Source organism: Ramlibacter sp. G4-7 (genome assembly GCF_057784995.1).
Window position 1 is genome coordinate 54,063 of sequence record NZ_JBYNTT010000010.1, and the last position, 107,619, is coordinate 161,681.

General features: G+C 69.3%; 117 protein-coding genes, 1 tRNA gene and 1 pseudogene (2 of these 119 running past the window's edge). 51 read left to right on the forward strand and 68 right to left on the reverse strand.

Annotation, left to right across the window (positions count from 1 at the left end):
• Window positions 1-648, reverse strand: the 5' portion of a protein-coding gene (locus tag AC3EGR_RS15045; RefSeq protein ID WP_488547307.1) for a c-type cytochrome. It extends 135 nt beyond the left edge of the window; the window shows 648 of its 783 coding nt (coding positions 1-648); its start codon is at window positions 646-648; its stop codon lies off the left edge, out of view.
• A gap of 116 nt (window positions 649-764) precedes the next feature.
• On the opposite strand from AC3EGR_RS15045, the gene AC3EGR_RS15050 reads away from it, so the two are divergent.
• Window positions 765-950, forward strand: a complete 186-nt coding sequence (locus tag AC3EGR_RS15050; protein ID WP_488547308.1) for a hypothetical protein — start codon at window positions 765-767, stop codon at window positions 948-950.
• Between the two features lie 5 nt (window positions 951-955).
• On the opposite strand, the gene AC3EGR_RS15055 is transcribed toward AC3EGR_RS15050, so the two are convergent.
• Window positions 956-1,246 carry a 2Fe-2S iron-sulfur cluster-binding protein gene (locus tag AC3EGR_RS15055; protein WP_488547309.1) on the reverse strand — a complete coding sequence of 97 codons (291 nt, stop codon included), beginning with the start codon at window positions 1,244-1,246 and terminating at the stop codon, window positions 956-958.
• A 41-nt stretch (window positions 1,247-1,287) separates the two neighbouring features.
• Between AC3EGR_RS15055 and AC3EGR_RS15060 the strand changes: the two genes are divergently transcribed.
• The 5 genes from AC3EGR_RS15060 to AC3EGR_RS15080 all read left to right on the forward strand — a co-directional run bounded on the left by AC3EGR_RS15060 (window position 1,288) and on the right by AC3EGR_RS15080 (window position 4,724).
• The gene (locus AC3EGR_RS15060) at window positions 1,288-2,205 is read left to right on the forward strand and encodes a DUF808 domain-containing protein (protein WP_488547310.1); all 918 of its coding nucleotides are present in this window, start codon (window positions 1,288-1,290) and stop codon (window positions 2,203-2,205) included.
• A gap of 121 nt (window positions 2,206-2,326) precedes the next feature.
• A complete protein-coding gene (locus AC3EGR_RS15065) occupies window positions 2,327-2,497 on the forward strand; it encodes a hypothetical protein (protein ID WP_488547311.1) in 171 nt (56 codons plus the stop codon).
• 100 nt (window positions 2,498-2,597) lie between these two features.
• On the forward strand, window positions 2,598-3,503 hold the full coding sequence (locus tag AC3EGR_RS15070) for a hypothetical protein (protein ID WP_488547312.1): 906 nt from the start codon (window positions 2,598-2,600) through the stop codon (window positions 3,501-3,503).
• A gap of 194 nt (window positions 3,504-3,697) precedes the next feature.
• Entirely contained in the window at window positions 3,698-4,240 is a 543-nt protein-coding gene (locus tag AC3EGR_RS15075) for a L,D-transpeptidase family protein (RefSeq protein WP_488547313.1), read from the forward strand.
• A gap of 118 nt (window positions 4,241-4,358) precedes the next feature.
• A complete protein-coding gene (locus tag AC3EGR_RS15080; protein ID WP_488547314.1) occupies window positions 4,359-4,724 on the forward strand; it encodes a hypothetical protein in 366 nt (121 codons plus the stop codon).
• A 67-nt stretch (window positions 4,725-4,791) separates the two neighbouring features.
• Here the strand turns inward: AC3EGR_RS15080 and AC3EGR_RS15085 are convergent, their stop codons facing one another.
• The 3 genes from AC3EGR_RS15085 to AC3EGR_RS15095 form a co-directional block, all read right to left on the reverse strand.
• Window positions 4,792-5,298, reverse strand: coding sequence for a DUF4864 domain-containing protein (locus tag AC3EGR_RS15085; protein ID WP_488547315.1), 507 nt, complete (start codon window positions 5,296-5,298; stop codon window positions 4,792-4,794).
• A 15-nt stretch (window positions 5,299-5,313) separates the two neighbouring features.
• A complete protein-coding gene (locus AC3EGR_RS15090) occupies window positions 5,314-5,460 on the reverse strand; it encodes a hypothetical protein (RefSeq protein WP_488547316.1) in 147 nt (48 codons plus the stop codon).
• 355 nt (window positions 5,461-5,815) lie between these two features.
• Window positions 5,816-6,685 (reverse strand): NUDIX hydrolase, encoded by an 870-nt coding sequence (locus tag AC3EGR_RS15095; protein ID WP_488547317.1) that lies wholly within the window; start codon window positions 6,683-6,685, stop codon window positions 5,816-5,818.
• Between the two features lie 70 nt (window positions 6,686-6,755).
• Between AC3EGR_RS15095 and AC3EGR_RS15100 the strand changes: the two genes are divergently transcribed.
• On the forward strand, window positions 6,756-7,808 hold the full coding sequence (locus AC3EGR_RS15100; RefSeq protein WP_488547318.1) for a serine hydrolase domain-containing protein: 1,053 nt from the start codon (window positions 6,756-6,758) through the stop codon (window positions 7,806-7,808).
• On the opposite strand, the gene AC3EGR_RS15105 is transcribed toward AC3EGR_RS15100, so the two are convergent.
• Entirely contained in the window at window positions 7,805-8,773 is a 969-nt protein-coding gene (locus AC3EGR_RS15105; protein WP_488547319.1) for a PA2778 family cysteine peptidase, read from the reverse strand. The two genes, AC3EGR_RS15100 and AC3EGR_RS15105, sit on opposite strands and share 4 nt — an antisense overlap.
• A 15-nt stretch (window positions 8,774-8,788) precedes the next feature.
• On the reverse strand, window positions 8,789-9,142 hold the full coding sequence (locus AC3EGR_RS15110) for a PA2779 family protein (RefSeq protein ID WP_488547320.1): 354 nt from the start codon (window positions 9,140-9,142) through the stop codon (window positions 8,789-8,791).
• 143 nt (window positions 9,143-9,285) lie between these two features.
• On the opposite strand from AC3EGR_RS15110, the gene AC3EGR_RS15115 reads away from it, so the two are divergent.
• The gene (locus AC3EGR_RS15115) at window positions 9,286-10,185 is read left to right on the forward strand and encodes an aminotransferase class IV (protein WP_488547321.1); all 900 of its coding nucleotides are present in this window, start codon (window positions 9,286-9,288) and stop codon (window positions 10,183-10,185) included.
• 6 nt (window positions 10,186-10,191) lie between these two features.
• Here AC3EGR_RS15115 and AC3EGR_RS15120 read toward each other — a convergent pair whose 3' ends face one another.
• Window positions 10,192-10,578 (reverse strand): HPF/RaiA family ribosome-associated protein, encoded by a 387-nt coding sequence (locus AC3EGR_RS15120; RefSeq protein ID WP_488547322.1) that lies wholly within the window; start codon window positions 10,576-10,578, stop codon window positions 10,192-10,194.
• A 130-nt stretch (window positions 10,579-10,708) separates the two neighbouring features.
• Between AC3EGR_RS15120 and AC3EGR_RS15125 the strand changes: the two genes are divergently transcribed.
• The 5 genes from AC3EGR_RS15125 (at window position 10,709) to AC3EGR_RS15145 (ending at window position 15,608) form a co-directional block, all read left to right on the forward strand.
• Window positions 10,709-11,377 (forward strand): alpha/beta hydrolase, encoded by a 669-nt coding sequence (locus AC3EGR_RS15125; RefSeq protein ID WP_488547323.1) that lies wholly within the window; start codon window positions 10,709-10,711, stop codon window positions 11,375-11,377.
• Between the two features lie 72 nt (window positions 11,378-11,449).
• Window positions 11,450-12,088, forward strand: coding sequence for a YidB family protein (locus AC3EGR_RS15130; protein WP_488547324.1), 639 nt, complete (start codon window positions 11,450-11,452; stop codon window positions 12,086-12,088).
• Between the two features lie 210 nt (window positions 12,089-12,298).
• Window positions 12,299-13,852, forward strand: a complete 1,554-nt coding sequence (gshA, locus tag AC3EGR_RS15135) for a glutamate--cysteine ligase (RefSeq protein ID WP_488547325.1) — start codon at window positions 12,299-12,301, stop codon at window positions 13,850-13,852.
• A gap of 345 nt (window positions 13,853-14,197) precedes the next feature.
• A complete protein-coding gene (locus AC3EGR_RS15140) occupies window positions 14,198-14,962 on the forward strand; it encodes a hypothetical protein (RefSeq protein ID WP_488547326.1) in 765 nt (254 codons plus the stop codon).
• Window positions 14,963-15,104: 142 nt separating this feature from the next.
• Window positions 15,105-15,608: a hypothetical protein gene (locus AC3EGR_RS15145; RefSeq protein ID WP_488547327.1), complete on the forward strand. Its 504-nt coding sequence runs from the start codon at window positions 15,105-15,107 to the stop codon at window positions 15,606-15,608.
• A gap of 73 nt (window positions 15,609-15,681) precedes the next feature.
• Here the strand turns inward: AC3EGR_RS15145 and AC3EGR_RS15150 are convergent, their stop codons facing one another.
• Window positions 15,682-17,184, reverse strand: coding sequence for a tripartite tricarboxylate transporter permease (locus AC3EGR_RS15150; RefSeq protein WP_488547328.1), 1,503 nt, complete (start codon window positions 17,182-17,184; stop codon window positions 15,682-15,684).
• Window positions 17,185-17,196: 12 nt separating this feature from the next.
• On the reverse strand, window positions 17,197-17,661 hold the full coding sequence (locus tag AC3EGR_RS15155) for a tripartite tricarboxylate transporter TctB family protein (RefSeq protein ID WP_488547329.1): 465 nt from the start codon (window positions 17,659-17,661) through the stop codon (window positions 17,197-17,199).
• Between the two features lie 121 nt (window positions 17,662-17,782).
• Between AC3EGR_RS15155 and AC3EGR_RS15160 the strand changes: the two genes are divergently transcribed.
• Both AC3EGR_RS15160 and infA read left to right on the forward strand, forming a co-directional pair.
• Window positions 17,783-18,220: a MarR family winged helix-turn-helix transcriptional regulator gene (locus AC3EGR_RS15160; RefSeq protein ID WP_488547330.1), complete on the forward strand. Its 438-nt coding sequence runs from the start codon at window positions 17,783-17,785 to the stop codon at window positions 18,218-18,220.
• A gap of 306 nt (window positions 18,221-18,526) precedes the next feature.
• Window positions 18,527-18,790, forward strand: coding sequence for a translation initiation factor IF-1 (gene infA / locus AC3EGR_RS15165; RefSeq protein WP_488547331.1), 264 nt, complete (start codon window positions 18,527-18,529; stop codon window positions 18,788-18,790).
• 53 nt (window positions 18,791-18,843) lie between these two features.
• Here the strand turns inward: infA and AC3EGR_RS15170 are convergent, their stop codons facing one another.
• Window positions 18,844-21,975 (reverse strand): response regulator, encoded by a 3,132-nt coding sequence (locus AC3EGR_RS15170; RefSeq protein WP_488547332.1) that lies wholly within the window; start codon window positions 21,973-21,975, stop codon window positions 18,844-18,846.
• A 27-nt stretch (window positions 21,976-22,002) separates the two neighbouring features.
• Window positions 22,003-22,653 (reverse strand): hypothetical protein, encoded by a 651-nt coding sequence (locus AC3EGR_RS15175; protein WP_488547333.1) that lies wholly within the window; start codon window positions 22,651-22,653, stop codon window positions 22,003-22,005.
• 205 nt (window positions 22,654-22,858) lie between these two features.
• Here AC3EGR_RS15175 and AC3EGR_RS15180 point away from each other — a divergent pair, with 205 nt between their 5' ends.
• The gene (locus AC3EGR_RS15180; RefSeq protein WP_488547334.1) at window positions 22,859-23,764 is read left to right on the forward strand and encodes an SDR family NAD(P)-dependent oxidoreductase; all 906 of its coding nucleotides are present in this window, start codon (window positions 22,859-22,861) and stop codon (window positions 23,762-23,764) included.
• A gap of 73 nt (window positions 23,765-23,837) precedes the next feature.
• Here the strand turns inward: AC3EGR_RS15180 and AC3EGR_RS15185 are convergent, their stop codons facing one another.
• Window positions 23,838-24,389, reverse strand: a complete 552-nt coding sequence (locus tag AC3EGR_RS15185; RefSeq protein ID WP_488547335.1) for an RcnB family protein — start codon at window positions 24,387-24,389, stop codon at window positions 23,838-23,840.
• A gap of 174 nt (window positions 24,390-24,563) precedes the next feature.
• Here AC3EGR_RS15185 and AC3EGR_RS15190 point away from each other — a divergent pair, with 174 nt between their 5' ends.
• The 3 genes from AC3EGR_RS15190 (at window position 24,564) to AC3EGR_RS15200 (ending at window position 27,484) form a co-directional block, all read left to right on the forward strand.
• Window positions 24,564-25,244, forward strand: coding sequence for a response regulator (locus tag AC3EGR_RS15190; RefSeq protein WP_488547336.1), 681 nt, complete (start codon window positions 24,564-24,566; stop codon window positions 25,242-25,244).
• Complete coding sequence (locus AC3EGR_RS15195) at window positions 25,241-27,109, forward strand: sensor histidine kinase (RefSeq protein ID WP_488547337.1); 1,869 nt, start codon at window positions 25,241-25,243, stop codon at window positions 27,107-27,109. The genes AC3EGR_RS15190 and AC3EGR_RS15195 overlap by 4 nt, the downstream gene beginning before the upstream one ends.
• A 117-nt stretch (window positions 27,110-27,226) precedes the next feature.
• Complete coding sequence (locus AC3EGR_RS15200; protein ID WP_488547338.1) at window positions 27,227-27,484, forward strand: hypothetical protein; 258 nt, start codon at window positions 27,227-27,229, stop codon at window positions 27,482-27,484.
• Window positions 27,485-27,526: 42 nt separating this feature from the next.
• On the opposite strand, the gene AC3EGR_RS15205 is transcribed toward AC3EGR_RS15200, so the two are convergent.
• From AC3EGR_RS15205 to AC3EGR_RS15215, 3 genes are all read right to left on the reverse strand, one after another.
• Window positions 27,527-28,948, reverse strand: coding sequence for a UdgX family uracil-DNA binding protein (locus AC3EGR_RS15205; RefSeq protein ID WP_488547339.1), 1,422 nt, complete (start codon window positions 28,946-28,948; stop codon window positions 27,527-27,529).
• Window positions 28,948-30,228: a putative DNA modification/repair radical SAM protein gene (locus tag AC3EGR_RS15210; protein WP_488547340.1), complete on the reverse strand. Its 1,281-nt coding sequence runs from the start codon at window positions 30,226-30,228 to the stop codon at window positions 28,948-28,950. The genes AC3EGR_RS15205 and AC3EGR_RS15210 overlap by 1 nt, the downstream gene beginning before the upstream one ends.
• A 76-nt stretch (window positions 30,229-30,304) precedes the next feature.
• Window positions 30,305-30,673, reverse strand: a complete 369-nt coding sequence (locus AC3EGR_RS15215) for a hypothetical protein (RefSeq protein WP_488547341.1) — start codon at window positions 30,671-30,673, stop codon at window positions 30,305-30,307.
• A gap of 111 nt (window positions 30,674-30,784) precedes the next feature.
• On the opposite strand from AC3EGR_RS15215, the gene AC3EGR_RS15220 reads away from it, so the two are divergent.
• Window positions 30,785-31,708: a LysR family transcriptional regulator gene (locus tag AC3EGR_RS15220; RefSeq protein ID WP_488547342.1), complete on the forward strand. Its 924-nt coding sequence runs from the start codon at window positions 30,785-30,787 to the stop codon at window positions 31,706-31,708.
• 10 nt (window positions 31,709-31,718) lie between these two features.
• Here the strand turns inward: AC3EGR_RS15220 and AC3EGR_RS15225 are convergent, their stop codons facing one another.
• Window positions 31,719-32,033 carry a hypothetical protein gene (locus tag AC3EGR_RS15225; RefSeq protein WP_488547343.1) on the reverse strand — a complete coding sequence of 105 codons (315 nt, stop codon included), beginning with the start codon at window positions 32,031-32,033 and terminating at the stop codon, window positions 31,719-31,721.
• Between the two features lie 215 nt (window positions 32,034-32,248).
• On the opposite strand from AC3EGR_RS15225, the gene AC3EGR_RS15230 reads away from it, so the two are divergent.
• Both AC3EGR_RS15230 and ligD read left to right on the forward strand, forming a co-directional pair.
• Window positions 32,249-32,482, forward strand: coding sequence for a hypothetical protein (locus tag AC3EGR_RS15230; RefSeq protein WP_488547344.1), 234 nt, complete (start codon window positions 32,249-32,251; stop codon window positions 32,480-32,482).
• 83 nt (window positions 32,483-32,565) lie between these two features.
• Window positions 32,566-34,473 carry a DNA ligase D gene (gene ligD, locus AC3EGR_RS15235; protein WP_488547345.1) on the forward strand — a complete coding sequence of 636 codons (1,908 nt, stop codon included), beginning with the start codon at window positions 32,566-32,568 and terminating at the stop codon, window positions 34,471-34,473.
• A 23-nt stretch (window positions 34,474-34,496) separates the two neighbouring features.
• On the opposite strand, the gene AC3EGR_RS15240 is transcribed toward ligD, so the two are convergent.
• The 5 genes from AC3EGR_RS15240 to AC3EGR_RS15260 are packed head-to-tail and all read right to left on the reverse strand — an operon-like array spanning window position 34,497 to window position 37,208.
• A complete protein-coding gene (locus AC3EGR_RS15240; protein WP_488547346.1) occupies window positions 34,497-34,868 on the reverse strand; it encodes a hypothetical protein in 372 nt (123 codons plus the stop codon).
• A gap of 52 nt (window positions 34,869-34,920) precedes the next feature.
• Window positions 34,921-35,838: an EamA/RhaT family transporter gene (locus tag AC3EGR_RS15245; protein WP_488547347.1), complete on the reverse strand. Its 918-nt coding sequence runs from the start codon at window positions 35,836-35,838 to the stop codon at window positions 34,921-34,923.
• A complete protein-coding gene (locus AC3EGR_RS15250; RefSeq protein WP_488547348.1) occupies window positions 35,835-36,242 on the reverse strand; it encodes a hypothetical protein in 408 nt (135 codons plus the stop codon). The genes AC3EGR_RS15245 and AC3EGR_RS15250 overlap by 4 nt, the downstream gene beginning before the upstream one ends.
• Window positions 36,243-36,300: 58 nt before the next feature.
• The gene (locus tag AC3EGR_RS15255) at window positions 36,301-36,984 is read right to left on the reverse strand and encodes a hypothetical protein (RefSeq protein ID WP_488547349.1); all 684 of its coding nucleotides are present in this window, start codon (window positions 36,982-36,984) and stop codon (window positions 36,301-36,303) included.
• A 5-nt stretch (window positions 36,985-36,989) separates the two neighbouring features.
• Window positions 36,990-37,208 carry a hypothetical protein gene (locus tag AC3EGR_RS15260; RefSeq protein ID WP_488547350.1) on the reverse strand — a complete coding sequence of 73 codons (219 nt, stop codon included), beginning with the start codon at window positions 37,206-37,208 and terminating at the stop codon, window positions 36,990-36,992.
• Window positions 37,209-37,341: 133 nt separating this feature from the next.
• Between AC3EGR_RS15260 and AC3EGR_RS15265 the strand changes: the two genes are divergently transcribed.
• The gene (locus AC3EGR_RS15265; protein WP_488547351.1) at window positions 37,342-40,140 is read left to right on the forward strand and encodes a PAS domain-containing protein; all 2,799 of its coding nucleotides are present in this window, start codon (window positions 37,342-37,344) and stop codon (window positions 40,138-40,140) included.
• On the opposite strand, the gene AC3EGR_RS15270 is transcribed toward AC3EGR_RS15265, so the two are convergent.
• Window positions 40,137-40,991 carry a hypothetical protein gene (locus AC3EGR_RS15270; protein WP_488547352.1) on the reverse strand — a complete coding sequence of 285 codons (855 nt, stop codon included), beginning with the start codon at window positions 40,989-40,991 and terminating at the stop codon, window positions 40,137-40,139. The genes AC3EGR_RS15265 and AC3EGR_RS15270 overlap by 4 nt on opposite strands.
• 387 nt (window positions 40,992-41,378) lie before the next feature.
• Here AC3EGR_RS15270 and AC3EGR_RS15275 point away from each other — a divergent pair, with 387 nt between their 5' ends.
• Window positions 41,379-41,756, forward strand: coding sequence for a hypothetical protein (locus AC3EGR_RS15275; protein ID WP_488547353.1), 378 nt, complete (start codon window positions 41,379-41,381; stop codon window positions 41,754-41,756).
• A gap of 96 nt (window positions 41,757-41,852) precedes the next feature.
• Window positions 41,853-43,004, forward strand: coding sequence for an aminotransferase class V-fold PLP-dependent enzyme (locus AC3EGR_RS15280; RefSeq protein ID WP_488547354.1), 1,152 nt, complete (start codon window positions 41,853-41,855; stop codon window positions 43,002-43,004).
• A 7-nt stretch (window positions 43,005-43,011) separates the two neighbouring features.
• On the opposite strand, the gene AC3EGR_RS15285 is transcribed toward AC3EGR_RS15280, so the two are convergent.
• Together AC3EGR_RS15285 and AC3EGR_RS15290 are read right to left on the reverse strand one after the other, a co-directional pair.
• Window positions 43,012-43,233, reverse strand: a complete 222-nt coding sequence (locus AC3EGR_RS15285) for a hypothetical protein (protein WP_488547355.1) — start codon at window positions 43,231-43,233, stop codon at window positions 43,012-43,014.
• A 120-nt stretch (window positions 43,234-43,353) separates the two neighbouring features.
• Window positions 43,354-43,662: an MTH1187 family thiamine-binding protein gene (locus AC3EGR_RS15290; RefSeq protein ID WP_488547356.1), complete on the reverse strand. Its 309-nt coding sequence runs from the start codon at window positions 43,660-43,662 to the stop codon at window positions 43,354-43,356.
• A gap of 183 nt (window positions 43,663-43,845) precedes the next feature.
• Between AC3EGR_RS15290 and AC3EGR_RS15295 the strand changes: the two genes are divergently transcribed.
• Both AC3EGR_RS15295 and AC3EGR_RS15300 read left to right on the forward strand, forming a co-directional pair.
• Complete coding sequence (locus tag AC3EGR_RS15295) at window positions 43,846-44,697, forward strand: restriction endonuclease (RefSeq protein WP_488547357.1); 852 nt, start codon at window positions 43,846-43,848, stop codon at window positions 44,695-44,697.
• 152 nt (window positions 44,698-44,849) lie between these two features.
• The gene (locus AC3EGR_RS15300) at window positions 44,850-46,673 is read left to right on the forward strand and encodes an AMP-dependent synthetase/ligase (protein WP_488547358.1); all 1,824 of its coding nucleotides are present in this window, start codon (window positions 44,850-44,852) and stop codon (window positions 46,671-46,673) included.
• 71 nt (window positions 46,674-46,744) lie between these two features.
• Here the strand turns inward: AC3EGR_RS15300 and AC3EGR_RS15305 are convergent, their stop codons facing one another.
• The 3 genes from AC3EGR_RS15305 to AC3EGR_RS15315 form a co-directional block, all read right to left on the reverse strand.
• Window positions 46,745-46,888: a hypothetical protein gene (locus AC3EGR_RS15305; RefSeq protein ID WP_488547359.1), complete on the reverse strand. Its 144-nt coding sequence runs from the start codon at window positions 46,886-46,888 to the stop codon at window positions 46,745-46,747.
• Between the two features lie 128 nt (window positions 46,889-47,016).
• Window positions 47,017-47,535: a hypothetical protein gene (locus tag AC3EGR_RS15310; RefSeq protein WP_488547360.1), complete on the reverse strand. Its 519-nt coding sequence runs from the start codon at window positions 47,533-47,535 to the stop codon at window positions 47,017-47,019.
• 62 nt (window positions 47,536-47,597) lie between these two features.
• A complete protein-coding gene (locus AC3EGR_RS15315; protein WP_488547361.1) occupies window positions 47,598-49,388 on the reverse strand; it encodes a glutamine--tRNA ligase/YqeY domain fusion protein in 1,791 nt (596 codons plus the stop codon).
• Window positions 49,389-49,592: 204 nt separating this feature from the next.
• Here AC3EGR_RS15315 and AC3EGR_RS15320 point away from each other — a divergent pair, with 204 nt between their 5' ends.
• Complete coding sequence (locus AC3EGR_RS15320; protein WP_488547362.1) at window positions 49,593-49,937, forward strand: hypothetical protein; 345 nt, start codon at window positions 49,593-49,595, stop codon at window positions 49,935-49,937.
• A gap of 138 nt (window positions 49,938-50,075) precedes the next feature.
• Here AC3EGR_RS15320 and AC3EGR_RS15325 read toward each other — a convergent pair whose 3' ends face one another.
• The 9 genes and pseudogenes from AC3EGR_RS15325 to AC3EGR_RS15365 all read right to left on the reverse strand — a co-directional run bounded on the left by AC3EGR_RS15325 (window position 50,076) and on the right by AC3EGR_RS15365 (window position 55,503).
• Window positions 50,076-50,330 carry a hypothetical protein gene (locus tag AC3EGR_RS15325; RefSeq protein WP_488547363.1) on the reverse strand — a complete coding sequence of 85 codons (255 nt, stop codon included), beginning with the start codon at window positions 50,328-50,330 and terminating at the stop codon, window positions 50,076-50,078.
• Between the two features lie 467 nt (window positions 50,331-50,797).
• A complete protein-coding gene (locus AC3EGR_RS15330) occupies window positions 50,798-51,589 on the reverse strand; it encodes a LytR/AlgR family response regulator transcription factor (RefSeq protein ID WP_488547364.1) in 792 nt (263 codons plus the stop codon).
• A complete protein-coding gene (locus tag AC3EGR_RS15335; RefSeq protein WP_488547487.1) occupies window positions 51,586-52,623 on the reverse strand; it encodes a sensor histidine kinase in 1,038 nt (345 codons plus the stop codon). Before AC3EGR_RS15335 ends, AC3EGR_RS15330 begins: the two co-directional genes overlap by 4 nt.
• On the reverse strand, window positions 52,623-52,919 hold the full coding sequence (locus AC3EGR_RS15340; RefSeq protein WP_488547365.1) for a 2TM domain-containing protein: 297 nt from the start codon (window positions 52,917-52,919) through the stop codon (window positions 52,623-52,625). Before AC3EGR_RS15340 ends, AC3EGR_RS15335 begins: the two co-directional genes overlap by 1 nt.
• A gap of 10 nt (window positions 52,920-52,929) precedes the next feature.
• Complete coding sequence (locus AC3EGR_RS15345) at window positions 52,930-53,958, reverse strand: alpha/beta hydrolase family protein (RefSeq protein WP_488547366.1); 1,029 nt, start codon at window positions 53,956-53,958, stop codon at window positions 52,930-52,932.
• Window positions 53,958-54,239, reverse strand: coding sequence for a 2TM domain-containing protein (locus AC3EGR_RS15350; RefSeq protein ID WP_488547367.1), 282 nt, complete (start codon window positions 54,237-54,239; stop codon window positions 53,958-53,960). Before AC3EGR_RS15350 ends, AC3EGR_RS15345 begins: the two co-directional genes overlap by 1 nt.
• 31 nt (window positions 54,240-54,270) lie before the next feature.
• Window positions 54,271-54,807, reverse strand: coding sequence for a DUF6622 family protein (locus AC3EGR_RS15355; protein WP_488547488.1), 537 nt, complete (start codon window positions 54,805-54,807; stop codon window positions 54,271-54,273).
• Window positions 54,787-55,188: pseudogene (locus AC3EGR_RS15360) on the reverse strand (DUF2306 domain-containing protein); the annotation flags it as partial. The gene AC3EGR_RS15355 and the pseudogene AC3EGR_RS15360, both read right to left, overlap by 21 nt.
• A 165-nt stretch (window positions 55,189-55,353) precedes the next feature.
• The gene (locus tag AC3EGR_RS15365; protein WP_488547368.1) at window positions 55,354-55,503 is read right to left on the reverse strand and encodes a hypothetical protein; all 150 of its coding nucleotides are present in this window, start codon (window positions 55,501-55,503) and stop codon (window positions 55,354-55,356) included.
• A 167-nt stretch (window positions 55,504-55,670) separates the two neighbouring features.
• Between AC3EGR_RS15365 and AC3EGR_RS15370 the strand changes: the two genes are divergently transcribed.
• A complete protein-coding gene (locus tag AC3EGR_RS15370) occupies window positions 55,671-56,495 on the forward strand; it encodes an undecaprenyl-diphosphate phosphatase (RefSeq protein WP_488547369.1) in 825 nt (274 codons plus the stop codon).
• On the opposite strand, the gene AC3EGR_RS15375 is transcribed toward AC3EGR_RS15370, so the two are convergent.
• The 10 genes from AC3EGR_RS15375 to sdhC all read right to left on the reverse strand — a co-directional run bounded on the left by AC3EGR_RS15375 (window position 56,458) and on the right by sdhC (window position 65,795).
• Complete coding sequence (locus AC3EGR_RS15375) at window positions 56,458-57,240, reverse strand: esterase/lipase family protein (protein WP_488547370.1); 783 nt, start codon at window positions 57,238-57,240, stop codon at window positions 56,458-56,460. The two genes, AC3EGR_RS15370 and AC3EGR_RS15375, sit on opposite strands and share 38 nt — an antisense overlap.
• Window positions 57,241-57,310: 70 nt before the next feature.
• Window positions 57,311-58,108: an alpha/beta hydrolase gene (locus AC3EGR_RS15380; protein WP_488547371.1), complete on the reverse strand. Its 798-nt coding sequence runs from the start codon at window positions 58,106-58,108 to the stop codon at window positions 57,311-57,313.
• A 105-nt stretch (window positions 58,109-58,213) separates the two neighbouring features.
• Window positions 58,214-59,044, reverse strand: coding sequence for a proteasome-type protease (locus AC3EGR_RS15385; protein ID WP_488547372.1), 831 nt, complete (start codon window positions 59,042-59,044; stop codon window positions 58,214-58,216).
• Window positions 59,041-61,653, reverse strand: a complete 2,613-nt coding sequence (gene mutS / locus AC3EGR_RS15390; protein WP_488547373.1) for a DNA mismatch repair protein MutS — start codon at window positions 61,651-61,653, stop codon at window positions 59,041-59,043. Before mutS ends, AC3EGR_RS15385 begins: the two co-directional genes overlap by 4 nt.
• Before the next feature lie 201 nt (window positions 61,654-61,854).
• The gene (locus AC3EGR_RS15395; protein WP_488547374.1) at window positions 61,855-62,067 is read right to left on the reverse strand and encodes a hypervirulence associated TUDOR domain-containing protein; all 213 of its coding nucleotides are present in this window, start codon (window positions 62,065-62,067) and stop codon (window positions 61,855-61,857) included.
• A 44-nt stretch (window positions 62,068-62,111) separates the two neighbouring features.
• Complete coding sequence (locus AC3EGR_RS15400; protein WP_488547489.1) at window positions 62,112-63,878, reverse strand: molybdopterin-dependent oxidoreductase; 1,767 nt, start codon at window positions 63,876-63,878, stop codon at window positions 62,112-62,114.
• A complete protein-coding gene (locus tag AC3EGR_RS15405) occupies window positions 63,871-64,278 on the reverse strand; it encodes a hypothetical protein (RefSeq protein ID WP_488547375.1) in 408 nt (135 codons plus the stop codon). Before AC3EGR_RS15405 ends, AC3EGR_RS15400 begins: the two co-directional genes overlap by 8 nt.
• A 46-nt stretch (window positions 64,279-64,324) precedes the next feature.
• Window positions 64,325-65,062: a succinate dehydrogenase iron-sulfur subunit gene (locus AC3EGR_RS15410; RefSeq protein ID WP_488547376.1), complete on the reverse strand. Its 738-nt coding sequence runs from the start codon at window positions 65,060-65,062 to the stop codon at window positions 64,325-64,327.
• A gap of 20 nt (window positions 65,063-65,082) precedes the next feature.
• Window positions 65,083-65,421 (reverse strand): succinate dehydrogenase, hydrophobic membrane anchor protein, encoded by a 339-nt coding sequence (gene sdhD / locus AC3EGR_RS15415; RefSeq protein ID WP_488547377.1) that lies wholly within the window; start codon window positions 65,419-65,421, stop codon window positions 65,083-65,085.
• Entirely contained in the window at window positions 65,418-65,795 is a 378-nt protein-coding gene (sdhC, locus tag AC3EGR_RS15420) for a succinate dehydrogenase, cytochrome b556 subunit (RefSeq protein ID WP_488547378.1), read from the reverse strand. The genes sdhD and sdhC overlap by 4 nt, the downstream gene beginning before the upstream one ends.
• A 139-nt stretch (window positions 65,796-65,934) precedes the next feature.
• Between sdhC and AC3EGR_RS15425 the strand changes: the two genes are divergently transcribed.
• Complete coding sequence (locus tag AC3EGR_RS15425) at window positions 65,935-66,066, forward strand: hypothetical protein (protein WP_488547379.1); 132 nt, start codon at window positions 65,935-65,937, stop codon at window positions 66,064-66,066.
• A gap of 582 nt (window positions 66,067-66,648) precedes the next feature.
• Here the strand turns inward: AC3EGR_RS15425 and AC3EGR_RS15430 are convergent.
• Window positions 66,649-67,713 (reverse strand): mechanosensitive ion channel family protein, encoded by a 1,065-nt coding sequence (locus AC3EGR_RS15430; RefSeq protein WP_488547380.1) that lies wholly within the window; start codon window positions 67,711-67,713, stop codon window positions 66,649-66,651.
• Between the two features lie 7 nt (window positions 67,714-67,720).
• Window positions 67,721-68,632, reverse strand: coding sequence for an inositol monophosphatase family protein (locus tag AC3EGR_RS15435; protein ID WP_488547381.1), 912 nt, complete (start codon window positions 68,630-68,632; stop codon window positions 67,721-67,723).
• Window positions 68,633-68,788: 156 nt separating this feature from the next.
• Between AC3EGR_RS15435 and AC3EGR_RS15440 the strand changes: the two genes are divergently transcribed.
• Window positions 68,789-69,511, forward strand: a complete 723-nt coding sequence (locus tag AC3EGR_RS15440) for an RNA methyltransferase (RefSeq protein WP_488547382.1) — start codon at window positions 68,789-68,791, stop codon at window positions 69,509-69,511.
• Window positions 69,512-69,538: 27 nt separating this feature from the next.
• Window positions 69,539-70,312 carry a serine O-acetyltransferase gene (gene cysE, locus AC3EGR_RS15445; RefSeq protein WP_488547383.1) on the forward strand — a complete coding sequence of 258 codons (774 nt, stop codon included), beginning with the start codon at window positions 69,539-69,541 and terminating at the stop codon, window positions 70,310-70,312.
• Window positions 70,313-70,348: 36 nt separating this feature from the next.
• On the opposite strand, the gene mog is transcribed toward cysE, so the two are convergent.
• Together mog and yjgA are read right to left on the reverse strand one after the other, a co-directional pair.
• Complete coding sequence (mog, locus tag AC3EGR_RS15450; RefSeq protein WP_488547384.1) at window positions 70,349-70,936, reverse strand: molybdopterin adenylyltransferase; 588 nt, start codon at window positions 70,934-70,936, stop codon at window positions 70,349-70,351.
• Complete coding sequence (gene yjgA, locus AC3EGR_RS15455) at window positions 70,929-71,567, reverse strand: ribosome biogenesis factor YjgA (RefSeq protein ID WP_488547385.1); 639 nt, start codon at window positions 71,565-71,567, stop codon at window positions 70,929-70,931. The genes mog and yjgA overlap by 8 nt, the downstream gene beginning before the upstream one ends.
• Before the next feature lie 68 nt (window positions 71,568-71,635).
• Here yjgA and pmbA point away from each other — a divergent pair, with 68 nt between their 5' ends.
• Window positions 71,636-73,012, forward strand: coding sequence for a metalloprotease PmbA (gene pmbA, locus AC3EGR_RS15460; RefSeq protein ID WP_488547386.1), 1,377 nt, complete (start codon window positions 71,636-71,638; stop codon window positions 73,010-73,012).
• Here the strand turns inward: pmbA and AC3EGR_RS15465 are convergent.
• Together AC3EGR_RS15465 and AC3EGR_RS15470 are read right to left on the reverse strand one after the other, a co-directional pair.
• The gene (locus AC3EGR_RS15465) at window positions 73,009-74,196 is read right to left on the reverse strand and encodes a M20 aminoacylase family protein (protein WP_488547387.1); all 1,188 of its coding nucleotides are present in this window, start codon (window positions 74,194-74,196) and stop codon (window positions 73,009-73,011) included. The two genes, pmbA and AC3EGR_RS15465, sit on opposite strands and share 4 nt — an antisense overlap.
• Before the next feature lie 7 nt (window positions 74,197-74,203).
• On the reverse strand, window positions 74,204-75,181 hold the full coding sequence (locus tag AC3EGR_RS15470; protein WP_488547388.1) for a tripartite tricarboxylate transporter substrate binding protein: 978 nt from the start codon (window positions 75,179-75,181) through the stop codon (window positions 74,204-74,206).
• Window positions 75,182-75,332: 151 nt separating this feature from the next.
• Here AC3EGR_RS15470 and AC3EGR_RS15475 point away from each other — a divergent pair, with 151 nt between their 5' ends.
• Window positions 75,333-76,214 carry a LysR family transcriptional regulator gene (locus AC3EGR_RS15475; RefSeq protein ID WP_488547389.1) on the forward strand — a complete coding sequence of 294 codons (882 nt, stop codon included), beginning with the start codon at window positions 75,333-75,335 and terminating at the stop codon, window positions 76,212-76,214.
• Window positions 76,215-76,220: 6 nt separating this feature from the next.
• On the opposite strand, the gene AC3EGR_RS15480 is transcribed toward AC3EGR_RS15475, so the two are convergent.
• From AC3EGR_RS15480 to AC3EGR_RS15520, 9 genes are all read right to left on the reverse strand, one after another.
• A complete protein-coding gene (locus AC3EGR_RS15480; protein ID WP_488547390.1) occupies window positions 76,221-76,670 on the reverse strand; it encodes a GatB/YqeY domain-containing protein in 450 nt (149 codons plus the stop codon).
• 80 nt (window positions 76,671-76,750) lie between these two features.
• Entirely contained in the window at window positions 76,751-76,963 is a 213-nt protein-coding gene (rpsU, locus tag AC3EGR_RS15485) for a 30S ribosomal protein S21 (RefSeq protein ID WP_104301834.1), read from the reverse strand.
• Between the two features lie 138 nt (window positions 76,964-77,101).
• The gene (locus AC3EGR_RS15490) at window positions 77,102-78,346 is read right to left on the reverse strand and encodes a BaiN/RdsA family NAD(P)/FAD-dependent oxidoreductase (protein ID WP_488547391.1); all 1,245 of its coding nucleotides are present in this window, start codon (window positions 78,344-78,346) and stop codon (window positions 77,102-77,104) included.
• A gap of 54 nt (window positions 78,347-78,400) precedes the next feature.
• Window positions 78,401-79,168, reverse strand: a complete 768-nt coding sequence (gene cobA / locus AC3EGR_RS15495) for a uroporphyrinogen-III C-methyltransferase (protein WP_488547392.1) — start codon at window positions 79,166-79,168, stop codon at window positions 78,401-78,403.
• Complete coding sequence (gene ybiB, locus AC3EGR_RS15500) at window positions 79,165-80,070, reverse strand: DNA-binding protein YbiB (protein ID WP_488547393.1); 906 nt, start codon at window positions 80,068-80,070, stop codon at window positions 79,165-79,167. Before ybiB ends, cobA begins: the two co-directional genes overlap by 4 nt.
• Window positions 80,071-80,145: 75 nt before the next feature.
• Window positions 80,146-82,992: a nitrate reductase gene (locus tag AC3EGR_RS15505; protein ID WP_488547394.1), complete on the reverse strand. Its 2,847-nt coding sequence runs from the start codon at window positions 82,990-82,992 to the stop codon at window positions 80,146-80,148.
• A complete protein-coding gene (gene nirD, locus AC3EGR_RS15510; protein WP_488547395.1) occupies window positions 82,989-83,363 on the reverse strand; it encodes a nitrite reductase small subunit NirD in 375 nt (124 codons plus the stop codon). The genes AC3EGR_RS15505 and nirD overlap by 4 nt, the downstream gene beginning before the upstream one ends.
• On the reverse strand, window positions 83,360-85,807 hold the full coding sequence (gene nirB / locus AC3EGR_RS15515) for a nitrite reductase large subunit NirB (protein WP_488547396.1): 2,448 nt from the start codon (window positions 85,805-85,807) through the stop codon (window positions 83,360-83,362). The genes nirD and nirB overlap by 4 nt, the downstream gene beginning before the upstream one ends.
• Window positions 85,808-85,810: 3 nt before the next feature.
• A complete protein-coding gene (locus AC3EGR_RS15520) occupies window positions 85,811-87,097 on the reverse strand; it encodes an MFS transporter (RefSeq protein ID WP_488547397.1) in 1,287 nt (428 codons plus the stop codon).
• 177 nt (window positions 87,098-87,274) lie between these two features.
• Between AC3EGR_RS15520 and AC3EGR_RS15525 the strand changes: the two genes are divergently transcribed.
• The gene (locus AC3EGR_RS15525; protein WP_488547398.1) at window positions 87,275-88,522 is read left to right on the forward strand and encodes an ANTAR domain-containing protein; all 1,248 of its coding nucleotides are present in this window, start codon (window positions 87,275-87,277) and stop codon (window positions 88,520-88,522) included.
• A gap of 37 nt (window positions 88,523-88,559) precedes the next feature.
• On the opposite strand, the gene AC3EGR_RS15530 is transcribed toward AC3EGR_RS15525, so the two are convergent.
• The 4 genes from AC3EGR_RS15530 to AC3EGR_RS15545 all read right to left on the reverse strand — a co-directional run bounded on the left by AC3EGR_RS15530 (window position 88,560) and on the right by AC3EGR_RS15545 (window position 92,985).
• Window positions 88,560-89,405: an ABC transporter ATP-binding protein gene (locus AC3EGR_RS15530; protein ID WP_488547399.1), complete on the reverse strand. Its 846-nt coding sequence runs from the start codon at window positions 89,403-89,405 to the stop codon at window positions 88,560-88,562.
• A 9-nt stretch (window positions 89,406-89,414) separates the two neighbouring features.
• Window positions 89,415-90,272, reverse strand: a complete 858-nt coding sequence (gene ntrB / locus AC3EGR_RS15535) for a nitrate ABC transporter permease (protein ID WP_488547400.1) — start codon at window positions 90,270-90,272, stop codon at window positions 89,415-89,417.
• Between the two features lie 8 nt (window positions 90,273-90,280).
• On the reverse strand, window positions 90,281-91,582 hold the full coding sequence (locus tag AC3EGR_RS15540; RefSeq protein ID WP_488547401.1) for a CmpA/NrtA family ABC transporter substrate-binding protein: 1,302 nt from the start codon (window positions 91,580-91,582) through the stop codon (window positions 90,281-90,283).
• 179 nt (window positions 91,583-91,761) lie between these two features.
• Window positions 91,762-92,985, reverse strand: a complete 1,224-nt coding sequence (locus tag AC3EGR_RS15545; RefSeq protein WP_488547402.1) for a nitrate- and nitrite sensing domain-containing protein — start codon at window positions 92,983-92,985, stop codon at window positions 91,762-91,764.
• Window positions 92,986-93,047: 62 nt separating this feature from the next.
• Here AC3EGR_RS15545 and tsaD point away from each other — a divergent pair, with 62 nt between their 5' ends.
• A complete protein-coding gene (tsaD, locus tag AC3EGR_RS15550; RefSeq protein ID WP_488547403.1) occupies window positions 93,048-94,085 on the forward strand; it encodes a tRNA (adenosine(37)-N6)-threonylcarbamoyltransferase complex transferase subunit TsaD in 1,038 nt (345 codons plus the stop codon).
• A 55-nt stretch (window positions 94,086-94,140) separates the two neighbouring features.
• Entirely contained in the window at window positions 94,141-94,785 is a 645-nt protein-coding gene (locus tag AC3EGR_RS15555; protein WP_488547404.1) for a class I SAM-dependent methyltransferase, read from the forward strand.
• 14 nt (window positions 94,786-94,799) lie between these two features.
• Here the strand turns inward: AC3EGR_RS15555 and AC3EGR_RS15560 are convergent, their stop codons facing one another.
• On the reverse strand, window positions 94,800-95,696 hold the full coding sequence (locus AC3EGR_RS15560) for a LysR family transcriptional regulator (RefSeq protein ID WP_488547405.1): 897 nt from the start codon (window positions 95,694-95,696) through the stop codon (window positions 94,800-94,802).
• 121 nt (window positions 95,697-95,817) lie between these two features.
• Between AC3EGR_RS15560 and AC3EGR_RS15565 the strand changes: the two genes are divergently transcribed.
• Window positions 95,818-95,991, forward strand: coding sequence for a hypothetical protein (locus tag AC3EGR_RS15565; protein WP_488547406.1), 174 nt, complete (start codon window positions 95,818-95,820; stop codon window positions 95,989-95,991).
• A 3-nt stretch (window positions 95,992-95,994) separates the two neighbouring features.
• Window positions 95,995-96,387 (forward strand): tautomerase family protein, encoded by a 393-nt coding sequence (locus AC3EGR_RS15570; RefSeq protein ID WP_488547407.1) that lies wholly within the window; start codon window positions 95,995-95,997, stop codon window positions 96,385-96,387.
• A 115-nt stretch (window positions 96,388-96,502) separates the two neighbouring features.
• Here AC3EGR_RS15570 and AC3EGR_RS15575 read toward each other — a convergent pair whose 3' ends face one another.
• Window positions 96,503-96,877 carry an Hsp20/alpha crystallin family protein gene (locus tag AC3EGR_RS15575; RefSeq protein WP_488547408.1) on the reverse strand — a complete coding sequence of 125 codons (375 nt, stop codon included), beginning with the start codon at window positions 96,875-96,877 and terminating at the stop codon, window positions 96,503-96,505.
• A 134-nt stretch (window positions 96,878-97,011) separates the two neighbouring features.
• Here AC3EGR_RS15575 and AC3EGR_RS15580 point away from each other — a divergent pair, with 134 nt between their 5' ends.
• The 12 genes from AC3EGR_RS15580 to AC3EGR_RS15635 form a co-directional block, all read left to right on the forward strand.
• Window positions 97,012-98,286 carry a branched-chain amino acid ABC transporter substrate-binding protein gene (locus AC3EGR_RS15580; RefSeq protein WP_488547409.1) on the forward strand — a complete coding sequence of 425 codons (1,275 nt, stop codon included), beginning with the start codon at window positions 97,012-97,014 and terminating at the stop codon, window positions 98,284-98,286.
• Between the two features lie 81 nt (window positions 98,287-98,367).
• Window positions 98,368-99,522 carry a pyridoxal phosphate-dependent aminotransferase gene (locus tag AC3EGR_RS15585; protein ID WP_488547410.1) on the forward strand — a complete coding sequence of 385 codons (1,155 nt, stop codon included), beginning with the start codon at window positions 98,368-98,370 and terminating at the stop codon, window positions 99,520-99,522.
• Between the two features lie 120 nt (window positions 99,523-99,642).
• Window positions 99,643-99,906, forward strand: a complete 264-nt coding sequence (gene rpsO, locus AC3EGR_RS15590; RefSeq protein WP_488547411.1) for a 30S ribosomal protein S15 — start codon at window positions 99,643-99,645, stop codon at window positions 99,904-99,906.
• Window positions 99,907-100,091: 185 nt separating this feature from the next.
• Window positions 100,092-102,395, forward strand: a complete 2,304-nt coding sequence (gene pnp / locus AC3EGR_RS15595) for a polyribonucleotide nucleotidyltransferase (protein WP_488547412.1) — start codon at window positions 100,092-100,094, stop codon at window positions 102,393-102,395.
• 104 nt (window positions 102,396-102,499) lie between these two features.
• On the forward strand, window positions 102,500-103,489 hold the full coding sequence (locus AC3EGR_RS15600; RefSeq protein ID WP_488547413.1) for an NAD(P)H-quinone oxidoreductase: 990 nt from the start codon (window positions 102,500-102,502) through the stop codon (window positions 103,487-103,489).
• Between the two features lie 7 nt (window positions 103,490-103,496).
• Entirely contained in the window at window positions 103,497-104,246 is a 750-nt protein-coding gene (tpiA, locus tag AC3EGR_RS15605) for a triose-phosphate isomerase (protein ID WP_488547414.1), read from the forward strand.
• 37 nt (window positions 104,247-104,283) lie between these two features.
• A complete protein-coding gene (secG, locus tag AC3EGR_RS15610; protein ID WP_488547415.1) occupies window positions 104,284-104,733 on the forward strand; it encodes a preprotein translocase subunit SecG in 450 nt (149 codons plus the stop codon).
• Between the two features lie 127 nt (window positions 104,734-104,860).
• Window positions 104,861-104,945: transfer RNA gene (locus tag AC3EGR_RS15615), tRNA-Leu, on the forward strand.
• Window positions 104,946-105,001: 56 nt separating this feature from the next.
• Window positions 105,002-105,373, forward strand: a complete 372-nt coding sequence (locus tag AC3EGR_RS15620; protein WP_488547416.1) for an NADH-quinone oxidoreductase subunit A — start codon at window positions 105,002-105,004, stop codon at window positions 105,371-105,373.
• Between the two features lie 39 nt (window positions 105,374-105,412).
• Complete coding sequence (locus tag AC3EGR_RS15625) at window positions 105,413-105,892, forward strand: NuoB/complex I 20 kDa subunit family protein (RefSeq protein WP_488547417.1); 480 nt, start codon at window positions 105,413-105,415, stop codon at window positions 105,890-105,892.
• Between the two features lie 2 nt (window positions 105,893-105,894).
• Window positions 105,895-106,518 carry an NADH-quinone oxidoreductase subunit C gene (locus AC3EGR_RS15630; RefSeq protein ID WP_488547418.1) on the forward strand — a complete coding sequence of 208 codons (624 nt, stop codon included), beginning with the start codon at window positions 105,895-105,897 and terminating at the stop codon, window positions 106,516-106,518.
• Between the two features lie 96 nt (window positions 106,519-106,614).
• On the forward strand, window positions 106,615-107,619 hold the 5' portion of the coding sequence (locus AC3EGR_RS15635) for an NADH-quinone oxidoreductase subunit D (protein WP_488547419.1). 249 nt of this gene lie beyond the right edge of the window; only the first 1,005 of its 1,254 coding nucleotides appear in the window; its start codon is at window positions 106,615-106,617; its stop codon lies off the right edge, out of view.

Sequence of the window (107,619 nt, forward strand, 5' to 3'; positions counted from 1 at the left end):
CACCGGATGGGCGTTGGCGGGCACGACCTCGGAGGACAGCCACGCCGTGACCGCGGACAGGTCGTCGGGCGACAGGCGCCGTGCGATCTCCGCCATGCAGTCCGGCGCCAGCGCTCGTCGCTGTCCGGTGCGCCAGGCGCCCAGTTGCGCATTGAGGTAGTCGCGCGGCAGGCCCAGCAGCCCGGGAACGTTGGGCGCCACACCGGTGAGCGCCTTGCCGTGGCAGCTCGCGCAGGCCGGCAGGCGCCGCTCGGGATCGCCCTGCAGGGCGATCTTCTCGCCGCGCGCGGACACCTCCGGCGGAACGTTGGCGCGCTGCGGCGGCGGGTAGGGCACGTTCAGGCCGGAGAAATGCTGCGCGATCTCGTACAGGTACTCGTCGGACAGGGTTTCCAGGAGACCGGCCATCAACCCGTAATGCCGCCGGCCCTCGCGAAAGTGCAGCAGCTGGTTGTAGAGATAGCCCGCCGGCTTGCCCGCCAGCCGGGGGTAGTACCCGTCGGGACCCGCGCGGCCCTCGCGGCCGTGGCAGCTCGTGCAGGCGAGCGTCCGCTGCGCCAGCGTGTCCTGGAAGGTGGATGGGGCTGCGGGGGCTGCCGTGGCAGAGCACAGCAGCGCCAGGGAAACAATGTGAAGCTTGCCGCGCATGGCAGGGGACTATGCCACTCCTTGCCCCGCGCGCATCCGCGATGTCGGCACGGCTCGCTTATGGGCAGGGTTCGCGTCCTACAAATCCGGGGGACGGCGAAACCTAACGTGCCCCCATGAACCTCTACCGACGTTCGAGCAGGACCAAGGCCCAGGCCGAGGTGCCGCGCAGCCGCCGGCGCGAGCCCGCCGGGGACGGCAGCAATGCGGTCCAGCACCGGCCGGATCCCAGGGCGGAACCGATTCCCGACGGCGAGCACAAGTACGTGCCGCGCAGCCCGTACCGCACGGGCAATTACTAGAGGAGCTAGTCTCCCAACACCACGTCCGACGTCGGGTACGCCACGCACGGCAGCACCCAGCGTCCATCCTTTTCCTCGGGCAGCAGGCCCGGCCAGGGGATGCGGTACTCGACACTGCCGGCATGAAGCGGACGCAGGCAGGCGCGGCAGGTGCCGTTGCGGCAGGAGCTCGCCAGCGCGATGCCCGCGTCCTGCGCGGACAGCAGCAGGGGGCGCCCGGCACTGGCCGCGAAGCGGCGCCCCGACGGCCGCAGCGTCGCCTCGAATTGCGCCGGCGGCGCCCCCGTGGATGTCATGCCTTCATGATAATGAGGCGAGAACAACGAGCCCCACACGCATGTCCTCCAGCCTCCTCGCGCTTCTCGACGACATCACCTCGATCCTCGACGACGTTTCGGCACTGACCAAGGTGGCGGCCCGCAAGACGGCCGGCGTGCTGGGCGACGACCTCGCCCTGAACGCGCAGCAGGTCAGCGGCGTGCGCGCCGAGCGCGAGCTGCCGGTGGTGTGGTCCGTGGCCAAGGGTTCGCTCCTCAACAAGGCCATCCTGGTGCCCGCCGCCCTGGCGATCAGCGCCATCGCACCCTGGGCCGTCACGCCGCTGCTGATGCTGGGCGGCGCCTTCCTCTGTTTCGAGGGGGCGGAGAAGGTGCTGCACCGGCTGCTGCACAGCCGCGGCGAGGACGAAGCGCACGAGCGCCGCCTGCTGGAGGCGCTCACCAACGAGCAGGTCGACCTGCGCACGATCGAGAAGGACAAGATCCGCGGCGCCATCCGCACCGACTTCATCCTCTCGGCGGAAATCATCGTCATCGCCCTCGGCACGGTCTCGGGCGAGGACTTCACGACGCGCTTGACGGTGCTCGTCGCGATCGCGATTGCGATGACGGTGGGCGTGTACGGGCTGGTGGCGGGGATCGTGAAGCTGGACGACTTCGGCCTCTACCTCCTCAAGCGCGCCTCGCACTCGGCCCAGGCGATCGGCCGCGGCATCCTGCGCGCCGCGCCGTGGTTCATGAAGGGGCTCTCGGTCGCCGGCACCTTCGCCATGTTCCTCGTGGGCGGCAGCATCATCGAACACGGCCTGCCGGCGCTGCACCACGCCTACGAGGACGCCACCAGCGACGCCGGCTCGTGGACGGTGCCGCTCGGGCTGTCGATCCACCTGGCCATCGGTGCGGCCGTCGGCGGCGTCCTGGTGGGAATGTATGCCCTGGTGCGCCGGGCCCGGGGGAAACCCGCGCTTCCGGCGTGAGGCCAAGGCCGCACTGAAGCTCATGCGTAGGCGCCCTCCTACGCCGCCTTGGGCTCGCGACGGATAGGTCGACAGCGCGGCCAACGGAACAATGGCTCATCCAACCGAGAGGGAGTCCGCCATGCCCGAGATGCAGCCGTCCATGCCCCCCGCCGCGCCCCTGTCCCTGTCGGTCGATGCGGCCATGCCGGCCGACGACGACTTCGGCTACGCGCTCGGCTGCGAATGCGCCGACCCCTCGCTGCAGATCGAACGCTGGCAGGAGTTGCGCGCCGGCGCCGAACCGAACTGAGGCTCGCGCCCGTCGCGCACCTACAAGCGCAACGGCAGTCGCCCCACGCCAGCTCGAAGTTCCACTGCCTAAGCTGCGGGTTCCTTTGCGAGACGAGTCCATGCAAGAACCCGGCAAGAAAGAAGCAGCGAAGCCCGCACCGCCCGTTCCGGCGCGCTCGGAATTCGTCCAGTCCATGCGCCTGGGCGCCATGATCGCCGCCGGCGCCATGGTGCTGATGGTGCCGCCGCTGATGATGATGAAGTCGCGCGACGGCCAGCAGCCGCCCGCGGTCGCCACGGCGCCCTACGCGGGCAGCACCGCCCCCGTGCCGCAGGAGCGGAAGCCGCAGCCGATTCCCGGCACCGGCGCCAGCCCGACCCTGCGCCTGGCCGACTTCCGCGGCGAGCAGCCGACCGAGGACGCCCGCCTCGTCGCCAACTGGGTCACCGCCACCGGCGACGCGAAGAAGCATGCGTTCGTCGTCGTCGACAAGCAGGACGCCCGCGTCTACGTGTTCGGGCCGGACGGCCGGCTGAAGGACAGCGCGCCGGCCCTGCTGGGCGCGGCGCGTGGCGACGATTCCTTCCCCGGCATCGGCGACAAGCCGCTCGAGGCCGTGCGTCCCGAGGAGAAGACCACCCCCGCCGGCCGTTTCATCGCGGAGCCCGGACGCAACGCCAGCAACGAGGACATCGTGTGGGTCGACTACGACGCGGCGGTCTCGATGCACCGCGTGCGGCCGCTCGTTGCGCAGGAACGGCGGCTGGAGCGCCTGGCCTCGCTCACCACGGACGACAACCGCATCTCCTTCGGCTGCATCAACCTGCCCGTCTCCTTCTACGAGAACGTGCTGAACCCCACCGTGCGCCAGTACGGCGCGGTCATCTACGTTTTGCCGGAGGTGAAGTCGGTGCAGCAGGTGTTCGGTGCCTACGACGTGACGGACCCGATCCAGGTCGCCGCCTTCGGCCCCCGCCAGCCGAAGGGCTCGGTGCAGAAGGTGGCGCTGACGCCCGGCACCTGAGCACACCCTCCTTTACAGATCGGCCGTTGCGCTGCCACGGTAGAGCTTGCTAGCATTCGTCCCGGCTGAGCCATCCTGGCCCGGCAGGAGGGGACGGACGGATGTCGCGACCATGGTTGCGCAAGGCAGTTGGCTGCTCGGCCTGGATGTTGTGGGCGTGCACGCAAGCCGCGCAGGCCGCTGGCGCGGATTTCATGGCCACCCGGCCCACGGCCGAGGCCGTTCGCCTCGTGGACTGGGTGCTCGCCAGCCGTGATGCGCACGGCAAGCCCTTCGCGCTCGTGGACAAGCGGGCCGCCCGCCTCTATGTGTTCCAGGCCGACGGCCGCCTGGCCGGGCAGACCCCGGCACTCCTCGGGAGCGCGATCGGCGACCACACGGTGCCGGGCACCGGCCAGCGCAGCCGGGACGGCACGCTGCGGCCCGAGGACCACACCACGCCCGCGGGCCGCTTCGAATCCGAGCCCGGCGTGAACGACAAGGGCGAGCACGTCGTGTGGGTCGACTACGCGAACGCCTTCGCCATCCACCGGCTGCGCCCGGGGTTCGCGTACCAGGCGCGCGCCTCGCGCCTGGCCAGCACCCAGGCCGCCGGCAAGCGCGTGTCCTGGGGCTGCGTCGTGGTGCCCGTGTCGTTCTACACGCAGGTGGTCGAACGGGTCCTGGGCCGGGTCGCTGGCGTGGTGTACGTGATGCCCGAGAGCATGCCGACACAGCAGGTCTTCGACGCACTCTAGGAACTTCTCCGACAGCCGGCCGCGCGCGGGACTGACGTTGCCTCGACGGCGTCTCCTTATCTTGGACAAGCCGGCGTCCGCCGGACGCAAAGCAAATCCAACCAAGGAGATTCCCCAAATGTCCACGCTCAAGTTCCTCGCCACCGCGGTCGCCGCGGCCACCGTCAGCCTTGCCATGGCGCAGGGCACGCCGCCCAAGCCGGCGACCGATCCCGCCGTGGGCGCAGGCCAGCGCAGCACGCAGAACACCCCCATGGGCACCACCGGCACGCCGGGTGGCCCGGGCGCCGGCGCCGCCGCGCAGGGCTCGACGGCAGGCAGCACCGCCGCCACCACGGCCGGCAGCGCCGGCACCTCCGGTTCCGCCAGCTCCGGCACGTCCATGAGCAACTCCTCCAGCGGCGGCAGCACGATGGCGGCCGACACGGACACCACCAAGAAGGCGAAGAAGTCCAAGAAGGTCGCCAAGGCCGACCGCAACTGACGACAGGGACACCTCGCAACGAAAAGGCCGCCTCCGGGCGGCCTTTTTTTTCATGGCGGCGCGAGGCTCAGGTGAGGATCTGCCGGCCTTCGGCGGTCACGACGCAGCCGCTGATGCGCCACTGCTTGCCGCCCTCGCGATTGAGCAGGTAGGTCAGCGTCCAGGAGGCGCCGCCCTCGTCGGCGACGCGCACGCGCTGCATCGCGATGGTGCCGTCGGTCTCGGGCTTGAGGAACAGCAGGCTCGTGGGATGCATCAGCATCGGGTACTGCTCGCGCACCGTCGCGAGGAAGGCGTCGGCCGTGCCGAACTGGGTGCGCAGGTCCTGGTCGGCGAGCGCGAAGGCCTGCAGCGCGTCCTCGTTGGCCAGCGCGTTCAGCTGCTGCTCCACCACGGCGCGCACGACCTGGGTGTTCTCGGCCTGGCCGCCCAGGCGCAGGTGCGCCGGATCGGAGGCGAACACCGCACCGCCGAGGATCGCGGAGAAGACCAGGGACCAGGCCAGCGCGACACCGGTGCGCGGGCGGCGGTGGCGCGGCCGCAGGGCGTCATCGGAAGGAAAGGGGGTGTGCAAAGGAACCTCGCGGGGTCAGGCGTCGGGGACCACGACGAAGGCGCAAGCGTGGACGGAGGGCGTGGCATGCGGCTGGGTGTCCGCGCGCGCCTTGAGCTGCATGCTCGCCATGGCCAGCGCGATACCCACCAGGGTGAAGATGCGCATCATGGTCGGGGTCATCGTGGGGTCTCCCGGTACAACGTGTTGTGCTGGCCCAGAGGTTAGGGCGGCCGGGCGCCGCGGTTCTGTAGGTGGAGGGCGCTGCCCCCCGTGGGAGCCGCAATCGTCCCCTTGCCGGTGGCCGCGTCCGCCGCCCCAAAAGGAAACGGCGCCGGGGCGCCGTTTCATCCGCGGGGGAAGCCGCCGGTCCACTGGACAATGGTCTCGCTCATCGCCTGCGGCGGCGGAAGAGTCCGATCCCTGTCGTTGTAGCGCGGAATCCGGCGGGCTTTGATGGATTGGAGCCCCCCGGCCGTGGAAAGATCGCAGGCGCTGTCCGCTTGCGGCTGTAGTCCGGCCGCTGCGCACCCCGTGGTCAATCGCCGAGGAGGACGTCCAGCCCCGCGTCCGGCTCGAAGCGCCCGTTGCGCCAGGACAGCCGGGTCGGGCCGGGCAGCTGCCGCTCGCTCTCGCTGTGCCCGGGATCGCCCGGGTAGCACAGCACGCGCACGCCGTCGACGTCGCGCGGCTCGGGCCGGATGCAGGGCGGCCGGCGCGCCGCCGCCGCGGCCATGACGCTGGCCACGCTCCGGTGCCGCGCCAGGTGCGTCAGGCTCATGATCTGCGGCGGCGCCAGCTCGATCTGCCCGTCCCAGTACTGGCGCAGCGCGGCGCGCGGCGTGAGCCACAGGCTCTCGGTCGCTTCGTGCGTGTCGTGCCTCGGCTCCTGGCCCGGCGGCACGGTGGCCACGAAGAAGCGCGTGTCGAAGCGCTTGCGTCCCACGCTGCTGAGGGTCGGCGTGATCCAGCGCGACCAGGGCTGCAGCGCGCCCGCATGCAGCAGCAGGTCCGCGCCCTGGAACAGTTCGTCGAAGCGCGGCCCTGCGCGCAGCGCCGCCCAGGCCTGGCTCGCCTGCGCCGGCGTGAGGCCGGCGAACAGCAGGCCCGTCTCCTCGAACACTTCCCGGATCGCGGTCACGAACAGGGCCGCCGCCTCTTCGGGGGCGAGCTCGGGTTCGCCCAGCGCGGCATGCAGCGCGCGCGCCTCGCGGTCCAGCCGCTGCGCCCATAGCAGGTCTTCCGGGTCGGCTTTGCCGCCGGGAAAGACATAGGCGCCGCCCAGCACGTCGGACTGGCTGTGCCGCCGCAGCAGGAAGACTTCGAGATCGCCGCCCGCATCGCGCAGCAGCACCACCGTGGCCGACGGGGCGGCGGGGCCCTCGATGCGCGTCGTGTTCAACTCCATGGCACGAGGCTAGCAGACGCGCGGGCGCCTCGGGCAGCAAGGCATCGGGCCGGCGCCTTATGCTCGCGGGATGCCCGATTTCAGCGAAGCCATTGCCTTTGCCCAGGCGCACGAAGTGCCCTGGCCGCGCGATCCTGCGGCCGACCCCGCGCACTGGGGCGTGCACCACGCGGACCCGCCGCCGTTCAACCGCCTGCGCGGCCCCGTGCACGCCCGGGGGCCGGTGTCGGGCGTGATCCGCATCGCCGGGCGCGAGGTCGCCGCCTGGGGCGAGCCGGATCGCGCCGACCTGACCTTCAGCGTCGCCAAGACCTACCTGGCCTTGCTCGCCGGCCTGGCGCATGCGCGCGGCTTGCTGCCGGACCCGCAGCAGCCCATCGCCGCTGCCTTGCCCGGCATCGGTTTCGACGACGCGCACAACCGCGCCGTGACCTGGGCGCACATGCTGGAGCAGACCAGCGAATGGCAAGGCAGCTGCCTGGGCATGCCGGACACGGTGGAACACAACCGCCGCGTGTCGCACGACCCCAAGCCGCCGCAGGGCGCCAAGGGCGAGGCGCGGCGCCTGCAGGCCCCGGGCAGCTACTGGGAATACAACGACGTGCGGATCAACCAGCTCTCGCTGGCGCTGCTGCACCTGTTCCGCCGGCCGCTGCCGGAGGTGTTCGAAGAGGCGGTGCTGCGGCCCCTGGGCGGCGGCGACGGCTTCCGCTGGGAAGGCTACGACGACGCCTGGGTGGACATCGGCGGGCTGCGGGTGCAGTCGGTGCCGGGTGGCTCGCACTGGGGCGGCGGCGTCTCCATCGGCGCGCGCGACCAGGCGCGCATCGCGCAACTGCTGCTGGACGGGGGCATGCACGCCGGGCAGCGGCTGCTGCCGGCGGAGTGGATCGCGCGCATGCAGCAGCCCTGCGCCATCGCGCCCTTCTACGGCTGGCTCACCTGGCTCAACCGCAATGGCGCGATGTTCGCGGACGCCTCGCGCGGGAGCTGGTTCATGGTGGGGGCGGGCGGCCACTACACCTGGATCGATCCCGCGCACCAGGCGGTCATCGTGGTGCGCTGGATGGATCCCGCACACAGCCCCGGTTTCGTGAGCCGCGTCGCGCGCGTCCTGCGCTAGGAGCCGCCGGCGCGCAGGCGTTCCTCGATCAGCTGCCGCGTCGCGCGGATTTCGCTGGCGAAGGGGCTGCGCGCCGCGTCCGCGCGGAGGATGAGGGCCAGCGCCTCGCTGTTGCGGCCCTGGTCGGACAGGGTCTGTGCGAGGTTGTTCAGCAGGATCACGGAATCCGGGTGCCGCTGCATGGACGAGCGCAGGACGCTTGCCGCTTCGTCCAGGGAGCCGGCTTCGTGCAGGTGGTTGGCCAGCCCGACGGCCGCGGGCAGGCTGTCCGGCCAGCGCGCGAGCGCCGCGCGGTAGGCCCGCACGCTGGCGTTGGCGGCGCCCCCCCGCGCCAGGCCAAGCAGCGTCTTGAGCCAGGCTTCTTCGCTGGCGGTGGCCGCGATGTGGTCCGCATCCAGCACCACCATCGCCCAGTACTTGCCCGCCAGCCAGGTGCGCTCGAAGTAGGAGAAGGGCATGGCCTGCCGCATCTGCAGACCGGAGCGCAGGTAGACGGTGCCGGTGCCGTAGTCGTAGCCGTTGACGACCGCGTAGTGCCACTGCGGGAACAGCAGCCCGACGTCCTGCAGCACGATGACGGGGTGTCCCGCCGCCACCTCGCGCAGCAGGTCGGCGTAGCGCGGTTCGAGCTTGTAGCCCACGAGCCCGTGCCGGCGCGGGGCCGCGAGCATTTCCAGCTGCAGGCTGCCGTGCCGCGCGGGCAGCCAGACCTCCTCGACCAGCGCCTCCGGCCGCACCGCAGCGCCGGCGTAGTCCATGGCCATCGCCAGGGCGGCCGGGCCGCATTGGTACGCGTCCTGGGGGAAGAAGGGCACGCGCGCGAGTTCCGCCTGCAGCGGCACGCCTTCGGGCCAGGCCGTGCGCAGGTCCACGGTCTGCGGGATCAGGTGGGCGCAGCCCGCCAGCAGGACCGCGGCGGTCCACGCGGTGAGCCATCGCGCGGGGCGCGCCAGCCTGCGAAGCATCGCCTGCGTCGTCCCTTACTTGCGGATGGCGTAGTACCAGACCAGGGCGCCGATCAGGATCACGGCGAGCCAGGCCCAGTCACTCGCGGCGCCGGCGGGCGCGGCCTGGATGTCCTGCGCCATCGCCTGCACTTCCTGCTCGCTCAGGGCCTGCAGGCGTTCACGCGCGGCGCGCGGGTCGACGCCGGCGGAGCGCAACTGCGCGGCGACTTCGGCGCGCTCCAGCATGTCCAGCAGCAGGGTGCGCTCGGCCGAGGGCGTGGCGGCCTGCTCGGCGCCGATCAGGCCCGCGCGCGCGGTCTGGAAGGACAGTGCCAGCACGGACACCACCAGGACGCGGCAGCACGTTTTGCGGAATGCGGGGTTCATCGATTCGCTCCTTGTGGCGAGCGGCCGGCGCGGCGCGGCGCAGAGCGGGATTTACGCATGGGCGCCGGTGGCGGGGGCACGCCGCGCCGCAGTCGGAACATCTTGCTACAGGTGTTGCGGAGCGCGCTCGCAGAATGCGGCGGATGACCATGCCCGACTATTCGCAGGGTGCCGCCTGGCAGCGGGGCGGCTACGTACCGATCGCGCAGGCGAGCGTGCCGCTGACGGACTGGGGCTTCCTGCGCTCGGACGCCGCTTACGACGTGGTGACGGTCTGGGACGGGGCTTTCTTCCGGCTGGATGCGCACCTGGAGCGCTTCGCGCGGAGCTGCCGCCGCTTCCGGCTGGACCCGGGGCGCGACGCGGCAGAAGTTGCGGCGATCCTGACGCAATGCGTGCGGCTCGCCGGGCTGCGCAGCGCGTACGTCGAAATGCTCTGCACGCGCGGGCAGCCGCCCTGGGGCTCGCGCGACCCGAGGCAGGCGGTGAACCAGTTCCATGCCTTCGCCGTGCCCTATGTGTGGATCGCCAACGAGGAGCAGCGCCGGCGCGGCCTGGACGTGCACATCAGCGCCGTGGAGCGCATCCCGGCCACGAGCGTGGATCCCACCGCCAAGAACTACCACTGGAACGACATGACCATGGGCCTGCTGGAAGCGCTCGATGCGGGCGCCGACACGGTGCTGCTGACGGACGGCCAGGGCCACGTGGTCGAAGGGCCGGGCTTCAACGTGTTCGCCGTGCGCGCAGGACGGCTGGTCACGCCCAGGGACGGCGTGCTCGAAGGGATCACGCGGCGCACGGTGATCGAGATCGCGCAATCGCAAGGCATCCCGGTGGAAACACGCGCCCTGGCCGCCGCCGAACTGCGCACGGCGGACGAAGCTTTCCTGAGCAGCTCGGGCGGGGGCGTGCTGCCGGTCACGCGCATCGACGGCCGCCCCGTGGGCAGCGGCCGCGCCGGCGCGCTTACGCACCGGCTGGCCGAAACCTACTGGGCGTGGCACCGCGATCCGCGGTACAGCACGCCCATCGTCTATTGACTGGGTTCAGGACTGGGGCGGGACCAGCTGCTCCAGCACTTCCGGGTCGCGCCGGATGGTCTCGCGCTCGCGGTGCTCCCGGCGGTCGAGCTTGCCGAAGGTGTGGTCCAGCGCGTGCGCCAGCTTGTCGGCGGCGCCGCGGAAGGCGAGGTCCTGGTTGGCGGCGTAGTTGGTGACGGCCACCGGCGAGCGGCCGGTGATGCGGGCTTCCATGGTGCAGCGCTTGTCATCGCCCCCGCCCTTGGCCCCATGGTTCTCGTCGCTCATCTGCACTTCGATGCTGGTGAGGTCCTGGTCGAAGCGGGCGAGCTGTTCGTTGAGGTATTCGTTGGCCCAGCGCTCGAGGGCGTCCTTGTTGTCGATGTCGTTGGAGGTGTTGACTTGCACTTTCATGCGGTTTCCTTTCGGGTCTGACACCATGCTGCGCGACGGCCGGGCTGCAAGGCAAGTCGGATGCCTTGCATCCCCGTGTCGGACGATGCCTGCCGGCAGCAGCTATGCTCGCGGGCCAAAGGAGCAACGCATGCTGGACGTCATCGAAGCCGAAACGGGCGACAAGCCCACCGCCGCCATCCTGATCCTCCACGGACTCGGCGCAGATGGCAACGACTTCGTTCCCATCGCCGAGGAGCTCCAGCTGGACAGCGTCGGGCCCGTGCGATTCCTGTTCCCGCATGCGCCCGTGATGCCGGTGACCATCAACAACGGCTACCGCATGCGCGCCTGGTACGACATCCTGGGTTTCGAGGAAGGGGCGCCGCAGGACGAGGCAGGGCTGCGCCGCTCGCAGCAGCTGGTGGAGGCGCTGATCGCGCGCGAGAAGCAGCGCGGCATCCCCGCCGAGCGCATCGTGCTGGCCGGCTTCTCCCAAGGCTGCGCCATGGCGCTGCTCACCGGCCTGCGCCACCCGCAGCGGCTCGCCGGCATCGTGGGTCTGTCGGGCTACCTGCCGCTGGCCGACAAGACCGCGGCCGAACGGCACCCCGCCAACCAGGAAACACCCATCTTCCTGGCGCACGGCACCCACGACGAGGTGGTGCACCTCGAACGCGCGGAGGCATCGCGCGACGCGCTGCTGGCGCTGGGCTATCCCGTGGAATGGCACGAGTACGTCATGGCCCACTCCGTGCACCCGCAGGAGGTCGAGGAACTGAACGCGTTCATCGTGCGGGTCCTGTCCGCGAACGGCTAGCGCCCCGGGCCTACACCGCGGCCGCGCAGCTTCCGTAGGCTCGAAGGCATCCATGAAACGAAGGAGCTTTCGATGAACTACAACAATCCCTTGCTGGGCCAGGTGCTCGGCGGACTCTTCGGCCAGGCGCTGGGCCGGCGCCGCATGGGCGGCGGCATCGGCGGCAGCATGGGCGGCCTGGGTGGGCTCGGCGGCGGCCGCATGGGCGGCGGCCTTGGCGGTGCGCTGGGCGGCGTCGCCCTGGGCAGCGTGCTTGCCGGCGCGATGCGCAACCGCGGCACGCCCATGGGCGTGCCCGGAGGCACGCGGCCTTACGCGAACCCCACCGCGCTGCTGGTGATGCTGTTGCCCCTGGCCATGCGCTGGGTGCAGAAGAACGGCGGCATGGGCGCGGTGCTGGATCGCTTCAAGCAGCAGGGTTTCGGCCGGCAGGCGCAGTCCTGGGTGGACACCGGCGACAACGACAACCTGGACGAGCGCGCCGTGGAACAGGTGGTGGGGCAGAACGAACTGCAGCAGATGGCGCAGCGCCTGGGCGTGCCGCAGGAAGAGGTTGCCAGGGCCTTCGCGGCCATCATGCCGCAGATGGTCGACAAGCTGACGCCCGACGGCCAGGTCCCGCAGGAAGCCGACGAGGTCCTCAACGAGAGCCGCGAGACCCTGGAAAAGGAGATCCAGGACGTGGAGTACCGCGAGAAGACGACGTCCTGAGCCTTGCATCCCTGGGGCGCCGACCCCGGCGCCCCATGGACCCCGCCACCAGGCCGGTGGCATCGGTGTCGCATGGGCGCCCGCGGCGCCCGGGACACCCCTCCTAGCACAGGAGGGACGCCCGTGCATGCTCCCAGGCAAGCAGGTTTGTCGCAAAGGTGTTAACTTTGCACGCGCAAAGACAGACCGGGCGAAAGAGACAAGATTCCCATGAGCAAACTGCAAGAAGCCTTGAGCACGCTCGCGCCCGCGCGGCTGCAAGGCATCCGCCGCGGCATCGAGAAGGAGAGCCTGCGCGCGACCGAGACCGGCGCGCTGGCCCTGACCCCCCATCCGGCGGCGCTGGGCTCGGCCCTGACGCATCCGAACATCACCACCGACTACAGCGAATCGCAGCTGGAGCTGATCACCGGCGTGCACGCCAGCGTGGAGCAGTGCCTCGAGGAACTGACGCAGGTGCACCAGTTCACCTACCGCGCGCTGGGCGACGAGATGATGTGGGTCAGCAGCATGCCCTGCACGCTGCCGGCCGACGAGAACATCCCCATCGGCCGTTACGGCTCCTCCAACGTGGGCCGTGCCAAGAGCGTCTACCGCATGGGCCTGGCGCACCGCTACGGCCGGCGCATGCAGACGATCTCCGGCATCCACTACAACTGGTCCCTGCCGGGCGTCAGCGATGCCGAGTACTTCCGGCTGATCCGCAATTTCCGCCGGCACGCCTTCCTGCTGCTGTACCTGTTCGGCGCTTCGCCGGCAGCGTGCTCCACCTTCGTGGCCGGCCGCAAGCACGAACTGCAGACGCTGTCGCCCGGCACGGTGTACATGCCGCACGGCACCTCCCTGCGCATGGGCCGGCTGGGTTACCAGAGCGACGCGCAGGCGAGCCTGGCCGTGAGCTACAACAGCCTCGAAGGCTACGCGGCTTCGCTGCACGAGGCGCTCACCAAGCCCTATGCCGCCTACGAGAAGGTCGGCATCACCAACCCCGGCGGCGAGTACAACCAGCTCGCCACCACGCTGCTGCAGATCGAGAACGAGTTCTACGGCACGATCCGTCCCAAGCGGGTGATCCGCCCCGGCGAGCGGCCGCTGCACGCGCTGCGCGAGCGCGGCGTGGAGTACGTCGAGGTGCGGCTGATGGACCTCGACCCCTTCGTGCCGATCGGCATCAAGGCGCAGACCATCCGCTTCCTGGACATCTTCCTGCTGCACTGCCTGCTGGCCGACAGCCCGCAGGACACGCCGCAGGAGATCGCCGCGCTCGGGCGCAACCAGCACCGCACCGCGGCCTTCGGGCGGGATCCCACGCTCCTGCTGGAACGCGGGGACCGCGAAGTCAAGCTCACCGACTGGGGCGCGGAAATCGTCGCCGACTGCCGGCCCATCGCGGCGCTGCTCGACGAGATCCATGGCACGAGCGACTACGGCGACGCGCTGCGCTCCGCCGAGGCGCTGCTGCAGAACCCGGAGATGCTGCCTTCGGCCCGCGTGCTGGCGGCGATGGCGCGCGAGCATGGCAACAGCTTCGCGGCGTTCACGCGCACGCAGTCCGAGCTCGCCAAGTCCAAGGTGCTGAAGCTGCCGTGGACGGGCGGGTTGCAGGCGAAGATGGAGATGCTGGCCCGCCAGTCCCTGGACGACCAGGAGGCGGTCGAAGCGGCCGACACCATGCCGTTCGAGCAATACCGGCAGCAGTACATCTCTCCTGAGCGCTTAGGTCTTACGCAATCCGCTGTCGCGCCTGCGCTCGCCGCCGTCTGACCTGCTCGTTCGCGCCGTTCGACGGCGCTGCGCGCAAGCAATTGTTCTCGTCCTTGTGGCGGGTCCGCGCGGCCCTAGAGTCCTGCCCGTAGTTCATAAAAAGCAGGGAGCCCCCATGGATACCGCGCAATCTTCCGATCGCCATCGCCCGTCGGCCATCGCACATGGAGTGCGTGCGCCGCGCCGGCCCTGAGCTGACCATCCCCCGCTGATGCCGGCCTGGCGTTCGCCAGGCCGCCGCTGATCTTTCCCCCGTACTGACACAGCGCGGGAGACGCCGAAGGGCGTCTCCTGCGCTGGGACGACCTGCGCCCGCGCGGGCGCGACCTCGCAACAAACACAACGATGATTTCGAAACTCATGGCCCTGCGCCAGGGGCAGGCGCGCCCGTGCGCCTTCGCCGCCGCTTCGGCGGTTCTTCTTCTCCTCTCCGCGTGTGGTGGCGGTGGCGGCGGCAACGACGGTCCCGCCGAAGACCTCCCCGTGGCGGCGCAGACCCGCGCCGCTCTTTCGCTCAACCTGGACGCGGCGGATCCCACTGCCTGGGAGATCGGGCCCATCGTCAATGGCGAGAACTATTCCTCCGGCGTGCCGCTGCATCCCACCGCGCAGCCCGCCGGCAAGGGGGCCGGCTGGACCATCGACCTGCCGGGCCCGACGCAGCAAGCCGGGTCCGTGCACTACGTGACGATGCCGACCGGACCCCTTGCCGGAAAGACGAAGATGACGATGCGCTACCGCATCGAAGCGGCCCCCGGCGTCCGGATCGTGCCGAGGAACTTCCCGGCCAATCCGGCGACCTTGACGCTGTACTTCCAGCGCAGCGGCGACACCTGGACGGCGGCGCGCGAGTCCTACCGCTGGTATGCAGGCTTCGCCCACAAGTCGCCCCTGCAGCCGGGGGACGAGGAAACGGTGGAGGCGCGCTTCGACGGCAACTGGGGTGCCGTGCTGAGCTCGACGCGCGCGAACAATCCGGCCGCCTTCGACCAGGCATTGCGCGAGACGGCCCGCGTCGGCTTCGTCCTTGGCGGTGGCGACGGTGCCGGGCACGGTGTCTATGCCACCGGGCCCGCGCGGCTGGTGGTCACTTCGTTCCAGGTGGAATAGGGTTCCCTGCCGCCCGCCGTTCGACCGCGCGCCCGCACCGCTCGGTCGGATGCGGCAGGAGATGCGACAGCGACCACAGGGTGCCGGTCAACGCCTGCGGCCAACGCCGCGTTGGCGTGGCATACCCGCACGAAGGAAAACCATGAGCACCCTGTCCCCCTCCCGCAGCGCGCTGGCGCTGCTGCTCGCCGCCTTCATCACGGCGCCGGCGCTCGCCGGCCCGCCCTCCTGGGCCGGCGGCGGCAAGCATGGCGGCGGCGGTGCCGAGGAGCACGGCCACAAGGGCGGAAAGGGTGACGACGGCGGCCATGGCAAGCACGCCGGCAAGGGCCCGCAGCAGGGCGCCTTCTTCAGCGGCCGCGACCGCGATTCGGTCCACACCTACTATTCCTCGGGCAAGCACTGCCCGCCCGGCCTGGCGAAGAAGAACAACGGCTGCATGCCCCCCGGCCAGGCGAAGAAGCAGTGGTTCGTCGGCCAGCCGCTGCCCACCACCGTGGTGGTCTACCCGGTGCCGCAGCAGATCGTCGTCACCCTGCCGCCCGTGCCCGTGGGCCACAAGTACGTGCAGGTCGCCGGCGACATCCTGCTGGTGGCCGCCGGTTCCATGATGGTGGTGGACGGCATCAACGGCCTGATGCGCTGAACCACGGCGGACGAAAAAAAGCGGCGCAGTGCGCCGCTTTTTTCTTTCTTCCCTTTTCCAACGACGCCCCGGATCAGGCTTCCTGGAACGCGTCCTCGCGCGTCTTGCGGATGGCGGGCAGCGCCACGATCACCAGCAGCACCAGGGTGGCCGCCAGCAGCGTGGCCGACAGCGGCCGCGTGACCAGGGTGGAGAAGTCGCCCCGCGACAGCAGCAGCGCGCGGCGCAGGTTCTCTTCCATCATCGGGCCCAGCACGAAGCCCAGGAGCAGCGGCGCGGGTTCCATGCCGCAGCGGGCGAACACGTAGCCGGCGACGCCGAAGCCCGCGGTCACGAACACGTCGAAGATGTTGTTGTTGATCGAGTAGACGCCGATGCAGCAGAACACCAGGATGGCCGGGTACAGGTAGCGGTAAGGCACCTTCAGCAGCTTCACCCACAGCCCGATCAGGGGCAGGTTCAGCACGATCAGCATCGCGTTGCCGATCCACATGGAGGCGATCAGGCCCCAGAACAGTTCCGGGTTGCTGGTCATCACCTGCGGGCCCGGCTGGATGTTGTGGATCGTCATCGCGCCCACCATCAGCGCCATCACCACGTTGGACGGGATGCCCAGCGTGAGCAGCGGCACGAAGGAGGTCTGCGCGCCCGCGTTGTTGGCGGCTTCGGGGCCCGCCACGCCTTCGATCGCGCCGTGGCCGAATTCGGCGCTGTTCTTCGACAGCTTCTTCTCCAGCGTGTAGGCGGCGAAGGAGGACAGTGTGGCGCCGCCACCGGGCAACATGCCCAGCGCGGAGCCCAGTGCCGTGCCGCGCAGGGCGGCCGGCAGCATGCGCTTGAAGTCCGCCATCGTGGGAAACAGGTTGGTCACCTTGTTGGTGAAGGTCTCGCGGTGCTCGCGCTGCTCGACGTTGGCGATGATCTCGGCGAAGCCGAACAGGCCCATGGCCACGCCGACGAAGTTGATGCCGTCGGTGAGCTCCGGGATGTTGAACGAGTAGCGCGCCACGCCGGAGTTGACGTCGGTGCCGACCAGGCCCAGCACCAGCCCGAGCAGGATCATGCCGATCGCCTTGATCAGCGAACCGGAAGCGAGCACGACCGCGCCGACGAGGCCCAGCACCATCAGCGAGAAGTACTCCGCCGGGCCGAAGTTGAAGGCCAGTTCCGCCATCGGCGTGGCGAAGGCGGCCAGCAGCAGCGTGGCCACGCAGCCGGCGATGAAGGAGCTGATGCCGGCGGTGGCGAGCGCGGCGCCCGCGCGGCCCTTGCGCGCCATCTGGTAGCCGTCGATGGCGGTCACCACCGAGGACGATTCGCCCGGCAGGTTCACCAGGATGGCGGTCGTGGAGCCGCCGTACTGCGCGCCGTAGTAGATGCCGGCCAGCATGATCAGCGCCGAGACCGGCGGCAGCGTGTAGGTGATCGGCAGCAGCATCGCGATCGTCGTGGACGGGCCGAGGCCGGGCAGCACGCCGATCAGCGTCCCGAGCAGGCAGCCGATGAAGGCGTAGAAGAGGTTGTGCAGGCTGAGCGCGGTCTCGAAGCCCAGCGCCAGGTGGGAGATCAGTTCCATGTTCTTGTCACCTCAGGCCAGGAAGGACGGCCAGAGCGGGATCTGCAGGTTGATTCCCTTGATGAAGGCGCCGACGCTGAAGGCGATCAGCACCGCGGCATTGAGGAGCGTGCCCTTCCAGCTGAACTCGTGGCTCGCCAGGCTGGAAACGATGACGAGCACGGCAAGCGACAGCACCAGTCCGGCCGGCTGCAGCAGCACGCCGAACAGCACCACCGCACCCAGGACCCAGGCCAGGCTGCGCAGTTCCGGCCGCTTCACCTTGTCCTCGGCGGCCGAGGGGCGCATGCCGCCCGCGGCGGTGGCGAAGCCCACGGCCACCAGCAGGACGCCGACCCAGAACGGGAACCATCCCGGCCCCATGCGCGCGGCCTCGCCGATCTTGTAGTTGAGGGCGCCCAGGCTGAAGCCGGCGCCGGCGACGACGTAGATCAGCCCGGCTGCCACGTCGTGCTGGTTGCGGATGCGGTACTTCATGGCATCTTGTCTCCTTGTATGCGAGAGGCCAGTTATATCACGGCATGATGTAAATGCCTCGCGCCGCGAGGGGTTCCGGTCAGGTTCGGGGGTGTACATTGACGGCGCGGGCGTGTTGCCCATGGGGACGACCAGGATGGAGGCGAGGAAGGTGCAGCCGCTGGACAAGGCCGGGCTGGAGCGGCAGTCGCAGTTCCGCTACGAGCTGCGAAAGTTCCTGCGCTTCGGCGAGGACGCGGCCAGGGCCGCAGGGGTCACGGCCGTGCAACACCACCTGATGCTGCACACGCAGGGCTTCCCGGACCGCGACTGGGCCAGCATCGGCGAGCTGGCCGAGCGCCTGCAGACCGCCCCGCACGGGGTGGTCACGTTGGTCACGCGCTGCGAGGAGGCGGGGCTCGTGCGGCGCCAGCCCAACGACCTGGACGGCCGCCTGGTGGAGGTGCACCTCACGGCCAAGGGCCGGCGGCTCGTCGCGGTGCTTGCCGCCCAACACCAGGCGCAGCTGGGCGAACTCGCCGCGGTGATCGCGGCGGCGCGGGCCAGCGCCGGGCGTTAGCCGGGCGTCGTCATGTTGCCGCCCGTGACTTCGCGGGCGCAATCCACCGGCGAAGGCTGTGCCAGGCCTCGCCCGGGGACGCGATGTCTCCTGCTGGGCGTCCGGCCGACAGCAGCTTACAATACGGAGGTATTGGGGGTCGGAGTGCGTCTCAGCGCACTGCGACCCGCGGCAGACCGGCCCGTGCCAGCGCAGGCACCAGGCTGCAATCTGCCCGCTCCGGCCGCTGGGGCCGGCCCATCCATTTCAACCGCCGGCGCTGCCCGTCCCGTGGGGGGCAGCGAGGCCGTGGCAGAAGGACCATGCATGGCGAAGGAAGAACTGATCGAAATGAACGGCCGCGTGGCCGAGATCCTGCCGGATTCGCGCTATCGCGTGATCCTGGACAACGGCCATGAACTGGTGGCCTACACCGGCGGCAAGATGCGCAAGAACCACATCCGCATCATCGCCGGCGACCTGGTGAGCCTGGAACTGTCGCCCTACGACCTGACCAAGGGACGCATCATGTTCCGCCACCTGCCGAACCGCAACACCACCGGCGGGCCGCCGCAGCACCGCCGTCGCTGATCCGCGGCTCCCCTTCGCAAGCGGCCCTCCGGGCCGCTTTGTCATTTCCGGGACTAGAGCACCTGGACTTCGTCCAGGTGGCGCCGCAGCCGCTCGATGTCCTCGCGCAGGTGGTCCGCGTCCGCCTCGGCGGCGTGGGTGGAGATCGTGCGGCTCTGCCAGGCGGCCCACTGGAAGCCGAACAGCGCCAGTCCGCCGGCGGCGCGATGGGCGACGCTGTGCAACTGGCCACGGTCGCCGGCCGTCAGCGCGTCCGCCATGTTCTCCACCAGGCGCCGGCGTGAATCGAGGAAAGCGGGAACCTCCGGCAACAGCTCGCGGTCGACGCACACCGGCGCGTCGGGCGGCATGGGCGCGTCGGCGTGGGCCGCCCGCGGCGGCGCCGTCTCCAGTGGCGCCGGCTCCGATACCGGGACCTCGGTGCTCCCGAGTTCGTGGAACAGCGCCAGCAGGGTTTCGCGGGTGAAGGGCTTGCTCAGGTAGCGGTTGCTGCCCGCCTCCAGCCCGCGGCGGATGGAGGCCGCGTCGTCGTTGGAGGACATCATGACGATCGCCACCGGCCGCCGCCCTTGCGCCTGCTCGCGCCGGCGGATCCAGGCCACCGCCTCCAGGCCGTCCATGACGGGCATTTCCATGTCGATCAGCACGAGGTCCGGCCACTGGCGCGCCACGGCCTCGACCGCCGCGGCGCCGTCGGCGGCGGTCTCCACCGTGAAAGGCGGCGAGGGCAGGTAGCGCAGCAGCAGCAGCCGGTTGTATTCATCGTCGTCCACCACCAGCACGCGCCGGGCCGGGAAGTCGGCGGGCGTGATCCTCGCCGCGGCCGCCGGGTGCGCGCTCGTGGCGGGCGGCAGCGTCGCCGGGTCCAGCGCCTGCAGCGTCAGGGTCAGCAGCGTGCCGCTGTGGCCCGTCTGCATCTCCAGCTCCCCGTTCTGCACCCGGGCCATCAGCCGCGCGGAATAGGTGCCCAGGCCGGTGCCCCCGCCCTTGCCCGCGGTGACGTACTTGTCGAAGAACCGGCCGACGATCGCTTCGGGCACGCGTGCAGGGTTGTGCACGCGTACGCGCAGGGGCTCGCCCGCTTCGACGCGCACGCTCACGGTGCCGCCGCGCGGTGTCGCCTCGATCGCGTTCTTCAGCACGTTGGCCAGGATGGAATAGCACAGCAGTTCCTCGGCGCGCGCGTACACCGGCCGCGGCGGCGTGTCCTCCACCTGGACGTGCACGCGTGCCGATTGCGCCAGCGGCTGCAGGTCCAGCTTCACCCGCCCGATCACGTCGTCCAGGTTCACCGCTTGCGGCCGGAACGCGTAGGTGCCCAGCTCCATGCGGGAGAGGTCCAGCGACAGGTTGACCATCTCCAGCAGGCGGAAGCCGGCGCGTTCCGCGATCGCCAGCAGCTCGCGTTGCTCCGCCGGCACGCTGGCGTCCTCGCGCAGCAGCCGGGCGACGCCGATGATGCTGTTCAGCGGCGTCTTCAGGTCGTGGCGCGACATGCGTTCCACGTCCTCGCGCAGGCGCGCGTTCTCCGCCAGCGCCGCGTTCTGGCGCTTGAGCCCTTCGGCGACCGCGCGCTGGTCGGTGATGTCGTGGAAGGAGCAGATGTAGCGCAGGGTGCGCCCGTCCGCACCGCGCAGGCTGATCGCCTCGGCGTGCACCCACACCGGTTGGCCATCGGCGCGCAGCAGGCGGTACTCGTGCGGCTCGTGCTTCATCTCGCCGCCGCGCACCGAGCGGTCGCGCAGCTGGTTCATGAAGATGTCCTGCACCCCGGCGCGGTCGTCCGGGTGGATGCGGTCGAAGAACAAGGGCCACAGGCGCGTGTCCGTGTCCGCCGGGTAGTCCATGATCTCCAGCAGCCGCGGCGAGTAGCGCGTGAAGTTGCGCGTGTAGTCCCAGTCCAGGATGCCGGCGTGGGTGGCGCGCACCAGCAGGTCCACCTTCTCCCGCTCCTCGGCGCTGCGCAGTTCTTCCACGTTCAGCGCGCGTCCGAGCCGGCGCAGCAGCACCACGCCGGGCGAGAGCACGAAGGCCAGCAGGCCGAAGGCCGTGATGCCCCGCTGCGCCAGGTCGCTGGGCACCTGCGTGAGGTTCACGGCGAGCACGCCGGCCAGGCACGCCATGCCGGTGAGGATCACGCCGGCGTCGGGGCGGCCCTGGCGAAGCGCGCGCGCGAGGCTCCAGGCGATGGACAGGCCGATCGCCAGGCCCAGCACCTGGCCGAAGACCACGTATTGGCTGTACACGCGCGCCGGCGTGAAGTCGATCACCAGCAGCCCGAGCAGGGATGCGACCAGCAGCCCCCGCACCGCCGCCGGCCGCAGCGTGCGCGGGAACAGCCGGTCCACCAGCAGCAGGAACAGCGCCATCGACAGGAACCAGGAGGTGTATTCGGTGCGCAGGAACAGCTCCCAGGCCGTCTGCGGGCCCTTCCAGAGCTGCAGCAGCAGGCGCTCGCCGGTCATGTCCGCGTAGACGGTCTGCGCCAGCGCGAACAGCCCGAACAGCAAGGGCGCCTTCTCCTTGGGCCGCACGAGGAAGAAGAACAGCGGCGAGATGCTCAGGACCAGGTAGGCACCCACCAGCAAGGTATCGAGCGCGAAGCGCTGCTGCGACTCCACCGCGAGTTGCTCGATCGGGCCGGCCACCGGCGCCCGGATCACGCCGCCCGCGCGATGCGACCAGTTGGACAGGTGCATCGTCACGCGCAGCGGACAGGGGTAGGAATCGGTCAGTTGCGCGCGCCGGCCGATCGCGGGACGCGCCTCGGCCTCGCTGGTGCCCGGTTCGCCCTGGGCCGCGACGAGTCGGCCGTTGACGTAGGTGCGCATGGCCGTGCGCTGCGGCGGAATGGAAAGCGCGAGCTGCTCGCCCGCCGGGCAGCGCACCAGCAGCGTGTAGCTGGCGAAGCCGTCCGGCCCCGGCGGCTTGCCGTCCACGTCCAGTTCGTTCCAGATGCCAGGGACCGGGGCCGTCGCCGCGGGGGTCTCGTCACCCGCCGGGTGGACGAAGCGGCCCCAGGTGAACCCCCATTGGCCGCGCAAGGGCTGGCTGCGCGCCGTGGCGCCGGGCGCCATCAGGTCGATGACGCCGCCTCGGGCCTGCGGCAGGTCGTCGGCCGCACCCGCCTGCAGGCCCGTGCACGCGAGCACCAAGGCAAGCAGGGCGCGCAGCAAGGCACGCATCGCGCGGGGCGGGGTGGCGGGGACGCGCTACAGGGTGGCCGGACGGGTCGCGGCGAAGTTGTCGCCGGTGTGCCCCTGCGCGTGGCGCTTCATGTCCTCGTCGCGCGCGGCCAGCAGGCGCTCCAGGTCGGCCCGCACCTCCTCGGCCCCCTTCGGCAAGACCACCGGTCCTTCGATGATGTCCCCCGGGCGGGTCTCCGGCGCCGACATCGGCCGCACCAGCGGCTCGCGCGGCGCCGTCCAGGATCCGGGGTGCGGCAGCGCGCCGGGCACGTGGCCGTCGGGCAGCGTGAACTGCCAGGAAAAGCCCATCAGCCAGCCGGCGGCCTGCGGGTCCAGCAGCAGCAGGCGTTGCAGGAATTCGCGCTCGAGCGCCGGGCCGTGCTCCAGCAGGCGCGGCTCCCACACCCGCACCAGGAAGCGCATGTGCACGCCTTGTTCCCGCTTGGGGCTGGTGGTGCGCAGCATGTCCGCGGCAATCCAGACCTGCGGGATGCCGTTGCGCGTCAGCGTCTCCCGCAGCACCAGCTTGAGCAAGTCCTTGCGCACGTTGTGCGGCGACTGCGACACGGGCCCCTGTTGGGAGGCCACGAACTGCGTGCTGTGCGGTCCCGATCGCGAGTTGCGTGCGCTGGCCGAAGAGGATTTTCTCCCCAGCAGCAGGTCCAGCATGCCCATGGTGACTCCCTGAGTTCGATGTCCCACGCGGCAGGCGGGACGGCGGGCCCGGTCCAAAACGGCCGAGCTGCTTTCATCTTTACAGATTGATGCACTTAAGCCAAGTGCCTAGGACGCGCCGTCAGCCTGGACGAAACAAGCCGGGCGACGGGCGGCACCGCCGCTGCGTTACATTCGCCGCTTTTGCCACACGGGGAGTCAGGAGATGGCGCTGGATTTCACAGGCCGGGTCGCGATCGTCACCGGCGCAGGCGGTGGGCTGGGCCGCCAGCACGCACTGGCACTGGCCGCGCGCGGGGCGCGGGTGCTGGTCAACGACCTCGGCGGGGCGGTCGACGGCTCCGGCGGGTCGGTCGGTGCTGCGCAGAAGGTGGTGGACGAGATCCGGGCGGCCGGCGGCGAGGCGATGGCCAACGCTGCCTCGGTGACGGACTTCGACGCCGTCCAGGCCATGGCGGACCAGGCGCTGGACGCCTGGGGCCGGGTGGACGTCCTGGTGAGCAATGCCGGCATCCTGCGCGACAAGAGCTTCGCCAAGATGGACCTGGCCGACTTCCGGCAGGTGCTGGACGTGCACCTCATGGGGGCCGTGCACTGCTGCAAGGCGCTGTGGCCGGCGATGACCCGGCAGAAATACGGGCGGATCGTGCTCACGACCTCGTCCTCGGGCCTCTACGGCAACTTCGGCCAGACCAACTATGGGGCCGCCAAGATGGCCCTGGTGGGCTTCATGCAGACGCTCGCCATCGAGGGCCTGAAGCACGACATCCGGGTGAACTGCCTGGCGCCGACGGCCGTGACGCGCATGACCGAGGACCTGTTCCCGCCCGACATGCTGGGCGCCTTCGGCCCGGAGGCGGTGGTGCCGGCCATGCTGGTGCTGGCAGCGCAGGAGGCTCCGACGCGCACCACGCTGTGCGCCGGAGCGGGAAGCTTCGAGGCCGCCCACGTGACCCTGACGCCGGGCGTGTATGTCGGCGTGGGGGCGGATGCGCCCGAGCGGCTGCAGGCGCGCCTGGACGAGGTGCGGGAGCGCCGCGGCGAAACCGTGCCGGCCAGCGGTGCCGACCAGGGCGCCAACGAGATGCGGCTGGCACGCACCGGACGCTGAGGCCGCAGGGCTCCTCGCCTGGGCGGCGCCGACGCGCGCACTGGCCCGCGCCGCGGGCCCCGGTGCTGTCGCGTCAGTTGATCAGCGCGTTGGCGATCAGGCCGGTGGCCAGGGCCACCAGCAGGAACTCGCCGTCCACGTTCATCCACTGGTGGCCGTACGGCGGCGCGTACAGCGAGGGATACGCGTTCCAGTTGTTGACGTAGTACACGGGCTGCCGGTACTGGTGGGGCAGGTAGCCGCCGCGGTAGAAGCGGTTCGACGCGCGGTAGTTCGGCTGCTGGTACACGTAGCGCGGGGCGTCGTAGCGGGGTTGCTGGTAGACGTGGCGCGGCGCTTCGTAGCGGGGCTGCTGGTACACGTGACGCGGCGGGTTCGCCTGGTGGTTGCCCTGCCAGCCCCGCTGGTCGCCGCGCTGGTCCCGGCGTTGGTCCCAGCGCTGCTCCTGGCGTTGATCCCAGCGCTGTTCCTGGCGGCCTTGGCGGTGGTCATTGCCTTGCTCGGCGCGCTGCTCGTGGCGGCGGTCGCCACGGTCCCCCTGGCCGTACATCCCCTGGGCGGAGGCGACGCCGCCGAGGCCGAAGGTGCCCGCGAGGACGGCGCAAACGATGGCTGAGGTTTTCATGGGTACTGCTCCTGTCTGGTTGGGCCCATGCTGCGCGTGGGGCGTGTCGGCGTCGCGAACGGAATGCACCCTGCGTGCAAAGCCGGGTAAGCGGATGTGCACGGTTCCCTCGTTTGGCAGAGGCGCGATCGCCGGCCGCCAAGCAGAATGGCCTCGTTACTCCGGGAGTTTGAGATGGCAACCAAGGTGCTCATCGTGGAAGACGAACCGGAATTCCTGCGCCGGTTCACCAACGCCGTCCTGATGGACCCGGCCCTGGCGCTCGCGGGCAGCGCCGGCACCGGCCGCGCCGCGATCGCGATGCTGGAGGCAGCCCAGCCGGACGTCGTCCTGCTGGACCTGGGCCTGCCGGACATCGACGGCGTGGAAGTCATCCGGGAGGCCATGCGCCAGCCGCGCCCCTGCGACGTGCTGGTGGTGTCCATGTTCGACGACGACCAGCACGTGCTGGACTCGATCGAGGCGGGCGCGGCCGGCTACCTGCTCAAGGACGCCTTGCCGGAGAGCATCGTCTGCAGCATCCGCGAGTTGCGCGGCGGCGGTTCGCCCATCAGCCCCGGCATCGCCAGGCGCATCCTGGCCCGCTTCCGGCTTGCGCTGGGCCCGGTGCGCGCGGCGCCGGCGCCGGCGCAACCTTCCAGGAGCCTCGACGGCGCGGCCGCCTCGCCGCTGACCGACCGCGAGACCGAGTTGCTGCGCCTGACCGCCAAGGGCCTGAGCTTCGACACGATCAGCGAGCTCATGGGCATCTCCCCGCACACCGTCGTGGCGCACGTGCGCAAGATCTACCGCAAGCTTGCCGTGCATTCGCGCGGCGAGGCCGTGTACGAGGCGACCCAGCTGGGGCTGCTGTGACCCGTGCGCGCAGCTGGCTGCTGGCGCTGCTGGTCGCGGTCGCCGGCGGCCTCGGCCTGCCGGTGCGCGCTGCGGTGCAGGAGGTGTCGGCGGCGCAGGTCTCGACGGACAGCAGCCGCACGCCGCCCGCCGTCGACGCCGCGTGGCAGGGCGTGACGCTGCCGGATCTGTGGCGCAAGTCGCGGCCCGGTGCCGCGGCCGCGCCGGCGTGGTACCGGGTGAGCTTCGAGATGCCGTCCGGGCCGCCGCAGGCCTGGGCCGCCTTCTTTCCCTTCCTCTACGAGGGCGGCGAGGTCTGGCTCAATGGCGGGCTGCTGCAACAGATCCCGGAGAACACGCCCGAGACGCATGTGCGCTGGACGCGGCCGCACCTGGTGGTGCTGCCCCCGTCGCTGCTGCGCTCCGGAACCAACGAGCTGCTGGTGCGGGTGGCCCAGCCTCCCGCAGGGAGCGCGGTGCGCTTTCCCAGCACCTCGCTCGGCCCGCTGGCCGAAGTCGAGCCGCTGCACGACCGGCGCCTGTTCTGGGTGAGCACCACGCCGCAGATCACGGCCGCGGTGTGCCTGCTGGTGTCCCTCGCGATGCTGTTGATCTGGTGGCGCCGTCCCGGCGAGGCCATGTACGGCCTCTTCGGCGTCGCCGTCGCCTTGTGGGGCCTGCGCACGCTGACCTTCGTGGTGGAGATGATGCCGATCGAGGCCTGGTTCTGGTGGCGCGTCGCCTTCCACTGCGCCACCGGCGGTTTCATCGTCGCCATGACCGCGCTCGCATGGCGGCTCGCCGGCATCCACAAGCCCTGGTTCGAGCGTGCCCTGTTCGCCTACTGGCTGGTCGGCCCCCTGTGGCTGCTCGCGCAGGGCCCCGCGGCGGAGCCGCTGGTGAACCGCTGGTGGGTCGGCGGCTTCCTGCCGATCGGCGGCACCATCGTCGCGGTCTCCGGCTGGTTCCTCCTGCGGCGGCGCACGCTGGAAGCCGCGGCGCTGCCGGTGACCATGGCCATCGCCGCACTGGCGGGCATGCACGATTACCTGATCAACTGGGACCTGGACCCCGGCGTCGCCTGGCTCGCGTCGTGGACGGCGCAGCGTTTCCAGCTGATGCACCTCTGTGCCAACCTCGTGCTGCTCGCCATGGGCGGGCTGCTGACGGCGCGCTTCGTGCGGGCGTTGCGCACGGCCGAAAACGTGAACCAGACGCTGGAGCTGCGCGTGGGACAGCGCGAGAAGGAACTGGCGGCCAACTACCAGCGCCTGGCGGCGCTGGAGCGCGAGAACGCCGCCGCGCAGGAGCGCCAGCGCATCATGCGCGACCTGCACGACGGGCTCGGTTCGCGCCTGTTCGTGCTGCTGTCACGCGTCGAGCGCGCCGACCTGGAGTCGCGCGTAGTGGCCGACGCGCTGCGCGGCTGCATCGCCGACATGCGGCTGGCGCTCGACACGCTGGCGCCGCAGGAGCAGGACTTCCGCTCCACCCTGGGCAACTTCCTGTTCCGCTGGCGCCAGCAGCTGATCGCGTGCGGCATCCATCCCAGCTGGGAGATCGCCGTGCCCGACGAGGCGCTGCGGCTCGCGCCGCATGCCGCCCTGCAACTGCTGCGCGTCGCGCAGGAGGCGCTGACCAATGTCGTGAAGCATGCGGGCGCGTCCAAGGTCGACGTGCGGCTGCGCCTCGTCGACGGCGAACTGGTGCTGGAGGTGCGCGACAACGGCATAGGCGCGGCCGGCGTGGGCGAGGACTCCAGCGGCCGCGGGCTCACCAACATGCGCACCCGCGCGAGCCAGCTCGGGGGCTACGTCGACGTGCACGGCGGCTCCGGCGGCACGCGCGTCGCGGTCCACGTGCCCCTCGCATCCGTGTGCGCCTGATCTCCGGCGGCTTGGCGCCCTCACGCCACGCCCGCACCGATGCTTGCTATTCCGGCATGGCGCTTCGCTTCCTAGAGTGAACCGGAACACGCCTTGCGGCGTGCACCGGAGGAAGCCATGAGAGAGCACATTCGCCGCGAGGCCGGGCAGTTCATCGGATCGGCCTGGTGGCTCGTCCCCGTCGCCTTCGCCACCGCCGCGGTCGCGGCCGTCGCCTTCAAGTCGGACGACGCCGGGCAGGCGCAGCCCGCGGTGCAATCCGCGGTCGCCGTGCCTGCTGTCGCGCCCGGCCCCGCCACGCTGCTTGCCCCGGCGGCGGTCAAGCCGCAGCCCGAGGAGCCGGCAGTGGTGGTGGAGCACGTGCAGGCCTTCTGAGGCAGCACTGCGCGGTGGCGCGCTGCGACGTGGCGCGCCGCGCTACTTCCCGGACCACGCCAGCGACAGGTCCCGCACGAAGGCCTCGAACGCCTGCGGCAGCTGCGACTCTTCCATCCGCAGCAAGGCCGACGGATGCAGCGTCACCAGCACGCGCAGGCCGTCCGGCCGCTCGAACCATTCGCCGCGTTCGCTGAGCACGGCCACCGGCCGGCCGAGCAGCGCGCGCGCGGCGGTGGCGCCGAGCGCGACGAGCGCCTTCGGCTGCACGAGCGCAATTTCTTCGTCCAGCCAGTGCCGGCACGCGAGTGCCTCCTGCTGCGTGGGCGTCTTGTGGATGCGGCGCTTGCCGCGCAGTTCGAACTTGAAATGCCGCAGGGCATTCGTCACGTAGACCGTTTCGCGGGCGACACCCAGCTGCTGCAAGGCGCGATCGAACAGCTGGCCCGCGGGCCCGACGAAGGGCCGCCCGCGCAGGTCCTCCTGTTCGCCGGGCTGCTCGCCCACGACCATCACGGCCGGCCGCAGCGGCCCTTCGCCAGGGACAGCCTGCGTGGCCAAGGCGCCGATCGGGCACTCGCGGCAGTGCTGCAGCCGTGCGTTCAGGTCGGCCAGCCCGTCGGGCGCGAGCAGCGGCGGCGGCTTGTCCGCAAAGCGCGGGATGCGGCGCGTGGTCACCGTCGCGGGCTGCTCGATCATGTGCGCGCTGCGCTCCTGCGCCGCCGCCGCAAGCGGCGCGATCAGCTGCGCCTCCGGCAGGTTGCGCCAGTAGCGGCGCGGCATCTCCTTGCGCATCATCTGCAGCTTCAGCCGTGCCGGATTGAAGATGCTCTGGTAGTACGTGAGCCACAGCGCTTCGCCGGCATCGGGCGGCGGCGCCTCGTCGCGGCGAGCACCGGCGCGAAAGTGCAGCTGCCGTCGGTCCCATTCGACGCAGCGCTCCGGCGTGAGGATGGCCCAGCGCATGTTTGCGAAGCGGCGCCGGAACCAGGGCGCGTTCGCCTCCACGATGTGGTGGTCCGGCTCGAACCAGGCCACGTGCAGCGGATCGCGTGCGTCGTCCCCATCGGGTACCTGCCGGAAACGCACGAAGGCATGCATCTTGTGGATGTCGCGCTGCACGGCCTGCGCCATCTGGCGCGCCTGCAGCATGTCGGCGTCGAGCGGGTCGTGTCGCAGGCCGGGCTCGTGCACGAGACGCCACAGCAGCCGGTACAGCAGGCCGAAGCGCTGCGGCTCGCTGTGCAGCACCACCGTGTGGCAAAGCTCCAGGAAGCCGGTGGGAACGGTGATGCCGCCTTCAGGCACGTCTTCCTGCTGCCCGGCTTCGCCGGCGAAGAGATCGTCGTGGCAAGGCCCGGCGGACCAGAACACCTGCTCCGGCGGGACCCGCCGCGCCAGCAGCCCCCGCGCTTCGCGGCGAAAGCCCGCGAGGTCCGTCTCGTTGGCCAGGCGCACCAGCATCAGAAGAGGGCGGCCTGCTCGGGAGGGCGGATGACCGGGGTCGCCGCGCTCGCCGCCAGCCTGCGGGTTCCGTCGGCGGAAGGCCGGTGGTCCGCGACGACGACGAAGGGCAGCACCTTGCGCACGGGCACGTGCAGGCGCTGCAGGTCGTCCGAGCGCACGCGGCGCACGCGGCGCGCGAGCAGCAGGCGGTCCACCGCCTTCACGCCGAGGCCGGGCACGCGCAAGAGCAGCTCGCGCGGCGCCCGGTTCAGGTCCACGGGGAAGCGCTCGGGGTGCGCGAGCGCCCACGCCAGCTTGGGATCGACCTCCAGGCGCAGCATGCCCCCGGTGCGGTCCGACGCGATCTCGTCGGCGGCGAAGCCGTAGAAGCGCATCAGCCAGTCGGCCTGGTACAGCCGGTGCTCGCGCACCAGCGGCGGCGCCTTCAGCGGCAGCGAGGAAGAGGCATCCGGGATCGGGCTGAAGGCGGAGTAGTACACGCGCTTGAGCCGGTAGGCGCCATACAGCTGTGCGCTCGTCGACAGGATCGTGGCGTCGTCGGTCGCGTCCGCGCCCACGATCATCTGCGTGCTCTGCCCGGCGGCCGCGAAGGCGCCGGGCTGTGCCCGGGACGGCTTCGCCCCGGGCAGCGAGACGACCGGCCGGGCCTTCGCCTCCTGCGCCTGCGCCCTGGCGTCGTCGATGTGCACCCGCAGCCGCGCCATGGACCGGCGGATCGCCGACACGTCCTTCTCCGGCGCCAGGCGCGTGAGGCTGTGCTCGGTGGGCAGCTCGATGTTGATGGACAGGCGATCGGCGTACTGACCCGCGCGCTGCAGCAGCTCCGGTGCGGCGTCCGGAATCGTCTTCAGGTGGATGTAGCCGCGGAAGTCGTGTTCCTCGCGCAGGCGCCGCGCCACCTCGACGACCTGCTCCATGGTGTAGTCCGGGCTGCGGATGATGCCGCTGGAGAGGAACAGGCCTTCGATGCAATTGCGCCGGTAGAAGTCCAGCGTGAGCTGCACGACCTCGTCGACGGTAAAGCGCGCGCGCGGCACGTTGCTGCTGACGCGGTTGACGCAGTACAGGCAGTCGTACAGGCAGAAATTGGTCAGGAGGATCTTCAGCAGGGAGATGCAGCGGCCGTCGGGGGCGTAGCTGTGGCAGATGCCCATGCCCTCGTTGGAGCCCAGGCCGCGACCCTGCGTGGAGTCGCGCCGGACGCCGCCGGACGATGCGCAGGAGGCGTCGTACTTGGCGGCGTCGGCGAGGATGGCGAGCTTGGCTTTCAGGTCCACTGTATGAGCATACAGTGTTCCGCGCCGACCCAGGCCGGCGGCCCCGCCTTGCACGGGGCGCCCGCCAACTTTTCCCTTATTGCGCGGTGCGGGCGGGCTGGCCGGCCAGCTGGCGCGAGGCGTCGACGGGCTTGCCACCCGCGAGGAAGGCGGAGCCGCTGTCTTCGGCGGTCATCGCGGCAACCGCGTCTCGGCTGGACAGGTACTCGTTGGTGACCTGCGCACGCGTCTTCTCGCCGCGGAAGGACTTCAGCGGGTTGTACGAGGTGGACCAGGGGTTCACGCCGGCGCTGCGGTAGTCGACGTACTGGGCCTGGACGGCGGCGCGCGTCGCCGGCGCGGCAGCCGTCGTGGTGGCGAACTGGCCGGCCGGGTCCATGTCATCCGCGAAGGCGGTCAGGGCGGAGAGGGACAGGACGGCGAGGGCGATCTTGGAAACTTTCATGGTGCTTCTTTCTGCTTGCGATGACGATGGAAGGACTGTATTCCTCCGCCGCAATGCAAAAAACAGCCTCGGTCGCAATCCTCCATTGCGAATACTGAAATAATCCAGCGCATGGACCGACTGCAATCGATGAGGGTGTTCCAGGAAGTGGTCGATGAAGGCGGCTTCGCCGCCGCGGCCCGCAAGCTCGAGCTCACGCCCGCGGCCGTGACCCGGCTGGTGAGCGACCTCGAGAAGCACCTGGGCGTGCGATTGCTGCAGCGGACCACGCGGCGGCTGTCGCTGACGCCTGCGGGCGATGCCTATCTCGCGCGGCTGCGCGGGATCCTCAACGACATCGAGGAGGCCGACGGCGTGGTGCAGGCGCAGAGCCGCGAAATGAGTGGCACGGTGCGCATCCTCGCGCAGCCGGTCGTGGCCACGCACATCATCGCGCCGGCCATCCCGGAGTTCCAGCGCCGCTACCCCGAGGTGGTGCTGGAGCTGCACGTGCACGACGTCGTGGACCCGAACGTGGAGGACTACGACCTGACCATCGTCAATGGCGCCGTGCCGCTGGTGTCGAGTGCGATCGTGCGCACCGTGATCGAGAGCCAGGCGGTGTTCTGCGCCGCGCCGTCCTACCTGCAGCAGCACGGGGAGCCGAAGCATCCGGAGGACCTGCGCCGGCATCGCTGCCTGCGCCTGCGCGCGGAAGGCACGCGCCTGCGGTCCATGACCTTGATCGACCCGACGAACGACGACCGCCGCATCGAACTGGACGTGCGCGCGGCGGTGACCGCGAACCACACCGATTCGCTGATGCGCGCGACGATCTCCGGCGGCGGCATCGGCATCCAGCCCGCCGACCTGATCGCGCCCATGCTGAAGGCCGGCGTGCTGCAGCGCGTGCTCGCGCCCTGGATCACCGGCCGCATCACGCTGGTCGCCGCGCTTCCCAGCCGCAAGTTCATGCCGGCGCGCACGCGCGCCTTCCTGGATTTCCTGGTGGACTACACCCGCCAGGCGATGGCGGGGCTGGAAGAAGCGGGTTGAAGCGGGTGGCTCAGACCTGCGCGGGCGCCACGCGCAAGCCCACCCAGGCCGCGCCGATCACGGCGTTGACAGGCACGGCGAGCGCGCAAGGCACGTAGAACAGGACGGAAAGGCCGGGCGCAGCCAGCAGCGATTCGACGCCGACACCGAGACCGTAGAAGAACAGACCGCACCAGAACCAGCGCCGCATGTACGTGGGCAACCAGCGCGCCTGGTCGCGGTTGTGCCGCCATGCGGCCGCGCGCTCCAGCAGGTTGCCCCGGTTGACGTCCTGGAACAGCCAGCCGAAGAAGAAGTAGCGGTACAGCAGGGTGCCGAAAGACATGATGCGCCTTCACCTCAGTGACGCGACCTCGCGTGCGGCCGCGTTGCCATGTTCGATCCTTGTAGCGCCAAGGCTCGTGCGTGTCCATGCTGGTTTCGTGTAGGAACGCCTAGCGCGCTCCAGCCAATCCACGAAGCGTGACAAGGGCACTGGCGTGGTGCGGCCAGCGGCGCGGCCGGGGCTGGCATACTGCATTTTTCCACCGAAAGCAGTGCATGACCGATTGGACGGAAGAACTGGCCGCCGCCGTCGCGCAGGCCGAGCGCTTCGAGGCCGCCGAGAGCGAGGCGGAACAGCAGTTCCACATCCTGCGCGCCGAAGCCGAGCAGGCCGGTGATGCACAGCGTGCGCTGGAGAGCGTCGAGTTTCGCCGGTGGATGGACGCGCGCAGCGCCACCGACCTGGCCTGGGGCTCGTGGTTCCTGCTGAAGGGCGCGAAGAAAAGCTGACCCCGGGGGAGCGCCGACGCTTCGCCGCCACCCGACAAGAATCTCCTACAAGAGCACGCCGGCGCGTCGCCGACGATGGGGCTTTGCACTCCGGAGCCCCTGCCATCGCGCGACGACGCCTCGTCCTGCCTGCGGCCGCCATCGCGGCCGACCTGCCCGCCAGCCTGGAGCCCGAGCTCGCGACGCTCGTGGACAAGCCGCTGCCGGGCGACTGGATCTACGAGATCAAGTTCGATGGCTACCGCATGCTCGCGCGCATCGGCGGCCCCCGGGACGTTCGCATCGTCACGCGGCGCGGCAACGACTGGACGCACCGCTTCGCCGCCCTGCAGAAGGCCCTGATCGCCGCGAAGCTGCCGCCCGGCTGGTACGACGGGGAGATCGTCCTGCTGGATGAAAGCGGCAAGCCCAGCTTCAACGGCCTGCAGAACGCCATCGAGAGCGACCGCAACGACGCGATCGTCTACTACCTGTTCGACCTGCCATTCTGCGAGGGCCACGACCTGCGGCGCGTGCCGGTGGAGGAACGCCGGGCGCTGCTGCAGTCGGTGCTGAAGGAAAACGAGCGCCTGCGCTTCAGCCAGGAGATCGGCGGCGAGGCGGCCGCCATCCTGCAGTCCGCGTGCCGTCTCGGGCTGGAGGGCGTCATCGGCAAGCGGCGCGGTTCCATCTACGTGCAGCGCCGCTCGGACGACTGGATCAAGCTCAAATGCACGCAGCGGCAGGAGTTCGTCATCGGCGGCTTCACCTGGCCGGACGATTCGCGGCCGAACGGCATCGGTGCGCTGCTCGTGGGCTACCGCGACGACGCGGGCGAACTGCAGTACGCCGGCAAGGTGGGCACGGGCTTCACCGGCGAAGTGTCGGCCGCGCTGCGCCGCCGCCTGGAGGGCATGGCGGTTCCCCGGCGGCCGTTCGCCGGGGCCACGGGGCACGACCGCCATGCGACCTGGGTGCGGCCCGAACTGGTGTGCGAGGTCACGTACAACGAGTGGCCGCAGAACGGCAGCCTGCGCCATGCGTCCTTCAAGGGCTTGCGCGAGGACAAGCCCGCGGCGGCGGTCGAACGCGAGCGGCCCGCCACCGCATCGGCTCCGGCCGTGCCCCTGCTGCGCAAGGTGACGCACGGCAAGCGCGTCGTCGATCCTTCCACCGGCTTCACCAAGCTCGATGTCGTGCGCTACTACGTGGAGGTTGCGCCCTGGGTGCTGCCGCACCTGCAAGGGCGGCCGGCGTACATCCGGCGGGCGCCGCTGGGCATCGCCGAGCCCATGGTCTTCCAGCAGCATCCGCAAGGCCTGCGCGGCTTGCGCGGCACCGACCCGGCGCTGTGGCCGGGGCACGATCCGGCCATCGCCTTCGACACGCCCGAGGACCTGTTCGCCGCGGCGCAGCTGGGGATGATCGAAGTCCATACCTGGAATTCAACGGCACGCGCCATCGCGCAGCCGGACCGCCTCGTCTTCGACCTGGACCCGGGCGACGGCGTGCCCTGGCCGCAGGTGCAGGAAGGCGCGCTGCTGCTGCGCGCGCTGCTGCAGGAGCTGGGCCTGCAAAGCTGGCTCAAGACCAGCGGCGGCAAGGGCCTGCACCTGTGGGTGCCGATCGCGCCCGAGTGCGACTACGACACGGCCAAGGATTTCTCCGAGGCGGTGGTCCGGCACATGGCGCGCACGATCCCGCAGCGCTTCGTCGCGAAGTCGGGGCCGCGCAACCGCGTCGGCCGCATCTTCATCGACTACCTGCGCAATGGCTGGGTGCAGTCCACCGCCGAGGCCTTCTCGGCGCGCGCGCGGCCGGGGCTCGCCGTGTCCATGCCGATCGCCTGGGACGAGCTGCCGCGCGTGCGGGGCGGCGACCACTGGAACATCGTGAGCGCCATCGAGTACCTGGGCTCCCTGAAGGCGGACCCCTGGGCCGGCTATTGGGACAAGCCGCGGAAGCTGGATCCGGCGATGAAGAGGCTGGGCTTCGCGCCGTCGAAGCGGTGAGCGCCAGCGAACCCCGCGGTGCGTCAGACGGTCGCGTCCACCTCGCGCTCGCCAGGCGGCAGTTCATCCAGCTCGATCGAGATGTTCGGCGCGCCATCGAGGTCGAGGTTCGCGTCGTCGCGCGCGTCCGCGACCGCGGTGAATTGCCCGTCGAGCCACAGGTAGCGGACCTTGCGCGCGATCGCGTGCAGCGCCTCTTCCTCGGTGAAGAAGCCGCCGTCGGACTGCTGGTTGCCATCGAGCAGGTAGCGGAAGCTCCCGCCGTCCTCCCGCGTGATCGCGCCGAGGTCGATCACCTTCTGCGTGCGGTTGCGTGCGTAGATCCGGCCGTTCGCCGCGTACAGGAGGAAGGGCTGTCGCAGCGGGCTGCGGGGGGGAGGGTCGTCATGGGCCATGCCCACAATCTGGCGCCGCCCCCGTGCCGCCGCTGTAGGACCGCGCCGCAGCTCAGGGCCGCCAGGCCAGCGCAAGGAGTCCGAGCACCACCAGCGCCAGCCCTCCTTGCTCCGAGGGGGCCAGCTTCTCGCGCAGCAGCCGGCGCGAGACGAGGTAACTGAACACCACCTCCACCATCCCGAGCGTGCGCACGTTGGTGGCCGTGGTGAGCGCGAAAGCGGTGAACCAGGCGATCGAGGCGAGCGCGCCCATGCAGCCGGCGACGGTGGAAACGCGCCACGCGGTCACCGTGGCGCGCAGCGAGGCCGGCGCGCGCAAGGCCAGCCAGCCACCCAGCAGCAGCGTCTGCAGGCTCTGCGCCAGCAGCACGCCCCAGGCGCCCGCGAACCAGGCCGAACTCTCCGGCACCTGGAGCGCGGCGCCGCGGTAGCCCACCGCCGACAGCGCGAAGCCGGCGCCGGAGGCGAGCCCGTACCATGCCGCGGTCGAGGTCCAGGCACGGCCCTCGACCGCGGCGCCCTTGCGCGGCAGCGAGAGCATCACCACGCCCGCCGTGGCGAGCGCGATCGCCACCAGGGTCACCGGGCCGGGCAGCTCGCGCAGGAACAGGGAGCCGAACAGGGCGACCTGCAAGGCATCGGTCTTGGAGTAGGCGACGCCGACCACGAAGTTGCGCTGCTTCATGGCGGCGAGCAGGAAGGCCGTGGCGGCCAGCTGCCCGAGCGCGCCGAGCAGCAGCCAGGCGAAGTAGCCGGCGTGGAAGGCGGGCACGGGCGCCGCGGTCGCGGGCAAGCCGTGCAGCAGCAGCACCCAGGCGCCTGCGAAAGGAATGCCGTAGAGGAAACGGGCGAGCGTGGCGCCCAGGGTGCCGGCCTGCGCGACCAGAGAACGTTGGGCGGCGTTGCGCGCCGTCTGGGCCAGCGCAGCCCAGAGGACGATGGGAACCCAGAGCCAGGCGGCGGTGCTCAACCCTTGCAGCTGCCGCCGGCGGCGCGCGTGAAGGACTGGCCGGTGGCGAGCGCCAGCACGCCGGAGGCGCTGACGATGCGCAGCTCATTGCCCTCGGCCTGCAACTCCATCGTGTGGTCCCGTTGCGGGTCGACCTTGACGCGCGTGCCTTCCACCTTGCCGGTGATCTCGCGCACGCGCTGCTTGCGCACCAGCCGGCCCTGCACGTCGGCGGAGCGCTGCTCGATCTCGAGCGAGAATTCGTGCAGCAGCCCGGCGCCGCACCACAGGCCGCCGACCGCGGCGAAGTTCGCCTTGCGCATGCTCGCCTGCTGCGGGGCCGTATCGGAATCCGCGGACGCAGCGAAGGGCATGGCAAGGGCCAGCACGGCGGCAGCGAGGACGGAGTGGCGCACGAACGACATGGCGCGGACGATAGCACCGCCGGCCTGCGGCTTCATTTTCCAGACGTAAAGACCCGACTCAGCGGCGAGGGGGCGGGGGCGCGGGCAGTCGTTGCCGCGCCGGGCGGCGCAGGTACAGCGGGTCCGACCAGGTCGCGAGCCACTGCGGCCGGTAGGCGACCAGCAGGCTCACCAGGGCGCAGGACCAGGAGGCTTCGCCCATGGCCAGCAGGAAGACGGCGACGTGCCGCAGTTCGGCCGTCGGCCCTTGCACGCCGTGGCTCAGCGAGGCCGCGCAGAAGCCGCAGGCCGCCAGGGCCACCATGGGTACGAGGAAGGCGCGGCCGATCATGTAGGCCACCGGGTTCGGGCCGAAGGCCTTGCGAACGCCGGACCCCAGCAGCAGGACCAGCGTGGCGGGCACGAGGCCCGACCAGACCGTGAGCGACAGCGCCTGGCTCAGGGACGCGCCGGTGGTGAGCAAGGTGCTCAGGCCCGCGACGGTGATCACCGGCACGGCGAGCGGCCACCCCAGCAACAGCACGGCCAGCGGCGCTCCCGACCAATGCAGGGGCAGGGACAGCGCCGTCAGTCCCGGCCACGACCACAGCCAAGGCAGCACCGTGAGGCTGGCGAGGAAGGGGGTCACCAGCGGCGGCAGATCGCCGCCATAGGGGCGCAGCAGGCGCCAGGGACGCACGACGAGGGTCGCCGCCCACGCCAGGGCAAGCAGCAGGATTTCGAGGATGGAACGGGCGTCCATGGCCGTCACTGCCCGTCCGGACGGATCTTGCCTTCCTTGCAATACCGTTCGTATTCGTCGCGCGTGATGGCGGCCGAGCCGGCATTGCCTTCGCCGTCGGTCCAGGAGAGGGTCACGCTGTCGTCGGCGATCTCCATGTCCACATCGCCATCCGGCACCGGCATGAGCACGCCGTCTCCCGCGCGAAAGCAGACTTCTCCCCGGATGACGGCGTGCTGGGACATGGCGATCTTCTCCTGAAAAAACGTGCGGCGCGCCCAGTGTCCGGCGCGTCAGGGCGGCGGCTCTGTCAGCGGGCGCCCCGTGTCCGTGCCGGACGGCGGGGACCGCCTGCGCGGGGGCGGCACAATCGCACCCATGAGGAGAGCCTGGAGGGACGTTGGGGCGGTGCTCGCCATTGCGCTGCTCACCGGCGCATTGCTGGTGTTCGCGCTGCTGTACCAGCGCGAGGCCGCCTTGCGCAGCGGCGAGGAGCTGACCGCATCGCTGTCCCGCGTGATCGCGGAGCAGAGCGCGCGCACGCTGCAGTCGGTGGACCAGACCCTGCAGCTGGCGATCGTGGCGATGCGCGCGCAGCAGGCCCGCGGCCCGCTCGATGCCGAACGGGGGCGGGACACGCTGCGCGCCCAGTTGAAGGACCTGCCGTTCCTGCGCGCGATCTGGGTGGTGGACGGCAATGGCCGCATCACCTTCAATTCCGACGAGGGAACCATAGGCTCGGACATGCGGGACCGGCCGTACTTCCAGGCCTACCTGCGCGAGCCGCGGACCGAGTTCTACATCGGCCCGGTGATCCGCAGCCGCACGCGCGGCACCTGGATGATGAGCGTGGCGCGCCCGATCCGCGACGCGAGCGGACAGGTGCAGCAGGTGATCGCCGGCGCGGTGGACCCGCCTTACTTCGAACAGCTGTGGCGCGGGATCGACCTCGGGCCGAACGGCGCCATCGCCCTGTACACCCGCAACGGGCAGTTGATCGCGCGCAGCCCCGCCGACAGCAGCGCGCTGGGCAAGGACTTCTCGCACCTGCCGATCTTCCGTGAGTACCTGCCGCGCTCGCCGCAGGGCACGTTCCTGCGCGAAAGCGGCATCGACGGCGTGCTGCGCGTCGTGGCGTACCGGCAGCTGCCCACCTACCCCGACCTGGTGGTCGCGGTGGGATCCAGCTACGACGAGATGCTGGCGCCCTGGCGCCGCTTCGCCCTGCTCACGTCCACCGTGTGGACCGCCGCGGTGCTGGTGGCGATCGTGCTCACGATGCAGCTGCGGCGCCAGTCGCGCAGCCGCGAGCACACCGAGCGGCGCTTCCAGCAGCTCGCGCAGGCCATGCCGCAGATCGTGTTCATCTCACCGCCGGACGGCGGCATTCAGTTCATCAACCAGCGCTGGGTGGAAGCCACCGGTCTGGCGGCGGAGGACGCGCTGGGCATCGGCTGGCGGCAGATGGTGCACCCGGCGGACCTGCCCGTCCTCACCGCCAACCTGCAGCGCGCCCTGCGCAACAACGAGCCGATGCAGCATGAGTTCCGCCTCCAGTACCGCGACGGGACCTACCGCTGGCAGCTGATGCGCGCGGTGCCCATGCGCCTGGGCACGGACGCGGTCGAATCCTGGTTCGGCACGGCGACGGACATCGATGCCCTCAAGCACGCGCAGGAGCAGTTGCGCGAGCAGGCCGAGCGCCTGGGCATGGCGAGCCGGCTCACGCGCATGGGCCATTACCGGGCCGACCTCGCAACGCAGCGGGTCCTGCTGTCCGAAGAGGCCGCGGCCATCCTGGACCTGCCGCCGGACGCGGAGCCTTCGCTGCAGGAAGTGCTGGGCATGCTGACGCCGGCCTCGCTGCCGAAGGCGATCCAGGCGATGGATGCCTGCGTGAACGATGGACACCCGTACGACACGGAGGTGGAGCTGGTGACGGGCACCGGCCGCCGCGTGTGGCTGCGCTCGGTGGCGGAGCCGGTGCGTGACGAAAGCGGCAAGGTCGTGGCCATCCAGGGCGCGCAGCAGGACATCACGCTGCGCGTGCTGATGATGGAGGAGATCCGCCGGCTCAATGCCAGCCTGGAGGAGCGCATCGCCGAGCGCACGGCGCAGCTCTCGCGGCAGGACGCGTTGTTCCGCACGCTGGCCGAGCAGGCGCCGCTGCCCTTCTGGACCGTCGATCCGCAAGGCCGCGTGACCTTCCTGAGCCGCGCCTGGTACGACCTGGCCGGGGGCGAGCCGCCGCAGTGGCACGGCCGCGAGTGGGTGCGGCTGATCCATCCCGACGACCGCGAGGACGTCCTGCAGAACTGGTCGAAGGCGTCGTCGACGGGGACGCCCTACACGGGCACCCGCCGCATCCGCATGCGCGACGGCACGTACCACACGACCTCCTACCGCGCGGTTCCGGTGCGCGACGAGCAGGGCACCATCCTGCTGTGGGTGGGCGTGGACAGCGACATCACCGACCTGATGGCCAACCAGGAGGCGCTGCGGCTGGCGAACAAGCAGCTGGAGTCCTTCTCGTACTCGGTGTCGCACGACCTGCAGTCGCCATTGCAGCGCGTAAGCTCCTTCGGCCGGCTGCTGCAGCAGGAGATCGCGCCGCTTCCGGAGGGCCGCGCGCACCACTACCTGGCGCGCATCCAGGCCAACGCCGACGAGATGGCGCAGCTGATCGAAGGGCTGCTGGCGCTCGCCCACGTCTCGGAGGTGGCGGTGATCCGCGCGGCCGTGAACCTGAGCGACATCGCCGGCGGGATCCTGCAGCGGCTGCAGTCGGAGCACCCCCAGCGCCGCGTGCGCTGGCGCGTGCAGCCGGGCCTGGTCGCGGCGGGGGACGTCCGCCTGATGCGTTCGGTGCTGGAAAACCTGGTGGGCAACGCCTGGAAATTCAGCGGCAAGGCGCCCGTGGCCGAGATCGAGGTCGGCGCCGGCAGGGAGCCGGGCCAGTTCTACGTGCGCGACAACGGCTGCGGCTTCGACATGGCGTATGCGGATCGCCTGTTCGGGACCTTCCAGCGGCTGCATGGCGCCGACGAATTCCCGGGCACGGGCATCGGCCTGGCGACGGTCGCGCGCGCGGTCTCGCGGCAGGGAGGACGGGTGTGGGCGCAGGCGGCGCCCGGGCAGGGCGCCACCTTCTGGTTCACGCTGCCGCCGGCGGCCTAGCGGCTGGCGGAATCGCGCCGGATCGTCTCCAGCGGCGTGAAGGCGGAATCGATCGGGTGGCGGCGCGGCGTCTTCGCGCTTTCCTTGCCCAGGACCAGCCGCATGATCTTGCCCGCGCGCCCCCAGAGGAAGCTCACCAGCGCGCGCAGGAGGATCGTGCCGTTGAACGGGATGTAGGTCAGCATCCCCGTGCCGTCGACGTAACCGGGGTTGTGTTCCAGGTAGAAGCGGGTGTCGCGGCGACGGCTGTTCAGCCAGCGCTGGCGCTCCTCGTCGGTCTCCAGCGTGATCCAGTTGACGTGGCGCACCAGCGGATTGGCGGGGTGCACGCGATCCAGCTCGAAGCAGCCGGCGAGTTCCTCCATGCGTTCCATGATGGCCGGCGGGATCTCGCGGCGGGTCGCGTGCGGCCAGATCACGGGCGCGTAGTGCGCCAGGAAGGTGTAGCTGCTCGGGTGGGTGAGCGCCGCGAAGATGCAGAAACGGCGCCACGGGTGGTGCAGCCACACGCGCAGCAGGCGCAGGCAGCCGTACACCATGGTGAGGTCGCGACCGCGGTACGCGGGCAGCGTTCCGGCTTCCATGCGGATCACCGTGGACAGGCGGTTCTCCACCAGCAGGCGGAAAGCATGGATGGAGGTGTAGCCCACCACCTGGCCCTTGGAGTTGTGCTTGACGTAGATCCACGTGCGCCAGGCATCGCGCTCCACGACGTAGGAGCGGAACTCCTCGTAGCTCAGGCCCGTGAAGATCTGCGCGTGGACGGCGAACAGCTCGCGCGTGAGGGCCTCCCGCGCGTCACGGGACATGTCGTGCACGGTGTGGCAGGTGATGCGGGATAGAGAGGTCATGGGCTAGGGCTTTTGCCTAGTATGGCAGGTCATTACAAATTGCAACAACCCCCGTTCGTCGGGCTCCTGGCGGTCACCCGCCGTTTCGCGGCCGCCAGAGGGGAAAGAGAGTAGGAAAGGTGTCGAATCCCCGGCTTTTCCAGATGTAAGGAGCGCGCCGGATTCGGTGGCCGGGCGTGCGGGGGCCGCAACAGGAACTCCGGCGCGGTCGCGCAAGCAGGATGGACGGTGCTGCCCACGGCCTGGCCGTGAATTGCGTCGCGGGTGCGCCTGCCAATTTTTGCGACGACCCTCGCGGGCTGTTGGTGCCATGCATCGCCGACACCATCTGTAGCAGGGCGCGCGGGGCTGGCCCCCTAGCATCGCGTGCAAAGGATGGAGGACGCCATGTCGGGAATGGCCGTGCGTTGGGGAGCCGTGATGTTCGCGCTGGCGGGGCTGCAGGCCCCCGTGCAGGCGCAGGACACGGCCGTCTACAAGTGCTACTCGAAGCGCGGGGTGGTGTATTCGCAGCTGCCCTGCGGCAAGCCGATCGACCAGCCCAAGCCGCGCGTGAACGTGCGCTACGAGACGCCGTCGCAGGACCGCGCCAAGGCGGCGCGCCGGGCGCCGCTGACGGCGGAGGCTCGCCAGGAATGCAGCGCGCTCGACACGCGCATGCGCGAGCAGGAAGCCGAAGTGAAGGCCAAGGGCGACGCCGCCGTGATCCAGGACGAGATGCCGCTGGTGCGTTCCAAGAAGCGCTATCGCGAGCTCAAGTGCTAGGCGGGAAAGCGCGGCGCTGAAGCCCGGCAACCCCGGGCGGGGAAGGGCCGGAGGCCGGTGTTAAGCTGCCCTTTTTCCCTCACCGCCTGAGACACCATGCCCGGACTGCTGCCCAACGTCGATCCCGAAGGCCTGCTCGAGTTTTCCGTGGTCTACACGGACCGTGCGCTGAACCACATGTCGCGCAGCTTCCAGGGCGTGATGAAGGACATCTCCGCGATCCTGAAGGACGTGTACAAGGCGCACAGCACGGCGCTGGTCCCGGGCAGCGGCACCTTCGGCATGGAGTCCGTCGCGCGCCAGTTCGCCACCGGCAAGAACGTGATGGTGCTGCGCAATGGCTGGTTCAGCTACCGGTGGACCCAGATCTTCGAGATGGGGAACATCCCCGCCTCGGCCACCGTGCTGAAGGCGCGCAAGCAGGGGAGCGGTCCGACCGCGGCGTGGGCCCCGGCACCGGTCGCCGAAGTGGTCGCCGCCATCCGCAAGGAAAAGCCCGCGGTCCTCTTCGCTCCCCATGTCGAGACCGCGAGCGGCATGATCCTGCCGGACGACTACATGCGTGCGGTCGCCGATGCGCTGCATGAAGTCGGCGGCCTGTTCGTCCTCGACTGCATCGCCTCCGGCGCCATGTGGGTGGACATGAAGGCGGTCGGCATCGACGTGCTGATCTCCGCGCCGCAAAAGGGCTGGAGCAGCTCGCCGTGCTGCGCCATGGTGTGCCTCAGCGAGCGCGCGCGCCAGGCCATCGACGGCACGACCAGCACGAGCTTCGCCATGGACCTGAAGAAGTGGCTGCAGATCATGGAGGCGTACGAAGGCGGGTCCCACATGTACCACGCCACCATGCCCACCGATGCGCTCACGCGCCTGCGCGCCACGATGAAGGAGACGCAGGCCTACGGCTTCGCCAAGGTGAAGGCGGAGCAGGAGGACCTGGGCCGCAAGGTGCGCGCGCTGTTCGAGAGCCGCGGCCTGCCCAGCGTCGCCGCCGAGGGCTTCAAGGCGCCCGGCGTGGTGGTGAGCTACACGAGCGACCCGGAGATCCAGTCCGGCAAGAAATTCCTGGGCGAGGGCCTGCAGACCGCCGCCGGCGTGCCGCTGCAGTGCGACGAAGGCAGCGACTTCAAGACCTTCCGCGTCGGCCTGTTCGGCCTGGACAAGTGGCACAACGTGGACCGCACGGTGAAGTCGCTGCAGGACGCGCTGGACCACATCGGCGTGACGGCGCCGGCGAAGGCCGCCTGAGCGGACTTCAGTCGCGGCGCAGCAGGTGCGCCGCGACGCATCCCAGCGCGAAGCCGCCCACCATCAGCGCCCAGGGGGCCTTGCCGCCGACGCGGCCCGCCTGACGCTCCAGGCGCTGCATGCGCGTGGGCTCCGGCACCTGCGGCTCTTCGCGCAAGGCCGCCAGTGTTTCCTCGGGTGCGGGAGGCGCGAGGCCGTCCACATAGACCTGCCCGTTGTTCGCTTGCATGGTGCATCCTGTGCTTGTTCGTGCATCCAATCTAGCAAGGCGACACGCCAGTGGCGTAGGAGTGCGCCGGACTCGCGGCGGTGAGCACGCTGGCAGGCGCTTCAGGAGCCTGCAGCGCTACTAGGTCCTGAGCTTGCGCCCGACGTGCCCTTCGACGGCATCCACCTTGCTGCGCAGGCGCGGCTCCGTGCCGGCCCGGTAGTCCATCTTCAGGTTCATGGAGATGCGCCGGCAGTCCTGCTGCAGTTCGCGGAAGCACTCGCCTACCACGCCCATGACCTCGTCCCAGTCCCCTTCGAGGATGGTCCCCATGGCCGTCAGCTGGTAGGTGACGCCGCTGCGGTCGATGATGTCCAGGATGCGGGCGACGTGGCGGCTGAGGCTTTCGCCCTCGCCGGAAGGGCTCATCGCGAATTCGAGCAGGACCATGGCACCTCCTGGCGGTAGAGCAGCCATGCTGCCAGAAATCAGAGCGGGTGACTTGCTCGGTCCCCATTTCGCGGCGCCAGCGCCAAAGGTCCGAGTCCGTGGCGATGGCGCAACCCGCGCGACAGCTGCAGTGGACCGCGGAGGAACCTGGCAGCTACGATTCCCCCAAAACAAGGGGGGAAGTTGCCAAGAAGAAGTAAACGTAGTGCCGCAGACGACATCATGGATCTCGTCGCGATGCTTCCGTGGTGGGTCGGTGTCGTACTGGCGATCGTCAGCTACCTGGTATTTCACGCGCTTGCGAACCGACCCGCACCGGCCGTGGATCCGAACCGTATCGGCGCCGCTTTGCCGGCGATGGTGACCACGGCGATCTCCGGACCGTTGCAGCTGATTGCGCCGTTCCTGTGCCTGGCTGGCGCGGTGACCTCGTTCTTGCGCAGGCGGAAGCGGCGGGATCTGCTCGCGAACACGACAGCCTCGAAGAGCGCGGACGCCCTCCAGGACGTGAGCTGGCAGGAATTCGAACAACTCGTGGGTGAAGGATTCCGCCTGCAAGGGTTCGAAGTGCACGAGCAGGGCGGGCCGAAGCCCGATGGCGGCGTGGACCTCGTCCTGCGCCGCGGCGGCGAGACGTTTCTCGTGCAGTGCAAACAATGGCGCGCATTCAAGGTCGGGGTCGAAGTGGTTCGCGAGCTCTATGGCGCCATGGCCGCACGAGGCGCAGCCGGGGGGTTCGTGGTGACCTCCGGGCAGTTCACCAGTGAGGCCACGACGTTCGCGGCGGGGCGGAACGTCCGCCTGGTAGACGGTGGAAAACTTATGGGCTTGTTGCAGCAAGCGAGAGCCTCGCTTGCTGCCGGATCGCGCAAGGACCCAGGGGTAGAACACCGACCGCAGGCAAGCCATGCCGGATCACCGCGTTGCCCTGTCTGCAGTTCACCGATGGTGCGTCGCACGGCCAGGAAAGGTGGTAATGCGGGGTCGCAGTTCTGGGGGTGTTCGACTTACCCCAGTTGTCGAGGAACGCGGTGAGCACAGTCGTCCCCCCGGGTCGGCGATGTGGATTGCCGCCTGTCCTGGAATTGTTCGGCCGACTCTTTCGGCGCACGCAATGACTTCTTGCGAACGGCGGCGGAAATCGCGCGGGAGAATGGCGTATTTCTCGGGCAGCCAAGCATCCGAACATGTCACGTCCCGCCGGCCCTTCTGCTTACCTCGCTTCCGTCAGCACGCTCGCTGGGCTGCTGCAATGGCGCGTGCAGGAGACACCTGAGGCCGAGGCGTATCGACAATTCGACAGCGGGCGCGGCGCGTGGGCCAGCGTGTCCTGGCAGGCTTTCGGCGAGCGCGTGGCGCGGTTCGCGCGTGCGCTCGCGGCGCTCGGCTTGCAACGCGGGGACCGGGTCGCGTTGATGCTGCCCAACACGCTGGATGCGGTGGCCGTCGACCAGGCGGTGCTGGCGCTGGGGTGCGTGCCGGTGCCGATGCACGCGGTCGACAACCCGGCGAGCATCGCCTACATCCTGGGCGACAGCGAGGCGACGCTGCTGGTCGCGGACGCCAGCCAGCAGTGGCAGGCGATCGCGGCGACGGGCGCCGTGCCGGCGACGCTGCGCCACGTGGTGCTGCGGGACTGCGACAAGCCTTTGGAAGGTAGCGGACCCGCCGTGCTTTCCATGGACGCATGGCTGGCGCGCGGCGGCACGGCAGCCATGACGCAGCCAGCAGAAGGCCCTGGCGAGGAAGACCTCGCGGCGCTGGTCTACACCTCGGGCACTACCGGCAAGCCCAAGGGCGTGATGCTCACGCACCGCAACGTGCTGTCCAACGTGAAGTCGATCCAGGAGCGCCTGCGGCCGCGCGGCGACGACCTGTTCCTGTCCTTCCTGCCGCTGTCGCACACCTTCGAGCGCACCTGCGGCTACTACCTGCCGATCGCGTGCGGTGCCTGCGTCGCTTTCGCGCGTTCGGTGCAGCACCTGCCCGAGGACCTGCGCACCGTGCGGCCCACGATCCTGGTGTCGGTGCCGCGCATCTACGAGCGCGTGTACGCCAAGCTGCAGTCCCTGCTGGAGGCGTCGCCGGCGAAGCACCGCCTCTTCGCGTGGGCGCAGGCGGTGGGCTGGCGGCGCTTTTGCCGCGAGCAGAAGCTGCCGGTGGAGCAGCGCGGCTCTCCGGCGCTGGATGCCATCGCCTGGCCGCTGCTGTCGCGGCTGGTCGCACAGCCCTTGCTGGCGCAGTTCGGCGGCCGGCTGCGCGTGGCCGTGAGCGGCGGTGCAGCGCTGTCGCAGCCCGTCGCCCGCACCTTCGTCGGCCTGGGGCTGCCCATCGTGCAAGGCTACGGCATGACCGAGAGCGCGCCCGTCGTGGCGGCCAACACGCCCGAGGACAACGACCCGGCCACCGTCGGCCGCCCCTTGCCTGGCGTCGAAGTGCGCATCGGTGACAACAAGGAACTGCTGGTGCGTGGCCCCAACGTGATGCGCGGCTACTGGAAGCGCCAGGAGGACACCGCGCGCGCCCTGGCGGACGGCTGGCTGCACACGGGTGACCAGGCGGCGATCGAGGACGGCCGCGTCCGCATCCTTGGCCGGGTCAAGGAGATCATCGTCACCTCCACCGGCGAGAAGATCGCGCCCGTGGACCTGGAGATGGCCATCGTGGCCGATCCGCTGTTCGAGCAGGCTTACGCGTTCGGCGACAACCGTCCTTACATCGCCAGCATCGTGGTGCTGGGGCGCGAGCCCTGGGAACGGTTGGCGCATGGGCTCGGGCTGGATGCGGCGAACCCGGAATCGCTGCGCGCGCCGGCGGCCGTGCATGCCGCGCTGGAGCGCATCAAGGACCTGACGAAGTCCTTCCCGTACTACGCACAGCCGCGGGCCGTGGCGCTCACGACGGAGCCCTGGACTGTGGAGAACGGCCTGATCACGCCGACGCTGAAGCTGAAGCGAAACAACCTGGTCGCGCGCTACGGGGACCTGATCGAGCGGCTGTACCGCCGCTGACCGGAATGCATGTCATGCCGGGCGCGACCCGGCCTCCATCCAGCGCCGGCATCGCCGGCGCACCCTGGACCTCAGGGCGCCTTCTTCATCTTCCCCTTCGGCAGGACGGCGGTCGTCGGGGGCATCGGCCGATCCGAAAAGTTTTCCTTCGGCACCGAAGTGTCCTTCTTCGGTTTCTTGGCCAACTTGTTGCTCTTCTGTTCGCCTTTGGGCATGGTTTCCTCCTGTGGATGGGTTGACTTTACTGCGCGGGAGTGTAGCGGTCGATTTGCTTGTTGCGCAGGTGCAGCGGCAGGAGGGGTTTGCGGGCCGCGTGCGCACGGGCGCAGCGCCTCCGTCTCGTTCAGCGCAGCACGGTGCCCTGCGCGACGGCCGTGGTCCCTGCCAGCAGGTGGAAGTCGGTGCCGGGTTTCAGTCGACGCAGGGCGACGGCGGGATGAAGCACTTCGAGCGCCAGCGCCTGCGGCCCCGGTGCGGCGAGCAGTTGCGGCAGCGGCTCCCTGACGCGGGCGGTGAAGCCGCTGCGCCCGACGAGGACGGTGCACTGGCGCTCGTCGGCATCGAGCGCGGCGAGAAGGCCATCGGGCACCTCCATCACCTGCAGGCTCACCTCCAGCTGGGGCGCGAACGTGCTGCCGGCCGCAAAACTTGTCGCGGGTGGCGCGCTGCGCGGGACCTTCTTCAGCAAGTAGGCGATCAGGTTTCCCACGGCCGGCAGCCACAGGACCAGCAGCAATGTGCCGATGTCGCGCAACGTGGAGGGATTGGGCGCGTAAGCCCGCACGAGGCCGCCCAGTGCCGCCAGCACGAGGAGGGCGATCATCGCCAGGCGGCGGCGCGATGGAGTGGCGGTGAGGGCCATGGCGCATTGTGCGCGGCGCGAAACGCTACGTCCGCGGCCTGGCCTTCACGCCGTCCCGTGTCTCAGCGCGCGAAGGTGTCCTTCAGGCCCGTGATCTTGTTGAGGATCGGCGTGGAGGCCCCACTGCTGTGATCTCCTCGGTCGGCCACGAAGTAGCCAAGGCGCTCCAACTGGAACTTCTCATCCGGCTTGGCACTTCGCAGCGCGGGCTCCACGTACGCGGTCACCACCTTCAGCGAATCGGGGTTCAACTCTTCCAGGAAGTCCTTCTCCCCCGCACCCGGCTGCGGCACCGAGAACAGCCGGTCATACAAGCGCACTTGCGCCTTCACGCCGTCGGCCACCCCGACCCAGCTGATGTTGCCCTTCACCTTCACGGCGTCCGCGCCCGGCGTTCCGCTCTTGGTGTCGGGCACCAGCCTGGCCTGGATCTCGGTCAGCGCGCCGGACGCGTCCCTGGTCGCACCGACGCACTCGACCACGTAGCCGTACTTCATCCGCACCTTGTTCCCGGGGAACAGGCGGAAGAAGCCCTTGGGCGGCGTCTCCTCGTAGTCCGAGCGCTCCACCCACAGCTCGCGCCCGAACATGAACTCGCGCCGCCCGCGGTCCGCATCGTGCGGGTGCACCGGGGCGGAACACGGCTCCAGGTGGCCGGCGCCCATCACCTCGTCCCAGTTGGCGATCACCATCTTCACCGGGTCCAGCACCGCCATGGCACGGGCGGCCTTCGGATCCAGGTCGTCGCGCAGCGCGCCTTCCAGGATGCTGTAGTCGATCCACGAATCGGCCTTGCTCACGCCGATGCGCTCGGCGAAGAGCTGCAGCGACTCGGGCGTGTAGCCGCGCCGGCGCAGCCCCACGATCGTCGGCATGCGCGGGTCGTCCCAGCCCGCCACGTGCCCCTGGTCCACCAGTTGCTTGAGCTTGCGCTTGCTGGTGATCACGTACGTGAGGTTCAGCCGCGCGAACTCGTACTGCCGCGGATGCGGCGTGTTGATCAGGCCGCCCTCGGCCAGGCGGTCCAGCAGCCAGTCGTAGAAGGGCCGCTGGTCCTCGAACTCGAGCGTGCAGATGCTGTGGGTGATGTTCTCCAGCGCGTCCTCGATCGGGTGCGCGAAGGTGTACATCGGGTAGATGCACCACTTGTTGCCGGTGTTGTGGTGCTCCGCATGCTTGATGCGGTAGATGGTGGGGTCCCGCAGGTTGATGTTGGGACTGGCCATGTCGATCTTGGCGCGCAGCACGGCGGTGCCGTCCGCGAGCTTGCCGTCGCGCATGTCGCGCAGGCGCTGCAGGTTCTCCTCGATCGAGCGGCTGCGGTAAGGGCTGTCCACGCCGGGTCGGCTGAAGTCGCCGCGGTTGGCGCGCATCTCCTCCGCCGTCTGCTCGTCCACATACGCGTGGCCGGCCTCGACCAGGTACTCGGCGGCGCGGTACATGAAGTCGAAGTAGTCGCTGGCCTGGTAGAGATGCCGGGTGCCGTTCGCGTCCCAGCTGTAGCCCAGCCACTGCACGGCGTCCTTGATGCTGTCGACGTACTCCTGCTCTTCCTTTTCCGGATTCGTGTCGTCGAAGCGCAGGTGGCAGATGCCCTGGTAGTCGCGCGCCAGCCCGAAATTCAGGCAGATGCTCTTGGCGTGGCCGACGTGCAGGTAGCCGTTGGGCTCGGGTGGAAAGCGGGTGCGGATCTTCGCCGGGTCCAGGGGCCCGGCTTTCTGGAAGGCGGCGTCGCCGGGCGCGCCGTTCCAGTGCCGCCCGGCATAGGTCCCCTGGTCCAGGTCGCGCTCGATGACCTGTCTCAGGAAGTTGCTGGCCTTGGCGGCGGGTTCTTTGTCGGTCGGGGAAGCCATATCCGGGCGATTTTCCCATGGCTTGTTGCGGCGTACCGACGCCGGCCTTTGCGTGACCGAATCGGCGTTCGTGTGGGTTGCCGCCCGCGCGGTTTACTTCCGGCAACGGATTTGACGCGGCAGCGTGCAGTATGAAGCTGGCCCGCGCGTTAAATCGAAGTGCAGGGACATGTTCCCTGTGCAGTACAGAACAGGATCCCGGACATGAAACTGAAGTTTTCCCGCCTTCTCGCCATCACCGGTGTGCTGGCCCTGGCCGCCGTCGGCACCGCCGCGCAGGCGCGCAGCAACGTCTTCTGGTCGGTCGGCGTGAATGCCGCTCCCGGCGTGGCCATCGGCGTGGGCAATGCGCCGGTCTACGCCGCCCCGCAGCCCGTCTATGTGGCGCCGCAGCCCGTCTATGTGGCGCCGCAGCCCGTGTACGTGGCCCCCCAGCCCGTCTACTACGCGCCGGCACCGGTGTATTACGCGCCGCCGCCGGTCACCGTGTACTACGGCCCCGGCTACGGGCGCCACCATGGGCACCGCCACGGCCACCACAGGCATTGAACATGGCGTTGGAGTTGTCGCCTTTCACAACTCAGGATCTCCAAGCGTGATTGGCCCCGGCCGCCAAGCCGGGGCCTCTTTTTGCATGGGCCCCTTGGTGCTCGGTGGTCACGCCGTCCCGCGTGTTAATCGTTGCGCCTAGCGGTGATGCTCGTCCTTCTTGGGACTGTCCTGCTCGGGCGTCGGGTAGGGCTGCGGCAACAGGGCCTTGAGCTTGAGCTGGTCGCGCAGGTGCGGCCGCACGCTGTCGGCGCCGTGGCCGCTGTGGCCCATCATCGCCGTGGCGCGCTCGACGAAGCCCCGCTTGCGTCCCGTTCCCGGGCCCTTGCGGCTCGTCGCTGCCGCGCGCCGGCTTTCCGGGTCGCTCGCGTCGTTGGGTCTTCCGTCTTTCATTGGCATCTTTCCTCTGAGTAGAAACAGAGTAAGGCCGGTGCAACGGTTTACATGACGGTCCTCCCCGGCAGCAAGCGTCGGACTTCATCGACCGAGCCGTAGTCTTTGGGACTCAGGGACACGGTCAAGGGCGGACGCGAATGCGAATCCGGAGCGGCCAAAAAAGAACCCCCAGGTTGGAACCTGGGGGTAACAATGCCAGTCGCGGGACGGAGGGCCGGACCAGCTCACCCCGGAGGAGGAGGGGACTCAGAGGAGTCGGGGTGACCGGGGACGAAAGACGAGTTCTGCTAGTCGGTAGGTACGCGTCTTTCGTGCAATTCGATGGCTTGTAGTAGAAGCGCCAGGGGCGGGTGGCCCTGTAGGACGTCGCCCACTGGCCCTGACAGAAAATGCCCTTGTTTGGACACGCGGCGCCACCCCGGCCGGCCAGCGTGCTACCTCAGCGGCAGCGGCGTTGCGCCGCGTCACATCGCCTTGAACAGGTGCGCATACAAGCGGCTCACCGGCAGGCGTTCCTTGAGGTTGCGCAAGGCCAGGTGCAGCTTGCCGGCCTCGTCGCGGTGCACGCTTTCGACTGCGGTCGCCCGCACGACGGTGCCGCGATGGATCTGCCAGAACAGCTGCGGGTCCAGTTGCGGCAGCAGGTCCTTCAAGGGCGTGCGGATCAGGACCTCGCCGTCGCCGCACACCACCCGCACGTACTTGTCGGCGGCCTCGAAGTACAGGACGTCTTCCACCGGCACCATGCGGATGCTGTTGCCCACGCTGGCCTGGATCACCTTCAGCGGCGCTTGCGCCGGTGCCGCCGCGCCCTGCAGCAGGTGGCGCAACTGGCCCAGCGTCGCCTCGATGTCGGTGCCGCGCGTGCTGCGCTGCGCCAGCACCTGCTTCAACTTCTCCACCGTCTTGTGCAGCCGCGCGGCCTGCACCGGCTTGAGCACGTAGTCGACCGCCTGCGCCTCGAAGGCCTGCACGGCGTACTGGTCGTACGCGGTGACGAACACCAGCGCCGGGAAGGGCGCATCCGCGGGCCAGTCCTCGGCGAGTTCCGCCGCCGCTTCCATTCCGCCCTGGCCCGGCATGCGGATGTCGAACAGGAGCACGTCGGGACGGTGCTCCAGCGCCGCGCGCACGGCCGATGCGCCGTCGCCCACCGTCGCGACGATGCGCAACTGCGGCCACGCCCTGGCCAGTTCGGCCTGCAGCGCCTGCGCGAGCAGCGGTTCGTCTTCGGCGATGAGGGCCGTGGGGCTCATGCGATCGGCAAGGTGATGCGGGCGTGGGCGCCGTCGGCGTCGCTGCGGAAGTCGATCGCCGCCTGGCCCGCGTGCAGGGCGGCGAGCCGCTCGCGCACCTGGGACAGGCCGAAGCCGCTGCCGCTGGACGGGCCGCTTGCATCCCCGACCCCGGTGTCGTCCACGGTCAGCACGAGCTGCGCGTCTTCACGCGCGGCCCGCACGGTGATGCGCCCGCCTTGCACCTTGGGCTCCAGCCCGTGCTGGATGCTGTTTTCCACCAGCGGCTGCAGCAGCAGCGCGGGCACGCGCACCGACGCCAGCGCCGGCGGCAGCTCCAGCGTGTACGACAGCCGCGGCCCCATGCGGATGGCCATCAGCTCCAGGTAGTCGCGCAGGCGATCGAACTCCGCCTGCAGGGGATGGGTCGTGCTGCGCGAGGCGTCCAGCGTGGCGCGCAGGTACGCGATCATGTGGTCCAGCATGTGCTGCGCGCGCTGCGGGTCCACGCCGATCAGGGCACGCAGGTTGGCCAGCGTGTTGAACAGCATGTGCGGCTCGAGCTGCGTCTCCAGCACCTTCAGCCGCGCCTCGTTCGCATGCCTCTGCGCCTCGCCCATCTTGCGCAACAGGTAGGCGCTCTTGTTGCGGCTGTAGAACCAGTAGCTGCCCACGATGCCGGACAGCAGCGTGATCATCACGCCGCTGCGCAGGTGGGCTTCGGTGTCCTGCCGGTGCCCGGGCGGAAACAGGCCGAAATTGCGGCAGATCGCATCGCCGATGGCGTTGCCGACCACGAAGCCGGCGACGATGCCCAGCGCGACCAGCGCGATGCCGGCAAAGCCCGGGGGCCATCCCGTTTCGCGGGCGGAGGGTACCAGGTGCCGGCCGAGGTCGACGATGGCCCAGATCGTGGTGCCGATCAGGATGGAGTAGACGACCGAGGCGCCATACAGCGCGCGCGGGTCGAACGCCTGCTCGATCGTCGCGACCATCAGGCAGAAGGCCAGCGTCTGCAGGAAGTGCTGCAGCTTGTCGATGGCCTCCGCGCGGATCACTGGTGGCCCTGCTCGCGCTGCAGCCGTTCGCGCTCGCGCGCGACCAGCCGCTCGCGGAAGGAGCTGCCCTTGCCCAGCAAGAACACCGACACCCCGTGCAAGGCCAGCCCCACGCCCCAGCCCACCGCCGGGAACACCGTCCATGGCCGATCGCCCACGCCGTAGCGGGACATCGCGAAGAGCGCGAGGTTCACCAGCACGTACACGCAGGCGTGCGTGTACCAACCCAGCTTCGCACCGGCGCGGCGGCGCGCCAGGTGTTCGATCTCTTCGGGGTTGAGCGGAGCGGGCATCGCGAAGATTCTAGGGGAGCAGCTGGCGACGGAAGAAGTCGGTGATGCGCGCGTGCGCCTGCGGCACGAGGGCGCGGTCGAACCCGGGCGGGTCGCGCAACAGCATGTCCACGGGCGGCCGCAGGTTCACGGGTTGCGGCGAAAGCAGCGAGCCGTGGCCGGCGGTCGGCAGGTCGGCCACCATCACGCAGCTGCCGCACGCGGCGCGGATGGGGTCCAGGTGGTGGGCCGGCGGCAGCCACGCGTCGCGCCCGGCCCGCACCAGGCCCAGGGGCACGCGCGGCGCAGCCAGGCTGGCCGGATCGAAGTCCACGGCGAAGGGCACTTCCGCCACGATGGCGGCGATGCGCGGGTCGATGTGGCCGTACCAGCCATCGTCGGTCAGCAGCCGCGGGAGGGCGAGCCGGACCAGGCCCTTCTTGGGCGCGTCCAGCCAGTCGCCTTTGAGCTGCAGCATGGGGCCGACGCAGGTGTGGAAGTCCTCCTCCAGGTGTGCCTCGCAGTGGCGGCGCAGGGCGCCGGGCGACCAGCGGCCGCCGGCGAGCGTCAGGGCCGTGTGGCCGCCTGCGGACATGCCGAACATGCCCACGCGGTCCAGGGAGAGAAGGGGGGCAAAGCGCGGGTCGGCCGCGACCGCGTCGATGGCGTGCGCCACTTCCAGCGGGCGCAGCTTCCAGCTCCTGGGGCCGATCTCGGAGGTGTCGAGGTAGTTGTCGCCGCGGTGCAGCGGCGTGGCGACGATGAAACCGGCTTCGACCAGCGCGGTGGCGAGGTCGGTGTAGGGCCAGGGGTTGCCGCCGGATCCGTGCGAGAGCACCAGCAGCCGGCCGTTGCCTCGCACCGGAGCCGCCTGCCAGGCCAGCATGAGGCGGAAGGGCCCGCGCTGCACGGGGGCGGCAGCGGCCGCCGTCGGATAGAAGACCGTCACCGGCAGGTCGTCGCCGCGCGCGGGCAGCTCGAGGGCGCCGACCGCCGCCTGGCTCGCCCCCCAGGCCAGGAGCGCGACCAGCGCGATGGCGCTGCGGATCGCCCGCTGCATCACCACGGCTCCCGCGTCGTCTCGAGCTTGCGCCGCTCGCTGTCCACCAGGCGCTGCTGCAGCCCGCCGCCGCCCGTGGCGAGGAAGACGACGATGCCGTGGATCGCCAGCCCCAGCCCCCAGCCGAGGGCGGGATAGATCGCCCAGTGGCGGCCGCTCAGGAGCGACAGCACCGCGAGCAGTGCGTTGACCGCGACGTAGACCCCGGCGTGGATGAACCAGCCCATCTTCATGCCGGCCCGGCGCCTGGCCTGGTGCTCGATCGTGTCGTGCTGTTGCATGGTGCTCTCCTCGGTGTGGACGGATGATGCTTCAGGCCAGGGTGGGGACGGCGGCCGGCCGCAGTGCCAGGCGCCAGAGCTGCACGCCGCGGCCCAGGAACATGCCGCTGAAAGCGCCGTAGAGCGTGGCGACCGGCAACACGAAACTCGCGTCGCGCAGCAGGTCCGGGTGGATCGCCAGCCGCACGGAAACGATGTAGCGCGCCAGGAACACGCCCACGAACAGCACCAGGGGCACGCCGCTGCCGCGCAGGTGGTAGATCCGGGCGGCGGCTTCGTAGCGTGCACTCGTTTCGGCCAGGGCGAACAAGGCCGTGGTGGCGGCGGCGGCGAGCAGCCACAGCCACATCGCTTCCAGCACCAGCGGCGAGCGGCCGAAGGCGGAGGTGGCGGACCACAGGGACAGGCCGACCATCGCCACGGGCACGACGGAGACGCGCACCAGGCCCTGGCTGCGGTCGCGCATCTGGGTGGCGCCGAGCGTGACCAGGCCGGCCAGCAGCAACCACACCCAGCCGGGCGTGGCGCGCAGGATGGGGCCGAGGGCGCCGACCTGGCCCCAGACCAGCTGGCCCAGGTAGCGCTGCGGCAGGAGCGTGAACAAGCCGGCCACCACGCAGGCGGCGACGTACACCCGCCGCATGATGGTGGCATGGCCCTTGATGTCGCCGTGCGCCAGCTTCCAGAACGCGCCGAACAGGGACACCAGGGTCACCGGGACCAGCAGGTGGATCGGTGTGTAGCCGCCGATGTTGGGCAGGCTGGTGTCGCGGATGAACAGCGCGGAGATCGCCGTGGCCAGCATGAAGCTCACCCAGGCGTAGCCGAAGGCGCGGTGCAGCCGGGGGCGTTGCCGCACGCCCTGGCGGGCCCACAGGGCGACCGGTCCGGTGGCGACCGCGGCCAGGGCGGCGCTCATGTGGACAGCGATGAGGGGGGACATTTGCATGGCAGGGCTCCTCTTGGGTGGAGCGGACTGTGCTCCCCGGGGCGGGGAGCGGCCATGCGGATGCGACGAAGCGCTGGGCGAACGGCGCGAAATGCGGCCGGGGCGGAGTGAACCGCGCCCGGCCGGTGGGGGTTCGAGGGCCCGTTCAGGCCCGCAAGGGAGGCGTCAGGCCCAGATGCGGCGGTGCTTTTCCGCCAGTTCCTGCTGCCGCAGCATGATCTTGGGCACGTCGGGGTGCATCGGGGAGATTTCGTTCATCGCCCAGCGGTAGAAGGCCTGGGCGCACACCACGTGGAGCAGTTGAAGGATTTTCATGGGCTCCATGGTGTGCGCGGCCGACGGTTACGATCTGTAGGTTCCGTGCGCGAGCGATGCTGGCCGAATCCGACATGGCGTGTCGGACGACTTCCTGCTGAGCCAGCCCCGGGCCGGGCGCCGAACAGGTCGACCGCATAATCCGCGCTTTGCATCCGGGAGCTTGCGTGGACGTCGTATTGCTGGTGAAGGCCGCCGTCATGGGCATCGTGGAAGGGCTGACGGAGTTCCTTCCGATCTCCAGCACGGGTCACCTCATCCTGGCAGGCGCCTTGCTGGGCTTCGATGACGAGAAGGCCAAGGTGTTCGACATCGCGATCCAGACCGGCGCGATCCTGGCGGTGATCCTGGTGTACTGGCAGAAGATCCGCAGCACCATCGTCGCGCTGCCGAGCGAGCGCGAGGCGCAACGCTTCGCGCTGAACGTGCTGGTGGCGTTCATCCCGGCCGTGGTGCTCGGGCTGCTGCTGGGCAAGGCGATCAAGGAACACCTGTTCACGCCGGCGGTGGTCGCCACCACCTTCATCCTGGGGGGCTTCGTGATCCTGTGGGCGGAGGGCCGCCGTCACCCGGCGGTGCGCATCCAGGCGGTGGAGGAGATGCGCTGGACCGACGCGCTGAAGCTCGGGTTGGTGCAGTGCCTGGCGCTCGTGCCGGGCACCAGCCGCAGCGGCGCCACCATCATCGGCGGCATGCTGCTCGGGCTGTCACGCAAGGCGGCCACCGATTTCTCGTTCTACCTGGCCATCCCCACGCTGATCGGCGCCGGGGCGTACAGCCTCTACAAGGAGCGCGGCCAGCTGGGCGCGGACGACGTGCCGATGTTCGCGGTCGGGCTGCTGTTCTCGTTCGTGAGTGCCTGGCTGTGCGTGCGCTGGCTGCTGCGCTACATCTCCACCCACGACTTCAAGCCCTTTGCCTGGTACCGGATCGCCTTCGGCATCGTCGTGCTGGCTACTTCCTGGTTCGGCTGGGTCCAGTGGACGGCTTGAGCAACGCCCGGCTTGGCCGGTAAGGCCTCCAGCTGCCCTCGGGCTGCACCAGCCGGTCGGCGACGATGCGCATGACGTCGGGGTGCGTGGGCATGCCCAGGTGGCTGGCGTCCACGGCGACGTTTTCGACTTGCACGCCCTTGGCTTCCAGGCAGCCGCGCCAGGACACCATGCCGTCCGACTTGCTGTAGATCGAGGTGGTCGGCACCGGCGGGCGCTCGACGAAACGTGCTTCGAGCTCCGGCGTCAGTTGCGAGGTGTCGCCGCCCAGCATCTTGAGAATCGTCCCGGCATGGTTGGCGCCGCCCACGGAGCGGTGCGGGGTGGCCAGCGTGATCACCTGGCGGACGGAGTCCGGGCAGAGCTTGGCGATCTCGCGGGCGTAGATGCCGCCCAGGCTCCAGCCGACCAGGCTGACGCGGCGTTCGTAGCGCTCGTGCAGGGCGCGCACCCGCTCCACGAGGCCGGGCAGCCATGCGTCCAGGTGCCCGTCGGGGCCCCTGTTGACGCCGAGCTCCCAGTCGTGGACGCTGAAGTTGCAGCTTTGCAGGTGACTGCGCAGCTGCGCGGTCGTGAGGGAACCGGCACCGAGGCCGGGGTAGACGATGACGGGGTGGCCGTCGCCTTCCACCAGCTTGAGCGTACCGACCTTGGCCGAACAGAAATCGAGGAGGGCGCGCAGTGGCTCAGCGGCCAGCAGTGCGAGGGACGGAGCCTGGAAGCCCAGGGCTTGCGGAGAAGTCATGCCTGCATGTTGGGCCACGCGCGGTCACACTTTGTGGTCCTTGTGACGACAGCCGCGTAGGACGCGCGCTTTACATGCCCAGCAAGGCGGCTTCGATCGCCGCGGCGGTCGCCAGCGGCTTCTCCATCGGGAAGAGGTGGCTGCCGTCCAGCATGGCCATGCGCCCTTCGGTGACCTTCCTGGTCATGGCCAGGCCCACCTGCCCGACTTCCTCGGACTGCAGCCCGCCGATGAAGGCCGCGGGGCAGCGCAAGGCATGGCGCTTGAGCAGGCCGTCCATGTTGTCCGGCAGCGTGTTGTAGATGCGCGTTTCGATGTCGCGGTCGAAGGCCAGCACGCACTCGCCGTCCTCGTCGCGCATGCCGTGCGCGATGTAGTCGGCGAGCACCTGCGGGTCCCAGCGCGCGAACGCCTTCTTGTGCCGGAAGTGTTCCAGCGCCGCCTCGCGGGAGGGCCAGCGGTTCTTGCGCTTGCGGCTCACGGCGCCGGGCGAGATCGACCCGACCAGCTGCGTGCGCTTGGCGGCGCGCACCGCGTGCGACTTCCAGCCTCCCAGCAGGGGCGAGTCCAGCAGCAGCACGCCGCGCGCGAGCTGCGGATGCCGGGCCGCGCACATGATGCTGACGAAGCCGCCCAGCGAATGGCCCACGAGGAAGGCCGGCTCGCCCGCCTTGTCCACCTCGCGCGCGGCGAAGTCGTGCAGCTGCTGCACCAGGCCGGGCCAGTTGTTGCTGACCGGGTAGGCCGGGTCGTGGCCGAACTTGTCCAGGGCCTTGACGGCAAAGCCGCGCGAACGCAGGTGCTTGAACAGCAGCGCGTAGGTGCCGGCGGCAAAGCTGTTGGCGTGGGAAAAGACGATCAGGGGCATGGAGCGCACAGGCACACGCAGGTCATGGCGGGCTGGCCCCGGCATCCATGCGGCGGTGCTTCAGGCGCCCCATGGATTGCGGGTCCGGCCCGCGGTGACGCGCGTTCAAATCAGCTTTTCTTCCGGCCGCGTGATCTTCTTCAGCGGCTTGCTGCGCCCGCCGGCCGTGGTGCGCAGCGGGATCTCGGTGTGCGACTGGTCCCAGACGGGGTCGTCCAGGCTGTCGAACACCTCGCGCAGCTTCTGCCCCCAGCCGCTGTGCAGCATGCGGAAGTAGGGGTTCTGCATGTCGATGCAGACGATCTTGTCGGTCTCGAAACGGTTGGCCTCGTAGACCACCAGGTCCAGCGGCGGGCCCACCGAGAGGTTGGACTTCATCGTGGAGTCCATGGACACCAGCGCGCACTTGGCGGCCTCGTCCAGGTCGGTCTCGGGGGTCAGTACGCGGTCCAGCACCGGTTTGCCGTACTTGTACTCGCCCACCTGGAAGTAGGGCGTCTCCGCGGTCGCTTCGATGAAGTTGCCGGCGGAGTAGACCTGGAACAGGCGCATGCCTTCGCCGCGGATCTGGCCGCCGAAGATGAGGTTGACGTTGAACTCCACGCCGGACTGCTTGAGCGACTTGGCGTCGCGCTCGTACACGTGGCGCACCGCCTGGCCCAGCACGCGGCAGGCGTCGAACATGCTCGTGGCGTTCCAGATCGTGACGGATTCGGAGGTGTCCGTCTCCTTCAGTTGCTCGACCTGCAGGATCTCGCGCACCGACTGCGAGATGCTCAGGTTGCCCGCGGACAGCAGCACCATGAAGCGGTCGCCCGGCTTCTCGTACACGATCATCTTGCGGAAGGTGCTGATGTTGTCCACGCCCGCATTGGTGCGCGAGTCGGACAGGAACACCAGTCCCGCATTGAGCTTGATGCCGACGCAGTAGGTCATGGTTGTATGAGTTTTTTCAACGAGTACAGGACGTCCAGCGCGTCGCGCGGCGTCAGGGCGTCCGGGTCCAGGGCGGCGAGGGTGGCTTCGACCCGGGAAGGAGCCGACGCTTCGGCGGCCGGTGGTGGCGCGAACAAGTCTACCTGCTCGCGGCTGTCCTCCTGGTGCTTCTCCAGCGCCGCCAGGGCGTGGCGGGCGTGGTTCACCACGCCGGTGGGCATGCCGGCGAGCTTGGCGACCTGGATGCCGTAGCTGCGGCTGGCGGGCCCGGGCTGGATCTCGTGCAGGAACACGATGTCGGTGCCCGACTCGGTCGCTCCCACGTGGACGTTCACCGCGCAGTGGTGCCTGACCGGAAACTCCGTCAGCTCGAAGTAGTGCGTGGCGAACAGCGTGAAGGCCTGCGTCTTGTCGTGCAGGTGCGCGGCGATGCCCGAGGCGAGCGCCAGGCCGTCGAAGGTGGAGGTGCCGCGGCCGATCTCGTCCATCAGCACCAGGCTCTGCGCGGTGGCGCCATGCAGGATCTGCGCGGCCTCGGTCATCTCCAGCATGAAGGTCGACTGCGCGTTGGCCAGGTCGTCGGCCGCGCCGATGCGGGTGTGGATCGCATCGAGGGGGCCGAGCCGGCAGGCCTGCGCCGGCACGTACGAGCCCATGGCCGCCAGCAGGCACACCAGCGCCACCTGGCGCATGTAGGTCGACTTGCCGCCCATGTTCGGGCCGGTGATGACCTGCATGCGCTGCTTGGGGCCCAGCCGCGTGTCGTTCGGGATGAAGGCGCCACCGGTGATTTCGGCCAGCCGCGCTTCCACGACCGGGTGCCGGCCCTTGGTGATCTCGATGCCGGGTTCCTTCATGAACTGCGGGCGGCACCAGTTCAGGGTCAGCGAGCGCTCGGACAGGGCGCACAGCGCGTCCAGCGTGGCGATCGCCCGGGCCAGGCGCGCGAGGCAGGGCACGTGCTCCTGCAGCGCGTCGAGCAGCTGCTCGTACAGCCACTTCTCGCGCGCCAGCCCGCGCTCCTGCGCCGACAAGGCCTTGTCCTCGAAGGCCTTGAGCTCCGGCGTGATGAAGCGCTCGGCGTTCTTGAGCGTCTGGCGCCGGCGGTAGTCCGCGGGGACCTTCTCCAGCTGGCCTTGCGTGACCTCGATGTAGAAGCCGTGCACCTTGTTGTACTGCACGCGCAGGTTGGCAATGCCGCTGCGGGCACGCTCGCGCGTTTCCAGTTCCAGCAGGAAGCCGTCGCAGTTGTCCTGGATCGCGCGCAGTTCGTCCAGATCGGCGTCGTGGCCCGTCGCGATGACCCCGCCGTCGCGCACCAGTGCCGCCGGCTCCTCGCGCAAGGTGGCGGCAAGGCGCTCGGCGCAGCCCGAAGGCGGCTGCAGGTCGTGCGCCACGTTGGACAGCAGGCCCGGCAGGCCTTGCACCTGCCTGGCCAGCTGCTCCGCCTTGGCCAGCGCCCAGCGCAGGCCCACCAGCTCGCGCGGCCGCACCTGGCGCAGCGCGATGCGCGCGGTGATGCGCTCGACGTCGCTCACGCCCTTGAGGTCCGTGCGCAGCCGCTGCCACAGCTGCTCGCGCAGGCCCGAGATCGCATCCAGGCGCTGCTGCGCCACGGCGCGGTCGCGCATCGGTTCGAGCAGCCAGGACTTGAGCATGCGGCTGCCCATGCCGGTCATGCAGGTGTCCAGCAGCGAGAACACGGTGGGGCTGTCCTCGCCGCGCAGGGTCTGCACCAGCTCCAGGTTGCGGCGCGTGGCCGGCGGCAGCTCGATGCGTTCGCCGGCGCGCACGACCTGCAGTTGTTGGACGTGCGATAGGGCACGGCCCTGCGTGTGTTCGGCGTAGGCGAGCAGCGCCGCGGCCGCCGCATGCGCGCAAGGAAGGTCCTCGGCGCCCCAGGCGGACAGGCTGGCGGCCTGGAGCTGTTCGAGCAGCTTGCGCTGGCCGAGTCCCGCGTCGAACTGGAAGGCCGGTCGCTGGGCGATCGGAACGGCGCGGAAGGCCTGCAGCCGCTGCGCGAACGCGGGGCTGGCGTCGGCGCTGTGCAGGATCTCGCTGGGCAGCACGCGCGCGATCCAGTCCTGCAGCTCGTCGGCGTCGCATTCGGCCAGCTGCAGCGCGCCCTGCGTGACGCTGAGCCAGGCGAGGCCCACCTTGTGCCTGGGCCCCTGGTGCAGGGCCAGCAGCACCGCTTCGGTCTTGTCGTTCAGGAGTTCGCTGTCGGTGAGCGTGCCGGGCGTGACCACGCGGATCACCCTGCGTTCCACCGGGCCCTTGTTCGCACCCACTTCGCCGACCTGTTCGCAGATCGCCACCGATTCCCCGCACTTGATCAGGCGCGCGAGGTAACCCTCCACCGAGTGGAAAGGCACGCCTGCCATCACGACCGGCTCGCCGGCGGACATGCCGCGGCGGGTGAGGGTGATGTCCAGCAGGCGCGCGGCCTTCTCGGCGTCCTCGAAGAACAGCTCGTAGAAGTCACCCATGCGGTAGAAGACCAGCGTGGACGGGTAGTCCTGCTTGATGCCCAGGTACTGGGCCATCATTGGAGTATGTGCGGCCAAGTTACCCGAGACGCTGGGCTTCCGAGTTTTTTCGTGTTGCATCAATGACTTCGCACGCAGTGCTCGGTAGGGCTGGTTGGAGCATCTTGGCTCCTGCCGATGTATCCGCGTGCGACTTTTCTGGGTTCCGAACGCAATTATCGGTCCAGATGAGCGACTTGCAGGGCGACGTGGCGCACCGCATCTGCACGGCGCGAATCGCAGCCTTCGGTTTCGTGTCCAGAGCGGGTAACGTGTCAGCTCTCAGCCGATCCGCCGCAGAACCGCGCCTCGATGCAGGGCGATGTGATCGGTCTTGTCGCTCCTGATTTCGTACTGCGGATCATTCGGGCTACAGCGATGGGTGTGCCCCTTGTAGTCGACGTCGCGCGTGTGGACTTTCACGACACGGCCTCTCACTTGGCCCGCCTCGGAGTTCCAGCCTACATGGTCACCCACCTTGAACTCATGGGCCATGCGTAACTCCAGGTACCCACCACACTGCCGCGAACAGCCGCGGCTCAGATAGGCACGCGATAACCATAGAACTCATGATCCTCGTTGTAGCCGCCCTGGCCAGCCCCAAGGTCGCTGAAATCGGCGACGAATTCGATGGCGGCGATCCACTTCACCATCTTGAAGCCGAGTTCATTCTCGCAGCGAAGGCGTAGCGGCGCCCCGTGCAGAACGCTAACGGGTGCCCCGTTCATCTCGTACGCGAGGATCGTCAACGCATGCTGCATGTTGGACGTGCTCTGGACGTCGTAGTAGCGTCCGCCGCTTGCACCGTCAGCGAGTGAATAGAACACCGCATAGCGTGCGTGTGGCGCGGGCTTGACCATGTCCATGATGTGGCGCATGGACACACCGCCCCACTTCGCGACGCCCGACCAGCCTTGGATGCAGAAATGGGTCGTTATTTGTTCCTGTCGGGGCATTTCCTTCAAATCCGCAAGGGAAAACTCTGTCGGGTGCGCCACCAACCCGCCCACGCGTAGACGATAGTCAGCGAAGTTGTGCTCGAGTAGCGTCTCGTACTCCCGCGATTGAGGCATCGTGCCATTCGGCCAGAAGTGGGGCGAGATGTCCTTTTCGGTCAACTGGCTGGTCGGATCCCAGGATTGGGTCACCGCTCCGAAGGGCCGCGCCAGGAACGAGCCAATCTGTTGCACCCGGCGCGCGTGGCGCAACGTCGCCGGTGAGGCCAGCGCCCAGCAACAGGCCACTAGCAGCATGGCGGGAATGAAGACCAGGAAACCGCGCCAGGATGTATCGTGCACGCCACCGAACATCATGTTCAGGTTCGCCCGTGCGCCCGTGATGAACACCAAGGTGACGTGCGCAAGGATGAACATCAGGAACCAGCACAGTGCCATGAAATGGATGGAGCGCGCCCGTTGCCTGTTCAACACCCGTCCGAGCCACCCCAGCTTGTTCGAAATCGCGGGGCTCTGCATAAGGCCGGTCAGGATGGAGGTCGGTGCTGCAACGAACACGGTCGCGAAATAGGCCAGTTGCTGCAGGCTGTTGTAACGGGTCCAGCTTTCATCGGCGGGAAAGTTCAGCGACAGGTATTGCATCGCGGTGGATGCTGCGTTTGGAAAGACCTCCCATGTGGCCGGCACCAGCCGCATCCACTGATCCGTGGCAAACAGCAGCACATAGAAGACGAGGCCATTGACCATCCAGAGCAACGTGGTTGAAAAGTGCCACCATCGTGCGAGGCCGATGGAGTGCCGGATGCCGGGTATTCCCAGCCACCCCGGCAAGGTCACGGAATCATCCTTGGCGGTCCAGATCCTGCCCGCAGGGACGGGCTTCTGGAAACGGAACCACTCCGTTCCTGGCGTGCAGTCGCGCTTCCTGTACAGCCGCGGATGGTCAGCGAGGATCTGGATCCCCGCACGAATGATGAACACCATGAAGAAAATGTTCAGGAAGTGCATCAGCCTGAGCCATGCCGGGAATCCGGTGGTGACCGCCGCTGCGGATGGCGGCGCACCCGGGTACCGGGCGACAAACGCCTGCACACCAGGAAGCTCGCGCAGTGTCTGGGCGACGGCAACGGCCAGCACGAGGAACGCGAAGGCGAGTGGCAGCAGCCACAGCACGTTGATCCAGCGCCGGCCGATGCGGACTCGGGGGACCACGCCGCCCTGCGGCGGCAACCACTCGTTCAGTCGAACGCGGTCATCCGCCGCAGTAAGGCTCGTTGCCAACGTATCGTGGGAGGGCGGCGTCTCGCGACGGTCCGAGGGATTCGGAGCCAAGAATGGATGTTCATCCATCGCCGGCACGAGGCAAGTCCTTCGCCAGTTGGCCGCGCTCGAGCAAGTGGATCATCTGGGCCGCCGCACGGACGGTCAGGTGATGCTGCCTCGATTGCGGCCTCGGCGAAATGTTGGCGGCGATCGCGCGCACGAGATCGGTCGTATCCGTCGGGGCGGTGGCCAGCAGCGCGGTGACCAGGTTTTCCAGTGCAATGACCCGCAGCTGCAGCTGGACCAACTCGGCATTCTTCAAATCCACCCGCAAATCGTCTGGAGGCGGGGCCCCGAGCTCGGTTCCGACAATGGCTTCAGGTCCTGCCGTTTCCGCGCCGCCTTCGTTCTCCCATCGTCCAACGGCCCTTCGAAGCGTCGCAGCGTCCTTCTTCGCGACCGACGTGTTGGTGGTTTTCCTCGACATGGGACTCACTTTCTGGAACTTCGTATTGCGGATCCAGCAGCGGTTGCTAGCGGGGCACTTTCGGAGAATGCACATCCAGCCCGCCGCGCGGCACAGGAAGGCCGGCCATCTTCATGCGGATCTCTTCGATGGCGTGGGACGGTTCCAACCCCTTGGGACAGACTTCCGAGCAGTTCATGATCGTGCGGCACCGGAACAGTCGATACGCATCATTCAGGTTGTCCAGCCGTTGGCGAGTTGCGCGGTCACGACTGTCGACAATGAAGCGATACGCCTGCAACAAACCGGCGGGCCCCACGAATTTGTCGGGGTTCCACCAATACGACGGACATTGGCTGCTGCAGCAACCGCAAAGAATGCATTCGTACGCGCCGTTGAGCGCTTCACGTTGCTCCGGGGACTGAAGTCTTTCCTTCGGGGGCGGCGCCTCCAGATTCTCCAGGCACGGATTGACCGAGTGGTACTGCTTGAAGAAGTTCGTCATGTCGACGATCAGGTCCCGGATGATCGGAAAACCGGGCAAGGGGCGCAGTACGACGGGTTGCTTCAAGCCGCGCACGGGGGTGATGCAGGCCAGCCCGTTTCGGCCGTTGATGTTCATCGCGTCGGACCCGCAAACCCCTTCCCGACACGACCTCCGCAGCGACAAGGTCGGGTCTTGCTGTTTGAGGCGCAGGATGACGTCCAGCAGCATGTGGTCGCGAGGATCTGGCTCGATCTCGTAATCCTGAAGATAGGGCGCGGAGTCCACGTCCGGGTTGTAGCGCGAGATGGAAAGCTTCATGTTGCGACTCGTATGCAGCCTCAGGGTGATGGCCCGAACAGGACGATCAATGTCCATGTCGCGAGACTCACGAGCGCAGCCGCAAGCAACAAGAGCAAGCCCTGTTGCAGCCAGGAGGGCTTCGCATAATCCAACAGCACGTCGCGCAGCCCGACCCACATGTGACAGAACAGTGCGAGAAAGAAGAGGGCCGCACCGCTGCTCACGCCAGCGCCGTGAACCCACCCGGACCACGCCGCGAAGGTCATGCGAGGGTGAACGGCAAGAGACACGATCGCGAACGACACGAAGGCCAGCATGTACACGGCGCTACCGCGCTGAACGGTCCAGGCGGCGAGACCCGTGAATCGCGACTTCACCACAGCAACCACATGGCGACAGCGGCACAGGCTAGCGCGCCATAGTTGACCAACTGCGCGGTTCCCCGGGCTACGCTCAGTGGCGAGCCAATACCAACGTCAGTGAGCATGTGCCGAATTCCGGCTAGCAGATGATGGGCCAGGGCCCATGCCAGCAGAATCGCCGCGAGCTTTGCCGGTACGAGGCGAACCAACGCCTGCGCGTGCGAGAAGCCTGCTTCGCTGCGCAATGACAGAGCGAGAACGTACAGGACGGCTGGCACACCGGTGGCCAGCACGAGACCGGAGATGCGATGCCCAATGGACGTGAGTGCGCCCACCGGCATCTTGATCTGGGTGAGGTTGAGGAAAACGGGGCGCGGAGCAGGGGCCATGCAGCCGCACCATACCGCGCTCGCGCTCAGCAATGCGGTGGCTGGGGACGTGGACGCCCGGCTGCGCCAACTCGACCCTCTTCGAATCCTGAATCGCCGCGGGTTTTCAGGAGACTCAACACTCCGAGAGGATTGAGCCATGAACAAGACCAACATGCTTTCACCTGAGGTCCGCGAGCGGGCCGTGATGGGTGCGTTGCCAAACGCAGTGCTCGGCCCTGTTGGGGTTCGCTCGCGTGGCGCATCCCAAGCTGGAAGGCCAGTTCAGTAGAGTGCCGCTACAAGATTGTCCCCGCGCCTGAAGAGGCTGTCTAAGGTCTTGGGTGGGTCCGCATCGTGTGCCCTGAAGGGCTGCGTCCCGCGGGGGCTACCTGGGGACTGCCGCGCCGACTACCGTCCGTTCTGTCACCTAGAACAATTCGCCCCGTGGTACTGCGCCATCATGGGGGTGTGGGCGCTGAGGTCGGGGGCGGCGGGGGCGGGGTTCTGCGACACCCGGCGATTATCCGGTGCCGCGGCGGCACGCCCGCGAAGCCGCAGCCGGCGGGCCGGCAACGATGCTTATGTCACGCACCCGCCGAAAAAAAGCCCCCGCGGTGTGCGGGGGCGAGGAGAACCGGAAATCCCCATCTCGATGCGTGGCTGCTTGCCGCGGCCACGAAACCATCTTACGGATTCCGACAAATGCACCCAGGGGGTTTGTCCGAAGCGCCGGGCGGGAACTATCCGCCGTGGACGAGGTGACCATGCCCAGCTGGCGCGGTCCAGCTGGGGAGACAGGCGCCGCAACACGGCGACGGCGCCTGCGTCCCCCGCGGTGAGCGCCCCCGCCCGCTGCCCAGGCGGGCCGCCCTCAGGCGGAGGCGGTGGCGCGGGCCTCGCTGCCGTCGTGCACGCGCAGCACGGGCAGCGCCTGCGGGTACTCGCGCGCCAGGAAGGCGAGCAGCGCCTCGCGCATCTTGCAGCGCAGGTCGAAGGCCTTGCCGGAGTTGCCGGCCGAAACCAGCACGCGGACCTCGATGGTGCGCTCCTTCGCATCGGTGACCTGGACCGCGAACACGCGGCCGTCCCATTCCGGGAAGGTCTTGACCAGCCGCTCGGCCTCGGCGCGCAGGGGCGCGATCGGCGTTGCATGGTCCACGTAGAGGAACACGGTGCCCAGGATGTTCGCGCCGGTGCGCGTCCAGTTCTGGAACGGGTTCTCGATGAACCACTGCAGCGGGATGATCATCCGCCGCTCGTCCCAGATCTTCAGCACCACGTAGGTGCCGGTGATCTCCTCCACCTTGCCCCATTCGCCCTCGACGATCAGCACGTCGTCGATGCGGATCGGCTGCGCCAGCGCCAGCTGCACGCCCGCGATCAGGTTGGCGAACACCGGCTTGGCCGCCAGGCCGCCGACGATGCCCAGCACGCCCGCGGAGGCCAGCAGGCTGGCACCGAGCTGGCGCGCCCCGGGGAAGGTCATGAGCGCCGTGGCGATGCCGGCGATCAGGATGACGACCGTCGCGCTGCGCGAGAGCACGCGGGTCTGCGTGGCGATGCGGCGGGCGTGGAGGTTGTCCTCCACGGTCATCGGGTTGTTCTCGATCACGCCGTCGGCCAGGCCCGTGAGCGCGGCGACCACCAGCCAGGTGACCGCGCCGATCAGCAGCAGCGCGGTCACGTGGCGCACCGTCATGATGTGCAGCAGCGTGTCGGGGGCCGTGCCCCAGACCACCTGCAGCGCGAACAGGGGCAGGGTGAAGGCGGCGGCGCGCTCCGTGTGGTCCAGCGTCCGCTGCAGGATCAGCGAGTGCCGCGTGACCCGGCGCAGGACGGCACGCCCCACGATGTGCGCGACGCTCGCGCCCAGCGCCGCCACCAGCGCGGTGATCAGCGTGACGATCCAGGTCGGGTCTTCGATGGGTCCCAGCATCCCGGCCTCAGGCATCCTGCACGGGTCCCTCGTCGATGTGGGTGCCGGGTTCCATCGTGGGCTCGACCAGCGCGGGTGTGTTCTGCCGCAGCTCCGCCTTCTCGCCGGCGCTGGCGAACTTGCTGTACTTGCCCAGGATCTTCACGAGCTGGCCGTAGATCTTGGGGTTGCCCGCGACGCACTCGCGCTGCTCCAGGAAGTCCGCTTCGCCGGTGAAGTTGCCGATGAGGCCACCGGCCTCGGTGACCAGCAGCGATCCCGCGGCCACGTCCCAGGGCGACAGGCCGGTTTCGAAGAAGCCTTCGGTGTAGCCCGCGGCCACGTAGGCGAGGTCCAGCGCCGCGGCGCCGGGGCGGCGCAGGCCGGCGGTGCGCTTCATGACGTCGGCCATCATGCGCAGGTAGACGTTGAAGTTGTCGCCCGGACGGAACGGGAAGCCGGTGGAGATCAGCGACTCCTTGAGCTGCGTGCGCTTGCTCACGCGGATGCGCCGGTCGTTGAGGTAGGAGCCGCGGCCGCGCGTGGAGGTGAAGAGGTCGTTGCGGGTCGGGTCGTAGACCACCGCCTGCTCCACGCGTCCCTTGACCAGCAGCGCGATGCTGACGCAGTAGACGGGAAAGCCGTGGATGAAGTTGGTCGTGCCGTCCAGGGGGTCGATCAGCCACACGTGGTCGGAGCTGGCGCGGCCATGCTCGCGGCCCGATTCCTCGGCCCAGATGCCGTGGTCGGGGTAGGCGGTCAGCAGCGTGTCGATGATCGCCGCTTCGGCCGCGTGGTCGATCTCGGTGACGAAGTCGTTGGTCTGCTTCTGCGAGATGCGCACGGCCTCGACGTCGAGCGCGGCCCGGTTGATGATGGCGCCGGCGGCGCGAGCGGCCTTGACGGCCACGTTGAGCATGGGGTGCTGGTTGGACGACATGTTGTTCAAGAGCTGGCCCCGGAAAGGGCGGGTCGCACGCCGGCGATGCGGAGTGCCAAAGTTAGCCGCGATTTTACCGGGTGGGCTGTCAGCCACGGTCCCGTGGGGTTGACCGGGCCCGGACCTACGTCGGACCACCTACTGGACAATCCGTCCATGGCCACCCGCTTCGTCCTCCTCCAACCCAGCCACGCCGGCAACGTCGGCGCGGCCGCGCGCGCCCTGAAGGTCATGGGCTTCGACGAGCTCGTCCTCGTGCAGCCCCGCTGGGACGACGTGCTCACGCGCGACGAGACCATCGAGCGGGCCAGCGGCGCCGTGGACGTGCTGCGCAAGGCGCGCGCCGTGGACAGCCTGGACGAGGCGCTGCAAGGCATGACGTACGTGATGGCCACGGTGATGACGCAGCGCGATTTCGGCCCGCCTACGCACGCGCCGCGCGAGCACCTGGCGGCGCTGGCACCCGCCGGGCACCACGTCGCCTTCCTGTTCGGGTCGGAGCGCTACGGCATGCGCAACGAGGACGTGTACCGCTGCCACGCGGCCCTGCGCATCCCGGTCGCGCCCGATTACGGCTCCTTGAACCTCGCCGCGGCGATCCAGGTGATCGCCTACGAGTGGCGCCAGGCGCTGGGCGGCTTCGCGCTGCCGCCGCCGGCGCCGGCGGTCGCGGCGGACGCGGCGGCGGTGGCCGGCATGCTGCAACACTGGGAGCAGGCCCTGGTGGAGATCGGCTTCCTGGATCCCGCCGCGCCCAAAAAGCTCATGCCGCGCCTGAACCAGTTGTTCAACCGGGCGCAACCGACCCCCGAGGAAATCCACATCCTGCGAGGTGTCGCCAAGGCCATGGCCGAAGCAGCCCGAAAGCCAAAGGCTTAGACTCTGGACGCCATAAGCAAGGACACCATGTTCCGGCGCATCCGTTCCGACATCCAGTGCATCCTCGACCGCGATCCTGCCGCGCGCAGCACGTGGGAGGTGGTCACGTGTTATCCGGGCCTGCATGCGCTGGTGTTGCACCGCGGCGCGCACTGGCTGTGGCGGCGCAACCTGCGCTGGCTCGCGCGCTTCATCTCCCAGTTCTGCCGCTGGCTCACCGGCATCGAGATCCATCCGGGTGCGCAGATCGGCGACGGCGTCTTCATCGACCACGGCATGGGCGTGGTGATCGGCGAGACGGCGGAAGTCGGCGACGGCTGCACGATCTACCAGGGGGTCACGCTGGGCGGGACCTCGCTGGCCAAGGGCGCCAAGCGGCATCCGACGCTGGGCCGCAACGTGGTGGTGGGCGCGGGGGCCAAGATCCTGGGCGGCTTCGTCGTCGGTGACGGCGCGGCGGTCGGATCGAACGCGGTGGTGACCAAGCCGGTGCCGGCCGGCGCCACCGCCGTCGGCATCCCGGCGCGCATCATCCAGGCCGAGGACGTCGCCCGCCGCGAGGAAGTGGCGGCGAAGATGGGCTTCTCGGCCTACGGCATCACGCAGAACGACGACCCGCTGTCGCAGGCGATGAAGGGCCTGATCGACAACGCCTCCTCGCAGGAGCACCAGATCGCGCTGCTGTGGCAGGCGATCGAGAAGCTCTCGGACCAGCGCAAGGGCGAACCCTGCGTGCCGCTGGAGGCGCAGACGGAAGAGTGTTTCGAGAAAGAGAAGTTCACCCAGCTCGTTGGGAAGTGACTTCGCCTCCCTCCCCTGCGGGGGAGGGAGCAGGACCTACTTCGGCGCCCGGATCGCCGACTTCGGCCGGAACCCCTTGCACACCTCGTCGTTCGTCTCGAGGTAGGGCCCGCCGATCAGGTCCACGCAGTAGGGCACCGCGGCGAAGATCCCCGGCACCACCTGCCGGCCATCCTCCTTCAAGCCTTCCAGCGTCTCCTGGATGGACTTCGGCTGTCCCGGCAGGTTGATGACCAGGCTCTTGCCGCGGATGACGGCGACCTGGCGCGAGAGGATGGCCGTGGGCACGAAGCGCAGGCTGATCTGCCGCATCTGTTCGCCGAAACCCGGCATCTCCTTGTCGGCGACGGCCAGCGTCGCTTCCGGTGTCACGTCGCGCGGCGCGGGGCCGGTGCCCCCGGTGGTGAGCACCAGCGAGCAGCCGGCATCCACCAGCTCGATCAGCGTGGCGCTGATGCGCTCCTTCTCGTCCGGGATCAGCCGCTCCTCGAAGGTGATGGCGTTCTTCAGCGCCTTGCCCAGCCACTCCTTGAGCGCGGGCAGGCCCTTGTCCTCGTAGACGCCGCTGGAGGCGCGGTCGCTGACGGAGACGATGCCGATGGTGACGCGATCGGGGTCAGCCATGTCCTTCCTGTCCTTGCTGTTCCTCGTCCTCCAGCGCGTCGCGCACCAGCTGGAAGATCTCGCGGTAGGCGCGGCTGCGGCGCGGCGCCTGCCCCCTGGAGACTTCGTCCTGGGTCGGTGCGCTGTCCTTGCGCGCCTGGCGGACCAGGGCGCGCAGCTGCTGCACGTCGGTGGCGGGGTGCGACTGCAGCCAGGACTGCAGCGCATCGTCGCTGGCGATCAGGTCGTCGCGCCACTTCTCCGCGGTGTGCAGCGCCAGCGTCTGTTGCGCGGAGCCGCTGTGCTGTTCCTCCAGCGCGTCGCGGATGGACTGCTGCCGCTGCGGCTCGAGCTGGCGCATCAGCTTGCCCACGTACTGCATCTGGCGCCGGCGGCCTTCGAAGTTGGAGATGCGCTTCGCGTCGGCCAGCGCGCCCACCAGGTTCTCCGGCAGCGCGAGGCGCTCGAACAGGTCGCCGCGCAGCGTGAGCAGGGCCTCCCCGAGCTTCTGCAGCTCGGTGCTTTCCTTCTTCAGCTCGGTGCGGCTCGGCTCCCCGCCGGTCTGCTCGGCGCGCAGTTCCAGATCGAGTTCGCTGCCTTCGGCCACGAAGTGGCCTTTGACGTAGTAGCCTTTTTTGGGTTTGCGGGACATGCGGGGGAAAAGAGAGAGATGGCAGCGCGACCGTGGTGTGCTGCCTTGCACAAGTATCATAGCCCGCCATGAACAAAACACCCGCGCAAGACGGATCCGGCTTCAGCTACACCCGTGCCGACTTCGAGGAGCTGGTCGACTCCGCCCTGGAACATGCGCGCAAGCTCGGCGCCACCGATGCCGGCGCGGAGGCGTCCGAAGGCTGCGGCCTGAGCGTCTCGGTCCGCAAGGGCGAACTCGAAACCGTCGAACGCAACCGCGACAAGTCGCTGGGCATCACGGTGTACGTGGGCAGCCAGCGCGGCAACGCGAGCACCTCCGACTTCTCCCGCCCGGCCATCGAGCGCACCGTGCAGGCCGCCTACGACATCGCGCGCTTCACCGCGCAGGACCCGGTCGCGGGCCTGCCCGAGACCGAGGACGTCGCGCCGCTGTCCGAGCAGCCCGACCTGGACCTGTTCCATCCCTGGTCCGTCACCAGCGAGCAGGCGGCCGAACTGGCCCTGCGCTGCGAGCGCGCGGCGTTCGCCACCGACAAGCGCATCACCAACAGCGAAGGCGCGGGCGTCTCGGCGCAGCAAAGCCATTTCTTCAGCGCCCACACGCATGGCTTCCGGGGCGGCTATGCGAGTTCCCGCCATTCGATCTCGGTGGCGCCGATCGCCGGCCGCGGTGAAGACATGCAGCGCGACGCCTGGTACAGCTCCATGCGTTCCGCCACCGAACTCGCCTCGCCGGAAGCGGTGGGGCGCTACGCGGCGGAGCGGGCGCTGGCGCGCCTGAAGTCGCGCAAGATCGCCACGCGCGAATGCCCGGTGCTGTTCGAGTCGCCGCTGGCCGCCGGCCTGCTGGGCTCCTACGTGCAGGCCACCAGCGGCGGTTCGCTCTATCGCAAGAGCACCTTCCTGCTGGATTCGCTGGGCAAGCAGGTCTTCGCCGACCACGTCGACGTGGTGGAGGACCCTTTCGTCAAGCGCGGCAAGGGCAGCGCCGCCTTCGACGAGGAAGGCGTGCGCACCAAGCCGCGCAAGGTGGTCGACGGCGGCCGCACCGAAGGCTATTTCCTGAGCAGCTACTCGGCGCGCAAGCTGGGAATGAAGACCACCGGCAACGCAGGCGGCTCGCACAACCTCACGTTCACGTCGCGCCTGACGCAACCCGGCGACGACCTGCCGGAGATGCTGCGCAAGCTGGGCACCGGCCTGTTCGTCATCGAGCTGATGGGGCAGGGCGTGAACTACGTGACCGGTGACTACTCGCGCGGCGCCAGCGGCTTCTGGGTGGAGAACGGCGAGATCGCCTTCCCGGTGCAGGAGATCACCATCGCCGGCAACCTGAAGGACATGTTCCGCGGCATCGAGGCCGTGGGGTCGGACGTCTACAACTACGGCGCCAAGACCGTCGGCTCCATCCTGATCAGCCGGATGAAGGTGGCGGGGTCCTAATCCGCGCGGGCCAGGAAGCGCTCCGCCAGCAGCACCCAGTAGGCCGAGCCCACGGCGATGTTGTCGTCGTGGAAGTCGTAGCCCGGGTTGTGCACCATGCAGGCGGACGCCCCGTCGGCGGGACCGGCGCCATTGCCGATCAGCACGTAGCTGCCCGGCACGCGCTCCAGCATGAAGGCAAAGTCCTCGCTGCCGGTCAGCGGCGGTCCCTGGGGCGTGACGCGCTCGGGCCCCAGCAGTTCCACGGCCACCTCGCGCGCGAATGCCGTCTCGGACGGCGTGTTGACCAGCACCGGGTAGCCGCGCCGCCAGCGGACTTCGGCCTGCACGCCGAAGCTCTGCGCCTGCAGCGCCACGAGTTCGCGGATGCGCCGCTCCAGCATCGCCCGCACCTCGCGGTCGAGGGACCGGACGCTCAGCTCCAGGGTCGCCGTCGCCGGGATCACGTTGTTCGCCTTGCCCGCGTTCAGCGCGCCCACGGTCACCACCGCAGGCTGCAGCGGCTCGACGTTGCGCGAGACGATCGTCTGCAATGCCATGACGGTGCTGGCCGCCGCCACGATCGGGTCCGCCGTCTTGTGGGGCATGGCGCCATGGCCGCCGATGCCGCTCAGGACGACGGTGGCGTAGTCGCTGGAGGCCATCATGGCGCCCTCGCGCATCACCATGTGCCCCTGCGGAATGCCGGGCATGTTGTGCATGGCGAAGATCGCGTCGCAGGGGTGGCGCTCGAAGAGCCCCTCGTCCATCATGCGCATGGCGCCGGCGCCGCCTTCCTCCGCGGGCTGGAAGATGAGGGTGAGCGTGCCGCTGAACCGGCCTTGTTCGGCCAGGTGCCGCGCGGCGGCCAGCAGCATCGCGGTGTGGCCGTCGTGGCCGCAGGCGTGCATGAGGCCCGGGCGCTGGCTGGCCCACTCCCGTCCGCTTGCCTCCTCGATCGGGAGCGCGTCCATGTCGGCGCGGATGCCCAGCCGGCGGGTCCCAGTACCGCGCACGAGGCGGCCGACGACGCCCGTGCCGCCGATGCCGCGCTCCACCTGGTAGCCCCAGGACTCCAGCTTGTCCGCCACCAGCGCGGCGGTGCGGTGCTCCTCGAAGGCGAGCTCGGGCTGGCGGTGGATGTCGCGCCGCAGCCGGATGAACTCGCCCGCCCGCTCCGTGAGCGCGTGCAGCAGGTAGGTCATGGCCGGCTCACTGCGGCTGCAGGTTGATGGACTTCGCCACGGCCCGGTAGCGCGCCATCTCGCCCTCGAAGAACTTCGCCGCATCCGCCAGCGACATCGGTGCCGCCGGCTCCTGCGTCTGCAGCTTCAGCTGCGCCAGGACAGAGGGGTCCGCGAGCGTCCTGCCCACGGCGGCATGCAGGCGCTGGACCACCGGCTCGGGCGTGTTCCTCGGCACCATGAAGCCGGTCCAGGTCTTGTACTGGAAGCCCTTGAGGAGCTGCCCTTCGCTGACCGTGGGCACGTTCTTCAGCAGCTCGGAGCGCTGCGCCCCCAGCTGGCCGATCACCTTCAGCCGGCCCTGGTCCGCCATGGCGCCCATCGCGGCGCTGTACACCAGCACCGCGAAGTCGACCTGGCCGCCGCCGATGTCCTGCAACAGCGGCGCATTGCCCTTGTAGGGCACGTGCGTGGCCTTGATGCCCGTCACCTGCTGCAGGTTCTCCACGATGAAGTGGTACAGCGAGCCCACGCCCACGCTGCCGTAGCTGAGGGGCTTGTCGGACTTGCGCGCGAGCGCCACCAGTTCGTCGACGTTGTTCACGGGCAGGTCCTTGCGCGTGAGGACCACCATGACGGCGTCGGCGATCGGCGCGACGAGGCGGAAGTCCTCGGCCTTCAGGCGCACCGAGGAATTGGCCAGCGGCGACAGGATCACCTCGTTGGGTGAACCCTGGAAGATGTAGTAGCCGTCGGCCGGCGCCGAGAGCACCTTCTGCGCCGCGATGGCGCCGCTGACGCCGCCGAGGTTCTCCACCAGCACGGTCTGTCCCAGCTCCCTGGCCAGCGGCGTGTTGAAGATGCGCCCGATGGCGTCGGAAGGGCCGCCCGCCGGGTACGGCACCATGAGGTTGACCGGCTTGGCGGGATAGGTGTCCGCCGCCGCGGCCGTGGCCAGCAGCGCGCCGGCGAGCAGGGTGATCGAACGCTTCACGATTCCGAACATTGCTTGTCTCCTGCGGCGCCCGGCGCCGGCTTCTGGCCTGGCTCCTGCCGGAATGACGGGAGCGCTGCGCATCCTAGGAGGGGGCCAAGCATGATGTCCAATGCATTGTTGTACGTGCTAGCATGAGTTGGATGAATAGGTTCGGCCTGTCATGACCCTGGTGCAGCTGCGCCACCTGATCGCCTTGGTCGAGAGCGGTTCGTTCAGCCGCGCCGCCGAAGCCCTGTTCCTGACGCAGCCCGCGCTCAGCCGCAGCATCCGCGCGCTGGAAGACGAGATGGGCCAGGCGCTGTTCGACCGCCTGGGCCGGCGCGCCGAACTCACGCCGTTCGGCCGCGACGTGCTCAAGCGCGCGCGCCAGATCGTGTTCGAAGCGGACGAACTGGCGGCGAACGGCCGGCGCCAGCGCGATGGCCTGGCCGGCAGCCTGCGCGTCGGCATGGGGTCGGGCCCGGGCGCCATGCTGATGACGCCGCTGCTGCTGGAGATGGCGCGGTCCCATCCGGCCATCCACCTGACCGTCAGCCGCGGCAGCACGGACCGCCTGGTGCAAGGGCTGCGTGAGCGCGAGCTGGACGCGCTGGTGGTCGATGCGCGTTCCGTGTCGCCGGCGCCGGACCTGGACATGGAGACGCTCTCCGAGATGCGCGGCACCTTCCTGTGCCGGCCCGGCCACCCCCTGCTGCGCACGGCGGCCGTGAAGTTCGCGGCGCTGCGCGCCTACCCGATCGCCTCCACGCCCCTGAGCGACGAGGTCGCGCGCATGCTGGTCGAACACTACGGGCCCATGGCGCATCCGGACGCATGCGTCACGCTGCGCTGCGAGGAAATCGCCAGCCTCGTGGACGTCGCACGGCAAAGCGACGCGGTGCTGCTCGCCATCCGGGCCGCGGCGCCCGACCTGGTCGAAATCCCCATGAAGCCCGCCATGAGCGGCACGGCGCGCTTCGGCCTGGTGACGCTCACGGGGCGCGCGGAACCGCCCGCGCTGTCGATCGTGCGCGCGCTGGCGCAGAGGGTGATGCGGGACTGAGCGGCCTCAGCCCGCCAGGGCCGCCTTCACCGCCGCCGACACCTGCCCCATGTCGGCCTTGCCCGCCAGGCGCTGCTTCACCGCGCCCATCACCTTGCCCATGTCGCCGGGGCCCTTGGCACCCAGCTCCGCGACGATGGCGCGGACTTCGGACTGGATCTCGTCGGTCGACATCCGCGCGGGCAGGTAGGCCTGCAGCACGGCGACTTCCGCCTGCTCCTTGTCCACCAGGTCCTGGCGGCCGGCCTTCTGGAAGGCGTCGATCGAGTCCTTGCGTTGCTTCAGGAGCTTGTCGACGATGGCCACCACGGCCGCGTCGTCCAGCTCCACCCGCTCGTCCACTTCCTTCTGCTTGATGGCGGCGGTGAGCATGCGGATGGCGCCCAGGCGCTCGGCCTCCTTGGCGCGCATGGCGCCCTTCATGTCTTCGTTGATGCGTTCCTTGAGCGTGGGCATGGTCGGATCCTCGGGAAAAACAATGAAAAAAGCCCGCGTGGGCGTCCCCAGCGGGCTTCTTGCAGGCGGTCGGCCGGGGCTCAGTAGAGCTTTTTCGGCAGCTGCATGCTGCGCACGCGCTTGAAGTGGCGCTTCACGGCGGCAGCCTTCTTGCGCTTGCGCTCGGCGGTGGGCTTCTCGTAGAACTCGCGGGCGCGCAGCTCGGTCAGCAGGCCCAGCTTCTCGATGGTGCGCTTGAAGCGGCGCAGGGCCACGTCAAACGGCTCGTTTTCCTTGACACGAATGGTCGTCATGACTTCCAGAATATTCAGTTGGCGGATGAAGATCGAGGACATCCACCGAGTTTCCCCACCTGTAGTTCGATCAGGCCGGTGGGGGTTTGCCAGCAAAGCCCGAGATTATAGCCGCGTACGGAAACCCGGCAAGCCGGGCTAGCTCGACCGGGCGGAAGCCAGCGCCTGCGCGCACGCGTAGGCGCTGGCCCAGGCCCACTGGAAGTTGTAGCCCCCCAGCCAGCCGGTCACGTCCACCACCTCGCCGATGAAGTAGAGGCCGGGCTGGCCGGACTCCATCGTCTGCGAGGACAGGTCGCGCGTATCCACCCCGCCGGCCGTGACCTCCGCCTTGCGGTAGCCCTCGCTGCCGGTGGGAACCAGCTCCCAGGCCGACAGGCGCTGGGCGAGCTGCTGCAGCGCCTTGTCGCCGGCCTCGTTGACCGGCCGCTGCCAGGCGGGGTCCTGCTGCACCCAGGCGTCGGCCAGCCGCGCAGGCACCCACTGCGCCAGTTCGTTGGCAAGGAGCTTGCGCGAGCCGCGCGCCTTCGCGGCCAGCAGCTCTGCCGCCAGGTCCTGGCCCGGTGCCAGGTCGATGCGGATCGGCGTGCCTTGCTTCCAGTAGCTGGAAATCTGCAGCACCGCCGGCCCGCTGAGCCCCCGGTGGGTGAAAAGCAGGTCCTCGTCGAAGGCGACCCGCTCCTTCTTCGTGCCGGTTTCGATGCGCACCGGCAGCGCCAGCCCGGCGAGCTGCGCGAAGGGCGCCCAGGCCGCGCCGTCGAAGGTCAGCGGCACCAGCGCCGGCCGCGGCGGCACGACCCGCAGGCCGAACTGCTGCGCGATGCGGTAGCCGAAGTCCGTGGCGCCGATCTTGGGAATGGACAGGCCGCCGGTGGCGACCACCACCGCACGCGTGTGCACCGGGCCGCGGCTGGTCTGCAAGGTGTAGCCCCCGGCGGCGTGGGCGATGGAGGACACGGCGCAAGGCTGCCAGTGCGTGACGCCGCCCGCCTTGCACTGGTCCAGCAGCATGCGGATGAAGTCGTCCGAGCTCTCGTCGCCGAACAGCTGTCCCTTGTGCTTCTCGTGGAAAGGGATGCCGTGCTGGCGCACCAGGGCGATGAAGTCCGCGGGCGTGTAGCGCGCCAGTGCGGAGCGGCAGAAGTTCGCGTTGTCGCCCAGGAAGTGCTTGTGCGGCGCGCGCGGATCCAGGTCGCGGTTGGTGAAATTGCAGCGGCCGCCGCCCGAGATGCGGATCTTTTCCGCCACCTTGTCGGCGTGGTCGACCAGCAGCACCTTGACGCCGAGCTGGCCGGCGACGCCCGCGCAGAACAGGCCGGCGGCGCCGGCGCCGATCACGACCGCGTCGAAGGAAGAAGAGTCAGGGGAGGGCGCGTCCGGCATGGACGCGGATTATCTCCATGCCGCTCAGGCCGGCGCCGGACAGGCGTCCGGTGTTCAGGCCGCGCGTGCCTTGGCCACCGCAACGGCTGCGACGGCCACGCCCTTGACCACGTCGCCCACCACGATCACCGACGGGCTGGCCAGCCCTTCGCGCTCGATGGTGGCTGCGAGCCGGCCCAGGGTGGTCACCGCATGGCGCTGCTCGGGGGTGGAGGCGCGCTGCACCACGGCCACCGGCGTCTCCGGCGGCAGCCCGCTGAGCAGGTCCTGCTCGATGCGTTCGGCGCTGCTCACGCCCATGTAGACGACCAGCGTCAGCCGGGCTTGCTTGGCGACGGCGGCCAGTGCCTTCCAGTCCGGTGCGTCCGCCCCTTTCTGGGCGTGGCCGGTGAGGAAGATGACGCCTTGCGCATGATCGCGGTGCGTGAGCGGCACGCCCAGGGAGGTGACGGCCGCCAGGCCGGAGGTGATGCCGTTGACCACCTCCACGTGGATGCCGGCGGCGCGCAGGTGCTCCATCTCCTCGCCGCCGCGGCCGAAGATGAAGGGGTCGCCGCCCTTGAGGCGCACGACGTTCTCGCCTTCGCGCGCGGCCATCACCATCAGCTTCTCGATGAAGGCCTGCGGCGTGCTCTTGCAGCCGCCGCGCTTGCCCACGTAGACGATCCGCGCCGTCTTCGGCGCATGCGCGACCACCTCGGGGCTGACCAGGTCGTCGACCAGCAGCACGGTCGCCGACGCGATCGCCTTGAGCGCCTTGAGGGTCAGCAGCTCCGGGTCGCCAGGACCCGCGCCGACGAGCGTGACTTTGCCTGTGTTCATGCGGTGCAAAGGTGCAAGATGTGTTCCACCTGCAATGCCATGGATTCGGGGATGGGCTTGCGCCCTTCGAGCACGTCGCGGATGTAGGTCGCGGTGATTTGCGGGTCCACTTCCCTGGGCAGATCGGGCAGGTCGGTGAGGGTTCCCCTGCGGCCTTCCTGCAGCGTCACGCGTTCACCGCGCACGAAGCCGTCCATCTGCGGCAGGCGGCGCGCGTCGGCGACCACCTCGCCTTCGGTGCCGCGCAACAGCAGCGCCGTGGACTTCATGCGCTGGAACACTTCCGCCATCGAAACGGCGTATTCCGGGTGCGTGTAGCTGCTGACGATCACCGCGGGCCCGCTGCACGGGTTCAGCAGCTTCACCAGGCTGTGCGCGCTGTTGCGCAGGCCGATCAGGCGGCGCGCATCGAGCAGGCGCTTGAGGCCGGGCGACAGCACCTCGGTGGGGACGAAAGCCACCTGGCCGTCTTCCAGCACGGGAGGGGCTTCGGCCGCCTGCACGTCCATCGCATGCAGCACATCGCGCACGAACACCCGGCTGGATTCCGTGGCGGTGCCGTGGATCAGCACCGGCAGGCCGCGGCGGGCCACCAGGCCCGCGAGCAAGGGCGTCAGCACGGGCAGGCGGCGTGCACCGTTGTAGCTGGGCAGGACAACGACCGGCTTGCCGCTGGCGCCGCCCACGCGCTGCACCCGCGCCGCGGTCGCATCGAGGAAGCCGCACATCTCCTCGGGCGTTTCGCCCTTCACCCGCATCGCGATGCAAAAGGCACCGATCTCCAGGTCGCTGACCTGGCCGTCCAGGACCTGGCTGAACAGGTCCGCCGCCTGCTCGCGCGCGAGCGACCGCGCGCCCTGCTTGCCGCGGCCGATTTCCTTGAGGTACTGGCTGATGCCCACGGGCTGGATTGTCCCAGAGGGTTGATGACCTTTGGCTATAAGCTGATTTGCGCAGCGCCCGCGGCCCACCCACGGTCATGCCGGCTGCGCCACCGGCAGGATCGCCCGCACCATCCTCTTCAACTCCGGCACGCAGGAGCCGCAATTGGTTCCGCACCGCAGCTTGCCTTGCACGGAGGCCAGGCGTTCGTCGGCCGAGCCCGCGCACTGCGCCAGGTGGCCTTCGATCGCCGCCGATTCCACGCCGAAGCAGCCGCACACCTGCTTGCCCTTGTTCGGCAGCGCCACCGGCGCCTTGGCACCGGGCGCCAGCAGCAGGCGGCCGTAGGCCTGGGCGGGCAGCTCCTGCAGCAACAGCGACTTGATCCAGGCCTCCGCGCTGGTGTCGCCGGCCAGCAGCAGGCCTTCCAGCAGCATGTCGGCCCCCGCGCGCCGCACGCGCACGCTGCGGCTCTGGCCCTTGCGGCGGTCGGCGTAACGCAGGGTCTGCGGCCCCGAGAGGCCGAAGAGTGCCTCGAACCGCTGCAGCACTTCCTGCGGCGGCGCCTCGTAGGCGGCGGCGCGAAAGAGCAGGCCGGTGCGTTCGCGGCTTGGGGCTTGCGCCAGCGGCGCGTTGTTGGAGAAGGGCACGCAGGATGCAAAGGGGAACAGGGCCATCAGCGCCTTGAGGTCCTCGCGCCGATGCAGGGCATCGTCGGCGGGCAGCCATGCAGCGGCGAGCAAGGTCCAGGGCAGCTCCGCCTTCAGGATCTTCACCGCTGCGTGTTTCAGCTCCGGCTGCCTGGAGATCGGGCAGTAGCTGGAGGTGGTCAGCGCATTGACGCCGGCCAGCGGCTCGCCGGTGCTCGAGACGCCGGAGAGGAAGCCGGGGCCCCAGTGCATGGCGATGAAGGCCTGGTTGAGGCCCAGCTCGTTGCTGGCCTGCACGGGAAGCACGATGGAGCCGCGCTTGGAGGTCACGTGCACGAGGTCGCCGTCCCGCAGGTTGCGGCGGGCGATGTCCTGGGGGTGCAGTTGCACCACCGGTTCCGGCACATGGCCGAACAGCCGTCCCAGGGTGCCCGTGCGGCTCATGCCGTGCCACTGGTCGCGCAGGCGCCCGGTGGTGAGAGAGAAGGGATAGCGCGACTCGCGCGGCTCCGCCACCGGCTGGTATGTCACCGCGGCAAAGCGTGCCTTGCCGTCGGCGGTGGGAAAGACGCCGTCTTCGTAGAGCCGCACGCGGCCTTCGCTGGCGCCGGCGGGAAAGGGCCATTGCTGCGGCGCCTTCTCGATCCGCGCATAGTCCAGGCCCGTGATGTCCAGGTCGCGGCCGCGGGTGGATTCGCGGTGCTCCAGCCAGATGGACTCCGGGGTGGCATAGGGAAAGAGCGTGGGCCGTGCGTGCCCCGCGCCCCCACTCTCTGCCCCGGGGGGAGAGGGAGCAACGGCGGGCAGCCGCTGCTCCAGGCGCTGCGCGAAATCGACGGCGATCTGCCAGTCGTGGCGCGCATTTCCCGGCCTTTCCACCGCAGCCCGCACGCGGCTGATGCGCCGCTCGCTGTTGGTGACCGTGCCTTCCTTCTCGCCCCAGGTCGTGGCGGGCAGCAGCAGGTCGGCGTAGTCGCAGGTCTCGGTCGTGGCGAAGGCCTCCTGCACCACGACGAATTCGGCGCGCTGCAGCGCGCGCTTGACCGTCGCCTGGTCGGGCATGGATTGCGCCGGGTTCGTGCAGGCGATCCACAGCGCCTTGATCTCGCCGTCGGCGGCGGCCTGGAACATCTCCACGGCCGTCTTGCCGGGCTTTTCCCGCACGCAAGGCACGCCCCACAGCGCCGCCACTTCCGCACGGTGCTCGGGATTCGCCAGGTCCCGGTGCGCCGACAGCAGGTTCGCCAGCCCGCCGACCTCGCGCCCGCCCATCGCATTGGGCTGGCCCGTCAGCGAGAACGGCGCCGCCCCCGGCCGGCCGATCTGCCCCGTCGCCAGGTGCAGGTTGATCAGCGCGGCGTTCTTCGCGGTCCCGTTGGCCGACTGGTTCAGGCCCTGGCAATACAGGCTCAGCGTCGCCGGCGAGGTGGCGAACCAGCGCGCCGCCGTGAACAGGTCTTCGCGGGCGATGCCGCAGGTCTGCGCCACCAGCTCCGGCGTGCACTCGCGCACCAGCGCCTTGAGTTCCTCGAAGCCGTTGGTGTGCGCCGCGATGTACTGCGGCTTCGTCCAGCCTTCCCACAGCATGATGTGCAGCAGGCCGTGGAACAGCATCACGTCGGTGCCGGGCTGCACCGGCAGGTACAGGTCGGCGAGTTCCGCGGTGTCGGTGCGGCGCGGGTCGCAGAAGATGACCTTCATCTGCGGCCGCCGGGCCTTGGCCTCCTCGATGCGCCGGAACAGGATCGGATGCGCGAAGGCGGTGTTGCTGCCGACGATGAAGATGCAGTCCGCATGGTTCACGTCGTCGTAGCAGGCCGGCGGCGCGTCCGCGCCGAGCGTCATCTTGTAGCCCGCGACCGCACTGCTCATGCAAAGCCGCGAGTTGGTATCGATGTTGTTGGTGCCCACGAGGCCCTTGGCCAGCTTGTTGAAGACGTAGTAGTCCTCGGTCAGCAGCTGGCCGGAGATGTAGAAGCCCACCGCATCCGGCCCGTGCGTGCGAATGACTTGCGCGAAGCGGTCAGCGGCCAGTTCCATGGCCGTGTGCCAGTCCACCCGCTGCGGCTTCTCGTCGCGCCGTGCCCGCAGCATGGGATGCAGCAGCCGCGTCTGCCGCGTGACGGCGGCCGATGCGGTCAGGTGCAGCGTCGAGCCCTTCGTGCACAGCCGGCCGAAGTTGGCCGGATGCTGCGGGTCGCCGCGCACGCCGGTGATCTGTCCTCCTTCGGACTCGATGATGACGCCGCATCCGACACCGCAATACGGGCAGGTCGATCGCGTTTCCGTCACCGGCAGGGCCCCGCTCTCGGCGGCGCGAGGTCGATGGCGAGGGTCGCCAGCTCCACCGGGTCCAGCAGCACCGCGCCGCCGTCGACGCGGCAGGAGAAGCGCTGCGTGCAGCCTTCGTCCGGCCCTTTCGCGCAGCCGTCGTCCAGGCCGATGGTCCAGTTGTGCAGGGGGCAGGCGACGCTGGTGCCGAACACGATGCCTTGCGACAGGGGCCCGCCCTTGTGGGGGCAGCGATCGAGCAGGGCGAAGACCTGGTCCTGGTCGTTGCGGAACACGGCCACGTCGATGCCCCGCTCGCGCGCCACACGGCGCGCGCCCAGCACCGGGATGTCCTCCACGCGGCAGATCAGCTGCCAGTCATTCGCCTTCATGCCGGCTGTCCTTGTGCATTGAGTTTTTCGAACTGCCGCGCGTCGACCAGCGCCTCGCGTTGCTCGAACCAGGGATCCGGTTCGCCGTTCAGCGCGAACTGCAGCCGCTCCCACAGCGCCTTGCGGTTGGCAGCGTCGTCCAGCACCTTCTTCTTCACGTGGTCCAGGCCCACGCGGGCGATGTAGTGCACGGTCCGCTCCAGGTACCAGCCTTCCTCGCGATAGAGCTGCAGGAAGGCGCCGCTGTATTCCAGCACCTCCTGCGCGGTCTTGAGCTTGCAGAAGAACTGCCCGGCCTCGGTCTTGATGCCGCCGTTGCCGCCGACGTAGAGCTCCCAGCCGGAATCGACGCCGATCACGCCCACGTCCTTGATGCCGGACTCGGCGCAGTTGCGCGGGCAGCCGCTGACGGCCAGCTTCACCTTGTGCGGCGCGTACATGCGCCACAAGGCGCGCTCCAGGTCCTTGCCCATCTGGGTGGAGTCCTGGGTGCCGAAGCGGCACCACTCGCTGCCCACGCAGGTCTTCACGGTGCGCAAGGCCTTGGCATACGCGTGGCCCGAAGGCATGCCGAGGTCCTGCCACACGTTGCGCAGGTCCTCCTTCTTCACGCCCAGCAGGTCGATGCGCTGGCCGCCGGTCACCTTGACGGTGGGGATGGCGTACTTGTCCACGACGTCGGCGATGCGCCGCAGCTCCGAGGCGGTGGTCTCGCCGGCCCACATGCGCGGGATCACCGAATAGGTGCCGTCCTTCTGGATGTTGGCGTGGCTGCGCTCGTTGATGTAGCGCGACTGCGGATCGTCCTTCGCCTCCTTGGGCCAGGTGGAGAGCAGGTAGTAGTTCAGGGCCGGCCGGCAGCTGGAGCAGCCATTGGGCGTGCGCCATTCCAGGAACTGCATCGCCGAGGCGATGGTCACCAGGTGGTTGGCGCGGATCGCGTCGCGCACCTCCTGGTGGCTGTGGTCCGTGCAGCCGCACAGCGCCTTCTTCTTCGGCGCGGCGGAATAGTCGCCGCCCGCCGTGAACATGATGATCTGTTCGACCAGCCCGGTGCAGGAGCCGCAGGAGGCGCTGGCCTTGGTGTGCTTGCGCACCTCGTCCAGGGTGAACAGGCCCTTTTCCTTGATCGCCTTGCAGATGCTGCCCTTGTTCACGCCGTTGCAGCCGCAGACCTCGTCGGCGTCCGACATGGCGGCGGCCTTGCTCTGGCCCTGGTGGCCGGCGTCGCCCAGGTTGGACTCGCCGAACATCAGCTTGTCGCGGATGTCGCCGATCTTGCGGCCTTCGCGCAGCAGCTTGAAGTAGTAGCTGCCGTCCACGGTGTCGCCATAGAGGCAGGCGCCCACCAGCTGGTCGTCCTTGATCACCAGCTTCTTGTACACGCCGCCGAAGGGATCGCTCATCACGATCTCCTCGGTGCCTTCGCCCCCCATGAACTCGCCGGCGGAGAACAGGTCGATGCCTGTGACCTTGAGCTTGGTGGAGGTGAGCGAGCCGGTGTAGCGGCCGATGCCGAACTGCGCCAGGTGGTTGGCGGCCACCTTGGCCTGCTCGAAGAGGGGCGCGACCAGGCCGTAGGCGATGCCGCGGTGCGCGGCGCATTCGCCCACCGCGTAGATGCGCGCATCGGTCACGGTCTGCATGGTGTCGTTGACGACGATGCCGCGGTTGCAGTGGATGCGGGACTTTTCCGCCAGCTCGGTGTTGGGGCGGATGCCGACCGCCATCACCACGAGGTCGGTGTCGAGTTCGCTGCCGTCCTTGAACCGGATGGACTTCACGCGGCCGCCGTCGTCGCCCACCAGCTCCTGGGTGTGCGCCCCGATCCTGAATTTCAGGCCGCGTTCCTCCAGCGAGTTCTGCAGCAGCTTGCCCGCGACGTCGTCGAGCTGGCGCTCCATCAGCCAGGGCATGACGTGCACCACGGTGACTTCCATGCCGCGCTTCATGAGGCCGTTGGCCGCTTCCAGTCCCAGCAGGCCGCCGCCGATCACGACCGCCTTCCTGTACTTCGCCGCCGCCTCGATCATGGCGTTGGTGTCCGCGATGTCGCGGTAGGCGATCACGCCCTGCAGCTCCTTGCCCGGCACCGGCAGGATGAAGGGATTGGAGCCCGTGCACAGCAACAGCCGGTCGTACTCCTCCTCGGTGCCGTCCTCGGCGCGCACGACGCGCCGGACGCGGTCGATCTGCACCACCTTCTTGCCCGCGTGCAGGCGGATGTTGTTCTGCTCGTACCACTCCCAGGAGTTCAGCACGATCTCGTCCAGCGTCTGCTCGCCGGCCAATACCGGCGACAGCAGGATGCGGTTGTAGTTCGGGTGGGGCTCGGCGCCGAAGACGGCGATGTCGTACAGCTCCGGCTGGATCTTGAGCAGCTCCTCGAGGGTGCGCACGCCGGCCATCCCGTTGCCGACCATCACCAGTTTGATCTTCTTCATGCTTTACTCCTGCGAGGCGTGGTTGAGCGGTTGCGGATGCGGGCGCCCCGAAGGCCAGCCGGTGGCACCGGAGGCGGAGGCGACGCGGGCGCGGCCGCCCTGGCCGACCCACCGGCGCGTCCAGCCCGCCTGCATGACGCGCAACAGCGCCAGCACGACGAGGGCCAGGGCCGCGAACAGCAGGAAGCCCCAGCTGTAGCTGCCCAGGTATTGCCTGGACAGGCCCATGGAACTGGGGACCAGTCCGCCGCCCAGCGCGCCGATCTCGCCGATCATGGAACCGGCCACCGCCGTGGCGGCCGGCCAGCGCAAGGGCACCAGCTGGAACAGGGCGCCGTTGCCCGCGCCCAGCGCCGCGAAGCACAGCATCATCAGCAGCGTGGTGAGCAGCAGCGAGCCGTCGGCGAAGCCGACCAGCACCAGGCTCGCGGTCACCACCGCCAGCACCAGCGTCAAGGTGTTGATGCCGCCCCAGCGGTCCGACAGCCAGCCGCCGCACACGCGCAGCGCGGCGCCCATGAAGGCGGCCAGCATGGTGAGCTGTCCTGCCTGCACCTTGCTCACGCCGAACTGCTCGAAGTAATAGGAGGGCAGGAAGCTGGTGAGGCCGATGAAGCCGCCGAAGGTGATGGCGTAGATCACGCTGAACACCCAGCCGTCGGTTTCGAACAGGCAGGCGACGTGGTCGCGCAGGCTGGCGTGCCTGTTCACGTCGGCCGGCTCGCGCGCGCAAAGGACCATCACGACCATGGGCGCGAGGATGGCCACGGCGGCCACGCCGTAGACGGCCTGCCAGCCCAGCCACTGCGCCAGCGGCGGCGCCAGCAGCACGGAGACCGCCGTGCCGACGTTGCCGGCGCCGACGATGCCCATCGCCAGGCCCTTGTGCTTCGCCGGGAAGGAGCCCGAGCCGAGCGACAGCGCCACGCCGAAGCTCGCGCCTGCGATCCCGAGCAGCACGCCCATGGCCAGCAGGTCGCCGAAGCTGTGCACGAAGAACAGGCCGAAAACCATCGCCACCGCGATCAGGGCCATCTCCACCAGCGTTGCGTTCTTGCGGCCGATGTACTGGGCCAGCACGCCGAGCGGGAAGCGCATCAGCGCGCCGGCGACGATGGGGATGGACAGCATCAGGCCCTGCTGGGCGGCGGTGAGCTGGTAGGCCTCGCGGATGAAGGGCGCCATCGCGCCGTTGAGCACCCAGATCGCACAGGAGAAGGCGAAGTAGAAGAACGCCGCGAACAGCGTGGGCGAATGGCCGGACTTGAGGAAGTGGTGGAACGCGCGCATCGTGTGTCTGGACCCCGGCGCGCACGGGCGCGCCACGAAAAATCGAGTACAGGTCAGCACACGGCGTTGTGCGCACGGCCGGCGGTACGGTGCACGGCCCGGGTGCGTCGTCACACCCGATGGCCTGTTCCTTGCAACCTGCGTGCCAGCAGGCTTGCACTATGCTTGCGCGCTCCCATGACCTCCGTCCTGCTCCTGACCACGCCCGATCCCGGTGCACCGGCGCTCGCCGCGGACTTCGCCGCCGCCGGTTTCGAGGTGCGCGGCGAAGGCGATTGCGCCCAGCTGGTGCGCGCGACGCTGCAAGCGCAGCCCGACGTGCTCGTTTGCTGGGCGGCGAGCCCCAGCGCGGAGCTGTTGCAGTCGGTTGCCACGCTGCAGGCCCAGCAGGCGATCCCGGTGCTGTTCTTCACCCAGGACGCGGCCGCAGAGTGCATGGAGCACGCACTGGCCGCGGGCGTGCACGCCTGGGTGGTGCAAGGCTATGCGCCGCAGAGGCTGCGCCCGCTCGTGCACCTGGCACAGCTGCGCGAGCGCCAGGAGCGCGCGTTGCGCGCGCAGGTGGCGCAGCTGGGAGAGAAGCTGGACGAGCGCAAGTGGCTGGACCAGGCCAAGGGCATCCTCATGCGGGCGCAGCAGGTGAGCGAGGAGGACGCCTTCCGGCTGCTGCGCAACGCCTCCATGCAGGCCAACCGCAAGGTGGGCCAGCTCTCGAAGGACGTGATCGCCGCGGCCCGCATCGCCGAGGCCACCAACCGCGCGGGCCAGCAGCGCATGCTGTCGCAGCGGCTGGTGAAGCTCTACGCGCTGGCCTGCAGCGGCACCGACGGCGCGGCGGCGACGCTGCTGATGAACGAGTCGGTGCAGCGGGTGGAGGACAACCTCGCGGCGCTGGAGGCGGGGCTTTCGCCGGCGAGCTACGGCGATCTGGTGGGAGCGGCGCGCGTGGGCTGGAAGGCGCTGCGCCAGTTGCTGGACGCGCCGGCCAGGGTGTCGCAGCTGGCAGCGATCGATGCCGCCGCGGAGGCCGTGCTGTCCCAGGCGGATGCGCTGGTGCGCGCGCTGGAGGCTTCGGGCATCGCGCCGCAGGTGCACGTGGTGAACGTGGCCGGCCGCCAGCGCATGCTGTCGCAGCGCATGGCCAAGCTGGCGCTGCTGGGGGATGCCGCGGGCCAGGCGACGGCGGCGACAGAGTTCGAACAGGGGCTGGCCGCGTTGCGGCAGGCGCCGCTGTCCACGCCGCAGATCCGCGCCCTGCTGGATCAGGGCGAAGCCGCGTGGCAGGCGCTGCAAGCCGCCGTGCCCGGCGCCTCGCAGTCCGCCGGCCGCATGAAGCTGGCCGCGGCCAGCGAGGAGTTGCTGGAGGTGTTCGACCGGCTGACGCAGGCCTACCAGCACAGCGTGGAGGTGCTGGTGGGGGGGTGAGGTTCTACCCGCCCGGCCGCGCCGCCGCGCGCACCTGTCACGCGACCGCCTTCTCCTTGCGCGTGAACGAGGCCGAGGTGCGCGCGGAGATCGGCTCCACCTTGCGCTGCTTCGCGTACAGGAACGACAGGATCTCCTGGCGGCAGTGGTTGTAGACCTTGTCCTCGGCCAGGGCGATGCGGTCGCGCGGGCGTTGCAGCGGCACCTCCAGGACTTGGCCCACCGTGGCGGCCGGGCCGTTGGTCATCATCACCACGCGGTCGGACATCAGCACCGCTTCGTCCACGTCGTGGGTGATCATCATCACCGTGTTGCCCAGCTCGGACTGGATGCGGATCACCTCGTCCTGCAGGTGCGCGCGCGTCAGGGCATCGAGCGCGCCGAAGGGTTCGTCCAGCAGCAGCACCTTGGGCTCCATGGCCAGCGCCCGGGCGATGCCCACGCGCTGCTTCATGCCGCCGGAGATCTGCGAGGGCAGGCAGTCCAGCGCGTGCGACATGTTGACCATGGCCAGGTTGTGCAGGATCCACTCCCGGCGCTCGGACGCCGAGCGCGTGGCGCCGAAGATCTTGTCGACGGCGATCTCCACGTTCTGGTAGACCGTCAGCCAGGGCAGCAGCGAATGGTTCTGGAACACCACCGCGCGGTCCGGCCCGGGCGCGTTCACCTCGCGGCCGTCCACGATCACGCCGCCCGAGCTGGCCTCCAGCAGGCCGGCCACGATGTTCAGCACCGTGGACTTGCCGCAGCCGGAGTGGCCGATCAGCGAGATGTACTCGCCGCGTTGCACGTCGAGGCTGATGCCCTTCAGCACGGGGCTGCCGCCGTTGGGGCCGGGAAAGGTCATGTCGACCTGCGACAGCGAAAGGTAGGCGTTGCTCATGGTGCGTCCTCAGGCGGCCGACGTGCCGCGGGTGACCTTGCGGCCGATGAAGGCGACGATGCGGTCCAGCGCGAAGCCCACGAGGCCGACGTAGACGAGCGCCAGGATGATGTCGCTGATGCGCGAGGAGTTCCACGCATCCCAGATGAAGAAGCCGATGCCCACGCCGCCGATCAGCATCTCGGCGGCGATGATCGCCAGCCAGGACAGGCCCACGCCGATGCGCAGCCCCGAGAAGATGAAGGGCGCCGCGGCCGGCAGCATGATCTTGCCGAAGTACTCGAAGCCGTTGAGGCGGATCACCCTGGCGACGTTGCGGTAGTCCTCGGGGATGTTGCGGATGCCGATCGAGGTGTTGATGATGATCGGCCAGATCGAGGTGATGAAGATGACGAAGATCGCCGAGGGGCTGCCGTCGCGGAAGCCCGCCAGCGAGATCGGCAGCCAGGCCAGCGGCGGCACGGTGCGCAGCACCTGGAACAGCGGGTCCAGGCCGCGCAGCGCCCAGGTCGACTGGCCCACCAGCACGCCCAGGCTCACGCCCGCGATCGCGGCCAGCGAGTAGCCGTAGGCCACGCGCTTGAGGCTGGCGAGGAGCTGCCAGGCGATGCCCACGTCGTTGCCGCCGCGGTCGTACCAGGGGTGGGCGATCAGCTCCCAGGTGTCCTGGATCACCTTGCTGGGGGCGGGCAGGGCGGCGCCGGGGCGCGAACCCAGCACCTGCCACACCAGCACCAGGAAGCCGATGATCACCAGCGGCGGCAGCACGTAGGTGAGAAAGCCATGCGCGGCGGACTTGCCCCACGCCTGCAGCAGGCCGGGCGCGGCAGGACGCGCCACCGGGATCGATTCGACGATGTCGGTCATGGGCGTGCTCACGCGGCCTTGAGGGTCTTGATCTCGAGCGAGTCGAGGTACTTCTTCGGGTTGGCCGGGTCGAACACCTTGCCGTCGAAGAACTTCTCCACGCCGCGCGAGGTGGAGGCGGGGATGTCCTTGGCGGCCACGCCCAGCTCCTTGGCGGCGGCGCGCCAGAGGTCCTCGCGGTTGACCTTGGCGATCAGCGCCTTGGTGTCCAGGTTGGGCGGCAGGTAGCCCCAGCGCTGGTTCTCGGTGAGGAACCACAGGTCATGCGACTGGAAGGGGTAGCTGGCCTGGTCGGCCCAGTAGCGCATCTGGAACTTGCTGTTGTTCTCGACGCGGCCGGTGCCGTAGTCGAAGTTGCCCTTGATGCGCTCGACGATGTCTTCCACCGGCGCGCTGATCCAGCGGCGGCGCGAGCAGATCTCGGCCACCTCGGCGCGGTTCTTCGGGTCCTCGCACCACATCTGGGCTTCCATCACGGCCTTGAGCAGCGCCTTGGTGGCGTTGGGGTTGGCCTGCACGTAGTCGGCGCGCATCGCGAACGCCTTCTCCGGGTGGTTCATCCACAGTTCGCTGGTGGTGAGCGCCGTGTAGCCGATCTTCTGGTGGATCAGCTGAAGGTTCCAGGGCTCGCACACGCAGAAGGTGTCCATGCTGCCCACCTTCATGTTGGCCACCATCTGCGCTGGAGGCACCACGATGGTGTTGATGTCGCGCGTGGGGTCGACGCCGCCGGCGGCCATCCAGTAGCGGATCCACAGGTCGTGGGTGCCGCCGGGGAAGGTCATGGCGGCGTTCACCGGCTTGCCGGTCTTCAGCCGCTTGTCCAGCAGCGCCTTCCTGAAGGCCTTGGTGTCGACGCCGATCTTCAGGTCCTTGTACTCGTTGGCCACCGAGATGCCCTGGCCGCCGAGGTTCAGGCGCGCCAGGATGTTGATCGGCACCGGCACGTTGTTGGCCGTGACCGCGCCGGTGGAGATCAGGTAGGGCATGGGCGTCAGGATGTGGGCGCCGTCGATGCCGTTGCTCTTCGAGCCGAGCACCAGGTTGTCGCGCGTCGCGCCCCAGGAGGATTGCTTGAGCACTTCCACCTCGGTCATGCCGTGCTTCTTGAAGAAGCCTTTCTCGTCGGCGACGAACAGGGGCGCGGCGTCGGTGAGCGCGATGAAGCCCAGCTTGGCCGCGCGCGTTTCCGGGGCCGTGCCTTGCGCCATGGCGACGCCCGCGAAGCCGGCCGCGAGGCCGGCGCCGCCGAGCGCGGCCGCGCCCTGCAGGACGGTCCGGCGGGAGACCTTGTTGGTGTTGCTTTGCATCGTGCGCTCCTGGTGTGCGAGGGAAAAAAACAAACGGCGGCCATCGCATTGCGTGCGCGGGGCACGCAAGGGATGGACGCCGTTGTCCTGGTGTCGGATCGTTCGCGCGCCGTCGTTGGCGCCCGTTGACGTTGGGGAATGCAGGGACCGTGCCAGCTTTTGTGCACTGCAACAGTGCACTAGCGCCCGGCAGGCAGCACCTCGGCGAGCGACAGCACCGCTTCGGCCACGTCGGCCAGCCGCCGGCCCTGGTTCATCGCCAGCTGGCGCAAGGCCTTGTACGCCTCGTCCTCGCTCATCGCGCGATGCGCCATCAGCAGGCCCTTGGCGCGCTCCACCAGCTTGCGTTCCTTGAGCGACGCGCGCACGGCGTCGAGTTCGTCGCCCATGGCCTGCAGGCGCCGCGACTGCTCCTGCACCAGGGCGAGCATCGATCGCTCCAGTTGCGGGCCCACGGGGAGCTGGCCGTCCGCGCGGGAATACGCTTCCTCCCGGGCGAGCGAGTGCAGCAGGGCGCGCTGGTCGCGCAGCTCCGTGCGCGCCTGCGCGATGCGCGTTTCGCACAGGTGCCGCAGGTGCGCAGCCAGCACCTCCTCGACGCCGCGCATGGCATCGATGCGGGAGGTGGACCAGCCGTACCACTCGGTGCTCAGGCCGGTGTCCACGGCGCCCGGGTGGCCGGTGCAGCCGATGCGGCGCAGCCGCTCCACTTGCGCCGCCACGCCAGGCTCGCGGCTCGCCTGGTCGGTGCGCAGCACCTCGGGATCGGAGAAATCGGCAAAGACCTGGAAGCAGGCCTGCTGCGCATCGACCAGGTGCCGCCATTGCTGCTGGCCGGCCAGGTCGATCGTGCCCGCGGCGAACAGGCTCGCGCCGAGCGCGCGCTCCTGGCCGGCGAACTCCTTGCCTTGCATGAAATTGAACAGCGCGACGAGGGCGCGCGAGACCTGCGGGTCGGACGCGCTGTCCGCCGCCTCGAACACCACCGCGAGCAGCCCGGCCAGCAGCTTGCTGAACGCCGCGGTCGCCTCACGCGCGGACACGAGCTGGCCCGCGACGCGTTCGCGCAGGGCAGGCAGGCCGTCCAGGCCGTGCAGCACCACGGCCACCCGGCTGAAGAGGCGCGCGCCATTGCGCGCCTGCGCGGAGTCCGTGTCCAGCCGCTCGAGCAGGCTGCGTACCTGGGCCTCCGCTTCGGCGCACTCGGCCACCTGCTGCCGCCGCTGCTCGGTGAAGCGGCGTCCCTGCGAGCCCAGGAAGATGTTGGACAGGCCGCGTTCACGCTGCAGCGCATGGACGAAGCGGCCGATGGCGCCCACCAGCTCGCCGGTGCGGGCGAGTTCCTCCAGTTCGGCGATCTCGCACTGGCGGGCGGCAAGCAGGAAGGTGGAGCCGGATTTCACCCGGTCCCTCCAGCAACAAGCGTGCCGCGGCCAGGGAAAAGAGGTGGCCGCTACACTGCCGCATGATCGTTCTGGGAATCGAGTCGTCCTGCGACGAGACCGGCGTGGCCCTGGTCGAGGCCGGCGGGACGGCGGTCCCGGTGCTGCGCGCGCACGCGCTGCACAGCCAGGTCGCGATGCACCAGGCCTACGGCGGCGTGGTGCCGGAGCTGGCCAGCCGGGACCACATCCGCCGCGTGCTGCCGCTGGCCGAACAGGTGCTGGCCGCTTCCGGCTGCGCGCTGGCCGACGTCGACGTGGTCGCGTACACGCGGGGTCCCGGGCTTGCCGGCGCGCTGCTGGTGGGCGCCGGCGTCGCCTGCGCGCTGGGCGCGGCCCTGGGCAAGCCGGTGCTGGGCGTGCACCACCTCGAAGGCCACCTGCTGTCGCCTTTCCTCAGCCAGGACCCGCCCGCGTTTCCCTTCATCGCGCTGCTGGTGTCGGGCGGCCACACCCAGCTGATGCAGGTGGACGGCGTCGGCCGCTACACGCTGCTGGGCGAGACCATCGACGATGCTGCCGGCGAGGCCTTCGACAAATCGGCCAAGCTGCTCGGGCTGGGCTACCCCGGCGGGCCGGCGCTCTCGAAACTGGCCGAGCAGGGCGACCCGGCGGCTTTCAAGCTGCCGCGCCCCCTGCTGCACAGCGGCGACCTGGACTTTTCCTTCGCCGGCCTGAAGACCGCCGTGCTCACCCAGGTGCACAAGCTCGGTGCAGGGCTGGAGCCGCGCAAGGCCGACCTCGCGGCGTCGACGGAGGCTGCCATTGTCGAGGTCCTGGTGAAGAAATCGCTGGCCGCGCTCGACCGCAGCGGCCTCGACCGCATCGTGGTCGCGGGCGGCGTGGGCGCCAACCGGCGCCTGCGCGCGCAGCTGGACGCAGCCTGCGGCAAGCGCGGGGTGCGCGTGCACTATCCCGAGCTGTCCCTGTGCACCGACAACGGCGCGATGATCGCCCTGGCGGCCGCCATGCGCCTGCAGGCGGGGGTGCAGCAGGCCACGGCCAGCTACGCCTTCGACGTGAAGCCGCGCTGGCCGCTGGAAGCGCTGGCGAGCGCCTGAGCACGGAAGGGTTTCCCGCAAGGATGCCGCCGGTCGCCGTGCCTAACATGAAGGCATGAGCGACCCGCACGGACACCCGCCCGCGTTCGAGGACCCGGCCGGCACCTGGAACCGGCGCTTTTCGGAACCCGGCTACCTGTTCGGCACCGAGCCGAACGCCTGGCTGCACGAGCACGTCCACCTGTGGGTGGCGGGCCAGCGCGTGCTGTGCGTCGCCGACGGCGAGGGGCGCAACAGCGTCTGGCTCGCGCAGCAGGGGCTGACCGTGGACGCGTTCGACATCTCCGAGGTTGGCGTGCGCAAGGCGCGTGACTTCGCCCGCATCACCGGCGTGAAGGTGAACTTCGCGGTGGCCGACGTCGCCCAGCTGCAGTGGCCCAAGGGGCTGTACGACGGCGTCATTGCCATCTTCATCCAGTTCGCCGACCCGGCGCTGCGCGCGCGCATCTTCGAAGGCATGGTGCGCTGCCTCCAGCCGGGCGGCCTGCTGGTGCTGCAAGGCTACGCGCCCAAGCAGCTGGAGTTCCGCACCGGCGGGCCGCCGTTGGTCGCGCACATGTACACCCCCGAGCTCCTGCACGACGCCTTCCGCGGCATGGAGATCCTGGACCTGCGCGAATACGAGACGGATCTCGCCGAAGGGTCCGGCCACAAAGGGCATTCGGCGGTGATCGGGCTGGTGGCGCGCAAGCCGACGTGAGCGGTGCGGTTCGCTCAGCCCCTCGCGAACCACTGCGTCCAGTACTCCAGGCAGGCCCTGATCTTCGGCAGCCGGTGCCGCGTCCCCCCGGTCACGGCGTACACCGGCACCGGGCGCAGGTCGACCCACTGCGGCAGCACCGGAACGAGCAGGCCCTGCGCGACCAGCACCTCGCCCACCAGCGTGGCAAGCCGGCCGATGCCCAGGCCTTGCAGCACCATCGCCGCGGCCATGTTCGTGTCGTTCGCGCGCCATTTCCCTTCGGCCGGATAGATCCAGGGCTCGCCCTCGACGCGGAAGGGCCAGTCGTTGAGCACGGTCACCGCGCTGTTGGTCACCAGGGTGTGGGCCGAGAGTTCTTCCGGCCGCGCGGGTAGGCCGTGCGCCTTCGCGTAAGCGGGCGCGGCATACAACGCCCGCCCCAGCGTGCCGATCTGGCGCGCCACCACCGTCTCGGGCAGGCTGCCCGGCGTGCGGATGGCGATGTCGATGCCTTCGCGCGTCATGTCCAGGAGCCGGTCGCCCACTTCCAGCTCGATCTGCAGGCGCGGATGCCGCTGCGCGAGGCCTTCGAGGCTGGGCACGAGCTGGTATTGCGCAACGACCGTGCTGGCCGCCACGCGCACCAGGCCGCTCGGCTCGCCGGCGTGCTCGGCGAAGGCGCCTTCGAGCTCCTCCATCGTGTCGAGCGCGCGCCGGCTGTATTCCAGGAAGGTGCGGCCCTCCTCGGTGAGCGACAGGCCGTGCGTCGAGCGGTTCATCAGGCGCGCGCCGCAGGCTTTTTCCAGCCGCGCCAGCGTGCGCGACACCTGGCTCACGGGCACGTCGCGCTCGCGGGCGACCGCCGACAGCGACCCGAGCTGGGCCACCCGCGCGTTGAGCGCCATCTCGTCGAACTGCAGGTTGCGCATGGGGCCGCATGGTAGCGGCCGGGCGCTGGCCTTGCAGCCGGTGCAAAAGCGATTTGCGGCGCGGGCCGTTTCGCCGGGGCGGGCGCTTTCCTAGAGTGCAGGCATCCCACAGGAGAGCGCCATGGACTACCGCCACACCGAGGATTTCGCCCGCCGCATGGAAAACGCCGAACTGCGCGCGCACGCCCTGCGCAAGGAAGCTCTCGATGCCTTCTTCGCGGCGTTCGCACGGGCATTGCGTGCGGCGGTGCAGCGCCTTGCGCACCGCCGCGACCCTGTCCAACCGGAGGCCTGAACCATGCCCACGCTGCAACTGAAGATCACTCCGCCGCAACCCGCCGAGCGCCTGCAGGTGCTGGCGCGCCGGCTGACGGAGCTGTCCACCCACGTGCTGGGCAAGCGGCAGGATGTGACCGCCGTGATCGTCGAGGAACTCTGGCCGGGGCGCTGGTTCATCGCCGGCCGCACCGCCGGCCAGGCGACGGCCTTGCTGGAGATCCGCGTCACGGCCGGGACCAACACGGCCGAGGAGAAGCAGGCCTTCGTGCGCGCCGCGTACGAGGAGCTTTGGCAGCAACTCGGGCCGCTGGCCGAGGCGAGCTACGTCGTCGTGCAGGAGGTGGCCGCAACGGATTGGGGCTATGGAGGCAAGACGCAGGCGCAGCGCCGACAGGGCGTTGCCGCGCTGTGAGTGAACGCCGCCATCCGCGCGCAGGCGCGGACCCGGGACTGCCAGACAAAGGAAAAGCGGCCCCGCGGGCCGCCTTGTCCAAACGCTGCGGGTTCCCGCCTGCGCGGGAAGGACCTTAGTTGACCGCGATCTGGCGCGAGGTCACGACCGGCTTCTTCTTGCCGAGCGTCAGCGTCAGCACGCCGTTTTCCAGCTTGGCGCTGGTGGCTTCGGCATCGATTTCGGCCGGCAGCTCGTAGGCGGCCTGGTAGTGGCGCGCGGCGTCCTTGGCGGTGCTCACGCGGACCACGGTGCCGTCGACGTCGATGGACAGCTGCTCGCGGGTGACGCCGGGCACGTCCAGCGACAGGGTCCAGGCCTCCTCGTTCTGTTCCACCTTCAGGCCGTTGCCGGCGCCGACGAAGGAGTCGTTGAGGAAGCGCTCGAAGGAGCGGTCGAAGGAACGCGCCGGAACGTAGGCGCGGGTGCGGAGGGCGGGGGCGAAGAACATCGGGATCTCCTGGTGGAAGAAGGGTGGGGTGCGGCACAGTACGTATCCGCGGTCCCCTTAAACTGCGCGGCTCTCGCATCGATCGCCGCCTGGTCACCATCTGCGCACGGGGCTCGGCTTTTCAAGGATCTCCTGTGCTGAAAAAATCGCGTCGTGCCGTCTTGAAATCGCTGGCGGCGTCTGCATTTGCGCCCGCGTTCGCGATCGCCCAACCGGCCGCGCCCGCCATCAAGGTCGCGATGATCGAGGGCCTTTCCGGCGGCAACGCCAACGGCGGCGAGGCCGTCTACCGCAACCTGGTGTGGGCGGTGGAGCGCGTCAACCAGCGCGGCGGCGTGCGCACGCGCGACGGCCAGCGCCTGCTGCAGCTCGATCGCTTCGACAGCAAGGGACAGATCGAGGAGGCGCTGTCCGTCCTGCGTTCGGCGATCGACCAGGGCGCGCGCGTGATCCTGCAGGGCAATTCCTCCGCCGTCGCCGCGGCGCTGATCGAGGCGATCGAGCGCCACAACGAGCGCGTGCCCGACCAGCGCGTGGTGTTCCTCAACTACTCGGCCGTCGACCCCATCCTCACCAACGAGAAGTGCAGCTTCTGGCACTTCCGCTTCGACGCCCATGCGGACATGCGCATGGCGGCGCTCATGTCGGTGCTCAAGGAGGATGCCGGCGTCAAGTCCGTGTACCTGATGAACCCCGACTACAGCTTCGGCCAGGCGGTGCAGCGCGAGGCCAGGCGCCAGCTCGCCTTGCAGCGGCCCGACGTGAAGGTCGTCGCCGAGGAGTTGCACCCGCTGCTGAAGATCAAGGACTTCGCCCCGTACGCGGCGAAGATCCAGGCAAGCGGCGCCGATGCGGTGATCACGGGCAACTTCAGCAACGACCTCACGTTGCTGGTGAAGGCGGCGCGCGAGGCCGGCTTCGACGGCCGCTTCTACACCTTCTACGGCAACGCCCTGGGCGCCCCCGCCGCCATGGGCGAGGCCGGCATCGGCAAGGTGCTGGCGGTGGCCGACTGGCTGCCCAACGTGCCGGCCAAGCCGAGCGAGGACTTCTACCGCGCCTTCCGCGCGCGCTATCCCAAGCCCGCCGACGACTACGTGCACATGCGCATGCAGCTGATGGTCGAGGCGCTGGCGCAGGCGATCGAGAAGGCGGGCACGGCCGATGCGGTGCCGCTGGCGCGCGCTCTGGAGACGGTGGACGTGCGCTTCGTGGGATGGGGCGGCCGCATGCGCGCCGCCGACCACCAGTTCCAGCAGCCGCTGGTGGTGGGCCTGATGGACCGCCAGGGCACGCCGGGCGTGCAGTTCGACGTGGAAGGCTCGGGCTACGGCTTTCGCGTGATCCGCCAGTTCACCCCGCCCAAGGTCGAAATGTCGCATGCGTGCAGGATGGTGCGGCCGGGGTGAGGCGGGCGCGGCGGGCGCGGCAGGCGCGCGCGTCTTTTGCGTGCGGCTGTTGGGTTTTTCTTCTTCCTCCACAATCGCCCCATGCGCCAGACCGTCCTCGACCTCGAAGAATCCAAGATCCGTGAAGTGGCCAACGCCGGCATGGGGCGCGGCGACGTGCTGCCGTTCTGGTTCGGCGAGAGCGACGAGGTCACGCCGGATTTCATCCGGGAGGCCGCCATTGCCTCCTTGCAGAAGGGCGAGACCTTCTACGCGCACAACCTGGGCCTGCCGGAGCTGCGCGAGACGATCGCCGCGTACGCCTCCAAGCTGCATGGGGCGATCGGCACCGAGCGCATCGCGGTCACGTCGGGCGGCGTCAACGCACTGATGCTGGCGTGCCAGGCCGTGGTGGACGCCGGCGACGAGGTGGTGGCGGTGACGCCCGTCTGGCCCAACCTGACCGCGCAGGCGCTGATCATGGGCGCCAGGCTCAAGCGCGTGTCGCTGCAGCCCCGGGACGGCGCTTGGACGCTGGACCTGCCCGGACTGCTGGACGCGATCACGCCCGCCACCCGCCTGCTGATCGTCAATGCGCCGAACAATCCCACGGGCTGGACGCTTTCGCGCGACGAGCAGGCGGCCATCCTGGCGCATTGCCGCAGGACGGGCACCTGGATCCTGGCCGACGAAGTCTACGAGCGCCTGTACTTCGAGCCCACGGCCAACGGCTGCGCGCCCAGTTTCCTGGACCTCGCCACGCCGGATGACCGCCTGATCGTGGCGCACAGTTTTTCCAAGAGTTTTCTCATGACGGGCTGGCGTCTCGGCTGGCTGGTGATGCCGCCGGCGATGACGCACCACATGGGCAAGCTGATCGAGTTCAACACCTCCTGTGCCAGCGTGTTCACGCAGCGGGCAGCCGTGGAGGCGATGCGCCGCACGGACGAGGTCACGCCGCGCGTCGTCGCCCACCTGAAGAACTGCCGCGACACCCTGGTGCCGCTGCTGCAGGCCATCCCGCGGGTGGAGCTGAGTCCGGCCAGGGGCGGCATGTACGCCTTCTTCAAGCTGGACGGTTTCGACGACTCGCTGGCGCTGGCCAAGCGCCTGGTGGCCGAAGCCGGCATCGGCCTGGCGCCCGGCAACGCCTTCGCGCCGGAAGCCCAGGGCTGGCTGCGCTGGTGTTTCGCCTCCAGGGACCTGGCGCGGCTGAGGCAGGGCGTGGACCGCCTGGCCACCTGGCTCGCCAAATAGCCCTTGCCCGGGCTCGCCGGGTCCGTCCGCTATAATCCCTGGGTTCTGCATCCGCAGAGCGCACGTGGGGCCGCAATTCCGGCAGCCCCTCGCAAGTCAACAATTTTCAAGGAATACACCATGACCGCCCTCAACAAGGCAGAGATCGTGGCCGCCAACGCGCGCGGCACGAACGACACCGGCAGCCCGGAAGTGCAAGTCGCCCTCCTGACCGCCCGCATCAACGAACTCACCCCGCACTTCAAGACGCACGCCAAGGACCACCACGGCCGCCGCGGCCTGCTGCGCATGGTGAACCGCCGCAAGAGCCTGCTCGCCTACCTGAAGGACAAGGACGCCGAGCGCTACACGGCCCTGATCGGCAAGCTGGGCCTGCGCAAGTAAGCAGCCCCGCCTGACGAACGCCTGAGACGGTTCTAGCAACTGGCTCAGGCGTTTTTTACTTCGGAGCACGCGGACCGGATACGCGCTGTGTCATTCCTGGGGGGCTCGGCCTCCCGAGCCCCGCAGGAATGGCATCGTGTTCGGCCCCACGCTCCGGCCAACCCAGAGCAGAAAGAGGACATGCCATGAGCATCTTCAACAAGGTCACCAAGTCGTTCCAATGGGGTAGCCACACCGTCACGATGGAAACCGGCGAGATCGCCCGCCAGGCCGGCGGCGCTGTGCTGGTGGACATCGAGGGCACCGTGGTGCTGGCCACCGTCGTCGCTTCGAAGACCTCCAAGCCGGGGCAGGACTTCTTCCCCCTGACCGTCGACTACATCGAGAAGACCTACGCCGCCGGCAAGATCCCCGGCAGCTTCTTCAAGCGTGAAGCCAAGCCCTCCGAACACGAGACGCTGACCAGCCGCCTGATCGACCGCCCGATCCGCCCGCTGTTCCCCGAAGGCTTCTACAACGAAGTGCACGTGGTGATCCACACCGTGTCGCTCAACCCCGAAGTCGACGCCGACATCGCCGCCATGATCGGCGTGTCCGCCGCGCTGTCGATCTCCGGCATCCCGTTCGCCGGCCCGATCGGCGCCGCGCGCGTGGGCTACGTCAATGGCGAGTACGTGCTGAACCCGGGCCAGACCGCCCGCAAGATGTCCGACCTCGACCTGATCGTCGCCGGCACCGAAGCCGCCGTGCTGATGGTGGAGTCCGAGGCGCAGCAGCTGTCCGAAGAGATCATGCTGGGCGCCGTGGTGTTCGGCCACGAGCAGGGCAACATCGCGATCAACGCCATCCACGAACTGGTGCGCGAAGCCGGCAAGCCCGTGTGGGACTGGCAGGCGCCCGCCAAGGACGAAGCCTTCATCGCCCGCGTGACCGAGCTGGCCGAGGAGAAATTCCGCGCGGCCTACCAGATCCGATCCAAGCAGGCGCGCACCCAGGCCCTGCGTGACGCCACCGCTTCGGTGCACGCTTCGCTCAAGGAGCAGGGCGGCGACTTCGACCCGATCAAGGTCGACAACCTGCTGTTCGAGATCGAAGCGCGCATCGTGCGCAGCCAGATCCTCTCGGGCGAGCCCCGCATCGACGGCCGGGACACGCGTACCGTGCGCCCCATCGAGATCCGCACCGGCGTGCTGCCCCGCACCCACGGCTCGGCGCTGTTCACGCGCGGCGAGACGCAGGCCCTGGTCGTGTCCACGCTGGGCACCGAGCAGGACGCGCAGCGCATCGACGCGCTGATGGGCGAGTACCAGGACCGCTTCCTGTTCCACTACAACATGCCTCCCTTCGCCACCGGGGAGACGGGCCGCATGGGTTCCACCAAGCGCCGTGAAGTCGGCCACGGCCGCCTCGCCAAGCGGGCGCTGATCCCGCTGCTGCCCTCGAAGGAAGAGTTCCCCTACGTGATGCGCGTGGTCTCCGAGATCACCGAGTCCAACGGCTCCTCCTCGATGGCCTCCGTCTGCGGCGGCTGCCTGTCGCTGATGGACGCCGGCGTGCCGATGAAGGCCCACGTGGCCGGCATCGCCATGGGCCTGATCAAGGAAGGCAACCGCTTCGCGGTGCTGACCGACATCCTGGGCGACGAGGACCACCTCGGCGACATGGACTTCAAGGTGGCCGGCACGGTCAACGGAGTGACCGCCCTGCAGATGGACATCAAGATCCAGGGCATCACCAAGGAGATCATGCAGGTCGCCCTGGCACAGGCCAAGGAAGCGCGCATGCACATCCTGGGCAAGATGCAGGAAGCGCTGGGCCAGGCCAAGACCGAGGTCTCCGACTTCGCGCCGCGCCTGTACACGATGAAGATCAACCCGGAGAAGATCCGCGACGTGATCGGCAAGGGCGGCGCCGTGATCCGCGCGCTGACCGAGGAGACCGGCACGCAGATCGACATCGCGGAAGACGGCACCATCACCATCGCCTCCACCGACGCCGACAAGGCCGCCGAAGCGAAGAAGCGCATCGAGCAGATCACGGCGGAAGTGGAAGTGGGCAAGGTCTACGAAGGCCCGGTCACCAAGATCCTGGACTTCGGCGCGCTGATCAACCTGCTGCCCGGCAAGGACGGCCTGCTGCACATCAGCCAGATCGCCCACGAGCGCGTGGAGAAGGTCACCGACTACCTGTCCGAAGGCCAGGTCGTGAAGGTCAAGGTCCTGGAAACCGACGACAAGGGCCGCGTCAAGCTGTCCATGAAGGCGCTGACGGACCGTCCGGAAGGCATGCCCGAGCGCGAGCCGCGCGAACCGCGTGGCGACCGTCCCCCGCGTGGCGAGTACCGCGGCGATCGCGGTGATCGTGGCGACCGTCCCCCGCGCGAGTTCCGCGAGCCGCGTGAACAGCGCGAGCCGCGCGAGCAGCGCGAACCGGCGCCCGTGCAGGAAAACGGCAACGTCGGCAACACCGGCAACGAGCCGCAGCAATGACGCAATGAGCCCGGCGCCGCGCGCCTCGATGACGCCATGACCCGGTCATTGCAGTCGTCGCGGTTGCGCAGCGGCGAGGTCGTGCGAGCCAAGCGAGCGCCATCATGAAAGCCATCGAAATCACCCAGTACGGCGCGCCGGAAGTGCTGCGCGTCGGCGAGCGGCCCGACCCGGTGCCGGGCGCGGGCGAGGTGCTGATCCGCGTCACCGCCAGCGGCGTGAACCGGCCCGACGTGCTGCAGCGCACCGGCAACTACCCGGTGCCGCCAGGCGCCTCGGACATCCCCGGCCTGGAAGTGGCGGGCACCATCGCGGGCGGCGACGCCGAGGCGATGAAGGCCGCCGGTTTCAAGCAGGGAGACCGGGTCTGCGCGCTGGTGGCCGGCGGCGGCTACGCCGAGCTCTGCGTCGCACCGGTGGCGCAGTGCCTGCCGGTGCCGCAGGGCCTGAGCGACATCGAGGCCGCCTCGCTGCCCGAGACCTTCTTCACCGTCTGGAGCAACGTCTTCGACCGCGGCCGCCTGCAGAAGGGCGAGTCCTTCCTGGTCCAGGGCGGCACCAGCGGCATCGGCGTGACGGCGATCCAGATGGCCAAGGCGATGGGCGCCGGCCAGGTGATCGCCACCGCCGGCTCCGACGACAAGGTGCAGGCCTGCCTGAAGCTGGGCGCCGACGCGGCGATCAACTACAGGACCCAGGACTTCTCCGAGGAAGCCAAGAAGCTCACCGACGGCAAGGGCGTGGACGTGATCCTCGACATGGTCGCCGGCAGCTACGTGGACCGCGAGGTCAAGTGCGTCGCGGAAGACGGCCGCATCGTGATCATCGCGGTGCAAGGCGGCACCAAGAGCGAGTTCAACTCGGGCCTGGTGCTGCGCCGGCGCATCACCGTCACCGGTTCGACACTGCGTCCGCGGCCGGTCGCCTTCAAGGCCGCGATCGCCGCCGCGCTGAGGAAGAACGTGTGGCCCCTGATCGAGGCGAAGAAGATCCGGCCCGTCATCCACAGCACCTTCCCGGCCGCGGAAGCGGCCAAGGCGCATGCCCTGATGGAATCCAACCAGCACGTCGGCAAGATCGTGCTGACCTGGTGAACCCGCAATGACGACCAAGCGCAAGCTGATTGCCGGCAACTGGAAGATGAACGGCAACCTCGAGGCCAACGACGCACTCGTGCGCTCGTTGGTGGCCGGAATGAAGGAGGCCGCGTGCGACGTGGCCGTCTGCGTGCCGGCCCCGTACTTGGCGCAGCTGCAGATGCTGCGCCACGGCTCCAAGCTGGACCTGGGCGCGCAGGACGTGTCGGCGCAGGTTTCCGGCGCCTACACCGGCGAGGTGTCGGCCGCCATGCTGCGCGAGTTCGGCGTGCGCTACGCCATCGTCGGCCATTCCGAGCGCCGCCAGTACCACGGCGAGACCGATGCGCTGGTGGCGGAGAAGGCGAAGACGGCGCTGGCCCACGGCATCACGCCGATCGTGTGCGTGGGCGAGACGCTGGCCGAGCGCGAGGCGGGGCGGACGGAGGAGGTGGTCAGGCGCCAGCTCGCCGCCGTGATCCACGTCAACGGCCACTGCATCAGCGAGATCGTCGTCGCCTACGAGCCCGTGTGGGCCATCGGCACCGGCAAGACCGCCACGCCCGAACAGGCCCAGCAGGTCCATGCCTTGCTGCGCAAGCAGCTTGCTGCGGCCAGCGCGCACGCCGAGCGCGTGCACATCCTCTACGGCGGCAGCATGAATGCCGCCAACGCCGCCAGCCTGCTGGCGCAGCCCGACATCGACGGCGGCCTCATCGGCGGCGCGTCGCTGAAGGCCCCCGATTTCCTGCAGATCATCGCCGCCGCTTCCTGAGCGCGGCCCACGATTAGAACAACGGAGTGATTGAAGAATGAACGTCTTGCTGACCCTCGTCCTGGTCGTCCAGATCCTGACGGCCCTGGGCATGATCGGCCTCATCCTGATCCAGCACGGCAAGGGCGCGGACATGGGCGCGGCCTTCGGCAGCGGTGCCTCCGGCAGCCTGTTCGGCGCCAGTGGCAGCGCGAACTTCCTGTCGCGCACCACCGCCGTCCTGGCGGCCGTGTTCTTCGCCTGCACGCTGATGCTGGCCTATTTCAGCCACAGCGTGCGTCCGGCCAGCTCCGGCTCCGTCCTCGAGGGCACGGCCCCGGCCAGCGCGCCCGCGGCGCCGGCGTCCGCCGTTTCCGGTCCGAACCCCGCCAACCAGATCCCGGCCGGCGCTTCCACCGTGCCCGCGCCGCAAGGTCCCGCGACCACGCCGGCCACCACGGCACCGGTCGCTCCCGCTTCGGGCGCGGCGCAGATTCCGACCAAGTGATCCCATTGGCGAAACAGCGCCGTGCACAGCAGTAGGGCGGCTGTTTCGGAGTACACTTAGTGGTTGTCCGGATGGCGCGCACCAAACTTTGGCGCAGACCCTCACAGTCGTCCGGAACGTTCAGATAGCCGACGTGGTGAAATTGGTAGACACGCTATCTTGAGGGGGTAGTGGCGAAAGCTGTGCGAGTTCGAGTCTCGCCGTCGGCACCAAATAAAAGCCTGCCGGGCACCGCACCGGCGGGCCACGCACCCGACACGCCGCCACGATGAACCTCGACCAGTACCTCCCTGTCCTCCTGTTCATCCTCGTCGGCGTAGGCGTCGGCATCGCCCCGCAGGCGCTGGGCTGGGCCATCTCCAAGGGGATGGGTGTCTCCCGGCCGGATGCCGCGAAGAACGCGCCGTACGAATGCGGCTTCGAGGCCTTCGAGGACGCGCGCATGAAGTTCGACGTGCGCTACTACCTCGTCGCGATCCTGTTCATCCTGTTCGACCTGGAGATCGCCTTCCTGTTTCCCTGGGCGGTGGCGCTGAAGGAGATCGGTCCCGTGGGCTTCTGGTCCATGATGATCTTCCTGGCCATCCTGGTCGTCGGCTTCGTCTACGAGTGGAAGAAGGGCGCGCTCGACTGGGAGTGATCCCGGCGCGCCCCACGATAGGTCCAAGAAAGTTCCGACATGGCAAACCAAGGCATTCTTGAAAAAGGTGTCGTGACGACGAGCGTCGACACGGTCATCAACTGGGCCAAGACCGGCTCGCTGTGGCCCATGACGTTCGGCCTGGCGTGCTGCGCGGTGGAGATGATGCACGCGGGCGCCGCGCGCTACGACATCGACCGCTTCGGCATGCTGTTCCGCCCGAGCCCGCGCCAGTCCGACCTGATGATCGTGGCCGGCACGCTGTGCAACAAGATGGCCCCGGCGCTGCGCCGCGTGTACGACCAGATGGCGGAGCCGCGCTGGGTGCTCTCGATGGGCACCTGCGCCAACGGCGGCGGCTATTACCATTACAGCTATTCCGTGGTGCGCGGCTGCGACCGCATCGTGCCCGTGGACGTGTACGTGCCCGGCTGCCCGCCGACGGCCGAGGCGCTGCTGTACGGGATCATCCAGCTGCAGCAGAAGATCCGCCGCACGCAAACGATCGCGAGGGCTTGAGCATGGAAAGCAACCTGGCGGCGGTCTCGCCCGCTCCCGAGGGCGTGCGCGATGCCATCGCTGCCGCGCTGGGCGACAAGGCCAAGCGCATCGATCTCAAGCACGGCGAAGTGACGGTGATCGTCACCGCGGCGAACTACCTCGAAGCGGCGCGCATCCTGCGTGACCATCCTTCCTGCCAGTTCGAGCAGCTGCTGGACGTGTGCGGCGTCGACTACTCGGAATACCGGATGGGCGACTGGGACGGTCCGCGCTATGCGGTGGTCTCGCACCTGCTGTCCGTGAGCCTGAACCAGCGCGTGCGCCTGCGCGTGTTCGCGCCCGACGACGACCTGCCCGAAGTGGCTTCGCTCAACGAGCTGTGGAGCTCGGCGAACTGGTTCGAGCGCGAGGCCTTCGACCTGTACGGCATCGTGTTCCTGGGCCACATCGACCTGCGCCGCATCCTCACGGACTACGGTTTCATCGGCCACCCTTTCCGCAAGGACTTCCCGATCTCCGGCCACGTCGAGATGATCTACGACGCCGAGAAGAAGCGCGTGGTCTACCAGCCGGTGACGATCGAGCCGCGCGAGATCACCCCGCGCATCATCCGCGAAGACAACTACGGCGGGCTGCAGGGATGACCATCCAATTCATGCACCGCCCAGGCGCACAGGGCGCACCCGAGCGCAGGGCGAACAAGGTGGCCTCTCGCGCCTGCGCGGCGAAGGTTTTCTGACATGGCGGAAATCAAGAACTACACCCTCAACTTCGGCCCGCAGCACCCCGCCGCGCACGGCGTGTTGCGGCTGGTGCTGGAGCTGGACGGCGAAGTGGTGCAGCGCGCCGATCCGCACATCGGCCTGTTGCACCGCGCGACCGAGAAGCTGGCCGAGACGCGCACCTATCTCCAGACGCTTCCGTACATGGACCGCCTGGACTACGTCTCGATGATGTGCAACGAGCACGCCTACTGCCTGGCGGTGGAGCGGCTGCTCGGCGTCGACGTGCCCATCCGGGCGCAGTACATCCGCGTCATGTTCTCCGAGCTCACGCGCCTGCTGAACCACCTGATGTGGCTGGGCGCGCACGGCCTGGACTGCGGCGCGATGAACATGCTGATCTACTGCTTCCGCGAGCGGGAAGACATCTTCGACATGTACGAGGCGGTCTCCGGCGCGCGCATGCACGCGGCCTACTTCCGCCCGGGCGGCGTCTACCGCGACCTGCCGGAATCCATGCCGCAGTACCGCGCGAGCAAGGTGCGCAACCAGCGCGAGATCGACCGCATGAACGAGGAGCGCCAGGGTTCGCTGCTGGACTTCATCGAGCGCTTCACGAAGCGCTTCCCCGGCTACGTCGACGAGTACGAGACGCTGCTGACCGAGAACCGCATCTGGAAGCAGCGCACGGTGGGCATCGGCGTGGTCACGCCCGAGCGCGCGCTCAACCTGGGCTTCACCGGCCCGATGCTGCGCGGCTCCGGCATCGCGTGGGACCTGCGCAAGACGCAGCCCTACGAGGTGTACGACCGGATGGATTTCGACATCCCGGTGGGCAAGACCGGCGACTGCTACGACCGCTACCTGGTGCGCGTGCACGAGATGCGCGAAGCCAACCGCATCATCCAGCAGTGCGTGGCCTGGCTGCGCGCCAACCCGGGCCCGGTGATCACCGACAACCACAAGGTGGCCCCGCCGGACCGCGAGAGCATGAAGGCCAACATGGAGGAGCTGATCCACCAC

Bases quoted from the DNA above. Each gene is read 5' to 3' on its own strand.
- AC3EGR_RS15340 (WP_488547365.1), bottom strand. From the start codon at position 52,919: ATGCCCGCTCCGCTCAACCCCGAAGAGATCGAACACCTGGCGCGCCGC.
- nirD (WP_488547395.1), bottom strand. From the start codon at position 83,363: ATGAAGGCGAATGACTGGCAGCTGATCTGCCGCGTGGAGGACATCCCG.
- AC3EGR_RS15060 (WP_488547310.1), top strand. From the start codon at position 1,288: ATGTCCTCCAGCCTCCTCGCGCTTCTCGACGACATCACCTCGATCCTC.
- AC3EGR_RS15250 (WP_488547348.1), bottom strand. From the start codon at position 36,242: ATGTCGTTCGTGCGCCACTCCGTCCTCGCTGCCGCCGTGCTGGCCCTT.
- AC3EGR_RS15435 (WP_488547381.1), bottom strand. From the start codon at position 68,632: ATGTCGTCCAACCAGCACCCCATGCTCAACGTGGCCGTCAAGGCCGCT.
- AC3EGR_RS15600 (WP_488547413.1), top strand. From the start codon at position 102,500: ATGAAAGCCATCGAAATCACCCAGTACGGCGCGCCGGAAGTGCTGCGC.
- AC3EGR_RS15310 (WP_488547360.1), bottom strand. From the start codon at position 47,535: ATGGCCCTCACCGCCACTCCATCGCGCCGCCGCCTGGCGATGATCGCC.
- AC3EGR_RS15375 (WP_488547370.1), bottom strand. From the start codon at position 57,240: ATGACTTCTCCGCAAGCCCTGGGCTTCCAGGCTCCGTCCCTCGCACTG.
- yjgA (WP_488547385.1), bottom strand. From the start codon at position 71,567: ATGTCCCGCAAACCCAAAAAAGGCTACTACGTCAAAGGCCACTTCGTG.
- AC3EGR_RS15270 (WP_488547352.1), bottom strand. From the start codon at position 40,991: ATGACCTCTCTATCCCGCATCACCTGCCACACCGTGCACGACATGTCC.
- AC3EGR_RS15395 (WP_488547374.1), bottom strand. From the start codon at position 62,067: ATGGCCCATGAGTTCAAGGTGGGTGACCATGTAGGCTGGAACTCCGAG.
- AC3EGR_RS15160 (WP_488547330.1), top strand. From the start codon at position 17,783: ATGGGGACGACCAGGATGGAGGCGAGGAAGGTGCAGCCGCTGGACAAG.
- AC3EGR_RS15400 (WP_488547489.1), bottom strand. From the start codon at position 63,878: ATGGATGAACATCCATTCTTGGCTCCGAATCCCTCGGACCGTCGCGAG.
- AC3EGR_RS15225 (WP_488547343.1), bottom strand. From the start codon at position 32,033: ATGTCTTTCGGCACCCTGCTGTACCGCTACTTCTTCTTCGGCTGGCTG.
- AC3EGR_RS15170 (WP_488547332.1), bottom strand. From the start codon at position 21,975: ATGCGTGCCTTGCTGCGCGCCCTGCTTGCCTTGGTGCTCGCGTGCACG.
- gshA (WP_488547325.1), top strand. From the start codon at position 12,299: ATGAGCAAACTGCAAGAAGCCTTGAGCACGCTCGCGCCCGCGCGGCTG.
- AC3EGR_RS15050 (WP_488547308.1), top strand. From the start codon at position 765: ATGAACCTCTACCGACGTTCGAGCAGGACCAAGGCCCAGGCCGAGGTG.
- AC3EGR_RS15440 (WP_488547382.1), top strand. From the start codon at position 68,789: ATGGCCACCCGCTTCGTCCTCCTCCAACCCAGCCACGCCGGCAACGTC.
- pmbA (WP_488547386.1), top strand. From the start codon at position 71,636: ATGAACAAAACACCCGCGCAAGACGGATCCGGCTTCAGCTACACCCGT.
- AC3EGR_RS15180 (WP_488547334.1), top strand. From the start codon at position 22,859: ATGGCGCTGGATTTCACAGGCCGGGTCGCGATCGTCACCGGCGCAGGC.
- AC3EGR_RS15275 (WP_488547353.1), top strand. From the start codon at position 41,379: ATGTCGGGAATGGCCGTGCGTTGGGGAGCCGTGATGTTCGCGCTGGCG.
- AC3EGR_RS15125 (WP_488547323.1), top strand. From the start codon at position 10,709: ATGCTGGACGTCATCGAAGCCGAAACGGGCGACAAGCCCACCGCCGCC.
- AC3EGR_RS15285 (WP_488547355.1), bottom strand. From the start codon at position 43,233: ATGCAAGCGAACAACGGGCAGGTCTATGTGGACGGCCTCGCGCCTCCC.
- AC3EGR_RS15620 (WP_488547416.1), top strand. From the start codon at position 105,002: ATGAACCTCGACCAGTACCTCCCTGTCCTCCTGTTCATCCTCGTCGGC.
- AC3EGR_RS15280 (WP_488547354.1), top strand. From the start codon at position 41,853: ATGCCCGGACTGCTGCCCAACGTCGATCCCGAAGGCCTGCTCGAGTTT.
- AC3EGR_RS15585 (WP_488547410.1), top strand. From the start codon at position 98,368: ATGCGCCAGACCGTCCTCGACCTCGAAGAATCCAAGATCCGTGAAGTG.
- AC3EGR_RS15130 (WP_488547324.1), top strand. From the start codon at position 11,450: ATGAACTACAACAATCCCTTGCTGGGCCAGGTGCTCGGCGGACTCTTC.
- AC3EGR_RS15490 (WP_488547391.1), bottom strand. From the start codon at position 78,346: ATGCCGGACGCGCCCTCCCCTGACTCTTCTTCCTTCGACGCGGTCGTG.
- AC3EGR_RS15470 (WP_488547388.1), bottom strand. From the start codon at position 75,181: ATGTTCGGAATCGTGAAGCGTTCGATCACCCTGCTCGCCGGCGCGCTG.
- AC3EGR_RS15365 (WP_488547368.1), bottom strand. From the start codon at position 55,503: ATGAAAATCCTTCAACTGCTCCACGTGGTGTGCGCCCAGGCCTTCTAC.
- AC3EGR_RS15205 (WP_488547339.1), bottom strand. From the start codon at position 28,948: ATGCTGGTGCGCCTGGCCAACGAGACGGACCTCGCGGGCTTTCGCCGC.
- AC3EGR_RS15325 (WP_488547363.1), bottom strand. From the start codon at position 50,330: ATGAAAGACGGAAGACCCAACGACGCGAGCGACCCGGAAAGCCGGCGC.
- AC3EGR_RS15100 (WP_488547318.1), top strand. From the start codon at position 6,756: ATGCCCGATTTCAGCGAAGCCATTGCCTTTGCCCAGGCGCACGAAGTG.
- AC3EGR_RS15300 (WP_488547358.1), top strand. From the start codon at position 44,850: ATGTCACGTCCCGCCGGCCCTTCTGCTTACCTCGCTTCCGTCAGCACG.
- AC3EGR_RS15565 (WP_488547406.1), top strand. From the start codon at position 95,818: ATGGACTACCGCCACACCGAGGATTTCGCCCGCCGCATGGAAAACGCC.
- AC3EGR_RS15185 (WP_488547335.1), bottom strand. From the start codon at position 24,389: ATGAAAACCTCAGCCATCGTTTGCGCCGTCCTCGCGGGCACCTTCGGC.
- AC3EGR_RS15075 (WP_488547313.1), top strand. From the start codon at position 3,698: ATGGCCACCCGGCCCACGGCCGAGGCCGTTCGCCTCGTGGACTGGGTG.
- nirB (WP_488547396.1), bottom strand. From the start codon at position 85,807: ATGAAGAAGATCAAACTGGTGATGGTCGGCAACGGGATGGCCGGCGTG.
- AC3EGR_RS15350 (WP_488547367.1), bottom strand. From the start codon at position 54,239: ATGCAACAGCACGACACGATCGAGCACCAGGCCAGGCGCCGGGCCGGC.
- AC3EGR_RS15155 (WP_488547329.1), bottom strand. From the start codon at position 17,661: ATGAAGTACCGCATCCGCAACCAGCACGACGTGGCAGCCGGGCTGATC.
- AC3EGR_RS15110 (WP_488547320.1), bottom strand. From the start codon at position 9,142: ATGAACCCCGCATTCCGCAAAACGTGCTGCCGCGTCCTGGTGGTGTCC.
- AC3EGR_RS15385 (WP_488547372.1), bottom strand. From the start codon at position 59,044: ATGACCTACTGCGTCGGCATCAAGCTCAATGCGGGACTGGTGTTCCTG.
- AC3EGR_RS15540 (WP_488547401.1), bottom strand. From the start codon at position 91,582: ATGCAAAGCAACACCAACAAGGTCTCCCGCCGGACCGTCCTGCAGGGC.
- AC3EGR_RS15290 (WP_488547356.1), bottom strand. From the start codon at position 43,662: ATGGTCCTGCTCGAATTCGCGATGAGCCCTTCCGGCGAGGGCGAAAGC.
- AC3EGR_RS15405 (WP_488547375.1), bottom strand. From the start codon at position 64,278: ATGTCGAGGAAAACCACCAACACGTCGGTCGCGAAGAAGGACGCTGCG.
- AC3EGR_RS15105 (WP_488547319.1), bottom strand. From the start codon at position 8,773: ATGCTTCGCAGGCTGGCGCGCCCCGCGCGATGGCTCACCGCGTGGACC.
- AC3EGR_RS15140 (WP_488547326.1), top strand. From the start codon at position 14,198: ATGATTTCGAAACTCATGGCCCTGCGCCAGGGGCAGGCGCGCCCGTGC.
- mog (WP_488547384.1), bottom strand. From the start codon at position 70,936: ATGGCTGACCCCGATCGCGTCACCATCGGCATCGTCTCCGTCAGCGAC.
- AC3EGR_RS15475 (WP_488547389.1), top strand. From the start codon at position 75,333: ATGACCCTGGTGCAGCTGCGCCACCTGATCGCCTTGGTCGAGAGCGGT.
- AC3EGR_RS15095 (WP_488547317.1), bottom strand. From the start codon at position 6,685: ATGGAGTTGAACACGACGCGCATCGAGGGCCCCGCCGCCCCGTCGGCC.
- pnp (WP_488547412.1), top strand. From the start codon at position 100,092: ATGAGCATCTTCAACAAGGTCACCAAGTCGTTCCAATGGGGTAGCCAC.
- AC3EGR_RS15630 (WP_488547418.1), top strand. From the start codon at position 105,895: ATGGAAAGCAACCTGGCGGCGGTCTCGCCCGCTCCCGAGGGCGTGCGC.
- AC3EGR_RS15215 (WP_488547341.1), bottom strand. From the start codon at position 30,673: ATGAAAGTTTCCAAGATCGCCCTCGCCGTCCTGTCCCTCTCCGCCCTG.
- AC3EGR_RS15575 (WP_488547408.1), bottom strand. From the start codon at position 96,877: ATGTTCTTCGCCCCCGCCCTCCGCACCCGCGCCTACGTTCCGGCGCGT.
- ntrB (WP_488547400.1), bottom strand. From the start codon at position 90,272: ATGACCGACATCGTCGAATCGATCCCGGTGGCGCGTCCTGCCGCGCCC.
- AC3EGR_RS15265 (WP_488547351.1), top strand. From the start codon at position 37,342: ATGAGGAGAGCCTGGAGGGACGTTGGGGCGGTGCTCGCCATTGCGCTG.
- AC3EGR_RS15090 (WP_488547316.1), bottom strand. From the start codon at position 5,460: ATGACCCCGACCATGATGCGCATCTTCACCCTGGTGGGTATCGCGCTG.
- rpsU (WP_104301834.1), bottom strand. From the start codon at position 76,963: ATGACGACCATTCGTGTCAAGGAAAACGAGCCGTTTGACGTGGCCCTG.
- cobA (WP_488547392.1), bottom strand. From the start codon at position 79,168: ATGAACACAGGCAAAGTCACGCTCGTCGGCGCGGGTCCTGGCGACCCG.
- AC3EGR_RS15080 (WP_488547314.1), top strand. From the start codon at position 4,359: ATGTCCACGCTCAAGTTCCTCGCCACCGCGGTCGCCGCGGCCACCGTC.
- AC3EGR_RS15190 (WP_488547336.1), top strand. From the start codon at position 24,564: ATGGCAACCAAGGTGCTCATCGTGGAAGACGAACCGGAATTCCTGCGC.
- AC3EGR_RS15055 (WP_488547309.1), bottom strand. From the start codon at position 1,246: ATGACATCCACGGGGGCGCCGCCGGCGCAATTCGAGGCGACGCTGCGG.
- secG (WP_488547415.1), top strand. From the start codon at position 104,284: ATGAACGTCTTGCTGACCCTCGTCCTGGTCGTCCAGATCCTGACGGCC.
- AC3EGR_RS15330 (WP_488547364.1), bottom strand. From the start codon at position 51,589: ATGAGCCCCACGGCCCTCATCGCCGAAGACGAACCGCTGCTCGCGCAG.
- AC3EGR_RS15570 (WP_488547407.1), top strand. From the start codon at position 95,995: ATGCCCACGCTGCAACTGAAGATCACTCCGCCGCAACCCGCCGAGCGC.
- AC3EGR_RS15345 (WP_488547366.1), bottom strand. From the start codon at position 53,958: ATGCAGCGGGCGATCCGCAGCGCCATCGCGCTGGTCGCGCTCCTGGCC.
- AC3EGR_RS15150 (WP_488547328.1), bottom strand. From the start codon at position 17,184: ATGGAACTGATCTCCCACCTGGCGCTGGGCTTCGAGACCGCGCTCAGC.
- AC3EGR_RS15065 (WP_488547311.1), top strand. From the start codon at position 2,327: ATGCCCGAGATGCAGCCGTCCATGCCCCCCGCCGCGCCCCTGTCCCTG.
- AC3EGR_RS15555 (WP_488547404.1), top strand. From the start codon at position 94,141: ATGAGCGACCCGCACGGACACCCGCCCGCGTTCGAGGACCCGGCCGGC.
- AC3EGR_RS15255 (WP_488547349.1), bottom strand. From the start codon at position 36,984: ATGGACGCCCGTTCCATCCTCGAAATCCTGCTGCTTGCCCTGGCGTGG.
- tsaD (WP_488547403.1), top strand. From the start codon at position 93,048: ATGATCGTTCTGGGAATCGAGTCGTCCTGCGACGAGACCGGCGTGGCC.
- AC3EGR_RS15530 (WP_488547399.1), bottom strand. From the start codon at position 89,405: ATGAGCAACGCCTACCTTTCGCTGTCGCAGGTCGACATGACCTTTCCC.
- sdhC (WP_488547378.1), bottom strand. From the start codon at position 65,795: ATGGCCCCTGCTCCGCGCCCCGTTTTCCTCAACCTCACCCAGATCAAG.
- AC3EGR_RS15120 (WP_488547322.1), bottom strand. From the start codon at position 10,578: ATGAAAGTGCAAGTCAACACCTCCAACGACATCGACAACAAGGACGCC.
- AC3EGR_RS15465 (WP_488547387.1), bottom strand. From the start codon at position 74,196: ATGACCTACCTGCTGCACGCGCTCACGGAGCGGGCGGGCGAGTTCATC.
- tpiA (WP_488547414.1), top strand. From the start codon at position 103,497: ATGACGACCAAGCGCAAGCTGATTGCCGGCAACTGGAAGATGAACGGC.
- AC3EGR_RS15200 (WP_488547338.1), top strand. From the start codon at position 27,227: ATGAGAGAGCACATTCGCCGCGAGGCCGGGCAGTTCATCGGATCGGCC.
- AC3EGR_RS15525 (WP_488547398.1), top strand. From the start codon at position 87,275: ATGACCTCCGTCCTGCTCCTGACCACGCCCGATCCCGGTGCACCGGCG.
- mutS (WP_488547373.1), bottom strand. From the start codon at position 61,653: ATGCAACACGAAAAAACTCGGAAGCCCAGCGTCTCGGGTAACTTGGCC.
- AC3EGR_RS15380 (WP_488547371.1), bottom strand. From the start codon at position 58,108: ATGCCCCTGATCGTCTTTTCCCACGCCAACAGCTTTGCCGCCGGCACC.
- AC3EGR_RS15230 (WP_488547344.1), top strand. From the start codon at position 32,249: ATGACCGATTGGACGGAAGAACTGGCCGCCGCCGTCGCGCAGGCCGAG.
- AC3EGR_RS15560 (WP_488547405.1), bottom strand. From the start codon at position 95,696: ATGCGCAACCTGCAGTTCGACGAGATGGCGCTCAACGCGCGGGTGGCC.
- AC3EGR_RS15425 (WP_488547379.1), top strand. From the start codon at position 65,935: ATGAACAAGACCAACATGCTTTCACCTGAGGTCCGCGAGCGGGCCGTG.
- infA (WP_488547331.1), top strand. From the start codon at position 18,527: ATGGCGAAGGAAGAACTGATCGAAATGAACGGCCGCGTGGCCGAGATC.
- AC3EGR_RS15115 (WP_488547321.1), top strand. From the start codon at position 9,286: ATGACCATGCCCGACTATTCGCAGGGTGCCGCCTGGCAGCGGGGCGGC.
- AC3EGR_RS15480 (WP_488547390.1), bottom strand. From the start codon at position 76,670: ATGCCCACGCTCAAGGAACGCATCAACGAAGACATGAAGGGCGCCATG.
- AC3EGR_RS15175 (WP_488547333.1), bottom strand. From the start codon at position 22,653: ATGGGCATGCTGGACCTGCTGCTGGGGAGAAAATCCTCTTCGGCCAGC.
- AC3EGR_RS15305 (WP_488547359.1), bottom strand. From the start codon at position 46,888: ATGCCCAAAGGCGAACAGAAGAGCAACAAGTTGGCCAAGAAACCGAAG.
- AC3EGR_RS15430 (WP_488547380.1), bottom strand. From the start codon at position 67,713: ATGCTGGGACCCATCGAAGACCCGACCTGGATCGTCACGCTGATCACC.
- AC3EGR_RS15625 (WP_488547417.1), top strand. From the start codon at position 105,413: ATGGCAAACCAAGGCATTCTTGAAAAAGGTGTCGTGACGACGAGCGTC.
- AC3EGR_RS15315 (WP_488547361.1), bottom strand. From the start codon at position 49,388: ATGGCTTCCCCGACCGACAAAGAACCCGCCGCCAAGGCCAGCAACTTC.
- AC3EGR_RS15410 (WP_488547376.1), bottom strand. From the start codon at position 65,062: ATGAAGCTTTCCATCTCGCGCTACAACCCGGACGTGGACTCCGCGCCC.
- AC3EGR_RS15145 (WP_488547327.1), top strand. From the start codon at position 15,105: ATGAGCACCCTGTCCCCCTCCCGCAGCGCGCTGGCGCTGCTGCTCGCC.
- AC3EGR_RS15070 (WP_488547312.1), top strand. From the start codon at position 2,598: ATGCAAGAACCCGGCAAGAAAGAAGCAGCGAAGCCCGCACCGCCCGTT.
- AC3EGR_RS15240 (WP_488547346.1), bottom strand. From the start codon at position 34,868: ATGGCCCATGACGACCCTCCCCCCCGCAGCCCGCTGCGACAGCCCTTC.
- AC3EGR_RS15320 (WP_488547362.1), top strand. From the start codon at position 49,593: ATGAAACTGAAGTTTTCCCGCCTTCTCGCCATCACCGGTGTGCTGGCC.
- rpsO (WP_488547411.1), top strand. From the start codon at position 99,643: ATGACCGCCCTCAACAAGGCAGAGATCGTGGCCGCCAACGCGCGCGGC.
- AC3EGR_RS15220 (WP_488547342.1), top strand. From the start codon at position 30,785: ATGGACCGACTGCAATCGATGAGGGTGTTCCAGGAAGTGGTCGATGAA.
- AC3EGR_RS15520 (WP_488547397.1), bottom strand. From the start codon at position 87,097: ATGCGCGCGTTCCACCACTTCCTCAAGTCCGGCCATTCGCCCACGCTG.
- cysE (WP_488547383.1), top strand. From the start codon at position 69,539: ATGTTCCGGCGCATCCGTTCCGACATCCAGTGCATCCTCGACCGCGAT.
- AC3EGR_RS15260 (WP_488547350.1), bottom strand. From the start codon at position 37,208: ATGTCCCAGCACGCCGTCATCCGGGGAGAAGTCTGCTTTCGCGCGGGA.